The organism is Streptomyces sp. GbtcB7 (assembly GCF_019091445.1).
GTDB classification, from domain to species: Bacteria; Actinomycetota; Actinomycetes; order Streptomycetales; family Streptomycetaceae; genus Streptomyces; species Streptomyces mirabilis.
The window spans coordinates 113586-209783 of record NZ_JAGXJM010000023.1; the positions used below are offsets into that span (position 1 = coordinate 113586).

At 70.1% G+C, this 96198-nt stretch carries 79 protein-coding genes and 7 pseudogenes (1 of these 86 cut by a window edge); 40 read left to right on the forward strand and 46 right to left on the reverse strand.

What is annotated here, in order from left to right; all coding sequences use genetic code 11:
- On the reverse strand, nt 1-37 hold the 5' portion of the coding sequence (locus KVT44_RS33135; protein ID WP_217570930.1) for a TIM barrel protein. The gene continues 821 nt to the left of window position 1, outside the view; only the first 37 of its 858 coding nucleotides appear in the window; its start codon is at nt 35-37; its stop codon lies off the left edge, out of view.
- Nucleotides 38-226: 189 nt separating this feature from the next.
- Here KVT44_RS33135 and KVT44_RS33140 point away from each other — a divergent pair, with 189 nt between their 5' ends.
- From KVT44_RS33140 to KVT44_RS33170, 7 genes are all read left to right on the forward strand, one after another.
- The gene (locus tag KVT44_RS33140; RefSeq protein ID WP_054237051.1) at nt 227-478 is read left to right on the forward strand and encodes a hypothetical protein; all 252 of its coding nucleotides are present in this window, start codon (nt 227-229) and stop codon (nt 476-478) included.
- On the forward strand, nt 475-843 hold the full coding sequence (locus KVT44_RS33145) for a helix-turn-helix domain-containing protein (RefSeq protein WP_075032871.1): 369 nt from the start codon (nt 475-477) through the stop codon (nt 841-843). Before KVT44_RS33140 ends, KVT44_RS33145 begins: the two co-directional genes overlap by 4 nt.
- Nucleotides 844-979: 136 nt before the next feature.
- Nucleotides 980-1495 carry a 2-oxo-4-hydroxy-4-carboxy-5-ureidoimidazoline decarboxylase gene (gene uraD / locus KVT44_RS33150; protein WP_217570932.1) on the forward strand — a complete coding sequence of 172 codons (516 nt, stop codon included), beginning with the start codon at nt 980-982 and terminating at the stop codon, nt 1493-1495.
- Entirely contained in the window at nt 1492-1890 is a 399-nt protein-coding gene (gene uraH / locus KVT44_RS33155) for a hydroxyisourate hydrolase (protein ID WP_060894368.1), read from the forward strand. Before uraD ends, uraH begins: the two co-directional genes overlap by 4 nt.
- A gap of 5 nt (nt 1891-1895) precedes the next feature.
- The gene (pucL, locus tag KVT44_RS33160) at nt 1896-2843 is read left to right on the forward strand and encodes a factor-independent urate hydroxylase (protein WP_190171457.1); all 948 of its coding nucleotides are present in this window, start codon (nt 1896-1898) and stop codon (nt 2841-2843) included.
- A gap of 120 nt (nt 2844-2963) precedes the next feature.
- A complete protein-coding gene (locus tag KVT44_RS33165) occupies nt 2964-4352 on the forward strand; it encodes an 8-oxoguanine deaminase (protein WP_190171456.1) in 1389 nt (462 codons plus the stop codon).
- A 267-nt stretch (nt 4353-4619) separates the two neighbouring features.
- The gene (locus tag KVT44_RS33170) at nt 4620-6017 is read left to right on the forward strand and encodes a nucleobase:cation symporter-2 family protein (RefSeq protein WP_190171455.1); all 1398 of its coding nucleotides are present in this window, start codon (nt 4620-4622) and stop codon (nt 6015-6017) included.
- Nucleotides 6018-6082: 65 nt separating this feature from the next.
- Here KVT44_RS33170 and KVT44_RS33175 read toward each other — a convergent pair whose 3' ends face one another.
- Together KVT44_RS33175 and KVT44_RS33180 are read right to left on the reverse strand one after the other, a co-directional pair.
- Nucleotides 6083-6910, reverse strand: a complete 828-nt coding sequence (locus tag KVT44_RS33175) for a chitosanase (protein ID WP_308314183.1) — start codon at nt 6908-6910, stop codon at nt 6083-6085.
- A gap of 157 nt (nt 6911-7067) precedes the next feature.
- A complete protein-coding gene (locus KVT44_RS33180; protein ID WP_254650208.1) occupies nt 7068-8567 on the reverse strand; it encodes an MFS transporter in 1500 nt (499 codons plus the stop codon).
- A gap of 112 nt (nt 8568-8679) precedes the next feature.
- On the opposite strand from KVT44_RS33180, the gene KVT44_RS33185 reads away from it, so the two are divergent.
- The gene (locus KVT44_RS33185) at nt 8680-9081 is read left to right on the forward strand and encodes a helix-turn-helix domain-containing protein (protein ID WP_075032875.1); all 402 of its coding nucleotides are present in this window, start codon (nt 8680-8682) and stop codon (nt 9079-9081) included.
- A 21-nt stretch (nt 9082-9102) separates the two neighbouring features.
- On the opposite strand, the gene KVT44_RS33190 is transcribed toward KVT44_RS33185, so the two are convergent.
- The 4 genes from KVT44_RS33190 to KVT44_RS33205 all read right to left on the reverse strand — a co-directional run bounded on the left by KVT44_RS33190 (nt 9103) and on the right by KVT44_RS33205 (nt 12278).
- The gene (locus KVT44_RS33190) at nt 9103-9525 is read right to left on the reverse strand and encodes a thioesterase family protein (protein ID WP_217570934.1); all 423 of its coding nucleotides are present in this window, start codon (nt 9523-9525) and stop codon (nt 9103-9105) included.
- An 80-nt stretch (nt 9526-9605) separates the two neighbouring features.
- On the reverse strand, nt 9606-10235 hold the full coding sequence (locus KVT44_RS33195; protein ID WP_217570936.1) for a hypothetical protein: 630 nt from the start codon (nt 10233-10235) through the stop codon (nt 9606-9608).
- A gap of 143 nt (nt 10236-10378) precedes the next feature.
- Nucleotides 10379-10978, reverse strand: coding sequence for a histidine phosphatase family protein (locus KVT44_RS33200; protein ID WP_217570938.1), 600 nt, complete (start codon nt 10976-10978; stop codon nt 10379-10381).
- Between the two features lie 91 nt (nt 10979-11069).
- A complete protein-coding gene (locus KVT44_RS33205) occupies nt 11070-12278 on the reverse strand; it encodes a pyridoxal phosphate-dependent aminotransferase (RefSeq protein WP_101401694.1) in 1209 nt (402 codons plus the stop codon).
- An 85-nt stretch (nt 12279-12363) separates the two neighbouring features.
- Here KVT44_RS33205 and KVT44_RS33210 point away from each other — a divergent pair, with 85 nt between their 5' ends.
- Nucleotides 12364-12999, forward strand: a complete 636-nt coding sequence (locus tag KVT44_RS33210) for a helix-turn-helix domain-containing protein (RefSeq protein WP_254650209.1) — start codon at nt 12364-12366, stop codon at nt 12997-12999.
- Nucleotides 13000-13103: 104 nt separating this feature from the next.
- Nucleotides 13104-13490, forward strand: coding sequence for a hypothetical protein (locus tag KVT44_RS33215; protein WP_217570942.1), 387 nt, complete (start codon nt 13104-13106; stop codon nt 13488-13490).
- 139 nt (nt 13491-13629) lie between these two features.
- On the opposite strand, the gene KVT44_RS33220 is transcribed toward KVT44_RS33215, so the two are convergent.
- Genes KVT44_RS33220 through KVT44_RS33230 form a run of 3 tightly spaced genes read right to left on the reverse strand, consistent with a single transcriptional unit; the run spans nt 13630 to nt 17250 of the window.
- On the reverse strand, nt 13630-14439 hold the full coding sequence (locus KVT44_RS33220; protein WP_217570944.1) for a hypothetical protein: 810 nt from the start codon (nt 14437-14439) through the stop codon (nt 13630-13632).
- Nucleotides 14439-15704 (reverse strand): VWA domain-containing protein, encoded by a 1266-nt coding sequence (locus KVT44_RS33225; protein ID WP_217570946.1) that lies wholly within the window; start codon nt 15702-15704, stop codon nt 14439-14441. Before KVT44_RS33225 ends, KVT44_RS33220 begins: the two co-directional genes overlap by 1 nt.
- 49 nt (nt 15705-15753) lie before the next feature.
- Entirely contained in the window at nt 15754-17250 is a 1497-nt protein-coding gene (locus KVT44_RS33230; RefSeq protein ID WP_217570947.1) for an IucA/IucC family protein, read from the reverse strand.
- Between the two features lie 104 nt (nt 17251-17354).
- Here KVT44_RS33230 and KVT44_RS33235 point away from each other — a divergent pair, with 104 nt between their 5' ends.
- The 5 genes from KVT44_RS33235 to KVT44_RS33255 all read left to right on the forward strand — a co-directional run bounded on the left by KVT44_RS33235 (nt 17355) and on the right by KVT44_RS33255 (nt 25056).
- Entirely contained in the window at nt 17355-18911 is a 1557-nt protein-coding gene (locus tag KVT44_RS33235) for an IucA/IucC family protein (RefSeq protein WP_254650210.1), read from the forward strand.
- Nucleotides 18912-19273: 362 nt separating this feature from the next.
- Nucleotides 19274-21130 (forward strand): serine/threonine-protein kinase, encoded by a 1857-nt coding sequence (locus tag KVT44_RS33240; protein ID WP_217570949.1) that lies wholly within the window; start codon nt 19274-19276, stop codon nt 21128-21130.
- A 333-nt stretch (nt 21131-21463) separates the two neighbouring features.
- Nucleotides 21464-23404, forward strand: coding sequence for an FHA domain-containing protein (locus tag KVT44_RS33245; protein WP_217570950.1), 1941 nt, complete (start codon nt 21464-21466; stop codon nt 23402-23404).
- A gap of 504 nt (nt 23405-23908) precedes the next feature.
- On the forward strand, nt 23909-24823 hold the full coding sequence (locus KVT44_RS33250; protein ID WP_217570951.1) for a HipA family kinase: 915 nt from the start codon (nt 23909-23911) through the stop codon (nt 24821-24823).
- On the forward strand, nt 24820-25056 hold the full coding sequence (locus tag KVT44_RS33255) for a SelT/SelW/SelH family protein (RefSeq protein WP_217570952.1): 237 nt from the start codon (nt 24820-24822) through the stop codon (nt 25054-25056). The genes KVT44_RS33250 and KVT44_RS33255 overlap by 4 nt, the downstream gene beginning before the upstream one ends.
- Before the next feature lie 52 nt (nt 25057-25108).
- Here the strand turns inward: KVT44_RS33255 and aceB are convergent, their stop codons facing one another.
- A complete protein-coding gene (gene aceB / locus KVT44_RS33260; protein WP_217570953.1) occupies nt 25109-26743 on the reverse strand; it encodes a malate synthase A in 1635 nt (544 codons plus the stop codon).
- A 187-nt stretch (nt 26744-26930) separates the two neighbouring features.
- Nucleotides 26931-27530 (reverse strand): NTP transferase domain-containing protein, encoded by a 600-nt coding sequence (locus KVT44_RS33265; protein ID WP_217570955.1) that lies wholly within the window; start codon nt 27528-27530, stop codon nt 26931-26933.
- 209 nt (nt 27531-27739) lie between these two features.
- Between KVT44_RS33265 and KVT44_RS33270 the strand changes: the two genes are divergently transcribed.
- A complete protein-coding gene (locus KVT44_RS33270; protein WP_054237073.1) occupies nt 27740-28057 on the forward strand; it encodes a DUF5955 family protein in 318 nt (105 codons plus the stop codon).
- Between the two features lie 43 nt (nt 28058-28100).
- Here KVT44_RS33270 and KVT44_RS33275 read toward each other — a convergent pair whose 3' ends face one another.
- The gene (locus KVT44_RS33275) at nt 28101-29576 is read right to left on the reverse strand and encodes a PLP-dependent aminotransferase family protein (RefSeq protein ID WP_254650211.1); all 1476 of its coding nucleotides are present in this window, start codon (nt 29574-29576) and stop codon (nt 28101-28103) included.
- Between the two features lie 106 nt (nt 29577-29682).
- Between KVT44_RS33275 and KVT44_RS33280 the strand changes: the two genes are divergently transcribed.
- A complete protein-coding gene (locus KVT44_RS33280) occupies nt 29683-29907 on the forward strand; it encodes a hypothetical protein (protein ID WP_217570957.1) in 225 nt (74 codons plus the stop codon).
- Nucleotides 29908-30148: 241 nt separating this feature from the next.
- Here the strand turns inward: KVT44_RS33280 and KVT44_RS33285 are convergent, their stop codons facing one another.
- Together KVT44_RS33285 and KVT44_RS33290 are read right to left on the reverse strand one after the other, a co-directional pair.
- Nucleotides 30149-30295 (reverse strand): hypothetical protein, encoded by a 147-nt coding sequence (locus tag KVT44_RS33285; protein WP_217570958.1) that lies wholly within the window; start codon nt 30293-30295, stop codon nt 30149-30151.
- 133 nt (nt 30296-30428) lie between these two features.
- Nucleotides 30429-31232 (reverse strand): IclR family transcriptional regulator, encoded by an 804-nt coding sequence (locus KVT44_RS33290; RefSeq protein WP_190171437.1) that lies wholly within the window; start codon nt 31230-31232, stop codon nt 30429-30431.
- A gap of 298 nt (nt 31233-31530) precedes the next feature.
- Between KVT44_RS33290 and allB the strand changes: the two genes are divergently transcribed.
- The gene (gene allB, locus KVT44_RS33295; protein ID WP_217571056.1) at nt 31531-32853 is read left to right on the forward strand and encodes an allantoinase AllB; all 1323 of its coding nucleotides are present in this window, start codon (nt 31531-31533) and stop codon (nt 32851-32853) included.
- A 62-nt stretch (nt 32854-32915) separates the two neighbouring features.
- The gene (alc, locus tag KVT44_RS33300; protein ID WP_217570959.1) at nt 32916-34031 is read left to right on the forward strand and encodes an allantoicase; all 1116 of its coding nucleotides are present in this window, start codon (nt 32916-32918) and stop codon (nt 34029-34031) included.
- 36 nt (nt 34032-34067) lie between these two features.
- On the opposite strand, the gene KVT44_RS33305 is transcribed toward alc, so the two are convergent.
- Nucleotides 34068-35075, reverse strand: a complete 1008-nt coding sequence (locus KVT44_RS33305) for a CorA family divalent cation transporter (protein ID WP_217570960.1) — start codon at nt 35073-35075, stop codon at nt 34068-34070.
- Between the two features lie 198 nt (nt 35076-35273).
- Here KVT44_RS33305 and KVT44_RS33310 point away from each other — a divergent pair, with 198 nt between their 5' ends.
- Nucleotides 35274-35666 carry a ribonuclease domain-containing protein gene (locus KVT44_RS33310; RefSeq protein WP_190171434.1) on the forward strand — a complete coding sequence of 131 codons (393 nt, stop codon included), beginning with the start codon at nt 35274-35276 and terminating at the stop codon, nt 35664-35666.
- Nucleotides 35667-35847: 181 nt separating this feature from the next.
- Nucleotides 35848-37110: a sensor histidine kinase gene (locus KVT44_RS33315; RefSeq protein WP_254650212.1), complete on the forward strand. Its 1263-nt coding sequence runs from the start codon at nt 35848-35850 to the stop codon at nt 37108-37110.
- 214 nt (nt 37111-37324) lie between these two features.
- Here the strand turns inward: KVT44_RS33315 and KVT44_RS33320 are convergent, their stop codons facing one another.
- Nucleotides 37325-38353 carry an aldo/keto reductase gene (locus KVT44_RS33320; protein ID WP_217570962.1) on the reverse strand — a complete coding sequence of 343 codons (1029 nt, stop codon included), beginning with the start codon at nt 38351-38353 and terminating at the stop codon, nt 37325-37327.
- A 114-nt stretch (nt 38354-38467) separates the two neighbouring features.
- Here KVT44_RS33320 and KVT44_RS33325 point away from each other — a divergent pair, with 114 nt between their 5' ends.
- Both KVT44_RS33325 and KVT44_RS33330 read left to right on the forward strand, forming a co-directional pair.
- Complete coding sequence (locus KVT44_RS33325; protein ID WP_217570963.1) at nt 38468-39142, forward strand: response regulator transcription factor; 675 nt, start codon at nt 38468-38470, stop codon at nt 39140-39142.
- A 41-nt stretch (nt 39143-39183) separates the two neighbouring features.
- Nucleotides 39184-40356, forward strand: a complete 1173-nt coding sequence (locus KVT44_RS33330) for a cytochrome P450 (RefSeq protein WP_217570965.1) — start codon at nt 39184-39186, stop codon at nt 40354-40356.
- Between the two features lie 77 nt (nt 40357-40433).
- Here KVT44_RS33330 and KVT44_RS33335 read toward each other — a convergent pair whose 3' ends face one another.
- Nucleotides 40434-41444: a Gfo/Idh/MocA family oxidoreductase gene (locus tag KVT44_RS33335; protein ID WP_217570967.1), complete on the reverse strand. Its 1011-nt coding sequence runs from the start codon at nt 41442-41444 to the stop codon at nt 40434-40436.
- Between the two features lie 127 nt (nt 41445-41571).
- Between KVT44_RS33335 and KVT44_RS33340 the strand changes: the two genes are divergently transcribed.
- From KVT44_RS33340 to KVT44_RS33380, 9 genes are all read left to right on the forward strand, one after another.
- Nucleotides 41572-42309 carry a GntR family transcriptional regulator gene (locus KVT44_RS33340; RefSeq protein WP_099919942.1) on the forward strand — a complete coding sequence of 246 codons (738 nt, stop codon included), beginning with the start codon at nt 41572-41574 and terminating at the stop codon, nt 42307-42309.
- Between the two features lie 149 nt (nt 42310-42458).
- Nucleotides 42459-43451: a sugar ABC transporter substrate-binding protein gene (locus KVT44_RS33345; RefSeq protein WP_190171428.1), complete on the forward strand. Its 993-nt coding sequence runs from the start codon at nt 42459-42461 to the stop codon at nt 43449-43451.
- Between the two features lie 140 nt (nt 43452-43591).
- A complete protein-coding gene (locus KVT44_RS33350) occupies nt 43592-44596 on the forward strand; it encodes a sugar ABC transporter substrate-binding protein (protein ID WP_217570969.1) in 1005 nt (334 codons plus the stop codon).
- Nucleotides 44593-45654: an ABC transporter permease gene (locus KVT44_RS33355; RefSeq protein WP_095851796.1), complete on the forward strand. Its 1062-nt coding sequence runs from the start codon at nt 44593-44595 to the stop codon at nt 45652-45654. Before KVT44_RS33350 ends, KVT44_RS33355 begins: the two co-directional genes overlap by 4 nt.
- 17 nt (nt 45655-45671) lie before the next feature.
- Nucleotides 45672-46496, forward strand: a complete 825-nt coding sequence (locus KVT44_RS33360) for an ATP-binding cassette domain-containing protein (RefSeq protein ID WP_217571058.1) — start codon at nt 45672-45674, stop codon at nt 46494-46496.
- 172 nt (nt 46497-46668) lie between these two features.
- Entirely contained in the window at nt 46669-47814 is a 1146-nt protein-coding gene (locus KVT44_RS33365; RefSeq protein ID WP_054237090.1) for an ROK family glucokinase, read from the forward strand.
- Nucleotides 47811-48392: a sugar kinase gene (locus KVT44_RS33370; RefSeq protein WP_217570970.1), complete on the forward strand. Its 582-nt coding sequence runs from the start codon at nt 47811-47813 to the stop codon at nt 48390-48392. The genes KVT44_RS33365 and KVT44_RS33370 overlap by 4 nt, the downstream gene beginning before the upstream one ends.
- 107 nt (nt 48393-48499) lie before the next feature.
- Complete coding sequence (locus KVT44_RS33375; RefSeq protein WP_217571060.1) at nt 48500-51358, forward strand: DEAD/DEAH box helicase; 2859 nt, start codon at nt 48500-48502, stop codon at nt 51356-51358.
- A gap of 38 nt (nt 51359-51396) precedes the next feature.
- On the forward strand, nt 51397-53526 hold the full coding sequence (locus KVT44_RS33380) for an SWIM zinc finger family protein (protein ID WP_217571062.1): 2130 nt from the start codon (nt 51397-51399) through the stop codon (nt 53524-53526).
- Between the two features lie 82 nt (nt 53527-53608).
- Here KVT44_RS33380 and KVT44_RS33385 read toward each other — a convergent pair whose 3' ends face one another.
- Both KVT44_RS33385 and KVT44_RS33390 read right to left on the reverse strand, forming a co-directional pair.
- A complete protein-coding gene (locus tag KVT44_RS33385) occupies nt 53609-54658 on the reverse strand; it encodes a cytochrome D1 domain-containing protein (protein ID WP_217570972.1) in 1050 nt (349 codons plus the stop codon).
- Between the two features lie 88 nt (nt 54659-54746).
- Nucleotides 54747-55991: a Dyp-type peroxidase gene (locus tag KVT44_RS33390; RefSeq protein ID WP_217570974.1), complete on the reverse strand. Its 1245-nt coding sequence runs from the start codon at nt 55989-55991 to the stop codon at nt 54747-54749.
- 936 nt (nt 55992-56927) lie between these two features.
- Here KVT44_RS33390 and KVT44_RS33395 point away from each other — a divergent pair.
- Together KVT44_RS33395 and KVT44_RS33400 are read left to right on the forward strand one after the other, a co-directional pair.
- Nucleotides 56928-58079 carry an alpha/beta hydrolase gene (locus tag KVT44_RS33395; protein ID WP_217570975.1) on the forward strand — a complete coding sequence of 384 codons (1152 nt, stop codon included), beginning with the start codon at nt 56928-56930 and terminating at the stop codon, nt 58077-58079.
- A 206-nt stretch (nt 58080-58285) separates the two neighbouring features.
- Nucleotides 58286-58435 (forward strand): annotated as a pseudogene (locus KVT44_RS33400) (alpha/beta hydrolase); the annotation flags it as partial.
- Here the strand turns inward: KVT44_RS33400 and KVT44_RS60160 are convergent.
- From KVT44_RS60160 to mdlC, 3 genes and pseudogenes are all read right to left on the reverse strand, one after another.
- Nucleotides 58435-58560, reverse strand: coding sequence for a hypothetical protein (locus tag KVT44_RS60160; RefSeq protein WP_302832135.1), 126 nt, complete (start codon nt 58558-58560; stop codon nt 58435-58437). The pseudogene KVT44_RS33400 and the gene KVT44_RS60160 sit on opposite strands and share 1 nt — an antisense overlap.
- Nucleotides 58561-58709: 149 nt before the next feature.
- Nucleotides 58710-58817 (reverse strand): annotated as a pseudogene (locus tag KVT44_RS33405) (DUF1348 family protein); the annotation flags it as partial.
- A gap of 173 nt (nt 58818-58990) precedes the next feature.
- Entirely contained in the window at nt 58991-60514 is a 1524-nt protein-coding gene (gene mdlC / locus KVT44_RS33410; protein WP_217570979.1) for a benzoylformate decarboxylase, read from the reverse strand.
- 14 nt (nt 60515-60528) lie between these two features.
- Here mdlC and KVT44_RS33415 point away from each other — a divergent pair, with 14 nt between their 5' ends.
- Entirely contained in the window at nt 60529-60972 is a 444-nt protein-coding gene (locus KVT44_RS33415; RefSeq protein ID WP_217570982.1) for a hypothetical protein, read from the forward strand.
- Nucleotides 60973-61132: 160 nt separating this feature from the next.
- Here KVT44_RS33415 and KVT44_RS33420 read toward each other — a convergent pair whose 3' ends face one another.
- The 8 genes and pseudogenes from KVT44_RS33420 to KVT44_RS33455 all read right to left on the reverse strand — a co-directional run.
- Nucleotides 61133-61858: a hypothetical protein gene (locus KVT44_RS33420; RefSeq protein ID WP_217570984.1), complete on the reverse strand. Its 726-nt coding sequence runs from the start codon at nt 61856-61858 to the stop codon at nt 61133-61135.
- Nucleotides 61859-62177: 319 nt separating this feature from the next.
- Complete coding sequence (locus KVT44_RS33425; RefSeq protein ID WP_217570986.1) at nt 62178-63038, reverse strand: metal-dependent hydrolase; 861 nt, start codon at nt 63036-63038, stop codon at nt 62178-62180.
- 76 nt (nt 63039-63114) lie between these two features.
- Complete coding sequence (locus KVT44_RS33430) at nt 63115-64335, reverse strand: MFS transporter (protein WP_217570988.1); 1221 nt, start codon at nt 64333-64335, stop codon at nt 63115-63117.
- The gene (locus tag KVT44_RS33435) at nt 64325-65575 is read right to left on the reverse strand and encodes a hypothetical protein (protein WP_217570990.1); all 1251 of its coding nucleotides are present in this window, start codon (nt 65573-65575) and stop codon (nt 64325-64327) included. Before KVT44_RS33435 ends, KVT44_RS33430 begins: the two co-directional genes overlap by 11 nt.
- A gap of 93 nt (nt 65576-65668) precedes the next feature.
- Nucleotides 65669-68671, reverse strand: a complete 3003-nt coding sequence (locus KVT44_RS33440) for an amino acid adenylation domain-containing protein (protein WP_217570992.1) — start codon at nt 68669-68671, stop codon at nt 65669-65671.
- Nucleotides 68672-68681: 10 nt separating this feature from the next.
- Complete coding sequence (locus KVT44_RS33445; RefSeq protein WP_217570994.1) at nt 68682-71852, reverse strand: non-ribosomal peptide synthetase; 3171 nt, start codon at nt 71850-71852, stop codon at nt 68682-68684.
- 39 nt (nt 71853-71891) lie between these two features.
- Nucleotides 71892-73661 carry a TauD/TfdA family dioxygenase gene (locus KVT44_RS33450; RefSeq protein WP_217570996.1) on the reverse strand — a complete coding sequence of 590 codons (1770 nt, stop codon included), beginning with the start codon at nt 73659-73661 and terminating at the stop codon, nt 71892-71894.
- 472 nt (nt 73662-74133) lie between these two features.
- A pseudogene (locus KVT44_RS33455) lies at nt 74134-74965 on the reverse strand (IS701 family transposase); the annotation flags it as partial.
- A 277-nt stretch (nt 74966-75242) separates the two neighbouring features.
- Here KVT44_RS33455 and KVT44_RS33460 point away from each other — a divergent pair.
- The gene (locus tag KVT44_RS33460; RefSeq protein ID WP_217570998.1) at nt 75243-75395 is read left to right on the forward strand and encodes a hypothetical protein; all 153 of its coding nucleotides are present in this window, start codon (nt 75243-75245) and stop codon (nt 75393-75395) included.
- Here KVT44_RS33460 and KVT44_RS33465 read toward each other — a convergent pair.
- From KVT44_RS33465 to KVT44_RS33500, 8 genes are all read right to left on the reverse strand, one after another.
- Nucleotides 75385-78249, reverse strand: coding sequence for a BTAD domain-containing putative transcriptional regulator (locus tag KVT44_RS33465; protein WP_254650215.1), 2865 nt, complete (start codon nt 78247-78249; stop codon nt 75385-75387). The two genes, KVT44_RS33460 and KVT44_RS33465, sit on opposite strands and share 11 nt — an antisense overlap.
- Before the next feature lie 336 nt (nt 78250-78585).
- Nucleotides 78586-80415: an asparagine synthase (glutamine-hydrolyzing) gene (gene asnB, locus KVT44_RS33470; RefSeq protein ID WP_190171412.1), complete on the reverse strand. Its 1830-nt coding sequence runs from the start codon at nt 80413-80415 to the stop codon at nt 78586-78588.
- The gene (locus KVT44_RS33475; RefSeq protein WP_217571002.1) at nt 80415-81332 is read right to left on the reverse strand and encodes an LLM class flavin-dependent oxidoreductase; all 918 of its coding nucleotides are present in this window, start codon (nt 81330-81332) and stop codon (nt 80415-80417) included. Before KVT44_RS33475 ends, asnB begins: the two co-directional genes overlap by 1 nt.
- Nucleotides 81329-82585: an MFS transporter gene (locus tag KVT44_RS33480; protein ID WP_217571004.1), complete on the reverse strand. Its 1257-nt coding sequence runs from the start codon at nt 82583-82585 to the stop codon at nt 81329-81331. The genes KVT44_RS33475 and KVT44_RS33480 overlap by 4 nt, the downstream gene beginning before the upstream one ends.
- Nucleotides 82582-83154 (reverse strand): thiamine pyrophosphate-dependent enzyme, encoded by a 573-nt coding sequence (locus KVT44_RS33485; RefSeq protein WP_217571006.1) that lies wholly within the window; start codon nt 83152-83154, stop codon nt 82582-82584. The genes KVT44_RS33480 and KVT44_RS33485 overlap by 4 nt, the downstream gene beginning before the upstream one ends.
- On the reverse strand, nt 83151-83663 hold the full coding sequence (locus KVT44_RS33490) for a hypothetical protein (protein ID WP_217571008.1): 513 nt from the start codon (nt 83661-83663) through the stop codon (nt 83151-83153). Before KVT44_RS33490 ends, KVT44_RS33485 begins: the two co-directional genes overlap by 4 nt.
- A gap of 25 nt (nt 83664-83688) precedes the next feature.
- On the reverse strand, nt 83689-84810 hold the full coding sequence (locus KVT44_RS33495) for a GNAT family N-acetyltransferase (RefSeq protein WP_217571010.1): 1122 nt from the start codon (nt 84808-84810) through the stop codon (nt 83689-83691).
- Nucleotides 84810-86150 carry a DUF6002 family protein gene (locus tag KVT44_RS33500; protein WP_217571012.1) on the reverse strand — a complete coding sequence of 447 codons (1341 nt, stop codon included), beginning with the start codon at nt 86148-86150 and terminating at the stop codon, nt 84810-84812. The genes KVT44_RS33495 and KVT44_RS33500 overlap by 1 nt, the downstream gene beginning before the upstream one ends.
- Nucleotides 86151-86853: 703 nt before the next feature.
- Between KVT44_RS33500 and KVT44_RS33505 the strand changes: the two genes are divergently transcribed.
- Nucleotides 86854-87225 (forward strand): hypothetical protein, encoded by a 372-nt coding sequence (locus tag KVT44_RS33505; RefSeq protein ID WP_217571014.1) that lies wholly within the window; start codon nt 86854-86856, stop codon nt 87223-87225.
- The gene (locus tag KVT44_RS33510) at nt 87225-87542 is read left to right on the forward strand and encodes an ATP-binding protein (RefSeq protein WP_302832137.1); all 318 of its coding nucleotides are present in this window, start codon (nt 87225-87227) and stop codon (nt 87540-87542) included. Before KVT44_RS33505 ends, KVT44_RS33510 begins: the two co-directional genes overlap by 1 nt.
- 635 nt (nt 87543-88177) lie before the next feature.
- Here KVT44_RS33510 and KVT44_RS60165 read toward each other — a convergent pair.
- The 5 genes and pseudogenes from KVT44_RS60165 to KVT44_RS58535 form a co-directional block, all read right to left on the reverse strand.
- Nucleotides 88178-89869: a vanadium-dependent haloperoxidase gene (locus KVT44_RS60165; RefSeq protein WP_217571016.1), complete on the reverse strand. Its 1692-nt coding sequence runs from the start codon at nt 89867-89869 to the stop codon at nt 88178-88180.
- A gap of 286 nt (nt 89870-90155) precedes the next feature.
- The gene (locus KVT44_RS33520) at nt 90156-90521 is read right to left on the reverse strand and encodes an ATP-binding protein (RefSeq protein WP_254650216.1); all 366 of its coding nucleotides are present in this window, start codon (nt 90519-90521) and stop codon (nt 90156-90158) included.
- Between the two features lie 698 nt (nt 90522-91219).
- Nucleotides 91220-91999 (reverse strand): zf-HC2 domain-containing protein, encoded by a 780-nt coding sequence (locus KVT44_RS33525; RefSeq protein WP_217571020.1) that lies wholly within the window; start codon nt 91997-91999, stop codon nt 91220-91222.
- Between the two features lie 25 nt (nt 92000-92024).
- Entirely contained in the window at nt 92025-92645 is a 621-nt protein-coding gene (locus KVT44_RS33530; protein WP_308314185.1) for a sigma-70 family RNA polymerase sigma factor, read from the reverse strand.
- A gap of 10 nt (nt 92646-92655) precedes the next feature.
- A pseudogene (locus KVT44_RS58535) lies at nt 92656-92793 on the reverse strand (TetR family transcriptional regulator); the annotation flags it as partial.
- A 236-nt stretch (nt 92794-93029) separates the two neighbouring features.
- On the opposite strand from KVT44_RS58535, the pseudogene KVT44_RS33540 reads away from it, so the two are divergent.
- Nucleotides 93030-94019: pseudogene (locus KVT44_RS33540) on the forward strand (aldo/keto reductase).
- A gap of 21 nt (nt 94020-94040) precedes the next feature.
- Here KVT44_RS33540 and KVT44_RS58540 read toward each other — a convergent pair.
- Both KVT44_RS58540 and KVT44_RS60655 read right to left on the reverse strand, forming a co-directional pair.
- Nucleotides 94041-94396 (reverse strand): annotated as a pseudogene (locus tag KVT44_RS58540) (cytidine deaminase); the annotation flags it as partial.
- Nucleotides 94397-94417: 21 nt separating this feature from the next.
- Nucleotides 94418-94809 (reverse strand): annotated as a pseudogene (locus KVT44_RS60655) (IS630 family transposase); the annotation flags it as partial.
- Nucleotides 94810-95298: 489 nt separating this feature from the next.
- Here KVT44_RS60655 and KVT44_RS33550 point away from each other — a divergent pair.
- Nucleotides 95299-96198 (forward strand): Ig-like domain-containing protein (locus KVT44_RS33550; protein WP_254650218.1); only part of this gene is annotated, 900 nt, incomplete at its 3' end.

Here is a 96198-nt window from a genome sequence, read left to right on the forward strand (position 1 = left end):
GTTGCTCGGTGGCTGTGCCCCATTCGGAACCCGGCATGTGGCTCGGCGCTCCCTTCCGTGTCGAGACGTTCGCCTCCGTGTCGAGACGTTCGTCGGCGAGAGTCGAGCGTCTTTGAATTCCGTATTGCGGAAGTTAGTTTCTGCTTAATGGAAGACTGCCGTCGGGCGTCGGGGCTTGTCAAGAGGGGGCTGCCGGAAAATCGGCGCCGCGCAGTAGGTTGAGCGCGTGCGATTGAGAGTGGAGTTCACGACCGAGCCCTTCGACCTCGACGAGGCGCCCCCGCACGCGCTGGTCGCCCGTGAGGTCATCGAGGCGGCCGAACTGGACGCCGTGGACGTCGGCCCGTTCGGCAACACCGCCGAGGGGGACGCGGACGCGGTGCTCACCGCGGTCGACGCGCTGCTGCGCCGGGCTCTGGCGGCCGGCGCCACCAGGGTCTCGCTGCAGGTGAACGCGGTCGGGGAGGGCGATAAGTGACCGGTATCGGAGACGACCCCTTCGTCGCGGCGGTCAAGCCGCTGGTCGACGCCATGGGGGGCGAGATGGTGGCGCCCGACCGGGCCGGCCCCGACGACGTCGTGCTCTCCTGGGAGGGTGCGGACGTGGTCGCCGTACGGCTGCCGCAGCTGGCCGACTCGCTCGATCACATCCTGGCCGCCCTGGAGCGCAAGCAGGGCAAGCCGCTGGCCGACCTCGACCGCAAGTCCAAGCAGGAGGTCGTACGGGTGCTCGAGGCCCGCGGAGCCTTCTCGGTGCGGCACGGCGTGGAGACGGTGGCGAGCGCGCTGGGTGTCAGCCGCTTCACCGTCTACAACTACCTGAACCGCGAGAAGGAGGCCTGAGCGCAGGGCGGCGGCGGTGGTCGCCTCGCGCGAGGCGACGGTTGTTACCTCGATTTTTCAACAAAGTGTTGACGTGGTGTTTCCGAGGGCGTTAGCTAGCCGCAGCCCGTCCAGCACAAGGCCACGGAGGCTTCCCGTGACTTCGAGTACGACACCCGGCGGCCTCGCCCGGTTCAACGCCCTGGAGGAGCACGCGGCCCACGCCGCCCTCCACGAGGCGTGCGCGTCGACGGCCTGGGTGCGCACCCTGCTCGCCCACCGCCCGTACACCACCCCCGACGACCTCTTCGCCGCGAGCGACGCCGCCATGGCCGAGCTGACCGCCGAGGACCTGGCGGAGGCGATGGCGGGGCACCCGCCGATCGGGCGGCCGAAGCCCGGGGACCCCACCTCCTCCCGGGAGCAGCGCGGCATGGCCGGCGCCTCCGCGGGGCTCAAGGAGGAGATGCTCGAACTGAACCTGGCGTACCAGGAGAGGTTCGGCCATGTCTTCCTGATCTGCGCCACCGGCCGGACCGGCGAGCAGATGCGCGACGCGGTCAAGGAACGGATCGGCAACTCGTCCGAGCGGGAGCGCGAGATCGTCCGCTCCGAACTGGGCAAGATCAACCGCATCCGGCTGACCCGTCTCGTGGAGGAGGAGAACGTATGAGCACCGACACCACCGCATCCGTGTCCACGCACATCCTGGACACCAGCGTCGGACGCCCCGCCGAGGGCGTCGCCGTCCGGCTCGCGGCCCGCGGCGGCCGCACGGCGGACTGGCGGGAGCTCGGCGGCTCCGCGACCGACGCGGACGGGCGGTGCAAGGACCTCCCGGCGCTGCCGGAGGGGACGACCCATGTACGGCTCGACTTCGAGGTCGAGGCGTACTTCGAGAAGAAGCAAGCCGATGCGCAGCAGGACGCCCCCGCGAATCGGGACAGCGGTGCGAGCGGAGTGTTCTTCCCCGAGGTGACGATCACCTTCGCCGTCAGGCCGGGCGAGCACTACCACGTACCGCTGCTGCTCAACCCGTTCGGCTACTCCGTTTACCGAGGGAGCTAGCAGAAATGACTGACCATTCCCACCGCGGCCGCCCTGTGATGCTGGGACAGAACCAGTACGGCAAGGCCGAGAACCGCGTCGTGAAGATCACCCGCGACGGCGCGACGCACCACATCAAGGACCTGAACGTGTCCGTGGCGCTGAGCGGCGACATGGAAGAGGTCCACTACTCGGGCTCCAACGCGAACGTCCTGCCGACGGACACCACCAAGAACACGGTGTACGCCTTCGCCAAGGAGTACGGCATCGAGTCCGCCGAACAGTTCGGCATCCACCTCGCCCGGCACTTCGTGACCTCGCAGGAGCCGATCAGGACCGCGCGCATCCGCATCGAGGAGTACGCCTGGGAGCGCATCGGGACCTCCGACGCCAACTCCAGGTTCATCGGCGCCGACGACGTCAAGCACTCCTTCGTGCGCAAGGGCCAGGAGACCCGGGTCACCCAGATCACCTATGACGGCTCGTCGTGGGAGGTCATCTCGGGGCTGAAGGACCTCGTCGTGATGAACTCGACGAACTCCGAGTTCTGGGGCTACGTCAAGGACAAGTACACGACGCTCCCCGAGGCGTACGACCGCATCCTGGCCACCCAGGTCTCCGGCCGCTGGCGCTTCAACTGGACCGGCGACGAGCAGAAGATGCCCAACTGGGAGAAGTCCTACGACCAGGTCAGGAAGCACATGCTCCAGGCCTTCGCGGAGACCTACTCCCTGTCGCTGCAGCAGACCCTGTACCAGATGGGTTCGCGGATCATCGAGAACCGCAGCGAGATCGACGAGGTCCGCTTCTCCCTTCCCAACAAGCACCACTTCCTGGTCGACCTCAAGCCGTTCGGGCTCGAGAACGACAACGAGGTGTACTTCGCGGCCGACCGGCCCTACGGACTGATCGAGGCCACCATCCTGCGCGACGGCTGCGAGCCGCACATCCCGGTGGACCTCACCAACCTCTGAGCCAGCCTCCGAGGCCTTGGCGAAGGCCCCTCCTTCGGCACCCGTGGCGTCGACAGCCGCGGCACTCAAACCTCCTAGGGTCCTGCCGTGCCCACCCCTCGAAACGAAGAAGGACGCACCATGGCAGCATCGGCAGAAGTCCGGCGTATCGTCATCGAGAACTGTGCGATCGCGACGGTGGACGCGGGCGACACCGAGTACGCGTCGGGCCATGTCGTCGTCGCGGACAACCGCATCGAGTCGCTCGGCGCGGGCCGGGCCCCGGAGGGCCTGGAGAACGTCGTACGCCGCATCGACGCCACGGGCCACCTCGTGACCCCCGGCCTGGTCAACACCCACCACCACTTCTACCAGTGGATCACCCGCGGCCTGGCCACCGACCACAACCTCTTCAACTGGCTCGTCGCGCTCTACCCGACCTGGGCGCGCATCGACGAGCGGATGGTGTCCGCCGCCGCGCAGGGCTCCCTCGCCATGATGGCCCGCGGCGGTGTCACCACCGCCATGGACCACCACTACGTCTTCCCGCAGGGCTCCGGCGACCTGTCCGGCGCCATCATCCGGGCCGCCCGCGGGATGGGCGTCCGCTTCACCCTCGCCCGCGGCTCCATGGACCGCAGCGAGAAGGACGGCGGGCTGCCGCCGGACTTCGCCGTCGAGACCCTCGAAGGCGCCCTCGCCGCCACCGAGGCGACCGTCGACGAGCACCACGACCCCTCCTTCGGCGCCATGACCCAGGTGGCCGTCGCGCCCTGCTCGCCCTTCTCCGTCTCCACCGAGCTCATGCGTCAGGGCGCCGAGTTGGCCCGCCGCAAGGGTGTACGACTGCACACGCACGGCTCGGAGACCGTGGAGGAGGAGCAGTTCTGCAAGGAGCTGTTCGGCATGGGCCCGACCGAGTACTTCGAGTCCACCGGCTGGCTCGGCGAGGACGTGTGGATGGCGCACTGCGTCCACATGAACGACTCCGACATCGCAGCCTTCGCCCGTACGAAGACCGGTGTCGCCCACTGTCCCTCGTCCAACGCCCGTCTCGCGGCCGGCATCGCCCGCGTCCCGGACATGCTCGCGGCCGGCGTCCCGGTCGGCCTCGGCGTCGACGGCACCGCCTCGAACGAGTCCGGCGAACTCCACACCGAACTGCGCAACGCCCTCCTCATCAACCGCCTCGGCGCCCACCGGGAAGCCGCCCTGAACGCCCGTCAGGCGCTGCGCCTGGGCACCTACGGCGGCGCCCAGGTCCTGGGCAGGGCGGCGGAGATCGGTTCCCTGGAGCCGGGCAAGCTCGCCGACCTCGTGCTGTGGAAGCTGGACACCCTCGCGCACGCCTCGATCGCCGACCCGGTGACCGCGCTGGTCTTCGGCGCGGCGGCCCCGGTCACGCTCTCGCTCGTGGGCGGCGAGCCGGTGGTGGAGAACGGCCGGCTCCTGCACGTCGACGAGGACGCCATCGCCCGCGCCACGCGGGAGGAGGCACAGCGCCTCGCGCGGATCGCCGCGGAGGCCTGATCGCCGTACGCAATCTCCTTGGGCCGTAAGGGCACTTGGACCCGTCCGGCACTTGATCTCCGGCTGAGGGGGACGGCCCTCGGCCGGTAGCCGTGGACCCGAGCGGGGTCCATGGCGGCCGTCTCCGGGGCGTGCATGGACGTGCGCGCCCCGGAACGGTCACCCTCGCCCCTTTTGGGGCGTTCCGTCCCCCGGTCCCGCACGACCGCGCACCACCTCCTGAAACCCACGTCAGAGCCGACGTGTTACCCGCCCGGAGGAGCCGCCGTGACCACCCATCCCGTCGACGAGAAACTGCCCGCACTCAAGATGGCCACCACGGGTCTGCAACACGTGGCCGCCATGTACGCGGGAGTCGTCGCCCCACCCCTGATCGTCGGCGCCGCCGTCGGTCTGTCCCCCACCGAGCTGACCTTCCTCACCGGCGCCTGCCTGTTCACCGCGGGCCTCGCCACCTTCCTCCAGACCCTCGGCTTCTGGAAGATCGGAGCGCGGCTGCCGTTCGTCAACGGCGTCACCTTCGCGGGCGTCGCCCCCATGACCGCCGTCGTCGCCTCCACCAAGGACAGGTCCGACGCCCTGCCGATCATCTTCGGCGCGGTGATGGTCGCGGGCGTCCTGGGCTTCGTGGCGGCCCCCTTCTTCAGCAAGGCCGTCCGCTTCTTCCCGCCCGTCGTCACCGGCAGCGTCATCACCCTCATAGGTGTCTCGCTGCTGCCGGTCGCCTTCGGCTGGGCGCAGGGACCCGATCCCGCGGCGCACGACTACGGTTCGCCGACCTACCTGGGCCTCGCGGCGGCCACGCTCGTGCTCGTGCTGCTGCTGCGCCGCTTCACCCGCGGTTTCGTCAAGCAGATCGCCGTGCTGCTCGGCCTGGTCATCGGCACGCTGGTGGCGATCCCGTTCGGTGTCACGGACTTCGGTCCGGTGACCGACGCGGACGTGGTCGGCTTCCCGACCCCGTTCCACTTCGGCGCCCCGCAGTTCCAGCTCGCCGCGATCCTCTCGCTGTGCGTGGTCATGGTGGTCTCGATGACCGAATCGACCGCGGACATGCTGGCGTTGGGCGAGATCGTCGAGCGTCCGGCCGACGAGCGGACCATCGCGGCGGGCCTGCGCGCGGACACCCTCGGCTCGGCCCTCAGCCCGCTCTTCAACGGCTTCATGTGCAGCGCCTTCGCGCAGAACATCGGGCTGGTCGCGATGACGCGGATCCGCAGCCGGTACGTCGTCGCCACCGGCGGCGGATTCCTGGTGCTGATGGGCCTGTGCCCGATGGCCGCGTCGCTGATCGCCGTCGTACCGCGCCCGGTCCTCGGCGGGGCGGGCGTCGTCCTGTTCGGCTCGGTCGCGGCCAGCGGCATCCAGACCCTGGTCAGGGCCGGCCTGGAGAAGGACAACAACGTCCTGATCGTCGCCGTGTCGCTGGCCGTCGGGATCATCCCGATCACCGCGCCGGACTTCTACCACGCGTTCCCCCAGACCGCGCGGATCGTCCTGGACTCGGGGATCTCCACGGGGTGCATGGCGGCCGTCGTGCTCAACCTCGTCTTCAACCACCTGGGCCGAAACCGGGACGACGACGAGGTCACGGCCCCGATGGAGCCGGGCGAGGAGATCGTGGACCGGCGCACCGGTCCCGGCCCCGCGGTGGTGGGCGCGTAGCGGTCCGGGGCAGGATCCACACCCCGGGGCCGGATGATCCGCACCCCGGGGGCCGGGTCTCGGTCTCAGCCGATGTGGTAGCTGTCCCCGTACACCTTCCAGTTCAGTGGCGGATCGAGGTTCAGGTTCCGCTTCTGCAGGAACACCCGCTGTTCGGTGTCGACCCGGGTCGTGTCGGAGTGGGCCTCCTCCTGCTTCATCGCCCAGACGCGCGCGTCGAGGAAGGCGTTCAGATACGTCACCTCGTCGCCGCCCTGGGCCGGCGGCTTGGCCTTGGCCAGGGCACGCCTGCGGATGTTGCTGAAGCTGGTGCTGTCGCCGCCGTCGCCGTGCATCACGATGGCGTCGTAGTAGGTGAACTGGCCGAGGACGCCGATGCCATCGGTCTTGCCCTGGGCGACGGCGGGGTTGAAGTAGACCCGGTCCCGCTCGTCGTTCTGGGCCTGCTGGAACGCGGTGTCCTGGGCGGCCTTGCGCCAGTCGGCGGGGAAGCCGGGGTCCAGGCCCTGGTGCGAGTCGCCGCCGTTCACCTGTCGCAGGGCGGGCAGGTACTTGGCGAGGACGTTGCCCGGCTTGCGCTGGGTGTACAGCTCGACCAGGTCCAGCATGTCCCCGGTGCCCGAACAGAAGCCGATGATGCCGGCCGTGTAGCCGCGCCCGTCACCGATGTCCTCGATGTACTTGTACTGCGCCTTCCAGTCCAGCGAGGAGTTCTCCGCGCTGGAGACCAGTTTCATCGCGATCTCCTTCTTCGCCGGGTCGTCCAGACCGCCGGAGGCGGCGGCCTGGGACTGGGTCGCGAGGAGGGGGCCTGCCACCAGCGAGGCTCCGATCAGCGTGAGCAGGGTGCGCCGTGAGGTGTGGAGCTGGGGACCTATGTGGGGGGTGTGCACGGTACCTCCGATGAGGGGAGTGTTGCGTCCACGTACTGTTAGGAAAGTTTCCTACCAGAGATTCCGGACGGCGTACACCCGCCCGGCGAGGCCGAGTTGGCGCTCCTCCCACGGCTGCCGGGTGCCCCTGGGGCAGGAGCTGAGCGTGCAGTCCTGGTCAGGACCGGTCACGAGGGGAAAGGCGCGTCATCCCTCGCTCGGGCCGGGCGGGGGAGACGTGCGGGGCGTGTTCCCGCCCCGGCCGCAGGATCGCCGCCGCCAGGACCAGGGCCGCCAGCGCGATCCCCGTGGCCACCGTGAACGCCAGTCGGTAGCCGTCCGCCAGGGCCGCCACGGCCCCCTCGCCCCCGCCGGTCAGACGCTCCGTACGACTCGCCGCCAGCGTCGTCAGCACGGCCAGCCCCAGCGAACCGCCCACCACCTGCGTGGTGTTGAAGAGCCCGGAGGCCAGTCCCGCGTCGTCCTCCCGGGCACCCGTCATGGCGAGCCCGGTCACCGCGGGCATCGCGGCCGCGAAACCGGCGGCGAGCAGCAGCATCGCCGGCAGTACGTCGGCGACGTACGAGCCGTCGGCCGGGGCCCGGCTCAGCAGGGCCATGCCTCCGGTGATCAGGACGAGTCCGGCGAGCAGCACCCGGTAGGGACCGAACCGGGCGATCGTCCGCGCGGACAGGGTCAGCATCAGCACCCCGATCGCGATCGGCGCGGGGAGGAACGCGGTGCCGGTGGCCAACTCGCTGTACCCGAGGACGCGTTGGAGGTAGAGCGCGCCGATGTACTGAAAGCCGAACATCCCCGCGACCATCAGGATCTGCACCCCGTTGGCGCCGCTCAGGGCGCGGGAGCGGAAGAGCCGCAGCCGCAGCAGCGGACGGGCGGCCCGCGCCTGACGCAGGAAGAAGCCGACGTAGAGGCCGAGCGAGACCACGGCCAGGGCGAGCGTGGTCCCCGGATTCCGGTCGCCGGTGCCGACGATCGTGTACACCGTCAGCATCAGCGCGCCTGTGACCAGCGCCGCGCCCGGATAGTCGGCGCCCTTGCCGAGCCCGACTCCCTGGTCCGGGGCGAGGATCCGGATCGCGGCGAGCCACGCGACCACTCCGATCGGCAGGTTGATCAGAAAGATCCAGTGCCAGCCGACCGTCTGGGTCAGCGCCCCGCCGAGGAAGGTGCCGAGCGCCCCGCCCGCCGCGCCGACCGCGCTGAACACCGCGATGGCGCGGGCCTGTTCACGCGGTTCGGGGAAGAGCGCGACCAGCATGCCGAGGACGACGGCCGAGGTCATCGCCCCGCCGACACCCTGCAGGGCGCGGGCCGCGACCAGCAGGCCCCGGCCGGTGGCGACCCCGCACAGCACGGACGCCGCCGTGAACACCACGAGCCCGGCGGCGAACATCCGCCTGCGCCCCACGAGGTCCCCGAGCCGGCCCACGAGCAGCAACAGCCCCCCGAACGGGATCAGATACGCGTTCACCACCCAGGCGAGCCCCGGCCCCGAGAACCCCAGATCACTCTGGATCGCGGGCATCGCGACGGTGACGATGTTCCCGTCCAGGATCGTCATCAGGGTGCCCGCGCACAGGACGACGAGCGAGGCCCAGCGGGAGTACGGTCGGGGGACCGGCGGCTCGGACGGTGACTCGGTCCGGAACGGCATGACGACGACCTCCATGTATGCGACCACGTGTGCGCCGCGCTTCCGTAGGTGCACGACTTGTAACGGGGTTCATCGTGAGTGACCATGGAGATCGGCATAAGGAGGCACCTCAATGTCCCAAGGGAACACCGGTGTTACCCCGCAGGTCGTGCACGCGCAGGCGTGCCCCGTCCGCGAAGTTCTTGACAGGGTCGCCGGGAAATGGAGCGTGCAGATCATCGTGGCCGCCGCACACGGCCCGATCCGCTTCACCGAACTGGAGCGCAGCATCGAGGGCATCAGCCGCCGCATGCTCACGCTGACGCTGCGCAATCTGGAGCGCGACGGGCTCCTCACCCGTACCGTCCACCCGATGGTCCCGCCCAAGGTCGAGTACGAACTCACACCGGTGGCCGACGAGTTGCACGCCACCCTGCTGTCTCTCACGGACTGGGCGGAGCGGCACCGCGTCACGATCGCCGAGTCGCGCGCGGCCTACGACGCCCAGCACAGCCCGGAGTTGCTGGACGCGTAGACCGCGCCACGCGGGGTGGGCTCAGAGGCCGAAGACGCCCGGATCGGCGGCCAGCGCGCGGAAGTACACGCGGGGGTCCGCGACCAACTTGCGCTCCTTGAGGTCCAGCAGCCCACCCACCGCGGTGAACTCGGCGGCCACCGTGCCGTCCGCCTTCCGTATCGTCTGCCCGATCCGGTAGGTCTTGCCCTCACCCCAGGAGAACGCGCAGGTCACCTCGGTCCGGTCCCCCGCACGCAACTCCCGCAGATAGCGGATCGTCGTCTCCAGGGTCACCGGTCCCACACCCTTGGAGATCAGATCGGTCTGGCCTATCCCGGCCGCGTCGAGTAAGCACCAGCGGGCGTGTTCGGCGTACTGCAGATACACGCTCTGGTTCAGATGACCCTGGATGTCGGTCTCGTACCCGCGGACGGTCACGGGCACGGAAAACGGCTCAGCCATGACATTCCCTTCTTCGATCGTGTGTGCGACGGCAGGAATGGGCGCCACTCTACTGAGGGGTGGAAGGGGATCGAGGGACCTCACGCCCGCCGGGGTGAGGCAAGCACATACCGCGCTCCCGTACGCGGCTCCGTGTGCTCGCCGACCTGCCAGCCCGCCTTCTCCAGCGTGGCCGCGCAGGCCCGCAGCGCCTCGGCATCCGGCTCGCGCACGGCGACGGCCTCCGGCTGCGGAGTCGCCCGCACCCGATAGCCGGGGCCTTCCCCCTCCGCCGGTCGGTGCCCGGCGGCCTCCAGAGCGAGCGCGGCGGCCTGCACCAGATGCGTACGTTCCCATCCGCACGGGCGGTCCACCGCCCCGTCCCGATGGGTCATCCGCCGCAGCTCCAGCAGCCCCTGCCAGGCACTGTGCACCTCGCGTGTGCGGGAGGGGCCGCCCATGGCGTTCTCCTCGCCGCCGATCCGCGCGGTGAACACGCCCGAGTCGGCGGGGGCGGCGGGAGGCTCAGGGGCCGCCGTCGGCTCGGGCGCCTCCCGTATCCGGTGCCCGGCGGGCGTCAGGAAGTGGTCGTGCGGCGGCCGCGGATGCCGGAAGGCGAGCCCCCGCTTCACCAGTGCGGCGAGCTGCGTGTCGGTCCCCTTCAGCCGCCCGGTCACCGGGTCCGCCGCATCGATGACACGCCGCTGCGCGACGGTCGGCGGTCGTGTCATGACGGCACCCCTTTCCGTACATCGGCCGCAGCGCCCCGTCAGGGCGCGGGGAACCGCGCGAACGGCCCCCACCGGCCCGCAGCCGAGGCGCGACGCCCCCCTGGGCCGACCCCGTCCCCGGCCCTCTGGAACCCACTCGAAGACTACGACGAGGGTCTGACATTCCAGCCGGCCACGACATGCCGCCGATGCTCGGTGCTCAGCCGGCTCACCGTCCCGGTGGCGAGCTGGAACAACGCGCCGTCCGAAGCCCGCAGCCCCAGCCGCCGCGCGGTCAGCACCCGCAGAAAGTGCCCGTGGGAGAAGAGGACGACACTGCCCTCCGCCTCGGCGAGCGCCGCGTCGACCTTGGCGAGCATTCGCTCCGCCCGTGCCCCGACCTGCTCCGGGCTCTCCCCGGGATGCTCCGGCGGCCCCGGCGCGACCCCGTCGTCGAACAGGAACCAGTCGGGCCGGGTCCGGTGGATCTCCACGGTCGTGACCCCTTCGTACCCGCCGTAGTCCCACTCGCACAGGTCCGCGTCCACCCGCGCCCCCTCGACCCCGGCCAGCCGCGCCGTCTCCCGCGCCCGTTGCATCGGGCTCACGAACGCCGCCGCGAGGTGGTGCGAGGCGACCAGCGGGGCCAGCCGCTTGGCCTGCTCGCGGCCGTTCTCCGTCAGCGGGATGTCGGTCGACCCGGTGTGCCGCCCGGACAAGGACCACTCGGTCTCGCCGTGCCGCACGAGGAGCAGGTCACCCATGGCCGACACCCTTCTCCGGTCCTGTCACTCCTTCCGTACGGTGTCATCGCCCCCCGGCGGTCCGCAGGTCGGAGTGCGCCATACGGCGGCCCTACTGTCGATACCCGCCCAGGAACCGTCCGATCCGGCTGATCGCCGCGTCCAGGTCGTCGGCGTGCGGGAGGGTGAGGATGCGGAAGTGGTCGGGGCGGGGCCAGTTGAAGCCGGTGCCCTGGACGACCTGGATCTTCTCGCGGAGGAGGAGGTCCAGGACGAACTTCTCGTCGTCGTGGATCTTGTGGACCTCGGGGTCGATACGGGGGAAGGCGTACAGCGCGCCCTTGGGTTTGACGCAGGAGACGCCCGGGATCTCGTTGAGCTTCTCCCAGACACGGTTGCGCTGTTCGTGGAGGCGGCCGCCGGGCGCGGTCAGTTCGTGGATGGACTGGCGGCCGCCGAGCGCGGCCTGGATGGCGTACTGGGCGGGCGCGTTGGCGCACAGTCGCATGGAGGCCAGCATGGTCAGGCCCTCCAGGTAGTTGCGGGCGTGCTGCCTGGGACCCGTCACCACCAGCCAGCCCGAGCGGAAGCCCGCCACCCGGTACGTCTTGGACAGGCCGCAGAAGGTGAGGACCACCAGGTCGGGGGCGAGCGCCGCGGCCGAGTGGTGGACCGCGTCGTCGTACAGGATCTGGTCGTAGATCTCGTCCGCGAAGACCATCAGGCCGTGCCGGCGGGCGAGGTCGAGGATGCCCTCGATGATCTCCTGGGGGTAGACCGCACCGGTCGGGTTGTTGGGGTTGATGATGACGACCGCGCGGGTGCGGTCGGTGATCTTCGACTCCATGTCGGCCAGGTCCGGGTACCAGTCCGACTGTTCGTCGCAGAGGTAGTGGACGGCCTTGCCGCCCGCGAGGGTCGTGACGGCCGTCCAGAGGGGGAAGTCCGGGGCGGGGATGAGGACTTCGTCACCGTCCTCCACCAGCGCCTGGACCGCCATGGAGACCAGTTCGGAGACGCCGTTGCCGAGGAAGACGTCGTCCACGCCGACCTCCAGACCCCGTTCCTGGTAGCGCTGGGCGACCGCGCGGCGGGCGGAGAGGATGCCGCGCGAGTCGGTGTAGCCGTGCGCCTGCGGGAGCATCCGGATCATGTCCTGGAGGATCTCCTCCGGCGCCTCGAAACCGAAGGCCGCGGGGTTTCCGGTGTTGAGGCGCAGCACGCTGTGGCCTGCCGCCTCCAGTGCGTCGGCCTGCTCGATCACCGGGCCGCGGATCTCGTAACAGACCTCGCTGAGCTTGCTCGACTGCCGGAACTCCATGCGTTGTGTCCTCCGGTTCGTGGTGTTGCTTGGTTTTACCAAGTGAGTGCTTGGAAAGTCCAACAACATGTCTAGACTGCGTCGCATGTCACCTCGCCGAAGCTACGACCAGTACTGTTCCGCGGCCCGCGCGCTCGACGCCGTCGGTGACCGCTGGACCCTCCTGATCGTCCGCGAGCTGCTCGGCGGCCCGCGCCGCTACACCGATCTGCACGCGGATCTGCCGGGCGTGAGCACGGACGTCCTCGCCTCCCGGCTCAAGGACATGGAGCGCGACGGACTGACGACCCGGCGCCGACTGCCGCCGCCGGGCGCCGCGTACGTCTACGAACTCACCGGCAGGGGGCGGGAGTTGCTGCCCGTGCTGCAGGCGCTCGGCGAGTGGGGCGCGCCCTCGCTGGGCGAGCGCGGGGCCACGGACGCTGTACGGGCGCACTGGTTCGCGCTGCCGCTGCTGCGGGGCCTGGCGGGGGAGGGCGCTGAAGGGCTGGTCGAAGTCCGCCTGGAGGAGGGAGAGTTCCATGTGTGGCTGGGCGCCGAGGAGGGACCCGTGTACGGAGACGGGCCCGCCCCTGAGGAGCCGGACGTCCGGTTGAGCCTGGACACCGGAACCTGCACGGATGTGAGCCGCGGGATCTCTACCGTGCTGGACGCGGTGCGTGCGGGACGGATCGAGGTCACGGGGGAGAGCACTCTGGCCAAGGTGCTGCGCGGGGAGTGACGCCGGTACGGTCCCCGTAGCCGTCGCGTGCCGATCGCGCCAGACACTTCCAGCGCGTTCGAAAACATTGCGGGCGGCGGGGCGGCGGCCACAGGGTGACTCGCATGCGTATCAAGAAGCCTCTGGCGGTGCTGTTCAGCGCCGCGGCGCTCGCCGTCGGCCTCGGGACCACCGCCGCACCTTCCGCGTCCGCCGCGAGCGGCTGCTGGTACAGCGGGAGCCACTGGTGGTGCAACAACCGCTCCGGCGCCCCGGTCTACGGCTACAAGGACCTGGCCCGGTTCTACCCGGACTCCAGCCGCATCGTCGGCCACATGTACTCCAACCCCAGCTGGTTCGAGTGCCGTTACGACGGCGGCAACCCGGACGAGTACGTGGGCGGTCCGCATCCCTACCGCTGGGAGTGGACCGAGGCCGACAACGGGGAGTACGGCTGGATGAAGGACACCGCCATCGGCAGCGAGACCAACACGCTCCCGGCCTGCTGGTAACGCACAACGCGCAACGAACAACGCACAACGCCCCAGCACCTCACCGGACCGGAACCCGGGCGGGGGACGAGGCCCGCCGTGCCGAGGGGGCACGGCGGGCCTTCGCCGTCACGGAGCCGTCACGGACGCCTACGTGCTCCTACGCACCCGGCGGCACCCGGGAAGGCCGTCCCGACCCCCGGGTCAGCGCGTACCCGCCGATGCCCGCGAGCGCCGCGAGGATGCCGCCGATCGCGGTCCACACCCAGCGGTCGGACCACCAGCCGGAGGCCCAGCCGTCGTCGGGCTCGATGGACGACAGCGTGGCCGTCGACGAACCGGAGCCGGACTTCCCGGCGCTCGTCGCGATACCCGGCACCAGCGGCTTCGCCAGCGAACCGTCCACCGCCGCCGCCCCGCCGATGTCCTTGGAGTCGACCTTGACCTCGGCCGCGACCGGCAGACCCAGGTCGGAGGCCTGCAGCCCGGTGACGGTCAGCCGGACGTAGTACGTGCCCGGCAGCGGGTCGTTGGCCCAGGTCTCCGACCAGGAACGGACCGTGCGCAAGGTGCAGGCCAGTTCCACGGAGGCCGCGTCCTGCGCCGCCGTACGTGTCTGTGCCCCGTACTGGCAGGCCTGGCGGCGCCGCAGCCCGTCGTAGACGTCGAGCTGCCAGGTCTGGCCGGCGTGCCGCGTGGAGGCCTCCGGCAGCTTCACCGTCGCCTTCACGGTGGGCCGCTGCCCGGCGTCCGCGGGGAACGACCAGTACAGGTAGTCGCCCGTGGACCCGCTGGCGGTGGCCTGCCGGCCCTGCTCGATCTCGGTCGCCGTACGGAACGACGTGCCGGCCTGGGTCGGCGCGGCGCTGTCGCCCGAGGGGCTCGCGGAGGGCGAGGAGTCTGCCGCGGCGGGCGCCGCGGCGATCCCGAGCAGCAGCAGGGCGGTGCTCAACACTCTTCTGACACGCATCAGTTGGTCCTCCAGACCGCGATCCGCAGGCGCGAGACCCAGCCCCACAGCACACCCGCCAGGAAGCCGGTGAGCACGAGGGCGCCGAGCAGCCACCAGCCGCGGCCGAGGCCGAAGGAGGCCACGTCGCTCGCCTGGTCCGGCCCGTCCACGACGTCGACCGTCAGTTCCACCGGCATGCCCGGCGTGGTCTTCACGCCGCTCGCCGCCGAGAAGGAGTTGGACACCTGAAGACACACGGTCTCGGCGGGGGCGTTCTCGTCGTCGCTCTCGGCCTTGGGATAGCGCAGACCGGTCGAGATGACGTCGGTACGGCCGTTGCCCGCCGCCTCGCCCCGCACGATCTCACGTCCGTGCACGGTGACGGCGCGCAGCAACACCCCGTAGTCCGGGTTGACCTCGCGGTCGGCCGCGACGCTCACCGAGGCGCGCAGCTCCTGGCCCGGCTTGACGTCCACGCGGTAGTAGCGGTGCTGCCCGAACTCCTCGCGGTCCGTGTACAGCCCGGACTTCAGCGTCGGGGCACTCGTGCAGGCGGTGGCGCCCTGCACGGCGACCGGCGTCACCACCGGGTCGGCGGCGCGCTCCACCAACTGACCGACACGGTCGGTGAGTTCTTCCTTGTGCTGGACCGAGGTGTACGTGCCCCCGGTCGCGTCCGCGATGCAGCTGAGCTGGTCGCGGGTCTTGGCGTCGGGCACGAGCCCGAGGGTGTCGATGGTGAGCCCGATGCCCTTGGCGGCGATCTCGCGGGCCACCTCGCACGGGTCGAGCGGCTGGCAGGTGTCCTCGCCGTCGCTGATCAGCACGATCCGCCGGGTGCCGTTGCCGCCGTCGAGGTCGCCGGCCGCCTTGAGCAGCGCGGGACCGATCGGCGTCCAGCCGGTGGGCGTGAGCGTCGCGACGGCGGTCTTCGCCTCCGTGCGGTCCAGTGTGCCCACCGGGTACAGCTGGGCGGTGTCCTTGCAGCCCGTCTTGCGGTCGTTGCCGCGGTAGTTGGCGCCGAGGGTCCGTATGCCGAGCTGGACCTCCTCGGGTGTCGCGTCGAGCACCTCGTTGAACGCCTGCTTCGCCGCGGACATGCGCGACCCGCCGTCCATGTCGCGCGCCCGCATCGAACCGCTGACGTCCAGCACGAGTTCGACCTTGGGAGCGGCCTGCTCCGCCGTTTCGTCGGCGACCGCTCCGGTCGGGAAGGCGATCCCGGCCGTCAGGGCGGCGAGCAGGGCGCAGACTCCTGCCGCCAGCCGTTGTCTTGTGATCATCGCAGGATCCTATGGAGCAAAGGTGCCGGGCTTCAAAACGATCTACGAACTATTGGGTGTCGAACGGGTTGGGAAGCCGCGCCCAGATGTCCCCCGGAGTCTCCGGAGACAGCCGCATCAGGCTCAACGCCTTGGTCGGCAGCGGCTCGTCGAGCAGGACAGCCAGGTCCGGGGTGCGCGGCAGATCCCGTACGACGGTCTCCAGGACCTCCCGCAGTACGGCCGACGAACCGGCCGTCGCCCCCAGCGTGCCGCCGATCAGCGAGCCGAACATCTTGCGGCGCAGGGTGGTCACGTCGTCCGTGACGATCCGTCCGGAGAGCGCCGGGGCCGGGATGCCGTGCCGGGCCAGCCGGGCCGGGCTCACGCGGATGTCGGCCAGATCGCGGTAGACGAGCCGGACCGGGGCGCCGGTGGCGGACAGTACGACCAGGAGGTTCTGGCCGTGCGCCTCCAGGGCCACCCCCAGGTCGAGCAGCCGCAGACAGACGGTGAGCGCGAGGCGGGTGAAGTCGGCCAGCCAGGCGGCCGATCGGGGCAGCTCGGTGGTGGCGAGGGCGGCCACGGGCAGGACGCGCTCGCCCGGCTGCGCGTACACGTCCGGGGATTCGCGCAGCACCGCCGCCAGGTCGGGGGAGTGGGCCGTGACGGCGCCCAGGGTGCGGGTGACGTGCAGCAGGCCGTCCGTACGGGCCGCCATGTCCTCCGCGAACGCCGACACCGTCGCCGATGTCTCGATCGAGTAGACCGAGATGTCCCGCACGGAGGAGGTCAGCCGGGCGCTCAGCGCGGTCTTGACGTGCGGTCCGTCGGGCAGGGCGAGGGTGCGCAGCGACATCAACGGGTGTGCGGGGACGGCCTCCTGGGGCGTGGTGCGCAGTACGTGCGCCAGCTGCCAGGGGTGGACGGGGATCAGGAAACGGTCCTCGTCCCGCAGCCACTTGGGCCACTCACCCCGGACCAGACAGTCGTCCGCGCCCACCAGGCCGAGTTCCACGACCGGCCGGTGCTCCGGCCCGTAGGCGAGCTGCTCGGCCACTGAGAACCCGGGCCGGGAACGGCAGTTGGGGTGGTACGGATGCCCGTCGACCACCCGCTGCTCCCACTCCCAGCTGCTCAGGGGCTCATGGTCGACAGGGGGCTGGTTCGCGCGCGACAGGGCCAACGAGGCGACACTGTCGTCGAGCTCGACGGCGAAGGCGGTCGCGTGCGGTACGCCGAGGCCCGTCATGAGCCGCGCCGGACGCTCGTACACCGTGTTGTCCAGCCGGACCTCGGTGACGTACGAGGTGGTCGCGTACGGATCCGGGCGCGGGCCGTGCAGCCGGCGGCCGTCGGTGAGGTGGAGAGTGAGCCCGGCGGCCCCCGGTTCGCGGCGCGCGATCCACGGCATCGGCTCATACGCCAGCGCCCGCCACAGACGGCTCAGCACGGCCGCCCGGGCGCCGGGGAGCCCGGCCGCGTACGGCGCCGCGAGGGCGGGGCGTACGGCGCTCAGCTCGTCGGCGAGCGCTGCCTCGGCGTCGGGCGTGGGGGGACGGTGCACGGTCGGGCTCCTTGGGTACGGGGACTGCGCGTCGCGGTCGCCCGCGCCGACAGACATACTGATCACCAGTGCACCGTATGGAATGAATGGAACGCGTGGACTCCATGCCCCCCAGGTACCTCAGGGACGACATAGAAGAGGCCGCCGACGAGTACGCCGCCGCGCCGCTGCTCAATTGTCTGCTGCGGGAGGTGGGGGAGCCCGCGGAGGGCTCCGGTGTGTTCCGGCTCCGCTCCAGCGGGCGGCTGCTGCGGGTGCGGGGGACGCGCAGGCCGGCGGCGCCCGAGGTGTACGCCGACGGGGCCTGGCACCGGCTCACCCACGCCGAACTGGTCAAACTCACCGCCGAGGAACTGCGCGGATTCACCGGTCTGTCCAACCCCGAGCTGCCCGCCGAGATGATCGACAGCCGGGACGCGGTGGCCGCGCTGCTCGCCGCCCGTCTGCACGCGGCGCCGCCCGCGGACCCGTACGTCCGCTCCGAGCAGTCCCTGATCACCGGGCACCCGTACCACCCGGCGCCCAAGGCCCGGGGCGGTGGCCCCGTCGCCGGCTGGCTGCCGTACGCGCCCGAGGCGTACGCCCGCTTCCCGCTGGAGCTGCTCGGCGTGCGGGAGGACGCGGTCGTCGAGGAGGGCGACACCTCGGCGCTGGACGACTTCGGGCCGTCCCCGGAGGGCTACCGGCTGCTTCCGGCCCACCCCTGGCAGCTCGACCTGGTCGGCGCCCTCCCGGAGATCCGGGCCGCCTTCGCGGACGGCCGGCTGATCCGCCTCGGCCGCACCGCGCGCCCGCTGTGGCCGACGGCCGCCATCCGCACGCTCTACGCCCCCGAGGACGACGTCTTCGTCAAGTTCAGCCTCGACGTGCGCATCACCAACGACATCCGCCGGCTGTGGCGCCACGACCTGCTGAAACTGCGCCGTACGGACGAGGCGACAGCCGCCGCGTTCGCGACCAAGACCACGGGGACAAGCACGAGCACGACCACGACCACGACCACGAGGACCGGCGCGAGCACGGGCGCCGGCTGGCTGAGCGACCGCGGCTACCGCACCGCCGACTTCGCCTTCGAAGAACTCGCGGTCCTCGTCCGCGACGGGCTGCGCGAGCATGTCGTCCCCGGCGCGACCCCGCTCCTCGCCGCCGCCCTTGTCGAGGGCTTCGAGGGCAGCCCCCTCGACGGTCTCGCCGACCCGTCCGCCTGGTGGACGGCGTATCTGCGCCAGGTCGTCCCCCCGGCCCTGGAGGCGTTCGCGCGGCACGGAGTCGTCCTGGAGGCGCATCTGCAGAACACGGTGGTGGCCGTGGACGCCGACGGCATCCCCGTGCAGGCGCTGTTCCGGGACGCGGAGGGCGTGAAGCTGCTCACGGACGTGGACCGGGCCGTCGGATGGGAGCGGCTGGTCTACTGCCTGATCGTCAACAACGTGTCAGAACTCGCCGCCCTGCTCGCGGAGGGCCACCCGGGCTGGGACCCGTGGCCCGCCGTACGGACCGAGCTGGCCCACCACGGCCTGCCCGGGATCGCGCACGAGATCACGGAGTTGCTCGCCGCCCCCACGCTCCCCGGCAAGACGAACCTGCTGCTTCGCTGGACGGGCGCGGACGGCGCGGACGCCCGCTACCTCCCGCTGCCGAACCCGCTGGCCCGCGCCTAGAACCGGGTTCCTCTTCACGTTCCCACCCTGGCGACCGACCAGCTCAACTCCCGTGCAGCCACCGGATTCGGGCACACCTCCGCCACCGACCCGACGACCTGGCGAGGTGAACAACAGGCGACGACAGATGAACGTGAGGATGGAGCGTTTCGACCCGGGCGGTGCCGCGCACACGTCGGCACCCGCGTCCGGTAAACGACGGTACGATCACCGTCGGATTAGTCCGTTGGGTCGCCGCGGGTTCCTCCACTGTGGGGTCACTCCGTCCGTGCCCTGCTTGCCGGGCGGGCCAGGTGCATGGTCCACGTGCGATGTCCGCGCTCTGACGAGCAGCTTGGGTAGGGAAAGGGAGAATCGCTCCGATGGCCAATGAGGACGCCGTGTCCCAAGAGTCGGGCAGCGAGCGTGTGATCGCGGGCCGCTACAGTCTGCTGTCGCCCCTCGGCGCGGGCGGCATGGGCACCGTGTGGCGCGCCTACGACAAGGTGCTGCACCGCGAGGTTGCCATCAAGGAGGTCCGGGCGCCTGCCGGACTGGCGGCGCACGACATCGAGCGGATGTACACGCGGCTGGAGCGTGAGGCGTGGGCTGCGGCCCGGGTGGCGCATCCGAACGTGGTGACCGTCTACGACGTGGCCATGGACGAGGGCCGCCCGTGGATCGTCATGGAGTTGGTCCGCGGTCAGTCGCTGGCCGACCTGCTCAAGGCCGAGGGCCGGCTCTCCCCGCAGCGTGCCGCGTCCATCGGCCTCGAGGTGCTCGCCGCGCTCCACGCCGCCCACGAGACCGGCGTGCTGCACCGCGACGTGAAACCGGCCAACGTGCTGATGGCCAAGGACGGCCGGGTGGTGCTCACCGATTTCGGCATCGCCATGATCGAGGGCGATTCCGCGCTCACCATGACCGGTGAAGTCGTCGGATCGCCCGAGTTCCTGTCTCCGGAGCGGGCGTTGGGCCAGCGGTCCGGGCCCGCGTCGGACCTGTGGTCGCTCGGCGTGCTGCTGTACGCGGCCGTCGAGGCGCGCTCCCCCTTCCGCCAGAACACCCCGCTCAGCACCCTGCGGGCCATCGTGGACGCGGAGTTGCCGCAAGTCCGCCGAGCCGGCGCCCTCACTCCGGTCATCGAGGGGCTGCTGCGTAAGGATCCGGACGAACGCCTCACCGCCGAGCAGGCGCAACAGGAGCTGCGGCTCATCGGCAAGGGCGGCATCCCCGACGCGGGAATCGTGCCGCCATCCTCTGACTCCCCGACCGTTTCGACGCAGCCCACGACACGAACGGCTCCCGCGGACCCTGGGGAACAGCCCACGGTCACGCATTCCTTGGCGCAGCCCACGGTCGTGGACCCCCGGGTGCAGGCGGCGGTCGCGGACCCCCGGGCGCAGCCCACGGTCGCGGATCCTTCGGCGCAGCCCACGGCCGTGGAACCTTCGGCGCAGGCGGCGGACGCGGATCCCGTGACGCAGCCCACGGTCGCTGAGCCCCTGGCGCGGGCGACGGTCGCGGATCCTTCGGCGCAGCCCACGATCACGCATTCCCTGGCGCGGTCGGCGGACGCGGATCCTGGGGCACAGCCCGCGGTCGCGGATCCCGCAGTGCTGGATCCGCGCGCCGCCGGAACACCCGCCTCCTCCGTCCCCCCGGTCGACGCGCGGCGCAGTCGGCGCAGCATCGCGCTCGTCGCCGCGGGCGTGTCCCTGTGCGTGCTGGCGCTGGCCGGGGTGGGCTATGCGCTCATGAACGACGGAAACGGAAGCGGAGATCGGCAGAGCGCCGGCAACGCCACCGCAGGGGCGGGTTCGGCCTCGAAAAACGCCGAGAACGCCACCGCCGCGAGCACACAGGGCGACGACCAAGGCGCCTCCGCCACCTTGGGGGTGCGGGTGACGGTGAGGGGTTCGCACACGACGTACTCGGGACAGTGCCCGCCGCCGAGCGAGCAGGTGCCCACCTTTACGGCGACGTTCACGGTGGACCGGCTCCCGGCCCAATTCTCCTACCGGTGGGTGTCCAAGGACGGCTCGGTGACCGATCCGCACTGGAGGACGCTGGTGTTCTCGGATGACGGAGGGCTCAGCAAGCAGGACACGGTGAGCCTGAGCACGTGGGCGGAAGCCGGAAAGCTCGAGAGCGAAATCGGCGTGGAGCTCAAGGCACCCTTGCAGGGCAAGTCCAACATGGTGCCTCTGTCGCTGACTTGCGAGGCCGGAACGGGCTGAGGCAAGCCGTCCGGACACCGACCGACGGCTCGCACCGCGTTGCCGAGGGTCCCAACGGGCCGCCGCGGAAAGGTTTCCACCACTCTTCGCCGCATGTCGAGTGCGTGGATCGGGGCGGCCCTCGGTCCCGGCCGTCCCGTGCCCGGAGTTCTCCCGCGGCGCGGCGAGGTGTCCGGATCGCGGCCCCGCGACGAGGCGCGGAACGAATTTGTCGCAAGAATCGAACTAAACCAGGTCACGTTCACGTTTGAGTGAAGGCTCCGGTCTCGTGTCGGGTCAGCCGCGTCGCGCGGCCTCTCTTTCGCAGTTGGATGTCGTTCATAAGGAGTATGAGTGCCATCGGTCATCCTGGGGCAAACGGGCCCCTTCACTGGTCAAAGCGTGGTCCTGAGCGCTGCTCCACTGACGTTCGGTCGCAAGAGCGACAACGACGTCGTGATCGTCAGCGCCAACGCCTCCCGTCTGCACGCCGAAATCCTCGAGGAGGATGCCGGCTTCGTGCTCTACGACCGCAACAGCCGGAACGGCACCTTCGTCAACGACCAGCGCATCACACGGCATGCACTGCGCTCCGGCGACCGCATCCGAATAGGTGAGGAGACCTTCCTCTTCGAGTCGGAGGACGCCATCGAGACGATGATGGATCTCTCCCACCTCGACGCACCCCGGGTGAGCGCCACCGCGGACCCTGGCGTGCTCAGGGTCACCATCACCGGCGGAGGTCCGGTGGGCCTCGCCTTCGCGCTGACGCTGGAGAACATGCTGCGCGGGCGGGTCTCGATCACGGTCTACGAAGGGCGGTGGATCAAGAACGGCTCCACCGTCGTCTGGAAGGACGAGACCCAGGGAAACGTCCGTCGCCAACAGGTCGTGACCGTCCAGAGCCGGCAGTACCTCGCTCTGCCTGAGGACATCCAGTCGGCGCTGTTCGGCGACGTGGGCGACTATTCGGAGATGTGGCCCGTCGGACCGGACTCCGTCGACGGCCTGCCTCCCCGCAACATCCGGATCGCCTACATCGAGGACCGCCTGCTGGAGTTGGCGAACAAGAACGCCGCGATCCGGCTGGTGCCGGAGCGGTTCGACCCGTCGGAGCATCAGGGTCGGCTCGCGCAGGAACACGTCCTGGCGATCTGCGAAGGCGGACGATCCCGCACGCGGGAGCACTACGCCGACCGCTTCGGCGCGGCCGACGCCTCGATCTACTCCCTCGACGGCGACCACCTGCAGGACGTGGTGCTGGGGCTTCGGGTGAAGTCCCCGCTCTCGGACCAGATGAGCGTCCTGCTGACCGTGTCGCAGAACAGGTTTCTTCTCAACTCGCTGCGCGGCGAGGGCTTCTTGAACATGCGGCTCACCCGCGAGGAGGCCCGAAACGTGATCGGCATCGACCCGGTCCGTCAGGTCTTCGAGGAGTGCATCGCCGCTCGCCCCTGCGTCATGAGCCGCGAAGAGGACCACGAGTTCCGCTGTCCCACGCACGGAACCCTCTTCCTGCCCGCCCTGCTGCGCAGTTCGCCGTTGTGGAAGCGGATCCGGGAGGGACTGAAGCTGTTCGGCGTGCCGGAGAACGACCTCACCGCGATCACGTCGTTCCGCCTGGACATGGTGCAGCGCCCGCGGTTCACGGCGCAGCTGAGCCGCCCGACCGCGACGGGCCCCGGCACGTACGGCCTCCTGCTGGGCGACGCGGCCAACGCCATCCACTTCTGGCCGGGGCGCGGTCTCAACAGCGGTCTCGCCTCCGCCACTTCGCTCGCTCGCTCCCTCAGCCGCACATGGCAGGGGAAGCCGCTGCGCGACGCCGACTTCATCCGGCACGAGGCGGCCATGTCCATGCTTCAGTACCGGCACAAGAGCCGGGCCTGGAACGCCATGGTCACCACCGACGAACAGGGCGTCACCCGGGCCATCAAGGACATCATCGCCCGCAGCATGGAACCGGAACGCGGCGACGGCTCCGAACCCGAGCACGCGTCCCTCGACGCCCTGCTGGAGCGCATGACAGCGATACGCGAGCGCCTCGCAACCCGTCTCCCCGGTATGCCCACCGACGAGGAACTGCGCGACCACCTCTTGACGCTGGACCCGGCCACGCTTCGCACGCTCCAGGAAAGCGGTGCGTGGGACACGCTGATCGTCGGCGGCGAGGAAGCCGACATCGACCTCTTCTACCAATCGGACTCCCCGGTCTACGTCCCTCGCCCCACCGACCCGCGAATCGGCCCGCCGGCCCTCACGCCGCAGGATTCCGTTCCCTCCAACCCGGTCTGAGGCCGGGCGGGACATTCCGCGGCTAGGAGAACACGGCTCCTCTTCTTCCCGAAGCAGGGGACAGCCGTGTTCTCCTCGCCGGATTGTCAGGTCAGGGAGATGTATGGCCTGAGAAAATACTGAACGAGGTCATTGCAACCTGCCATGTTGCACCCCTGTGGTCCGCTTCGGACGTCCGGACGGGCCGCCGGACTCGACACCTCTCCGGCGCAGGCATACCTCTCGGCGAACCGCACGTGCGAGATGGGTCTGAGACAAGCCACCGGGCAGCCGTACGAGTCCTTCATCTTCCTACTCGAAGAACTCACCAGATCATCCTGAGCCGCCTCTCCCGGGCACCACCTGGGCGGTGACTCGGGCACTCCTCGCCGGCTGTCACCCTCGGTTACTATGCTCACTTCATGCCGGAGGCCGGAAGCGACGGGCACACATCAATTACCTTGGTTGTGGATGTCTGAGGTTGGTCATGGATTGTAAGGTCAAGAAAATGTATGGCCTGAGAAAATGCTGAACGAGGTCACTGCGACCCGCTATATCGCACCCCTGCGGTCTGGTGGCTCCGTGCCCGGAGTCGTCGAGGCCGATGACCTGGGGACGTACGTCGTGAAGTTCACGGGCTCCGCGCAGGGCCGCAAGGCGCTGGTCGCCGAGGTGATCGTCGGTGAACTCGCGCGCGCCCTCGGGCTGCGCTTCCCCGAGCTGGTCCTCGTCCACTTCGACCCGGCCGTCGCCGAGCACGAACCGCACCAGGAGGTCCAGGACCTGCTGCGCGTCAGCGCGGGGCTCAACCTCGGCATGGACTATCTGCCGGGCGCGAAGGACTTCACCCCGGAGATGGCCAGGACGTTCCCCGTCGACCCGCTGGAGGCGGGCAAGGTGATCTGGCTGGACGCCCTCACGGTCAACGTGGACCGCACGGTGCACAGCTCGAACCTGATGGTCTGGCCGACGTTCGGCATCGCGCCCCCGCGGCTGTGGCTGATCGACCACGGCGCCGCCCTCGTCTTCCACCACCGCTGGGACGCCTCGGCCCCGGAGAAGGCGTACGACTTCCGCCGCCACGCCCTCGGCGGCTACGCCCCGGACACCCGCGCCGCCGACGCCGAGCTCGCGCCCAAGGTGACGGAGGAGCTGCTGCGCGAGGTCACCGCCGCGGTGCCGGACGCCTGGCTCGCGGAAGAACCCGGTTTCGCGACCCCGGACGAGGCGCGGGAGGCGTACGTCCGCTATCTCCTCGCCCGCGTGAAGGCCTCCGCCGACTGGCTTCCCACGGACTTCCCGAGCCGTGAACAGCTCGCCGCCGAGGACGCGGACCGCGCGACGAAAACCCAGCAGGGCCGCCCGAACTGGCTGAAGCGGGTCCCCGACCTGCACGGCAAACCGGCGGCGGAACAGGATTGGTCGGTGCACCTCGGATGACAGACGTCCAGCGCGTCCAGATCGAATACTGCACCCAGTGCCGCTGGCTGCCCCGTGCGGCCTGGCTGGCCCAGGAGCTGCTCACCACCTTCGAGACGGAACTCACCGAGCTGTCCCTGAAGCCCGGCACCGGCGGCGTGTTCGTCGTCCGCGTGAACGACGAGGTGGTCTGGGACCGGCGCGAGCAGGGCTTCCCGGAACCGACGGCCGTGAAGAAGCTCGTACGCGACTGAGTGGCCCCGGGAAGGTCCCTGGGCCACTCGGACAAGTGAGCCGCCTCGGAGGTCAGCCCTTGAGCTGCTCGTACGCCGGCAGCGTCAGGAAGTCGGCGTAGTTCTCGTCCAGCGCGACCTCCAGGAGCAGGTCGTGGGCCTGCTGCCAGTGGCCGGCCGCGAAGGCCTCCTCGCCGATCTCGGCGCGGATGTTCGCCAGCTCCTCGGCGGCGACCTCGCGGGCCAGCTCCGGGGTGGCCTTCACGGTGTGCCCCGCGTGCTCGAACTCGACGCCCGCGTTGATCCACTGCCAGATCTGCGAGCGGGAGATCTCGGCGGTGGCCGCGTCCTCCATGAGGTTGAAGATGGCGACCGCGCCGAGCCCGCGCAGCCAGGCCTCGATGTAACGGATACCGACCTGGACGGCGTTGACCAGACCGTCGTACGTCGGCCTGGCGTCGAGGGAGTCGACGGCGATCAGGTCCCCGGCGGCGACCGACACGTCCTCGCGCAGCCGGTCCTTCTGGTTCGGCTTCTCGCCGAGGACGGCGTCGAAGGAGGCCATCGCGATCGGGACCAGGTCCGGGTGGGCCACCCACGAGCCGTCGAAGCCGTCGCCCGCCTCGCGGTCCTTGTCGGCCTTGACCTTCTCGAAGGCGACCTTGTTGACCTCTTCGTCGCGCCGGGAGGGGATGAACGCCGCCATGCCGCCGATCGCGTGCGCGCCGCGCTTGTGGCAGGTGCGGACGAGGAGTTCGGTGTAGGCGCGCATGAACGGGGCCGTCATCGTCACCGCGTTGCGGTCCGGCAGCACGAACTTCTGGCCGCCGTCACGGAAGTTCTTGACGATGGAGAAGAGGTAGTCCCAGCGGCCCGCGTTCAACCCGGAGGCGTGGTCGCGGAGTTCGTAGAGGATCTCCTCCATCTCGTACGCCGCCGTGATCGTCTCGATCAGGACGGTCGCGCGGACGGTGCCCTGCGGGATGCCGACGTAGTCCTGCGCGAAGACGAAGACGTCGTTCCAGAGGCGGGCCTCCAGGTGCGACTCCGTCTTCGGGAGGTAGAAGTACGGACCCTTGCCGAGGTCGAGCAGCCGCTGCGCGTTGTGGAAGAAGTACAGGCCGAAGTCGACGAGCGCGCCAGGGACGGGCGTGCCGTCCGCGTCGACGAGGTGGCGCTCGTTCAGGTGCCAGCCGCGTGGCCGCATGACGACCGTCGCGAGCTCGTCGTTCGCCTTCAGGGCGTACGTCTTGCCGGACTTCGAGTCCGTGAAGTCGATGCTGCGGGTGTACGCGTCGATCAGGTTGAGCTGACCGGTGACCACGTTCTCCCAGGTGGGCGCCGAGGCGTCCTCGAAGTCCGCGAGCCAGACCTTCGCGCCCGAGTTGAGGGCGTTGATGGTCATCTTGCGGTCGGTGGGGCCGGTGATCTCGACACGGCGGTCGTTCAGGGCGGCCGGAGCGGGGGCCACCTTCCAGGAGTCGTCCGCGCGGATGGCCGCGGTCTCGGGGAGGAAGTCGAGCGTGGAGGTGCGGGCGATCTCGGCGCGGCGCTCCGCGCGGCGGGCGAGGAGCTCGTCACGCCGGGGCGTGAACAACCGGTGCAGCTCGGCCACGAAGGCGAGGGCCGCGTCCGTGAGGACCTCTTCCTGCCGGGGCAGGGGCTCGGCGTCGACGATGGCCAGCGGGGACGGCGCTGGTGCGGACATGAGCTGTCACTTCCTTCAGCGAGCGTGGCACCGGGTGCCAGGCGACCCGGGTAGGGCGATCAGCGCCGGGAGAGCAGCCCGGTGCTTCTGAGCAGTGGATAATAGTTTCCTCATGGTGGAAGTTCAATGGTTTGTTGATGTCGAGATTCTCCAGGTCGAGGCACCGTGGCGCTCAGTGCCACGCCGTTCACTCAAGGTGTCCCAGATCGTCCTCCGTGTCGATGTCGTACGGCTCCGCCACGTCACCGCACTCGACGAGCGTGATCGCCGCCTCGTGCTCCTGCAGATAGGCGCGTGCCCCCCGGTCACCGGTGGCACTCGCCGCGACACCGGCCCAGTGGGCGGCGCCGAAGAGGACGGGATGGCCGCGCACCCCGTCGTAGGCCGCGGAAACCAGCGAGGTGTCGTCCTGGTGGGCGGCGAGCACCCGGGCGACCGCCCGCGGCCCGATGCCGGGCTGGTCGACCAGCGAGACCAGCGCCGCCCGCGCGCCCGTGCCGGCGAGCGAGCCGAGCCCGGCGCGCAGTGACGAACCCATGCCGTGCTCCCACTCAGGGTTGTCCACGAGCACACACCCGTCGAGCCGCGCCCGCTCCCGTACGGCGTCGGCCCGCGCCCCCAGCACCACGTGGACGCGCGTGCATCCGGCCGCGCGCAGCACCCCCACCGCGTACTCCACGAGGGGGCGCCCCCGGTGTTCGAGCAGCGCCTTGGGCCGCCCGCCGAGCCGTCGCCCCCCGCCCGCCGCGAGGAGCAGCCCGGCCACCTGGTCTTCTTTGTGCGTCATACGCCGTCTTCCCTGTGCGTCATACCTCCTGCATACCTGACCCGGCGCCGGCGGCACGGTTTCGTGGGGCTGAATTTCGGTCCGCGCGGTGGCGCCACCGCATCGGGTGGCGTTTACTGGCCCGCGTCCCCCGGCGCCCGACCATCGCCATGGGGTGCGGGACAGACCGGCGAAGGGCGTGCGCACAAGGACGTGCGAGGGGGCGAGCTGTGTTGCGGAGCTTGGGACAGAGGCCAGTGACCGGCAGCGACGAGGATCCGAGGGTGGCGGAACTGCGGACCGCCGTCTCCCGGCTGCGCCGTGAACTCGCCACACATCCGGCCGAGTTCCCCGACCGGGGCATCGCCGAGGACGAGCTCGCCGCGCTCGCCGCGATGGCCCTCAGCGGCATGCCCGAGATACCCCGGCTGCGCCGCTCCTTACTGCTGATCGCGGGCGCGATCGGCTCGGTCAGCGCGCTGTCGACCGGCCTCGCGGGCGTACGCAGCGCGGTGGAGCTGTTCGGGGAACCGCCCCGGCGCCCTTGAGGGGGCAGGGGCGGGGTCCTTCTCCGGGTGCGTTCCCGGACTCTCACGCCACCCAGTGCGGGCGGCCCGCCTCCGCTCCGGCCGCGGTCAGCCCGCTGTCCAGGGCGGTCGTGAGCCGGCGTACCGCCTCGTCGAGCACGTCGGACGGCAGGGTGTAGGGGAAACGCAGCCGGTGCTCATGGGTGCCCGGGTCGGCGCCGAAGCGGGAACCGCCCTCGATGCGCAGACCCTGGGCCAGGGCCGCGCGGGCCAGCGACGAGGCGATCGGGCGGCCCAGGTCGATCCACAGCGTCAGTCCGCCGGGCGGCAACTGCCAGCGCCAGTCGGGGAGATGACGGGCCAGTGAGTCGGCGAGCGCGTCCCGCTGGGCGCGCAGCCGCGGCAGCCGCTCGCGCAGCACCTCGTCCGTGCGCGCCAGCAGTCCGAGCGCGACCAACTGGTCCAGGACCGAGCCGCCCATGTCCGTGGGCACCCGCGCGGTCGCCAGCTCCGTGATCAGCCGGGATCCCGCCCGCACCCAGCCGAGGCGCAGCCCGCCCCAGTGCGTCTTGCTCAACGACCCCACCGTCACGACCTGTTCGCTCATTCCGCGGGGTGCGAGCGAGGCGAACGGCGCGGCCCCGGGGACATCCAGCGCGATGTCCGTCATCGTCTCGTCGATCACGAGCCAGGTGCCGGTCGCGCGCGCCGACTCCAGTACCGCCAGGCGCTGTTCGAGCGGCATCAGATGACCCGTCGGATTGTGGAAGTCGGGGATCAGATACGCGAGCCGGGGCGCCGCCTGCCGCAGCGCGCAGTCGATCAGCCCCGGGTCCCAGCCCTCCGCGGTGACGGGCACGGGAGTGGTGCGCAGTCCCACGCGGCGCATCGCGTCGAGCGCGTTCGGATACGAGGGGTTCTCGACCAGGATCCGGTCACCGGGCCGCCCGAGCAGCCCGAGCGTCAGCGAGAGGGCCTGCTGCGCGCCGTTCGTGATGAGGATCTGGTCCGGCAGTGTCGGCAGCCCGCGCCGGGTGAACCGCTCGGCGACGGCGGCCCTCAACTCCGGGATCCCGTAGGGGTGATAGCCGGGTGTCGAGGCCCGCCGGGCCAGCAGGACGCCCGCCTCCGCGAAGGCCTCCGCGAGCTCCGCCTCGGGCGCGCCGGGCGCCGCGATGGCCAGGTCGATCACCCCGTCGTCGGCCGGGAAGGAGGCCACATTGGCCGGGCGGTGGCCGGCGGGCAGCTCCGTCCAGGTCCCCGCGCCCCGCCGGCTCCGCGCGAAGCCGTCCTCCCGCAGCAGGTCGTACGCCGCCGTCACCGTGGCCCGGCTGACCGTGAGCGCGGAGGCCAGCTCGCGCTCGGCGGGCAGCCGGACGTGCAGCGCGATCCGGCCGTCGAGGAGCAGCCTGCGTACGCCGTCGGCCAGCGCGCGATACCCGGGGCGGCCGTCGGCGTGGGGCACGGCGGACAGCAGCGCGGCGAGCTGCCGGCTTCCCAGCGTCCTGTCCATTCCGTGGACCACCGGTCCGTTCACCATGCCAACTCCTATGTATTGGCCCTGTGGGGCAGGCCAATCAGCGTACAGACTTCGAGGACCAGGGGAAATCGTCCCACCGCATTGGCCTGGGAAGGGGAGCGGAGCGATGTCGATCGACACCGGAGACGTCCGCGAGAAGGGGAGTACGTGCGGCAACGGAGGCGACCACTGCCTCACCGATCGTGGGGAGCGGGAGATGCAGCGGCGCCAGGAGGCGCGGATGCCGGGGGTGCCGGTGCGGGAGTGGGTGCGCAGGCTGGCCGCGGGGCGCTTCGCCGCCCGTGCCGGTGGGGGGCTCGGGCTGCCGCGGCCACACCGGGGTGAATCCTGATGGCCGCCGCCGGACAGGTCGTCGTCGGCGGCAGCGGCTCGCTCGCCGGCCTCGCCGCGCTGCGGACCGCCGCACGCGCCGCCCGCTCCAGCGGCCGCGTGCTCGTGGCCGTACTCGCGTGGGAGCCGCCCGAGGGCGAGGTCCTCTACTCCGCAACCCCGACGCCTGGGCCGCCCGCTGCGCCCGCGAGGCCGCCGCCCGGCTCGACCGCGCCTTCGAGGAGGCCTTCGGCGGTACGCCGTCAGAGGTCACCGTCGTCCGCAGGATGGTCCGTGCCCGTCCCGACCGGGCCCTGTGCCGACTGGCCGCGCACCCGGACGACCTCCTGGTCCTCGGCGCCCGCGCGGGGGCTCGTAGGGCCGCGGTCCGCCGCCAGGTGTCGGCGCACGCCCGCTGCCCGGTCCTGACGGTGCCCGCCCCGGCCTTCGCGCGGCGCGAACGCCGCGCCTGCGCCGGGCCTTGGCGCGGGACTTCGCCGACTTTGCCGACTTCGCCGCCGGGTGACCCCGGGGGCGCTCCGGTCAGGCCCCCGGGCCCGAGCTCGCCAGCGCCTCCGACAGCTCCGCCGCGACCTGCTGGAGCACGGGCACGATCTTCTCCGTGGCCACGTCCGTGACCCGGCCCGCGGGACCGGAGATCGAGATGGCGGCGGCCGTGGGGGAGTCGGGGACCGAGACGGCGAGGCAGCGCACGCCGATCTCCTGCTCGTTGTCGTCCACCGCGTAACCGAGCCGGCGCACCTCCTCCAGCGCGGCGAGGAAGCCGTCCGGGGTGGTGATCGTCTTCTCCGTCGCGGCGGGCATGCCGGTACGGGCGAGCAGCGCGCGCACCTCGTCCGCCGGGGTGTTCGCGAGCAGGGCCTTGCCCACGCCCGTGGAGTGCGGCAGCACCCGGCGCCCCACCTCGGTGAACATGCGCATCGAGTGCTTGGAGGGCACCTGGGCCACGTACACGATCTCGTCCCCGTCGAGCAGCGCCATGTTCGCGGTCTCGCCGGTCTCCTCGACCAGACGGGCGAGATAGGGGCGCGCCCAGGTGCCGAGCAGCCGGGAGGCGGACTCGCCCAGGCGGATCAGGCGGGGGCCGAGCGCGTAGCGGCGGTTCGACTGCTGGCGTACGTAACCGCAGGCCACGAGCGTGCGCATGAGGCGGTGGATGGTGGGCAGCGGCAGCCCGCTGCTCACGGAGAGCTCGCTCAGGCCGACCTCCCCGCCGGCGTCTGCCATGCGCTCGAGCAGGTCGAAGGCGCGCTCGAGAGACTGGACACCACCGCTCGGGGCGGATGACTTGGCGGCGTCGGTGGTGCTGGCGCTGGACGCAGGCACGGCGCGGTCCTTTCAAGGCTGACAGGCAGTGATGCAGCCTACCCGGGACTTGGTTGACTCCTCGGTGGTACGTAGCTACGTTCTGCTTTGTGGAATTCTAATTCCATTCTGTGGAAATATCCAGAGGGGCGCGTTCGGGGGCAGGGTGGAGGGGTGAGCCCTTGACGACGCGAGGGCTTGAGTGAAGACTCCTTCAACAGAACGTTGAATTCCGTTACGTGGAAGTTAACTGCGGCAGCGGGAGTCGACAGCGGCAGAGAGAGGGGTCCGGGTGACCGACGTCGGATGGGTCGAACTGATGCTGCGCTCGACGCGCGTCATCACTCCCGAAGGGACACGCGCCGCCACGGTCGCGGTCGCCGCGGGCAAAATCACGGCCGTGCTCGCGTACGACGCCGAGGTGCCGCCCGGCGTCCGCCTGGAGGACTTCGGCGACGACGTCCTCCTGCCGGGCCTGGTCGACACCCACGTGCACGTCAACGACCCCGGCCGCACGGAGTGGGAGGGCTTCTGGACCGCGACGCGCGCCGCCGCGGCCGGCGGCATCACCACCCTGGTCGACATGCCGCTCAACTCCCTCCCGCCGACGACCACGGTCGACCACCTCCGTACGAAGCAGGACGTCGCCCGCTCCAAGGCGCACATCGATGTCGGCTTCTGGGGCGGTGCCCTCCCCGACAACGTCAAGCACCTGCGCCCGCTGCACGACGCGGGAGTCTTCGGCTTCAAGGCCTTCCTGTCGCCGTCCGGCGTGGACGAGTTCCCCGAGCTGGACCAGGAACAACTGGCCCGGTCCCTGGCCGAGATCGCCGCGTTCGACGGCCTGCTCATCGTGCACGCCGAGGATCCGCACCACCTCGCCGCCGCCCCTCAGAAGGGCGGCCGGAAGTACGCCGACTTCCTGGCCTCGCGCCCGCGCGACGCCGAGGACACCGCCATCGGCAACCTCATCGCGCAGGCCGGACGCCTTCACGCGCGTGTGCACGTGCTGCACCTGTCGTCCTCCGACGCGCTGCCCCTGATCGCCGACGCCAAGCGTGCGGGCGTGCGGATCACGGTGGAGACCTGCCCGCACTACCTGACCCTGACGGCGGAGGAAGTCCCGGACGGGGCGAGCGAGTTCAAGTGCTGCCCGCCCATCCGTGAGGCCGCCAACCAGGACCTCCTGTGGCAGGCGCTGGCCGATGGCACGATCGACTGCGTCGTCACCGACCATTCGCCGTCCACGCCCGACCTGAAGACGGACGACTTCGCGACCGCCTGGGGCGGCATCTCCGGGCTCCAGCTGAGCCTGTCGGCGGTCTGGACGGAGGCCCGCAAGCGCGGTCACAGCCTGGAGGACGTGGTCCGCTGGATGTCCACGAGCACCGCCCGACTGGTAGGCCTCGACTCCCGAAAGGGCGCCATCGCGGTGGGCCATGACGCCGACTTCGCCGTCCTCGCCCCCGACGAGACCTTCACCGTGGATCCCGCCGCGCTGCAGCACCGCAACCGGGTCACGGCCTACGCCGGCCGAACGCTCAGCGGGGTCGTGAAGTCCACCTGGCTGCGAGGCGAGCGCATCGTGTCCGGCGGCGAGTTCGGCGCCCCCGTCGGCGAACTCCTGTCGCGCACCCCGTAGTCCTCGAACGCACCCGCACCCGCACCCGTAGCGGCCGACCTCGAAAGGCAGACCTGATCAACGTGACGGCGATTCCTCACTTCACCGGCGACGCGAACCCCTACGGAGGCGGCGACCCGTACGCGGACCACCGCACCGCCGACTTCCCCTTCACCCAGTACGCCAACCTCGCCGACCGGCAGCTCGGTGCCGGGGTCATCGCCGCCAACGACGAGTTCTTCGCCCAGCGCGAGAACCTCCTGCTGCCCGGGCGGGCCGAGTTCGACCCCGAGCACTTCGGGCACAAGGGCAAGGTCATGGACGGCTGGGAGACGCGGCGGCGCCGCGGCGCCTCGGCCGAGCACCCGTGGCCGACGGCCGAGGACCACGACTGGGCGCTCGTCCGGCTCGGCGCACCCGGTGTCGTGCGCGGGGTGGTGGTCGACACGGCCCACTTCCGCGGCAACTACCCCCAGGCGGTGTCGGTCGAGGGCGCCTCGGTGCCCGGCTCCCCGTCACCGGAGGAACTCCTCGCGGACGACGTGAAGTGGACGACGCTCGTACCGCGCACGGCGGTCGGCGGCCACGCCGCCAACGGCTTCGCCGTCTCCGTCGAGCAGCGCTTCACCCACCTCCGCGTCAACCAGCACCCCGACGGCGGCATCGCCCGACTGCGCGTCTACGGCGAGGTCGTGGCCGACCCGGAGTGGCTCTCCGCGCTCGGCACCTTCGACGTTCTCGCCCTGGAGAACGGCGGCCGGGTCGAGGACGCCTCCAACCTCTTCTACTCGCCCGCCACGAACACCATCCAGCCGGGACGCTCCCGCAAGATGGACGACGGCTGGGAGACCCGCCGCCGCCGCGACCAGGGCAACGACTGGATCCGCTACCAGTTGGTCGCCCAGTCCGAGATCCGCGCCCTGGAGATCGACACGGCGTACTTGAAGGGCAACAGCGCCGGCTGGGCGTCGGTGTCGGTGAAGGACGGCGACGACGGCGACTGGACGGAGATCCTCCCCCGTACCCGCCTCCAGCCCGACACCAACCACCGCTTCGTCCTCGCCGCGTCCGTGATCGGGACCCGCGCGCGCGTGGACATCTTCCCCGACGGGGGCATCTCCCGCCTGCGTCTGTTCGGCTCCCTCACGGAGGAGGGCGCCACGGCCCTGACGGCCAGGTACCAGGAGCTCGGCGGCTGAGGCCGCGCTGCCGCGCGGGGCTCCGGTGGGCCGCGATCAGGACTGGTCGTCGGCGGCGTCGCGGGTACGGCTGTCGCGCAGCTGCCGCCAGTGCGTGCGGTACAGCACGTAGTACAGGGCGACGACCACGGCACCCACCTGCAGACCCACACCGAACTCCAGGAAGGAGTCCTCGCTCATCAGCCGGTTGGTGAGGTAGGCGAAGTTCATGCCGAAGAAGCCGGTCAGGAACGACAGCGGCAAGAAGATCATCGAGACGATCGTGAGTCTGTTGATCACGACGTTCTGCTGATCGGCGACGAGTGACGCGTAGCTGGTCGCGGCCCGCCGGGCCGCGTCCCGCAGTGCCTCGATCTCCACGAGGACCAGCTGCACGGTGTGCTCGTGCAGCCGGTTCATCGCCTGCCGCTCCTCCGAGAGGTGGTGATCCGTCATCCTGCGGCGCACCAGGATCTCCTGGGCGACCGCGGCGTACGGCAGGAACGCGCGATGCAGATGGGCCGCGCGCCGTCGCAGCTGGGCCAGCTGTTGGACGTGCTCCGGCTGCCGCCGCTCGAACATCGCCTCCTCCAGGTCCTCGACCTCCAGATGGGCCTGCGTGACGGCCCGGCGAAAGGTCTCCAGGACCCCTTGCAGAAACAGGAACAGCGTCGTCACCACGTCGGGGGGCAGGTCCTGCGGCAGCCGGTCGAGGAAGGCCTCGATCAGTTCGACGGGCCCGTGGTGCACCGTGATGAAGCGGCGCTGGTCGGCGAGGACATGGATATGGGTGACCTCGTTTCCGCTGACCACCGGAACGACGCCGATGGCAGTCCCGTCGTGGTACTCGGCCCGGACGTGCTCGTCCGCTCTGCCGAGCCACTCGCCGGCCGCGTCGTCCAGTCCGAGCCGACGGGAGAGCGGCTCCTCGTCGGGCGGGGGTTCGTCTCCCAGGTCGATGTCCACGATCACGAAGCCGGAGGTCGCCGCGAGGCGCTCCCGGGCCTGTGCCAGACCGGTGCGAGCGACGACGCCCTCCGGCATCGACACCACCGAAACGATCATCGCCCCTCACCGTGGATGGCGTCGTGTGCACACTGCACCGTCCCTCGGCACACTACCGCCGAAGGCCTCGCGAGCAGCTGACCGCGCAGGGCGTCGTGTCGGGCTTCGTTAACTCCCGGAAAATTCATCGGACTTGGCGGGAGAAATCCTCTGCCTTGACATTGACATGCCAGGGTCTACGCGCGTCATCCTAGAGTCATGAGATTCCCCCCACGAATCACTCGTATCGGCGCCCTGGTCGCCTTCATGTCCGCGCTGCTCATCGGCGGCACCGCCGTGGTCCCCGCCAACGCGGCGGTCACCGCCGTGGGCAGCATCTGCTACAGCAAGCTGCCGTCGCAGGCGTACGACACGCTGGACCTGATCGCGTCCGGCGGTCCCTTCCCGTACTCCCAGGACGGGGTCGTCTTCCAGAACCGGGAGGGTGTCCTGCCCTCCCAGTCCACCGGGTACTACCACGAGTACACCGTCATCACGCCGGGCTCCTCGACGCGTGGCGCCAAGCGCATCGTGACCGGCAAGAAGACGCAGGAGGACTACTACACCTCGGATCACTACGTCACGTTCAAGCTGATCAACTTCGGCTGCTGAGCCGAGGGCTGCGCGTACGACTGGTTTGACCGCTTTGTGGAAGATCCTCGCCCCGCGGCTCCCCCCCCCCCACGTCCATGGGCCGCGGGGCGAGGTACGTCCGGACGAAAGTATGCGGCGCCGCGACTTTGGTCGACGATCACCGCCGCGGGGGAGGTGCCCGCGGGGCGGGCCCGTAGATTTGTCGACCGTGAGTGGTGACAATCCGGTGCCGGCGGCACCCGTTCTGCCCGGGCGGCGCTGGCTGCTGCCGTCGGCCGTGGTCGCGGAGCTCGACCCCGAGCGGACGGGGCGGGGCGGACGGCCCCGGCGTACCGCGCGTGACTGGATGGTCGACTTCGGCTGCTTCGCGCTGGCCGTCGTCATCGGGGCGATGGCCGCGCACACGCTGACCCGCGACCCGGACACCCCGCACGCCCTCGCCGTCGTCGACCAGTGGATCGGCGGACTCGCCTGCCTCGCCGTGTGGTCGCGCCGCCGGTGGCCGCTGGGGCTGGCCGTGGCGATGATCCCCGTCGGACTGCTCTCGAACACCGCGGGCGGCGCAGGCCTGGTCGCCCTCTTCACGCTCGCCGTGCACCGGCCCCTCAAGTACGTGGGCTGGGTCGCCGGTCTCCAACTCGCCCTGCTTCCGGTCTACTTCTGGCTGCGCCCCGATCCCGATCTGTCCTACGCCGCCGCCATCGCCGTCACCGCGCTGCTGACCCTGGCGGTCGTCGGCTGGGGCATGTTCGTACGGTCCAAGCGGCAGCTCATGCTGAGTCTGCGGGACCGGGCACGGCGGGCCGAGACGGAGGCCGCGCTGCGGGCCGAGCAGGCGCAGCGGCTGGCGCGCGAGGCGATGGCGCGCGAGATGCACGATGTGCTAGCGCACCGGCTGACGCTGTTGAGCGTGCACGCGGGGGCGATGGAGTTCCGACCGGACGCGCCTCGCGAGGAGGTCGCGCGGGCCGCCGGGGTGATCCGGGAGAGCGCACACGAGGCCCTGCAGGATCTGCGGGAGATCATCGGGGTGCTACGGGCGGGTGACTCCGACGACGCGGGGCGGCCGCAGCCGACGCTCGGCGCGTTGGACGCGCTGGTCTCCGAGTCGCGTGAGGCGGGGATGAAGGTGGCCCTCGATCTGCGGGTCGCCGATGCCGCGGCTGTGCCCGCGTCCGTCGGGCGGACCGTGTATCGCATCGCCCAGGAAGGGCTGACGAACGCCCGTAAGCATGCTCCGGGGGCCGAGGTCACGGTGGGCGTCTCGGGGGCCCCGGGTGACGGTGTGAGTGTGTCCGTGCGCAACCCTGCCCCTCCGGGGGAGGTACCGCATGTGCCGGGTTCCGGGCAGGGGCTGATCGGGCTGACCGAGCGGGCCACTCTGGCCGGGGGGCGTCTGGAGCACGGGTCCGACGGGGGTGGGGGTTTCTTGGTGCGGGCGTGGCTGCCGTGGGGTGGGTGAGCGTGGGCGTGTGCCCGCGGTTGCGTGGGTGAGCGTGAGGTGCGCGCCCGCGGTTGCGGGTGGGGCGGGGCCGTGGCGGTGCGTCGAGCCCGTCGCCGCTGGATCAGACGTGGGCCGGGCAAGGGAGCCGCTGCTCGATCCGGGCGTAAGCGACGGGCTTGCGACGCACCGCCACGGCCCCTTGCGTCGCATTGCGGCTGCGGGTGCGGGTGTGTCAGGGGGTGCGGGGGATTACCCGGTGGCCCGCGGTGCCGTATACCCAGCTTGCTGTTTCGTTGATGAAGTCTGTCGGGAAGCCTGTGCGGAAGGCGGTGGCCTCCTCCAGGCCGGTCAGTATGTGGTCGGGGAGGGTGAGTTCGCTTGCGCCCAGGTTGTCGGTGAGCTGGGTGACGTGGCGGGCGCCGATGATGGGGTGGACGGCGGGGGAGTGGGCCATGGTCCAGGCGATGGCCACCTGGGCGGGGGAGGCGCCTAGTTCGTCGGCCGCCGACTGGACCGCTTCGGCCACCGTATGTTCGAGTTCCCCGATCGCCTCGGGGGAGAGGCGGGTCGCCGTGCCGGGGGCCACGCCGCCCGGACGTGTGTACTTGCCCGACAGAACGCCGTTCTGCAGCGGGCTCCACGCGGCCACCGACATGCCGAGGGTCTCCGCCATGGGAAGGAGCTCGCGCTCCGCGTCGCGGCTGAGCAGGCTGTAGGGCACCTGGAGCGCGGCGAAGGGGGACCAACCCCGCCACTCGGCAAGGGTGTTGGCCCGTGAGACCACCCAGGCGGGCGCGTCCGAGATGCCCACGTACAGGACCTTGCCGGACCGTACGGCGTCGTCCAGGGCGCGCATGGTCTCCTCGACCGGTGTGTTCCGGTCCCAGATGTGCACCCAGTAGACGTCGATGTAGTCCGTGTCGAGGCGCCGCAGGCTCGTCTCCAGGGAGAGGGCGAGGTTCTTGCGGTGGTTCCCGGCGGCGTTCGGGTCGGTGCCGTCACGGGAGACGGTGTACTTGGTGGAGAGGACGAAACGGTCGCGTCGGCCTCTGAGTAACTCCCCCACGATCTCCTCGCTGGCGCCGCCGCGGTAGTTGACGGCCGTGTCCACCACGTTGCCGCCCGCCTCCGCGTACGCGTCGAGGATCCGCGCGCACTCCTCCTTCGGCGCTCCCACCCCGCCCTGCTCCCCGAACGTCATGGCGCCGAGGAACAGCTCCGAGACGCGCAGGCCGGTCCTGCCCAAGAGCCGATAGCGCACTGAACTCCTCACTCCCGGGAGAGACCCCGTCGAGACTGTCCTGGCGGCCGACGGTAGTCGTTCGTCGCGGTCGAGGCGTGGGTAATGCCCCGGCGGGCACCTACGGTAGGCCCCATGAATGCCATCCGGCTGCTTCTCGTCGACGACGATCCGCTGGTCAGGGCCGGCCTGTCCTTCATGATGGGCGGCGCCGACGACATCGAGATCGTCGGCGAGGCCGCGGACGGCGGCGAGGTAGAGGCGCTCGTCGACCGCACCCGCCCGGACGTCGTCCTGATGGACATCCGGATGCCGGTGATCGACGGACTCACGGCCACCGAACGGCTGCGGGGGCGCGCGGACGCGCCGCAGGTCGTGGTCCTCACCACGTTTCACGCCGACGACCAGGTGCTGCGGGCGCTGCGCGCGGGTGCCGCCGGGTTCGTCCTCAAGGACACGCCGCCTGTGCAGATCCTCGACGCGGTACGCCGGGTCGCGGCCGGTGATCCCGTGCTCTCGCCCGCCGTCACCCGCCAGTTGATGGAGCACGCGGCCGGTGGGACGCCGGGCGGGCGGCGTACCGGCGCCCGGGACCGGATCGGCGCGCTCAACGACCGTGAACGCGAGGTCGCCGTGGCCGTCGGCCGGGGCTCCTCCAACGCCGAGATCGCCGCCGAGCTGTACATGAGCGTCGCCACCGTCAAGACCCATGTCTCACGGATCCTCGCCAAGCTCGGCCTCAACAACCGTGTGCAGATCGCCCTGTTGACGTACGACGCGGGACTTCTGGAGGGAGACGACGGGCACTGAGCGTGGGGCCCGCGCGTTGTAAGGACAACGGGAGGGGCACCATGATCGATCTGGGGGAGTACGGCGCGGGGTTCACGAGGGACCCGTATCCGGTGTACGCGGCGCTGCGCGAGCGCGGCCCCGTCCACTGGGTGCGGACACCGCAGCCGGGTGCGTACGAGGGCTGGCTCGTCGTCGGGTACGAGGAGGCGCGGGCCGCTCTCGCCGACCCGAGGCTCTCCAAGGACACGAGGAGAGGGGGGTGGAGTTCGCTCGAAGAAGAGCTGATGGGCCGGTATGTGCTGATCGCCGACCCGCCGGAGCACACCCGGCTGCGCTCCCTCGTCACGGGCGCGTTCACCATGCGGCGGGTGGAGGCGCTGCGCCCGCGCGTCCAGCAGATCACCGACGAACTGCTGGCCGAGATGCTGCCGAAGGGGGGCGCCGACCTCGTCGACTCGTTCGCCTATCCGCTGCCGATCACCGTCATCTGCGAGCTGCTCGGCGTCCCGGACATCGACCGGGTGGCGTTCCGCGCGATGTCGAACGAGATCGTGACGCCGACCGATGGAGATTCCGAGCTGGCCGCCGTCCGGCAGCTGGCCGCCTATCTCGATGAGCTGATCGAGGACAAGCGGTGCACGGCACCCGGCGACGACCTGCTCAGCGACCTCATCCGCACCCGGGCCGAGGACGGCGACCGGCTCTCCCGTGACGAGCTGCGCGGGATGGCGTTCATCCTGCTGGTCGCGGGCCACGAGACCACGGTCAACTTGATCACGAACGGTGTGTACACCCTGCTCACCCACCCCGACCAACTCGCCGCGCTGCGGGCCGACATGACGCTCCTCGACGGCGCGGTGGAGGAGGTGCTGCGCTTCGAGGGACCGGTCGAGACGGCGACGTACCGCTATGCGGCGGAGCCGTTGGAGATCGGTGGCAGGGCCATCGCAGCGGGTGACCCGGTGATGATCGGGCTCGACGCCGCGAACCGTGACGCGGCGCGTTGCCCGGAGCCGGACCGCTTCGACATCCACCGCGCCCCGCAGGGCCATCTCTCCTTCGGGCACGGCATCCACTACTGCCTGGGTGCGCCGTTGGCCCGTCTCGAAGCCCGGGTCGCGCTGCGCTCCCTGCTGGAGAGATGCCCGGATCTCGCGCTGGACGGGCCCCCTGGTGACTGGCTCTCGGGCATGCTGATGCGCGGTCTGCGCAGCCTGCCGGTGCGCTGGTGAGTGGTGGTGCGTGGGGGAGTGAATGGAGGGGTGACGGTGGTGCGGCTTCGGGTGGGGAGCGGCACCGACGTGTTCGCTCAGTCCCGTCTGCCGGGGATCTCCGCCAGATACACCGGGCGTCTCTCCAGCCGCGACAGCTCGCAGGCCTCGGCGATGCGCAGGGCGTGCAGGGCCTCCTGCCCGTCGCAGGGGTTGGCGCGTTCGCCGCGCACGACGTCGACGAAGGCGGCGAGCTCGGCCTCGTAGGCAGGGCCGAAGCGCTCCAGGAAACCGGTCCACGGCTTGTCGGCGGCCGGCGGTCCGGCCGGTTCGGTGGAGGCGATCGGCGTACGGTCGTCCAGGCCGACGCCGATCTGGTCCAGCTCGCCGGCCAGCTCCATGCGTACGTCGTAGCCCGCGCCGTTCAGCCGGGTCGCGGTCGTCGTGGCGAGCGTGCCGTCGTCCAGGGTGAGGACGGCGGCGGCCGTGTCGATGTCATGCGCCTCACGGAACATCGAGGGCCCGGCGTCGGAGCCCATCGCGTACACCTCGACGACCTCGCGGCCGGTGATCCAGCGCAGCATGTCGAAGTCGTGGACGAGGCAGTCGCGGTACATGCCGCCGGAGATCGGGAGGTACGCGGCCGGGGGCGGCGACTGGTCGGAGGTCATCGCGCGGATGGTGTGCAGCCGTCCGAGCCGCCCCGAGCGCACCGCCTCGCGCGCGGTCGCGTAGCCCGTGTCGAAGCGGCGCTGGAAGCCCAGCTGCAGGACCGTGCCGGCCGCGTCGACCTCGGCGAGCGCGGACAGCGTGCCCGGCAGATCGACGGCGATCGGCTTCTCGCAGAACACCGGGAGCCCCATGCGCGCTGCCCTCCCGATCAGTTCGCCGTGCGCCGAGGTGGCCGCCGTGATCACCACGGCGTCCACGCCCCAGGTGAAGATCTCGTCCACGCTGGGTGCCGCCGTGGCGCCCAACCGGTCCGCGACCGCATGTGCCCTCACCGAGTCCGCGTCCGTGACGATGAGGGAGCCGACCTCGCGGTGGCGGTTGAGAACGGTCGCGTGAAATGTGCCGATACGACCCGTTCCGATAAGTCCGATGCGCATGGGAACAAACTGAGGCCCACCAGGCACGCTGTCAATGCTTTGTCCGGACAATCGAACTACACAACTTCCCGTCAACATCTCCCGGAGCTACGCTCGGCCCGTGCCGAAACCAGATGAGGATCCGACCGTGTCGCTCCAGCTCAGCGTCGACCGCAGCAGTCCGGTCCCGCTGTACTTCCAGCTGTCCCAACAGCTGGAGGCAGCGATCGAGCACGGGACCCTGACCCCGGGCAGCCTTCTCGGCAACGAGATCGAGCTCGCGGGGCGCCTCGGGCTGTCCCGTCCCACGGTCCGCCAGGCCATTCAGTCCCTCGTCGACAAGGGTCTGCTGGTGCGCCGCCGCGGTGTCGGCACCCAGGTCGTGCACAGCCAGGTCAAGCGGCCCCTGGAGCTCAGCAGTCTGTACGACGACCTGGAGGCGGCCGGGCAGCGTCCCGCGACCCGGGTGCTCGTCAACACCGTCGTACCGGCGTCCGCCGAGGTCGCGGCCGCTCTGGGCGTGGCCGAGGGCAGTGACGTGCACCGGGTGGAGCGGCTGCGGCTCGCCCACGGGGAGCCGATGGCGTACCTCTGCAACTATCTGCCCCCGGAGCTGCTGGAGCTGGACAGCGAGCAGATGGAGGCCACCGGTCTGTACCGGCTGATGCGGGCCGCGGGCATCACCCTGCACAGCGCCCGCCAGTCCGTCGGCGCCCGCGCGGCCAGCGCGGAGGAGGGGGAGCGGCTCGGTGAGCCCGAAGGGGCACCGCTGCTCACCATGCAGCGCACCACCTTCGACGACACCGGACGCGCGGTCGAGTTCGGCAGCCACATGTACCGCGCCTCGCGCTACTCCTTCGAATTCCAGCTCCTCGTACGGCCGTGAAGCGGTCGTGAAGGGGTGGTGAATCGGCTTCGGCGAGGCCGAATTTGAATCGTAAGAATGTTCCAAAAAGTCCATTGACTGGTGTGCGGGCGCAAAGCTAGAACTCCCCTCAGTCGCAAAGGTGCGGCGGAAAAGAGGGTGTTCCGACCATGCGTACAGCCCGAACGGCAGCGGCGGTGATCGCCGTGATCGCGCTCGCGGCCGGCTGCAGCAACTCCGGTGGCAAGGACTCCGAGAACAAGGCGAGCGCCGGCGGGAGCGGCGGCAAGGCCGCGAGTACGCCCCGTCTGAAGATCGCGATGGTGACGCACTCCGGCGAGGGTGACACCTTCTGGGACATCGTGCAGAGCGGCGCCAAGCAGGCGGCGAGCAAGGACAACGTCGACTTCCTGTACTCGAACGACAAGGAAGCGGGCGGGCAGGCCCAGCTCGTTCAGGCCGCCATCGACAAGAAGGTCGACGGGATCGTCGTCACCCTGGCCAAGCCCGATGCCATGAAGGACGTCCTCGCCAAGGCCGAGCAGGCGGGCATCCCGGTCGTCACGATCAACTCCGGTGCCGAGTTCTCCAAGCAGTTCGGGGCGCTCGCGCACTTCGGCCAGGACGAGTCGGTCGCCGGTGAGGCCGTCGGCGAGGAGCTGAACAACCGGGGCCTGAAGAAGGCCGTCTGCGTCATCCACGAGCAGGGCAACGTCTCGCTGGAGCAGCGCTGCGCGGGCGTGAAGAAGACCTTCAAGGGCACGCTCGAGAACCTCAACGTCGACGGCACCAACGCCCCCGCCACGCAGTCCTCCATCGAGGCGAAGCTCCAGGCCACGAAGGGCATCGACGCCGTCGTCACCCTGGGCGCCCCGATCGCCGCCGTCGCGGTGAAGGCCAAGGCCGACGCGGGCAGCAAGGCGGAGATAGACACCTTCGACCTGAACGCCGAGGTGGTCAAGCGCCTCCAGGCCAAGGAGGTCGGCTTCGCGGTCGACCAGCAGCCCTACCTCCAGGGGTACGAGGCCATCGACATGCTGTGGCTCTACAAGACCAACGGCGACATCCTCGGTGGCGGCAAGACGGTCCTGACCGGCCCGGCCATCATCACCGAGAAGGACGCCTCGACCCTCGAGAAGTACACCGCGCGCGGGACCCGCTGATGGGGTGCACGATCCCAGTGTTCGATACTTGGGCGTTTGGGGCCGGCGAGATGTCGGCCCCCGGGGCCTGCGGAACGGCCCGCCGGGCCGCTTCGCGGGCCCCGGCGCACCAAAGAACACAGCAAGAAGGGCACGGCCTCGTGGCACGGACTCGGACCTGGGTAAGCATCGCGCTCGCAGGGGCGCTGGGGGTGTCCCTCGCGGGATGCAGCAGCACCGGCGGGAAGCGGGCCGAGGATGCCCGTAAGGCGGCGGCGGCCCAGGGCAGGGCCGCGGTGAACACGCCCAAGTGGACCTTCGTGATGATCACCCATTCGGGCGATGGCGACACGTTCTGGGACATCGTGCAGAACGGCGCCAAGCAGGCCGCGGTCAAGGACAACATCAACTTCCTGTACTCGCACAACGCCGAGGCGCAGCAGCAGGCGCAGCTCGTCGACGCCGCCGTGGACAAGCAGGTCGACGGCATCATCGTCACGCTGGCCAAGCCGGACGCGATGAAGGCCGCCGTCGCGCGCGCCGAGAAGGCCGGCATTCCCGTGATCACGGTGAACTCCGGCTCCGAACAGTCCAAGGCGTTCGGCGCGCTCGCCCACATCGGGCAGGACGAGACGATCGCCGGTGAGGCGGTCGGCGAGGAGCTGAACAAGCGGGGCCGCAAGAAGGCCCTGTGCATCCTGCACGAGCAGGGCAACGTCGGCCACGAGCAGCGCTGTGCGGGTGTGAAGAACACCTTCCACGGCACCGTGCAGAACCTCTACGTCCAGGGCACCAGCATGCCCGACGTGCAGTCCTCCATCGGCGCCAAGCTGCAGGCCGACGAGTCCATCGACACGGTCGTCACGCTCGGCGCCCCGTACGCGGACACCGCGGTGAAGGCGAAGGCCGACGCGGGCAGCAAGGCCGAGATCGACACCTTCGACCTGAACGCGAAGGTGGCCTCGGAGCTCAAGGACGGCACACTCGGCTTCGCGGTCGACCAGCAGCCCTACCTCCAGGGGTACGAGGCCGTGGACCTGCTGTGGCTCTACAAGTACAACGCCGATGTCCTCGGCGGCGGCAAGCCGGTCCTCACCGGCCCGCAGATCATCACCAAGGATCAGGCCGCCGCGCTCGAGGAGTACACCAAGCGGGGGACCCGATGAGCGCCACTGCGCCCGCACCCGCGCCGTCGCCCGACACCAAGGTCGACGAGCGCCTCCTGAAGACCTCGCCCCTGCGCAGACTCATGGGCCGGCCCGAGCTCGGCTCCGTGGTCGGCGCGATCGCGGTCTTCCTCTTCTTCGCGATCTTCGCCGACAGCTTCGTACGGGCCGCGAGCCTCAGCACGGTGCTGTACGCCTCCTCGACGATCGGCATCATGGCCGTACCGGTCGCGCTGCTGATGATCGGCGGCGAGTTCGACCTCTCCGCGGGCGTCATGGTGACCAGCTCCGCGCTGATCTCCTCGATGTTCAGCTACCAGATGACCGCGAACGTCTGGGTCGGCGTCCTCGTCTCGCTGGTCGTCACGCTGGCGATCGGCGTCTTCAACGGCGTCATGCTGACCCGCACGGACCCGCCGAGCTTCATCATCACGCTCGGCACCTTCCTGATGCTGACCGGCATGAACCTCGGCTTCACCAAGCTGATCAGCGGCACGGTGTCCACGAAGTCGATCTCCGACATGCAGGGCTTCTCCTCGGCCAGGGACGTCTTCGCCTCGACGTTCACCATCGGCGGCGTCGACTTCAAGATCACCATCCTGTGGTGGCTGGCCCTGGTCGTCGTCGCCACCTGGATCCTGCTGCGCACCCGCTTCGGCAACTGGATCTACGCCGTCGGCGGTGGCGAGGACGCGGCCCGCGCGGTCGGCGTCCCGGTCAACAAGACGAAGATCGGCCTCTACATGGGTGTCGCCTTCGGCGCCTGGATCTCCGGGCAGCACCTGCTGTTCTCGTTCGACGTCGTGCAGTCCGGCGAGGGCGTTGGCAACGAGCTGATCTACATCATCGCGGCCGTCATCGGCGGCTGTCTGATCACCGGAGGCTACGGCTCCGCGGTCGGCGCTGCGGTCGGCGCGCTGATCTTCGGCATGGTGAGCAAGGGCATCGTGTTCGCCGAGTGGAACCCGGACTGGTTCAAGTTCTTCCTGGGAGTGATGCTGCTCCTGGCGACCCTGCTCAACCACTGGGTCCGCAAGCGCGCGGAGGCGACGGCATGACGACGGACGGCGACGGCATGGCGACGGACGCGGGAAAGGCGACCGGCGCGGCCGCCACGGAACGCACGGCGCTCGTCGAACTCGACGACGTCAGCAAGTACTACGGCAACATCCGCGCCCTCGAAGGCGTCTCGCTGGTGGTGCACGCGGGGGAGATCTCGTGCGTGCTCGGCGACAACGGTGCGGGCAAGTCGACGCTGATCAAGATCATCGCGGGCCTGCACCAGCACGACGCGGGCACCCTGAGCATCGAGGGCGAGGAGACCCGGCTCACCTCCCCGCGCGAAGCCCTGGACCGGGGCATCGCCACCGTCTACCAGGACCTCGCCGTGGTCCCGCTGATGCCGGTGTGGCGGAACTTCTTCCTCGGCTCCGAGCTGTCGAGGGGCACGGGCCCCTTCAAGCGCATGGACGTCGACCGCATGCGCAGGACCACCCACGCGGAGCTGCTGCGCATGGGCATCGACCTGCGTGACGTCGACCAGCCCATCGGCACCCTCTCCGGCGGTGAGCGCCAGTGCGTGGCGATCGCCCGCGCCGTCCACTTCGGCGCCAAGGTCCTCGTCCTCGACGAGCCCACCGCCGCGCTCGGTGTGAAGCAGTCCGGTGTGGTCCTCAAGTACGTGGCCGCCGCGCGGGACGCCGGCCTCGGCGTGGTCCTCATCACTCACAACCCGCACCACGCGTACCTGGTGGGCGACCGTTTCGTCCTCCTGAAGCGCGGCGCCATGTTCGGCAGCCACACCCGCGACGAGATCAGCCTCGACGAGCTGACCCGCCAGATGGCGGGCGGCAGCGAGCTGGACGACCTGCGTCACGAGCTCGAGCGGAGCGCCCCCTAAGAGGCGCGGGGCTGTGACATTTGCGGCTCTGCCGCGTGGCGCGACCAGCCACACACGGCCCGCGGTTCACATACGGCCCAAGGCTCTCCGGGGCGTTCCGACGGAGCGTTCCGGAGAGCCCAGGGGGACTCCGCCATGCGCCCCCATGGCGCGGTGAGGCAGAATCGGCCCGATGAGCACCTACCGCGACCTCGCACACCGCGGCTCCGCGCGGGCCACTGTCCTGCGGACCGTAGGGACGCGTGAACGCCGTTCCCACCTGACGGCTCCCCGCGTCCCCACCGTCGGTATCGACATCGGCGGCACGAAGGTGATGGCGGGCGTCGTCGACGCCGACGGCAACATCCTGGAGAAGCTCCGCGCCGAGACGCCGGACAAGTCCAAGAGCCCCAAGGTCGTCGAGGACACCATCGTGGAACTGGTCCTGGACCTCTCCGACCGGCACGACGTGCACGCCGTCGGCATCGGTGCCGCCGGCTGGGTCGACGCCGAGCGCAACCGCATCCTCTTCGCCCCCCACTTGTCCTGGCGCAACGAGCCCCTGCGCGACCGTCTCGCCGGACGGCTCGCCGTCCCGGTCCTGGTCGACAACGACGCCAACACCGCCGCCTGGGCGGAGTGGCGGTTCGGCGCTGGCCGTGGCGAGGACAACCTCGTCATGATCACGCTCGGCACCGGCATCGGCGGCGCGCTGCTGGAGGACGGCCAGGTCAAGCGCGGCAAGTTCGGCGTCGCGGGCGAGTTCGGCCATATGCAGGTGGTCCCCGGCGGTCACCGCTGCGCGTGCGGCAACCGCGGCTGCTGGGAGCAGTACAGCTCGGGCAACGCGCTGGTCCGCGAGGCCCGCGAACTCGCCGCCGCGGACTCCCCGGTCGCGTACGGGATCATCGAGCACGTCAAGGGCAACATCGGCGACATCACCGGCCCGATGATCACCGAACTCGCCCGCGAGGGCGACGCCATGTGCATCGAGCTGCTCCAGGACATCGGCCAGTGGCTCGGCGTCGGCATCGCCAACCTGGCGGCTGCCCTGGACCCCTCCTGCTTCGTCATCGGCGGCGGCGTCAGCGCGGCCGACGACCTCCTCATCGGCCCCGCGCGCGACGCCTTCCGCCGCCACCTGACCGGCCGCGGCTACCGTCCCGAGGCCCGTATCGCCCGCGCCCAGCTCGGCCCCGAGGCCGGCATGGTCGGCGCCGCCGACCTCGCCCGCCTCGTCGCCCGCCGCTTCCGCCGCGCCAAGCGCCGCCGTGTGGAGCGCTACGAGCGGTACGAGCGCTACTCCGAGTCCCGCCGTACGACCCAGGGGACGCTGTGACGGCCTCGCTGCCGCGCCAGGCCTCACCTCCGGACGAGCCCCGGCGCCCGCCGGAGGACCCGCGCCACAAGTTCCGCCGCCGTGCCCTGACGCTGCTGATCATCGTGCTGCTCATCGGCGTCCCGGCCGGCTACCTGGTGATCTCCGCCAACCAGAGCCGCGACAGCGGCAAGCAGAAAGAGGAGAAGTACTCGGCGACCGGCCTCACCGTGGGCTGGCCCTCGCGCGTCCAGCGCCGCCTCTACCAGGTGCCGATCCCGCTGAACGCCGTCGCCGTCGCCTCCTACGAGACGAACAACTGGAAGACCAGCCGCTTCTACGTACAGTTCGCCACCAACGGCGCGGGGCTTGAGCAGTTCCTCGCGGAGGTCGGCACCAGCCGGGACACACTGCGCAAGAACAACATCGCCATCGGCACCCGCGACCAGAAGGTCGTCGGCTGGAAGTTCACGGGCCCCGGCTCGTGGTGGGGCCTCACGCACGAACAGAAGGACCCGGCGCCCACCCAGGACATCGTCGTGAACTGGCCCCAGCCCGGGCGCGCCATGGTCTACGTCGTCTCCCGCACGATCCCCTGAGCCGCCCCGGCCCCGCACCGGCGCCACCGTCGGGGACCGATTGTCAGAGCCCGCCCGTAGAGTCGAAGACAACTGATTCGGCCGAGGGGCGGGAGGTGACCGGACGTATGGGCGACGAGGCCGTGAGGACCGATGCGGCTGTGCCGGTGCGGTTTGCCGCCGTCTTCCTGCCCGCACCCGTGCCCCGCCAGGGGCGCGTCGCCTTCTGGGACCCTGAGGGCGGGCCGCTGCCGCCCGACGGCGGCTCCGGGAGCGTGCCGCCCGCCGAGAGCACGACGTCCGCCGAGCCGACCGAGCTGACGGTGGTACGACCGCACGGCTCGGGAGCCCGCCGCGGCACCGTCCCCGCCCTGACCCTGCCGATCGCCGAGGCCCTCCCGCTGCTCGCCGGGGCCCGCCACGACCGCGCCGCGCATCCGGCCACGACCTGCTGGGGCGCGGCCGCGCTGCACGCGCTGCGGCTCGTCGCGCGGGGCCGGCTGCTGCCCGGGCTCACCCCCGAGGGCCACGACGCCTGGCGCGCGGGCCCACTGGACCCGGACGACATCGCCCACCTGCGGGCCGTGGCCGCCGCTCTTCCGTACGAAGGGCATGCCGTCCCGCTCCCCGGCAAGGGCCCCCTCCGGCTGCCCGACCCGGAAGCGCTGATGCGCTCCTTCCTGGACGCGGTCGCCGACACCCTGCCCCGCACCCCCGCCGCTCCCCACACCTCGGGGAAACCCTTCGCGGCCGGAGAGCCGCAGCGGCTGCCCGGAGCCCACGACTGGGCCGCCGAGGTCGCCGCGGGCATGGACGCGGGCGTACGGATCTCGCTCCGCCTGGACCTGTCGGCGTACCAGCTCTTCGACGACGGCGAGGGCGCGCACCGCGCGGGCGCCGCCGTCGTCCAGGTGCACAGCCTCGCCGACCCCACCCTCGTCGTCGACGCCGCGGCCCTGTGGGCGGGCGACGCCGACACGGCCTTCGGCCCCCGCGCGCGCGTGGACGCGGCGCTCGCCGTGCGCCGCGCCGCCCGCGTCTGGCCGCCCCTGGACCGCCTGTCCGAACAGGACGTGCCCGACGTCCTCGCACTCTCCGAAGAGGAGCTCTCCGACCTGCTCGGCATCGCCGCGAACCGCCTCGGCGCGGCCGGCGTCGCCGTCCACTGGCCCCGCGACCTCGCCCACGACCTCAGCGCCGCCGCGGTGGTGCGCCCCGCGCCCGGCTCGGCCACGGACGGCACCGGATTCTTCGAGAGCGAGGAACTGCTCCAGTTCCGCTGGCAGTTGGCCCTCGGCGGTGACCCGCTCACCGAGGCCGAGATGGACGCCCTCGCCGAGGCCCACCGCCCGGTCGTCCGGCTGCGCGACCAGTGGGTCCTCGTCGACCCCGCGCTCGTCCGCAAGGCACGCAAGCGGGAGCTGGGCCTGCTCGACCCGGTCGACGCCCTGTCGGTGGCGCTCACCGGCACCGCGGAGGTCGACGGCGAGACGGTCGAGGCGGTGCCGGTCGGCGCCCTCGCCACGCTGCGCGACCGTCTGACGGCCGGCATCACCCCCGTGGAGCCGCCCCCGGGTCTCCAGGCCCGGCTGCGGGACTACCAGCTGCGGGGCCTCGCCTGGCTCGACCTCATGACCTCGCTCGGCCTCGGCGGCTGCCTCGCCGACGACATGGGCCTCGGCAAGACCATCACCGTCATCGCCCTGCACCTGCGCCGGGAGCGCGGCGAACCCACCCTGGTCGTCTGCCCGGCATCGCTCATGGGCAACTGGCAGCGGGAGATCAACCGCTTCGCGCCCGGCGTCCCCGTCCGCCGCTTCCACGGCCCCGACCGCACCCTGGAGGACCTCGACGGCGGCTTCGTCCTCACCACCTACGGCACGATGCGCTCGGCCGCGCCCCGGCTCGCCCAGCAGACGTGGGGCATGGTCGTCGCCGACGAGGCCCAGCACGTCAAGAACCCCTACTCGGCGACGGCGAAGGCCCTACGGACGATCCCGTCCCCCGCGCGCGTGGCCCTCACCGGCACGCCCGTGGAGAACAACCTCTCCGAGCTGTGGGCCCTGCTGGACTGGACGACGCCCGGCCTGCTCGGACCCCTCAAGTCCTTCCGCGCCCGACACGCGCGCGCCGTGGAGAACGGCGAGGACGAGGAGGCGATCGCCCGCCTGGCCCGGCTGATCCGCCCCTTCCTGCTCCGTCGCAAGAAGTCCGACCCAGGGATCGTCCCCGAGCTCCCGCCCAAGACGGAGACGGACCACCCGGTCCCCCTGACCCGCGAGCAGGCCTCCCTCTACGAGGCCGTGGTCCGCGAGTCGATGCTCGCCATCGAGACGACCGACGGCATCGCCCGCCGGGGCCTGGTCCTGAAGCTCCTCACCTCCCTCAAGCAGATCTGCAACCACCCGGCGCTGTTCCTGAAGGAGGACGCCCGGGCGGTCGCCCTCGGCCCCTCCGCCCGCTCCGGCAAGCTCGCCCTGCTCGACGAACTGCTGGACACACTGCTCGCCGAGGACGGCTCGGCGCTGGTCTTCACCCAGTACGTGGGGATGGCCCGACTGATCACCGCCCACCTGGCCGCGCGCGCCGTCCCGGTGGAGCTTCTGCACGGCGGCACCCCGGTCGCCGAACGCGAGCACATGGTGGACCGCTTCCAGAGCGGGGCCACCCCGATCCTGGTGTTGTCCCTCAAGGCCGCGGGCACCGGCCTGAACCTCACCCGGGCGGGCCACGTCGTCCACTTCGACCGCTGGTGGAACCCGGCCGTCGAGGAACAGGCCACTGACCGCGCCTACCGCATCGGCCAGACCCAGCCCGTCCAGGTCCACCGCCTCATCACCGAGGGCACGGTCGAGGACCGCATCGCCGAGATGCTCGAAGCGAAGCGGGCGCTCGCCGACGCCATCCTGGGCTCCGGAGAGGCCTCCCTCACCGAACTGACCGACCGCGAGCTGTCGGACCTGGTGTCACTGCGGAGGTCGTCGTGAGCGGTGCCGAGGAGGAGACACGACCGGTGACCGAGGGCATGGACGTGCCGGACGCCGAGCCGTCCGCTCCCGCGGCCGGGCCGCGCCCCGCCGACGTGGCGCGTCGCGCGCTGCGGGCCGCGCGGGAGCGCGATACCCGGGGCGCGGCGGCAGGGGACGAGCCGGGTTCGCGGTCCGACGGGGTGACCTCCCCGGCGGCCCGACCGGGCGACGCGGCCAGGGAGGCCCTGCGCCGGGCCGCCACGACCGCCACGAGGGGGAGCGGTCCGCATCCGCATCCGCATCCGGACCCGGGTCCGGGTGCCGACACCGTCCCGGATCCGGAGACCGCCTCAGGCGCCGGACCCGGTCCGGTACGGCCTTCCGCCCGTGCGGAGACGGCGGACGCCCCGTCCGCCGACGTGCCCGTAGCCGGCACGCGTCCTGGTGACATCGCCCGCGAGGCACTGCGCGCGGCGCGCACGGAGGCGCGACAGGCGCGGACGGCGGCGGAAACCAAGGGAGCCGGAAGCGCGCACCGGTCGGCAGACCGTGCGGCGGACCGCGCGGCGGCCGGTGCGCGGGTCCGGCGCGACCGACGGGACCAGGACCGGGGAGGCCGGGTCCGGGACGTACGAGAGGTGCTCGCGGAGGCCTTCGAGCTGCCCGGCGCCGAAGCGCCGCGCGAGACAACCGCCAGCGGCCGTTCGGGGCACCCCGACACGGACACCAAGACCGACGTCGAGACCAACACCGAGACCGCCTCCGACGCCAACAGCGACACCAAGACCGACGCCGAAACCGACGCCGAGAAGGGGCACCGCAGGTCTGCACACCCGGAGCACTCGGAGCACCCGAGGCTCTCGACGCAGCCCCGGCTCAGTGAGGCGAGCACGTTCCCGTCGGCCGCCGCCGTGCCGCGCTCCATGGCGTCCCCGCGCCGCGACGGCGAGCTGCGCCGCACGTTCGAAGCGCTCCCCGCCCGCACCTCGCACGCGGACACCTTCGCGGAGACCTGGTGGGGCAACGCCTGGGTGAGCGCCCTCGAAGAGGGGGCCCTGGACGCGGCGCGGCTGGCGCGCGGACGGGCGTACGCCGACCAGGGGCACGTCGACGCCATCACCGTCACACCGGGACTCGTGCTGGCCTATGTCCACGGGAGCCGCCCGCGGCCGTACCGCGTCCAGGTCCGACTGCGGACGCTGGACGACGGCGACTGGGACCGTTTCCTCGACGCGGCGGCCGAGCGCCCCGGGCACATCGCGGCGCTCCTCGACAAGGAGATGCCCAAGTCGCTCGCGGACTGCGGAGCCGACCTGCTTCCCGGCCCCGGCGACCTCGCACCCCAGTGCAGCTGCCCCGACCACGGCCACCCCTGCAAACACGCCGCCGCCCTCTGCTACCAGACGGCACGTCTGCTCGACGAGGACCCCTTCGTGCTGCTTCTGCTGCGCGGCAGGGGCGAGCGCGAGCTGCTGGACGCGCTGTCCCGCCGCAACGCCACCCGCGCGGCCCGCGCCGCCCAGGAACAGCAGTCGGCGCCACTGCCCGGCGTACGGGCCCGTGACGCCCTCGCGCGCCGGGCGCTGCCGCCCCTCCCGGCGCCGCTGCCCGCCCCCGCGCACCCCGAGCAGCCGCCGACCTACCCGGGCGCGCCGGGCGGCCCCGACCCGTTCGCGCTGGACCAGCTCGCCACGGACGCGGCTGCCCGCGCGCACGCGCTGCTCACCACGGGCCGCGACCCGGTCGCGGAGTTGACGCTGTGGCAGGACGCGGTACGGCTCGCCGCCGCCCGCCCCGGTTCCGGCCTCACCGGCGCGACCCGCGCCCTGTACTCCTCGCTGGCCTCCGTCGCCGGCCGTACCCCCGCCGACCTGGCGCGCGCGGTCGCCGCCTGGCGGCAGGGCGGGCTCGAAGGGCTCACCGTCCTCGAAGAGCCCTGGGACCCGCCCGCGGGCCGTTTCGACCGCGCTCGCCCCCTCCTCCTCGCCGCCGACCTCCCCGCCTTCCGCCCCTGGCGCAACCAGCTCACCCACCCCCGTGGCCACGCCCAGCTCCGCCTGGGCCACGACGGCCTCTGGTACGCCTACGAATCGGAACCGGGCCGCGAGGACTGGTGGCCCCGGGGCACCCCCGACCTCGACCCGGTCGGCGCCCTGACCGGCCTCGGCGCACCGGGCGAGCTCTGACCGGCCCGCCCGCGCAGAGCGAGTCACGCGGCACCCCGGTCGGGCACCGTGCGGTGAGTGAGACCAGGCGGGTGGCGTGCTATCAACTCACTGCCACGCCGTAGGGGCTGTTGCCGACGGTGACCGTTGCGCGGACCTTGCGGGACTTGGGGTCGATGACCGTGAGGGTGCCCGCGGCCTGCTCCGTGACGTAGATGCCGTGGCTGGTGACCTCAAGGTTGAACGGGTCGGTGCCGGGAGGGCCCACGGAGATGGCCGACGAGACGCGGTTGCTGCCGGTGTCGATCACAGACACCTTGCCCGGGCCGAGAACGGCGGCGTAGACCGATGTGGCGTCCGGCCCGATTGCCACGTCGAAGGGGCCTTCGCCGACGGGCACCTCAGTCGTCTTGCGGGTGCGGGTATCAACGGCCAGGACGCGTGCTGCGACCTCGTCGGCGACGTAGGCGGACTTGCCGTCGGGAGTGACGACGACGCCCACAGGGGAACGCCCGGCGGGGAGGTTCCCGGTGACCCGGCGTGTACGGGTGTCGATGACCGACAGGGTGCCCGACCCGGAATTCGCGACGTAGGCGGTACTACCGTCACGGCTGAAGGCCACGTTCACCGGGGATTTGCCGACCGGGATGCGTGCGGTGACCCGGTTGGTTCCGGTGTCGATCACCGAGATGGTGTTGGAGCCGCCGTTGGCGACGTAGAGCGATCTGCCGTCGGGCGTGATGCTGACACCCGTGGGGCTCTTCTCCACCGACACGGTCGTGGTGATTTTGTTGTTGCGGGTGTCGAGCACCGCTACCTGGGCCGAACCGTTCTCGGCGATGTAGACGTTTCTGCCGTCCTGGGTGACCGCGACACCTTCGGGTGCTGTACCGGTCTTTACGGTGGCGAGGACCTTGTAGGTGTGGGCGTCGATGACCGAGAGGGTGTTGTCCTGCTGGTTGGTGACATACACGCGGCCGCTGGAGCCGGGGCCGTCGGAGGGCGCAGGCATCCTGGCTGCGGCATGCGTTTCGGCCGACCCGGCGGAGGTGCAGGAGGTCAACAGGATGCCGATGGTCGCGGCGAGGGCGGGTCGGAGTGTCCTGGGGTGTCGGCGGCCGCTGCCGGCTCGGGTCCGCAGGGCAGAGAACATCTCGCCTCCTGTGCGCGTCACAAGGCTTGGTCCGGGACCGGCCGGCATCGTGCCGACGGCCGCCGGGTGACAAGGGTCGGGGTCGGGTTCAGGTCAACAGCCCGCGGGCGTAGTAGTCCTTCTCGTCCCGGACTCCAGGAAGTGCGAAGAAGTAGCCCCCGCCCTTCGGCGTGATGTAGGGCACCAGCGCCTCGTCTTCCAGCCGGGTCTGCATGGCGATGTAGGTCTTGAGTTCTCGCTGGAAGCAGACGAACGCATGGCCCATGTCGAGTTCCGGCTCATTGGGGCTTCGGTCGTAGTCGTAACTGCGGCGCAGGATGGTGCTGGTTGCCGCGGTGTCGGGGGTCTGGGGATTGGCGCGGCGGATGTGACAGTTCAGCGGGGTGATCAGGCCCTGCGGGTCATTGGTGTAGATGGGGTCGAGGAGGTCCGAGGCGTTCTCGCCCACGGCGTACATGGGAGCACCGCTCGCCTTGCGGCGGCCGAAGATCCGCTCCTGCTCGGCGACGGGCACCTTCTGCCACGCCTCGATGTGGAAGTGCACGATACGCACCGCGTGGTACGTGCCGCCTGCGGCCCAGTCCGGTTCGCTGGACTTCGGCTGGGCCCAGACCCACTGGTTCATCTGCGCGGAGTCGGTGGTGTCCGGATTGGCGATGCCGTCCTTGAAGCCGAACCAGTCACGCCGGACACCCACGGGGCGTTCCGGGTTGCGCTGACCGTCGATGCGCCAGCGCAGCTTCATCGCGGACTTGGTGTGGGTCAGGATGTCGATCAGTGCGTGCACCGTCGTGTCGCGGTGATCGGCACAGATCTGGATCAGCAGGTCCCCCTGACTCAGGGCGGGATCCAGGTCATCGTGGAGGAAGGGCTTCATGGACACGAGCTGGACCGGCTTGCGCCCGCTCAGTCCGTAGCGGTCGTCGAACAGGGATGCGCCCACTCCGACGGTCAGGGTGAGACCGTCCGAGACGACCGTGGGTCCCAGGATGCCGCTGTCCGATGGCGTTGAGGACGGGGGCTCCTTCGGGGGCCTGCCGCCCGCCGTGAGGAAGCGGGCCCGCGAAGTCAGCGTGCGGAACAACTCCGTGAGCCCTGCACGGTCGGAGGCGGTCACGTCGCACGAGAGGAAAATCGCGTTCTGTTGGGGCGGAGTGAGGATGCCGGCCTGGTGAGGGCCGTACAGGGGAATCACACGCGACATCACGCGCCGCTGACCGCTGCGCACCGGGGCGGCGAGCGCCACACCGTCGCCGAAGACGGTCCCGCCCGCCGCTCCGGCCAGGCCCGCAGCCGCGCCCTGAAGGAGCGCCCGCCGAGCGAAGGCGCCCATAGGGCATCCCCCGCCGATCCCCGCGTTTGATCTCGGAGTTGCTTCCCCAGTCATGGTTCTCCTCAGGTAAGGAACCAGGTGGTGGCGTACGGCGCTGGCATGAGCGGATTCCCTGAGCCGGCTCGGCGCCGAAAGGCGCATGACCGCATACGGCAGCCGCACCGGCGCCTGGAGCGCCGACAGCTGCATGACTGTCCGCAAAAGTGAACCTATCGGACACGCGTGGTGGTGCAACTCGGATGGGTGTCGCGCGGCCGAGCCTTCACCGCCGACGTCGTGCGTCGGCCGGCGACCCTTTGAGTGCTCTGGATTCCCGGTGCGCTGTGCGTCGGCACGCGGGGCCACCGCGGCGGAAAGGATTTCGTGGCGGTGCGGCCCGGTGGACCCGTGGCGTGCATCGAACTGTGGCCCACGGCTCCTTTCAGCCTGATCGCTGTCTCCGTGCGGGACGGCGCCGAGGCCACGGCACGTTGGCTCTGCCGTCTGGCACCGAAGATCGACTCTTCCACCTGCGGGGGCGGACCCGACTGCCACTCTTGGCTCGCTCGCTGCTGGCCGGGGCCGCCCACTGTGACTTGGACTGGTGTGCTGAAGGCGCGGGATACGACCTCAACACCCGTACCGCGACGGTGCCGTACCTACGACCGCGACGTTCGACCGCAGCTGGACCACCGCACACTGCCCGCCCCGCTGCCGGCACGCGCCACTGGTGAGTCGACGGTCCCGTAGTGACCGGCGCGGCAGGGCCCGGCGTCCCCGTTCCCGGTGCCCGAACGACCTTCTTGACGCAGCCGACGTCCGGCCTGCACGAGGTGGGACGGGCCGCCGGATTCGATGGTCCGGTGCCTCGTGTGGCCTAACGCGGATGGTGGACGCCGAGTGGCGTCCGCAGGATTACGGAGGGGGTCGAGTCCATCATGTAGGGAATCCGCAGACATGAGAACAACTCTCGGCGTGCCCAAGACACGTCGCCTGCGCCACGTCGCAGTGGCCGCACTTCTGACCGCGATAGGCACCGCGCTCAGCGCCTGCGGCGCCGGTGACGGCGCCGCCGGGACCGGCCGGGACTTGACCGCGGTGGCCGAGGAGGCCAAGTACGTCCCGTGCGGCAACCCACCGCAGAAGCTGGAGACGATCGACCAGGACTTCCTCAACCAGCTGGCGGCGGCCGACGGTCCGCCGCTGTACAAGCTGTCGTACCCGGCTGCGCGTGACGTGCTGGACAAGCTCCAGGCGGACCCCGTCCCGATGCGGCCCGCGCAGATCAGCCAGCGCAGCGTGCCGGGCGGTCCGACGGGACCGGTGTCGGTGCACATCGTGCGCCCCGACGGCGTCAAGGGAACCCTGCCCGGCATCGTCTACATCCACGGCGGCGGCTGGGTGTTGGGCAACTTCAAGACCCATGAGCGTCTCGTGCGTGAGATCGCCGACGGGGCCCGTGCCGCGGTTGTGTTCGTCGACTACACCCCGTCACCTGAGGCTCAGTTCCCGGTACCGATCGAGCAGGCGTACACCGTCGCCAAGTGGGTCGGTGAGCACGGCGGCGAGATCGGTGTCGACTCCAGCCGGTTGGCGGTGGCCGGTGACTCGGTGGGCGGAGACATGACCGCCGCGGTCACGCTGATGGCCAAGCAGCGCGGCGGACCGCACTTCCGGCAACAGGTGATGCTGTACCCGGTCACGGACGCTGACTTCGACAGGGCGTCGTACTCCCGCTACGCCGAGAACTGCTGGCTTGCCCGGCCCGCCATGATGTGGTTCTGGAATGCCTACGCGCCCCGCGTGGCCGACCGTTCCAACCCGCTGGCCTCGCCGCTGAAGGCGACCGTCGACCAGTTGAAGGGCCTGCCGCCCGCGTTGGTGATCACCGACTCCGACGTGCTGGAGGACGCGGCCAAGTCGTACGCGGCCAAGCTGACTTCGGCCGGCGTGCGGGTGACCTCGTCGCACTACGGCGGAGTCACCCACGACTTCATGATGCTGAACGCGCTGCGTAACACCCAGGCTAACAAGGACGCCGTGGTCGAGACCACGGCAACCCTGCACGAGGCGCTGTACGCCACCGAGGCCCCCGCCGCAGGAAAGTAGAGCCGACACACGGACTTGTACGGAGTCCGAGGGTCCGAAGACGGCATCCGTACTGTTCCGCGCCGATAACCCGGGCATTTCGGTCCCAGGCAGGTGAAGCTGGAACAAGGAAGCCTCTGATGAAGGCGTCTACTACGCGGCGGTGGTATGTCCCGATGGCTCTGGCGACGGCGCCGCGCCGGCCGGACACGGTGCGTGCCACTGGCAACCCTCTGCAGACTCTGACCACCGACGCGTTCACGGTGAAGGACTTCCTCAAGCCTGTCAAAGGCCCGATCGTACTCGTGGGGTACTCCTACGGTGGTTCGGTCATCACGAACGCGGCAGCCGGGGTCAGTAACGTCAAGGCTCTCGTCTAGATCGACGCGGCCGCTCCGGCGGTCGGGGAGATCACGGCCCAGTTCAGCGGTTCGACGTCCGCGCTTTCGGCCTCGCCATCCACGCTGCACGACGCCGTGCCGTACACGAACGCCCCCGCCAAGGCTCATCCGTGAAGTGACGTAGCGTGGTGCGTTCCGGTGAACCGGGGTGCATCGCATTGGCATTCAGGCCTCGCTCCCGCGTGTGGGGGCGTCCGCGGCCCACCTGGGCCGAACACGGAAGTAGCAGCACTCCGATCGTTGTTCGGCCTTCCCGTATGCGCAGGTCGTTGATGCTGGCAATACGCCGGCGCATGAGTCCGCCGTCGTCGAACTCCCAGTTCTCGTTGCCGTACGATCGGTACCAGTTGCCCGAGTCGATGGGGGCCTGCTCTCCATGTCGACTCCAGGTTGGAACAGCTAGGTGCTGGCGTGCCTGCCGCTGCCACTCACTGCCTCAAGTGAGCGGCGGCGGATCGAGTTCGGGCACTGAGGTGGTCGGCAGGCACTGCCCAGAGCGCGCCGATGGGTTCGGTTCGGCCGGGGGCGGGGTCAGCGCTGGAGGATCTCCACCAGGCGAGGGCCGGTCGCGGTCTCCTGCTGCCGGAGGTAGTCCGTGAGGTCGTCCAGGGACTCAGCGCGGTGGGTCTCGACTCCGTAGCCGCGGGCGATGTCCAGCACGTCGAGGCCGGAGATGTCCAGGTAGGGCCCCTCGGGTACGTGCAGGACCTCCGAGAACTCCTGCAGCGCGCGGTACTTGGTGTTCGTGCACACCACGAACGTGACGGCCACCTGGTGCCGCATCGCGGTCCACAGCGCGGACGGGGTGTACTGCATGGCGCCGTCCCCGATCAGCGCGACCACCGGCCGGTCCGGGCAGCCCAGCCGCAGCCCGATCGCCGCGGGCAGCCCCCAGCCGAGGCCGCCGGCGGCGCAGTAGAACAGCGACTTGGGCCGGCTGATCGTCAACCGGTCGCGCACCAGGTCCGCCGACGTCCACTCCAGGGCGAAGACGGTGTCCTCGCTTGTGCCCCGGTCGATCGCGTCGAGAATCGCCTCGGTGGTGAAGTGCGGTCCGCTGGTGTCGGTTTCGGGCAGAGTACGGGCCGGTGGCCAGTCCCGGCCGCTGTCGGCGACGGCCGCGGCGACCCGCGCCAGCGCGTCCGAGGGATCGCCCACCGCAATCCGCCCGAACGGCGCCCGCGCCGCCTCGTCGGGGTCATCGGTGACCGCGTGCACCCTGACGCCGGGCCGCAGGAAGGGATCGTCGCTCGGCGCGTGGTAGCGGAAGACGGGCGCGCCGAAGCAGATCACCGTGTCGTACCGCGCGAGCACGTCCGCGACGGCGCCCGCGGACGACGGCAACTGCCCCTGGTAACAGCGGTGCCGCGTCGGGAACGGCGAGCGGGGCGGGCTGGGGGCGACCCAGACGGGGAGTCGTGCGCGTTCGGCCAGCGCGACCGCGGCCTGGAACCCCTCCTCGGTGTCGGAGCCGGGCCCCAGCACGAGGGCCGGCGCCGAGGCGCGGTCCAATGCGCTGACGAGGCTGTCCACGGCCTTCTGCGGAAGCACGGGGGTGCCGATCATCTCGCGTTCGAGCAGCAGGTCGAGCGCGTCCTCCTCCGCCGGCTGCGTCCAGTCGTCCAGGGGGACGGACAGGTAGACCACGCCGCGGGGCGCGGAGTCGGCGAGCATCAGCCCCTTGGACACCAGGGCCGGCCCGTCCTGCGGGCGCAGCGGCTCGCCCGACCACTTCACCAGTGGATCACCGAGCTTGACCGGGTCGACGTTGGTGAGCATCGCGCCCACCGGTACGTAGCGTCTCGCCTGCTGACCCGCCATCACCACCATCGGCGTGTGGCAGTCCACCGTGTTGGTCATGCAGCCCATGGAGTTGCCGGTGCCCGAGGCCGCGTGCAGGTTCAGGAAGCCGACCGTGCCCGACGCCTGCGCGAAGCCGTCGGCGATCGCGATCGCGGCGCCCTCCTGGAGGACCAGGTAGTACGGGATGTCCTCCGGAAGCCCGGTCAGGAAGGACAGTTCATTGGATCCCGGGTTGCCGAAGACCGCTTGCACGCCAGCTCAATCCCATGGCCGCGTTCGACGACCTCACTCGCCTCGTCCCTCCGCCGCCGCAACCACTGTGGGCGAACGGAGACTGGAACGAGGTGGAGGCAGCACTCGGCATGGAACTCCCCTCGGACTTCAAGCAGTTGGTCGGAGCCTACGGAGCCTACGGAGCCTACGGAGCCTACGGGGCCTACCACTTCGCCGAGTTCTTGACGCCACTTACGCCCTTTGGCGGGCGAGACCTGCTGGTCGGCCCGGCGAAGCGGCTGCTGGACAATGGGGACCGCGTGTGCTGGCTCACTGACAGGAAGCCGGACGAGTGGACGGTCGTCTGCTGGAATCCGCGGGGCTGGTACTACGACGCCCATTCTGTGGGTGCAGTCGAGTTCCTGCTCGGCTGGCTGTCGGGACACATCAGCACCAACATCTTTCCTGATGCCTTTGAGTTTGCCGAGGTGGACTGATCCGCTGCTCGTCGGGCATCGTCTCCGGTCTTGTCGCCCGCACCAACTCCAGCCACCCCAGCCGCGTCGGTCAGCGAGGGCCACTGAGTCGGACGAGTTGGCCGATCAAGCTCCAGCGCGACGGCGATTCCCGCAGATTGATCACGACTCGATACGCGCCCTAGTCGGGGCGGGCAGGTGAACCCCGCAGGGGGCGGCGGGGGTCCGCCCGCGGGACCAGACTGGCCAGCATCTCCGCACCCAGGTCCTGGCCGGTGACTGCCGTTCTGAGGCGGGCGACCGGTCCGGGGACGGGGGATGCCTGCGCGCTCGCGATGCGCGGCCCTCGCGGCGTGAGGACCACGCGGGTGCGTACGCATCCGCTCTCAAGACCGGTGAGGTCGAGCAGGGCGAGGACGATGGCCCTGGCCGCTGCCGCGGGCACCTCCGCCAGTTCGGCGGGGTGGACGAATTGCCCCCCGGTGAGGGTAGTGCCGGTCATGCCGAGCACATGGTGCATACCAGCATGAGTGAAGGTGTCCACGATGAGCTGCGGCCCCTCAAGGAACTCCTCAATGACACAGGGCAGCGAGGGCTCACCGGCCGCCCATGCCTCCAGGGCGCTGCTGTCCCAGATGATGTCAATGCCGCGTCCTGGGCCGGTCTTGACGACCACCGGATGGGGCAGGCTCTCGAGCCAGGTGCGCGCGACGCTCACCGAGCCCACCCGTACCGCGTTCACCACTGAGACACCGGCCTGGTTCAGCGTCCGGCGCATGGCGGCCGGGTCCTGCAGCGCGTACAGGGAAGCAGCCCTGCTCGGGGACAGCATCACAAGGGCGTCTTCGACGGCGTGGTGGAGGGCTGGGCAGTCGCCGACGTACAGGATGTGCTCGATGTCGTTCACTCGCGCTATTTCAACCATGGGCACGTGGAACGCATTTCGGGCTGGAGGCTCCGCCATGGGATACCGCCCCTCAGAACCCGCCGCCAACAGTTCGTCCGTAACCAAGTTCGACAGCGACCATGCCTCGAAGTCCAGTTCCATCGCTGCTTCGAGCAATGAAGGCTCCGGTTCGATCAACAGGATCCGCCGACCGTTTCCACCCACTCACCCTCCCCGCTTTCGCCTTTTCGAACTCCGCGAGAACTCGACGCACACGGCTCTGCGTTCGGTGCAGCGGCGTAATGTGCAGAACAGGCGTCGAACACCGGTTGACACCAGGTCAACTCCGCTTCGGTGTGGTCACTGCCACCAGCTCGCTTCCGTCCTCCGCGAGCGTCAGTTCCACCGTGAGCGAGACCAGCTCGCCGAGCCGCCGCAGGTGCGTCCCGCCGCAGGGAATCCCGACGGTCCGCTCCGGTAGCTCGCACACCCACTGGCGACGTGCGGTCAGCTCCGGTCCCGGTGTGTCGATGCGCACCGGCGCGTCCTGGGCGAGCCAGCCCGCCAGCCTTTCGTTCACGTTCGAGGCCAGCCCGGGCAGTGCCTCGCGCAGCCCCTCTGTGTCGAAGCGCTTGCGCAGCGACTTGCCGATCCGGTAGCGATCGGTACTGGCGTTCACGTCGATCCGCGAGTCCGCCACGACCATGTTGTCGAAGTCCGGATTGCCCAGGCCGTCGGCGCGCACCTGCTTCCGCCAGCGGTCGGCCAGGGCCTCGTTCAGCGCGAGTGCCATCAGGTGGCAGCCGGTGTGGGCAGCCGACAGCGCGGCGCGGCGGACCTTGTCCACGTACAGCTCGACCTGTTGGCCGGGGGCGGGCGCCGCGCCGTCCACGAGGTGCACCGCGAACCAGCGCCAGGTCTCGGTACCGCGCCGCACCGGGATGTCGGTTCCCTCCGCGAATTCGCCCTCGGGCCCGACCCCGCCGGTGACGCAGTCCACCACCGCGTACTCGACTCCGCCCGCCACCATCGTCCCGATGTCACCGGGCTGGTCCGGCCAGCTGTGGTCGAGCGGGTGGAAGGGCGTGGTGTCGACGATCACGCCCGTGCCTCCGGGCACCGCGCGCGTCCCGAGCACGGTCGCCGTGCCGGTCGTGGCCCCGGTGGGGAAGGTGACAGTGGTCGTGATCAGATCTGCCATGTTTCTCGTCCTCATCATCGGACCGGAGGCAGGTGGCCCCGCCAGCGCGTTCGGGGGGGGCGACCGCCTCGTGGTGTCAGGACTGCGAGGTCTCGGGAACCACCGCCTCGGCCTGTGTCTCGTGTACCCGCCGCTTCCGTACGATCTGCCACACGAGCGCACATACGAGCCCAGCAGCGACCTCGATCAGCGCGCACCATGCCAGCACGGACTTCGCCCCCGTGGAATTGGCGATGTACGCGGCGACGACCCCCAGCGCGGCTCCCCCCGCCCCGCCGGCGAACTGCATGACGGAGAAGACGAACGGCCGGTGCGCTGAAGCCACGTGTTCCTGGACCGCTCCCTCGACCAGCACGATGCTCACAGAACCCATGGCCCCGAGAAGGGTGAACAACGCACACGCGACAGGTACCGAATGCGCCTGGGTGAAAGCGAAGAACACCAGGCCGTCAAAGACGATCATCCAAGACAGGGACGATTCGCTGAACACTCGTGGGAAGCGCTGGGTCAGGATGGCTCCCACGATTCCCCCCAGGCCGCCCAGGCCGAGCAACAGTCCGGTGAAACTGCCGTCGAGCCCGTAGGCCTGCTCGGCGAAGGGGAACATCAGCGGCGACTCCACCTCGAGGATGATGACCACGAGACAGTACGTGGTCACCATGGACACCACCTGCGGCATCCGGAACAGATGGCGCAGGGAGGCGGACATGCCTACCGAGACCTCTTGTTCCTGCTCCACGTGTGACGCTGTGGGAACGGCCTTCAACGCGACCAGCAGCGGAAGGAGAGCGGCGCCGAGCACCGCTCCGATCACCAGGCTCCAGGTCAGTCCCAGCACGGTCACCGCGACTCCGCCCAGCGGCGGCGCGACGATCACGAGGACGTTCCCGACCATCGTCCTCTGTGCGTTGTAGGACGTGCGCTCCTGTTCCTGCAGCACATCCGCGTCGAAGGTGCGCTTGGCACTGAGGACAGCCTGATGGATCAGACTGTTCAGGCTGGCGACCACCAACAGACTCGCGGTGGTGATCGGCAGCAACGCCGCTCCGGCGAAGAGCACGACGCGGGCGCCGGTGAACGCAATCACGGTCCGCCGCGCCGTGAGCCGCGCGGTGAGGCGGCCGGCTGTCACCACCATCAGCAGGGCCGGTAGCAATGTGGCAGCACCGATCAGTCCGACGTCGGCCACCCGCCCCGTCAGCTGATAGATGCCGGCCGTGAAGACCGTGTAGTACGCCAGTCCGGTGAGCCTGACGAAGGTGTCGGCAGCCAGCAGCTGCCGCAGTTCACGCCTCAACGGAAGGCTCCTCATACGCCCAGCTGACTGCCGCGCCTGCGGACATGTTGATGACGGAGGATCCGGACCCGCTCCGCAGGAAGCATCCGGACCACCTCCCGCCGTAGCGGTAGAGGCCGAGGACGCATTCCCGGGACATCGTGTCACTCGATCCGAGCAGCCGTACGTCGAATTCGGCGGGTGTGATGATCTCCTGGGCGACCCAGCTTCCCCGGTTGTCCCCCGCCAGTCTGTCGCGAAGCTCGGCCTCACTCACCGTGCGTCCGTCGATGACTCCCGAACCGCCGAAGTCGGCAGCCGACTTGAAGAAGTAGCCAGACATATCAGCGATCAGCGCGTCGATGTTCGCAGCCGCGACGACATGCGTTTTCGGCACGAGGGCGTCGATCACGGCACATGTCGACTCCGGCAGCAGTGCGCGGTACTCAGGGTCGTGGAGAAGTCCCATCCACACCTTGCTCCCGATCACCTCGCCGGAGAAGTCGCCGATCACGTGTCCGGCCGTGTTGAACACCTCGGCCACGAACTCCAGGTCGGCGAGCGCGTCATCGGCCATGAAGACCCGGTAGACCAGCGTCTGCTCGTCGATCAGTTCCGCGCCCGACTTCTCGGTCGCCACGAACACATCGAGCCCGGCGGGAAGCTGGTGTGCCAGGGTTTCTCGCATCCACTCGAGGTCGAACTGGCCGTAGCCCTCCCAGGTGCTCCAGTCCAGCAGGCAGACCTTGGTCAGGCCCTTCTGCCGCATGATCGGTGCCAGTTGACGTGCCAGATGCTCGTACGGGGTGGGGGTGACCGGATGCCCCGCCGCCAGCTCCTCGTACCTGCGAAACTCGGCCGTCTCCGGGCCGCCGACGCTCGAATCCAAGTTCAGCTCGCAGATCCGGACCGAGCCGTCTGCGAGGGGTATGAGGTCGACTCGCAGAACAGGGCACTCGTATCCCTCAGGGTCGTCGAGCACCGGCATCCACGGGACGAGCTGCGAGGGGACCCCGAACAGCTGCAGCACCGCCGCTCTGTCCATGGTGGACAGTAGGTGCCGGAGGATCACCGACTTCGCCCGGAGGATCTCCGGCACCGCTGAGCGCACCTCGTCGAGGCGGAAGCCGGTCAGTGGGACAGCGGCGCCGAGCGGCAGGAGTTTCTCGCCGCCCCCGTCCTTGTACCGTTCGCAGAAGTCCCGGATCCTGTCCTCGACCCACTTGCTTCCGGCCTCCGGGTTCATGACGTCGTCGCGCAATTCGTGCCGTCCTTAATGAAGTCTCTGCCGCCGACCGGTCCGGTCCCCCGCAGGGGCGGACCGGGCCGGTCGGCAGGATGGGTATCGGGAATCTCAGCGAGTCGGCTCGGGCTGCGGCAGCTCGCCAGATCGCACGGCCGAGTCGAGCAGGTGATTGACCAGCTCACCGGTCATCGTCCAGCCGGGCTCCGGCCGGCCGAGCGCAGCCAGGGTGTTGTCCTGGCCGAAGGGGTTGCGGCCACGGCCGCGCCCCACCGCCGACTCGCTCTCCTCATCGAGTACTCCGAGCAGCGGGAAGGCCGCGTTCTCGGGCTGTTCGGCGAGCTTGGAGAGCCACTCCCCGGGCGGGAGCACCTCTGCATCGAAGCCGTGGTCCCTGATCCAGCCGGCCACGAGGTCGAAGTCCACCATCGTTCCGTCGACGACGTGGAACACCCGGCCGAAGACCTCATCGCTCAGAGCGATGGAACACATGGCCGACACCGCGAACTCGACTGTGAGCCAGGGCTCCGCGACCGCGCGCCGGGGTACAGCGCCGAGTTGGGCGCCGCCGACGATCAGCATCCGCGCCAGGTCGTCCTCGGGCCAGCGCCCGCTGGTCGCGGCGCCGACCACACGGCCGATCCGCAGCACCGTCGCTGGGATTCCGGCCTTCTGCGCACGGGCCACCAGCTGTTCGGCGACCCACTTGGACTGGGCGAAACCGTAGTCCAGGCCGTCCGGGCTTTCCACCGGGAGCTCAGGCCAGATCCGCTCGGCCGAGCCCGCCTTCCAAGGCATGACCGAGACGGTGGAGGTGAAGTGGAGAGCTTTGACCTTGCCGAGGGCAGCGAATCGGATCGCCTCCCGCGTTCCGGACACGTTGGCGGCACGCAGCGCGGTGTAGGGCTGCGCCAGATTTTCCGTCGCCCCGTGGTGGAAGACCACGTCGATCTGGTTCGCCAACTCCTCCCAACGCCGTTCGCCGAGGCCGAAGCGGGGCAGTCGAAGGTCACCGGCGATCACCGACACGTCCTGCGGCCGCGGCAGCTCGATCCCGCACTTGTGCAGGGTCGCGGCCAGGCGTGCCTTGGCCCGCCGCTCATCGCCTTCGCCGATCAGGCAGGTCACCGTCGCCGACGTGCGCCCGAGCAGTTCAGCGAGGAGGTGGGCACCGATGAAGTCGTCGGCTCCCGTCAGCAGGATGTGCTCCGGTTCGCGCATCCGGCCCAGGTCGGCGTCAGTGGTGGCTATCGGGTGGAGGCTCAGCTCCGCATCAGCCTCCAGCACCTGGCGCAGGGTGTCGTCGGTCGCCCGCGTCACAGCGGTCCCGCGCTCCTCGATCGCCGTGGCCAGTTGTTCGGGGGTCGGGTTCCCGAAGATCGCCGTCATGGGCAACTGTCCGTCGAAGGCGGCGCGCAGTCGGCCCACGACCTGGATCGCGAGGATCGAGTGGCCGCCCAGCTCGAAGAAGTTGTCCCGCACCCCGATCCGCTCGATGTTCAGCACGTCCTGCCAGACGGCTACCACCTGCCGCTGCACCTCGGTCGAAGCCGCCACGTACTCGGTGCGCAGCTCCGGCCGCTCGCCACCGGGTTCCGGCAGGGCCCGGTAGTCGACCTTCCCGTTCGCGTTGAGCGGCAGGTCGGCGAGGACCACGTAGTGCGTCGGCACCAGGTGGGCCGGCAGCAGCTCCGCCATGTGGGCGCGCAGCTCGGTCGGGTCGGGCGCCTCCTCGGAGTCCGCCGCAGTCACGTAGGCAACGAGCCGCTGGTCGGCTGCCGACGCACCCGCGGTCACCACCGCCAGGGCCACCGTCGGATCCTTCATCAGCGCGGCCTCGATCTCCTCCGGTTCGACCCGGAAGCCCCGCATGCTCAACTGCCGGTCGGCCCGGCCCTGGAATTCGAGCGCACCGTCGCCCCGGAGCCGCCCCAGGTCACCGGTCCGGTACATGCGCGGCGAGCCGGGGGTGAACGGATCCGGCAGGAAGCGCTCCGCGGTGAGGTCGGGCTGATTGCGGTATCCACGGGCGATGCCTGCGCCGCCGATGTAGATCTCGCCGACGGTCCCCGGGGGCACCGGGTTGCGCTGCTCGTCGAGCAGGTAGACGAAGGTGTTCCGGACCGGGAAGCCGATCGGCACCGACTCGTCCGCCGCGGCGGCATCGACGTACCAGATCGTGGAGTCGTTGGTGGTCTCCGTCGGCCCGTAGTGGTTCTGCAGGGTGGCGTTCGGCAACAGCTCGAAGAACCGCTTCACCATCTCCGGCCGCAGCACGTCCCCGCCGGAGACGACGACGCGCAGTGAGGCGCAGGATTCCGCCGCGCCCGGGGCCTCCAGGATCTGCGCCAGCAGCAGCGGCACGGAGTCGAGCTGGGTGATCTTGTGTGTGCCGATGAGTTCCGCCAGGCGGAAAGGGTCCTTGCGTTCGTCCGCGGCCGCGATGACGAGACGGGCTCCGCTGGTCAGCGGCGCGAACATCTCGATCACGGACGAGTCGAAGCTGAACGAGTACTTCAACAGGCCGACGTCCTGAGCGCCGTAGCCACTGTGCTCACGGATCACCTGCAGGGTGTTGGCGAGGTTTCCGTGAGTCACCTCCACGCCCTTGGGGTTGCCGGTGGTCCCCGAGGTGTAGATCACGTACGCCAGGTCGTCGGGCTTGGCCGTGGTGAGCAGCAGAGGTTCCGCCGGCCCGCCCGCCTCGGACCGGCCCGGCACCGCCACCGTGGGCACCGACAGCCCGGCGGCACTGTCCGACGGGTCTGCCTGAACGAGTATCGACGTGATGCCGGAATCGGCCACGAGGAAGGCCAGCCGGTCGCGCGGGTAGCAGGGATCGAGCGGCACGTAAGCCGCCCCCGTCTTCAGCACGGCGATGGTCGCCGCGACCATTTCCGGACCGGGGTGGGCCATGATGCCGACCACGGCCTGCGCACCCGTGCCCACGTCGCACAGCCCTCGGGCGATGAGCGACGCCCACGCGTTCAGTTGGCCGTAGCTGATGTGCTCCCCGCCGAACTCGAGGGCGACCGCGTCCGGCCGGTGCGCGGCGTGGTGTTCGAAGAGGGCGACGGCCGTGGTCTCGGGACCAACTTCAAGGCCAGTATTCATGGTCACGCCTTCACGCGGAGGGGTCGGCGGCAGCGCGCCCGACCAGTTCGGACAGGGTTTTGTCGGGTGAGTCCACGACACGTCGGCAGAGCTCGACGAATTCCTCCGCCATCGCCGCGATGGTCGAGCGGTCGAAGAGATCGGTCGAGTAGATCCACTCCATCAGCACCTCGTCGGCCGGGTCGGATCCGGGAACCGTCGCCAGCTGCTCTCCACGCGGGATGACGATGACGTCGAGGTCGTGCTTCGCGCTGTAGTTCTGCAGGTAGTGGATCTCTGCGGGGGTCTCGCCCAGGGACATCTGCGGGACCCGGGCGTCGTGGTAGGAGAAGGCGACCTGGTACAGCGGGTTGTACGCCAGGTTGCGCTCCGGGTTGAGGTACTCGACCAGCTTCGAGAACGGGAAGTCCTGGTGGCGGTAGATGTCGAGGGCCGCCTCGGTGATGCGGCCGCGCAGCTCACCGAACGTGGGGTCGCCCGACAGGTCCGCGCGCAGCAGACCGCCGTTGATCATCATTCCGATCAGCCGCTCGGTCGACTCGAACCGCCGGTTCGCCATCGAGATCGCGATGGTCATGTCGGTCTTGCCGGAGTACTGGTTCATCAACATGGTGAAGATCGCCGTCATGACCATGTATCCGGTGGCGCCCGTGGACGCACCGAGCAGCCGGATACGCCGGTAGAGGTCGGCCGGGATCGGCATGATCACGACGTCGCCGTGATGGCTCTGCACCTGGGGGCGCGGGCGGTCCGTCGGCAGGGGCAGCAGTTCCTCGGCCCCGCGCAGCTTCTCCCGCCAGAACTCCCACTGCCGCTCGGCGTCGTCGCCGGCCAGCCACTGCCGCTGCCAGACCGCGTAGCCGGCGAACTGGACGGGCAGTTCCGGCAACCAGGGCCGGCCGCCCTCGCTGAAGGCCCGGTAGCACTCGCGCAGCTCCTGCATCAGGACGCCGAATGACCAACCGTCGTGGATGAAGTGGTGCTCGACCAGCAGCAACATGTGGTGGTCCGCGGAGAGCCGGAACAGAACCCAGCGGAACAGCGGCAGCCGGCCGACGTCGAAGGGGCGCGCCACGATGGTCTGCATCCGGTCGAGCGCCAGGATCTCCCGGATCTCCTCCGGCTCGGCGCTGAGGTCCTCGAACTGGACGCTCACCGGGAAGGGCGGGTGAATGACCTGTTCCGGCATCCCGTCGGCGCCCTCGACGAAGGCGGTCCGCAGCAGCTCGTGCCGACGGACGATCTCGCTGAGCGACTCCTCCAGCACCGCGACCGACACCGGCCCGCGCAGGTCGAGGTAGGCCTGCGTGGCGTACGCGATGCTGTCCGGCACCAGTTTGCCCAGGAACCACACCTGCTCCTGCGGGAGCGAGAGCGGGATCGGCCCGGTCCGGTCGGTACGGGTCGGCCCCTGCACCTTCGTGGCGGCGTCGGCGTTGGCTCGCAGCCAACCGACCAGACCGGCCACGGTCGGGTGCTCGAACACGACCGAAACCGGGATGTCGGTCTGGAACTCCGCCCTTACCCGCGTGATGATCTTCGTCGCGATCAGGGAGTGCGCCCCGAGCTCGAAGAAGTTGTCGTTGACGCCGACTTCGTCCAGGCCCAGGATCTGCGCCACCGTGGCGGCCACCTTCTGCTCTTCCTGGTCACCTGGTGCCATGTAGGGCACCGAGAGCTCGGGCCGGGTCGAAGGCGGGGCGGGTAGCGCGCGGTGGTCCACCTTGCCGCTGATCCCGAGCGGCAGCTTGTCCATGACGACGTAGACGTTGGGCCGCAGGTGTTCCGGCAGGGCCTCACAGACGCGCTGCCGGAGGGCGGGAACCAGGACCGCCCCGTCGGCGGGCGGGGTGACGTAGGCACCCAGCAGCACGTCGTTGCCGCTGCCGCGGGTGACCACCGCCGCGGCCTGCACAGCCGGATCGGCGCAGAGTACGTCCTCGATCTCTCCGGGCTCCACCCGGAACCCGCGGACGGCCAGCTGCCGGTCGGCACGGCCGTGGAACTCCAGCGCCCCGTCGGCACGCAGGCGCCCGAGGTCCCCGGTGCGGTAGAGGCGCAGGCCGTCCGGGTCGGTGACGAAGCGTTCCCCGGTCAGCTCCGGCCGCCGGTGGTAGCCGGCTGTGACGCCGGCGCCGCCGGTGTAGATCTCGCCGATCTCCCCCGGCTCGACCGGTGCGAGCCGGTCGTCCCGGACGTGCACGGACGTTCCGGCGATCGGGAATCCGATCGGCACGGGCCCGGCCGCGGTGTCCGTGGTGCAGGGCCAGATGGTGGTGATGACGGTCGCTTCGGTGGGGCCGTACTGGTTCTGCAGTTCGCACCATGGCGCAAGGGTCAGGAACCGGTGGGCCAGACCGGGCGGCAGGACGTCCGCCCCGGAGATCGCCAGGCGCAGAGACACGCAATCGGCGGCGAAGTCCGGCAGGTCGACGACCTGAGCGAGCATGGCCGGCACCATGTCCCAGATCGTCACGCCGTGCCGCTTGACCGCGGCCACGAGCTTCGCCGCGTCCCGCCGCTCCTCGGCGGCCGCGACGACCAGCTTCGCTCCGAAAGCGAGCGGGGCGAAGATCTCCAGCACGGACGCGTCGAAGGTGAAGGAGTGCGTGAAGATCGTGACATCGCGTTCGGAGAGCTTGTAGCTCTCGCCCACGGCGTTCAGCAGATTCACGACGTTGGCCTCGGTGACCCGCACCCCCTTGGGGCGGCCGGTCGATCCGGACGTGTAGATGACATAGATGAGGTCGTCCGGACCTCGGCGTACCGTCTCAACGGCCGGAGCGGACCCTGCCTCGGCCGAGCTCGAGACGCCGATGACGGGCAGACCCCGGCCGGACAGGCGCGGCGCCAGGCGCTCTTCGGCGAGCACCGCCGACATCCCCGAGTCCTCTATCAGGTAGTCGAGCCGCTGCTCGGGGTATTCGGGATCGAGCGGCACATAGGCGGCGCCCGCCTTGAGTACACTCAGGATCGCGGCGATCATTGCCGATCCGGGCTCGGCGTACACGCCGACCAACTCCCCGGGATGTACTCCCCTGTCAATCAGCTCGCGCGCCTGGCGGCGGGCCAAGGCGTCGAGATCGTAGTAGCTGAGCGTGCCCGTCGCGGACACGACGGCCGTGGCGTGCGGTGTGGCTGCCACGTGTGCTTCGAAGAAGTCGATGAACGACTCGATCACTGTTCGGCTCCTCATTCGGTTTCGGATAGCCCTGCCTCGTCAGACGGCGAAGGCTGTCTCGACTACGCGTCCACTGCCACGTCGGTCGGCAGCCGACGGCACCGGGTCGCTCACCAGACACACCCGTTGCAGCCAGCGGTCGCGGCCGTCGAACCGCGCGGGGAACTCCGAACGCGCGTGCACGGCACGGCGGTTGTTGACGATCAGCAGGTCGCCCGGCGACAGGCGGACCCAGCGCTGCACCTTGTTGACGGCGCTGCGGAGCGATTCGAGCGCCTGCTGCGCGTGCGGCGTCTCCCCGACCATCAGATCGAGGTCGAAGGTCATGTACGGGTCATAGGGATTGCCGTACAGAACGGGCAGCGTGGGGCCGTTGCCCTGCACTCCGTTGGCACTGCCGAAGGAGTAGTCCACCCCTGTCCGGAACTGCGGGAGGAACAGCTCGCAGCGGTCCGCCAGGCTCAGGTGGGGTAGCGCCATCCGGACGCTCGCCAGGATGGTCTTGGCGATGCCGTCGTGGTCGCTCCGCAGGCAGTGCAGCATGAGGAAGTCCGGCATGTGCGGGTGGAATGCCGTCTCGGTGTGGAAGTCCAGCAGGATCGCGGAGCTCTCCGAGGAGAGATTGGCCGCGTTGTGCGCCGTGGGCGCCACGTTCTGGAAGAGCAGACCGTGTTTCTCCTGGAGGTAGGCGAGCGGAAAGCCCAGCGCGGACGCGAATCCGGCCAGCCAGAGTTCGCTCAGCCACGTCGGCTTGTCCACCCGAAGCCCCGGGTCGGCGGGGGTCACGGGCAGCTCCGCGTCCACCGGCAGCCCCCGTACCAGCAGCCCCTCGTAGTCGTTGGACCGGTGTCGGAAAGTGGCCACCGCTTCCCTGATCACCCGCGGTATCTCGTCGAAGCGCAGCTCCGCCTCGACCAGGAAGGCCGCCTGGTCCCGGTAGGGGTCGGGCAGGGCGCCCCCGCCGATCCGTTCCAGCAGGGACCGGTACGGCCGTGCGTCGACGACGTGCGAGCCTTCGATCTTCGCCAGATCCTCCTCGGGAGGGAACGAGCGGACCGAGAAGCAGCGCTCGTGCGTGACCGTCTTCGCCAACTCTGAGCTGCCCGGGGCGCACTGGCCGGTGAGCAGCCAGGTGAGTGTGTTGAGCAGGAACCTGGCGTTGTCCGCACGCCCCAGGAAGGGCAGGGCGAACAGCTCGCCGCCGCCCACGACGACGATCCGTCCGGCGCCCACGTCGCCCGCCGCGGCGAGGATGCGCCCGTCCCGTGCGGCGATCCCGGTCACAGCGGAGCCGGTGACGGTCAGGCCCCTGGCCCGGTGGAAGTACAACTCCTCGACGCCCTCGGTCACCGGATGACCCGGCAGCACATCGGCGGAAACCGAGTAGGTCAGGAGGTGGCTGGTCGGCGGCTCCTGGCGGACGGAGACGAAGTCGGGATCCAGGACCAGCCCCGGTACCAGGTCGGACAGCGGGAAGGGCGCGGTGTCGATCGCGGAATCGCCGAGGACCAGCAGGTTCCGACCGGCTGCGAGATGGCCGCGCAGCAACGCCAGGTCCCCGGCCGTCAACGGCGGCTCGTCCGCCGTGGGCAGCGTGAGCACCAGGAGATCCGCTCCGTCCAGCGCGTCCCCCTCCCAGCTGGCGTCGATCGATCTGATCGCCACCTCGCCGAGGTGCTCGCCGAGCACCTCGGCAAGGTCTGCGAGGTGTCCCAGGTACTTCTCCTCTGGGGCGGCGGAGGTGTCCCCGCGACCCGGCGCGATGTGCCACGCACCGGAGTGGAATCGATCCAGAACGATGTCTGGCATAGACAGCTCCCTCGTTGAACTATCGAACTCGCCCTCCACAAGGCAGGCGGTCGTCCCCTCCTGAGAAGAGCTACTCACCGTGGAACCGCCGGTAGCAGACGTCGGGAAACTTGAGGCGCGACGCGTCAGAGCCACCCGCGCAACTGCCTCGCTCCGGGAAATGAACGGTCATGGTCCCGTCTCGTCGGTGGAGGTGTGGCGTGTGCCTAGAACATCGTCGAGGGACGGCATCCCGTCCCATTCCCGCGGCGTTCCCGTCCTGCCGGTCCGAACCGATCACGACAGTGGCCGGGCTCGGCGAACACCATGCACGTCGCGAATCGGCTGCACCGTGCCGAACCGCGAGTACGTGGCCTAGGCCTGGTGGGCCCTCAGTCCACTGGTACTGCAACGGTGTTTGTTCTGAGTGCTGGGCAGTTTTAGGGGCTGTGTCCGCGTCGTTCGTAGTGGCTGATGCGGGCTTGGTGTTGGCGTCTGATCTCAGCGAAGCTGAGGCGGTTGAGCTGGGAGGATCTGTTTCTGCTTCGTCGGCGTCGAGTTCGCGGGCGCGCAGAACGGTGAGGCAGGCGTGGGCGGCCACGGCCAGGGTCATGTGGCGGTGCCAGCCCGGGTAACGGCGGACCTGGTAGTCGTCCAGACCGCATTCCTGCTTCGCTGTCTCGAAGCATTCCTCCACGGCCCAGCGGCTGCCCGTGATGCGGATCAGCTCGTCCAGGGGTAACGGTCGGGCAGTAAGCGACGTAGTAGGAGACTTCCTCGGGTCTGCTCACGCTGCGGCGGGCGAGGACCCAGTGTCGGCGATCCTCGCGGTGCCAGGGCCGCACCTCGATGCGGGCCCAGTCATAGATCCGCCGACCGTGGGCACCGTCGCCGCAGGAACGGCGTTTCGGCCATGACGTGGAAGACGTCGGCCTGCTCCAGTTCGAACCGCCGGCTCTTGCTGAAGCCGTAAGCGGCGTCCGCCGTCACCCACCGGAACGGGACCCGGTCGGCGATGGCCCGGCGGACCATCGCCGGGCAGATACAGGCGGCGGTCGATCAGTGTGCGTCCGCGGTCGGTGGCGTAGGCGAGGAAGACGCCGATCTGGCTGTTCTCCGTGCGTCCGGCGGTGCCGGAGTACTGGCGTTGCACGCCGGCCGAGCGGATGCCCTTCTTGAGGAAGCCGGTGTCATCGACGATCAGGACCGCCTCGCGGTCTCCGAGGTGCCAACGTCCAGCCGTTCTTCCGCTCCAACGGAGCAACCAGCCCCCGCATATGAGCCAGTGCCGACTGACGCGGCTCCTCCCGGTTGAACCAGTACATGAACCGCTCGTGCAGAGCGTCCAGTTCCCCGACCCACAACCTGACATCAGCAAGGTCCCGACAGAGGACGCCCTCGGGCGCCGCTGCTGACCCGTCCGGTGATTGCGACGACGTCGTATTTGAATCCCGTACGGGATCGATGGGCAAGGTTGTCCGTATTGGCTCACTCCGGCGTGGAGAAACCTCGGAGGGATCTTGATGGGACTGGTTCGGGAGCGGGTCCGGCAATCCTTGGCGGTGCTGCGGAAACCACCACTGAGCATTTACGGGAGATCACATGCGGGTCGTTCTTACGAAGACCGTCGGCCTCGTTGCGGGGGCAATCCTGGCGCTGGGCGCCGTAGGTGTGGTGGCGCCCAGCGTCGGCACGGGGCATGCCGACCACCTGATCGTCGCGGACCACCAGGGGCCGGCGACCGTCACCCCGTGAGGCACCAGGCCGCGTGCCCCGACGAGCCCATGGAGCGGAGCAGCTCCTCCGCCTTCGCGGCGTGACCAGCGGCAGCCTCCGCGTCGCCGAAGGCTGCCGCCGCCTCCGCCATGCCGTAGAGCGCGTGTGCTTCCTCGGTTCGGTATCGCATGGCGACGGCCAGTTCGTGCGCATGGGTGTGCAGTGCCATCGCCCGCTCGAAGCCCTTGCGCCGGCGGTACAGTCGACCGACCAGGTTCTCGACCTTCGCCTGACGTGTGGGGCTGCCGCTCAATGCGGCGAGCTCCAGGGCTTCCTCGGCCAGGAACGGCCCCTCGGCGGACCGTCCGAGGCATTCGATGACCTCTGCGGACAATGCCAGGGTCAACGCCACATCCCCCGGCGGGCTCGACGCGTCACAGCGCGCACGGGCCTGCCGGAGCTGTTCGTCAGCCTCCTCGTATCTGCCCTGACCCGCGTACGCGAAGGCGAGATCGGTCAGGGCCATGACATGATTGTCGCGATAGTCCAGCGAACGATGGATCTCGAGCGCCTGCCGCGCGGCCAGAGCGGCTTCCTCGTACTTGCCCCACTGCATGAGTAGCGTGCTGAGATTGCTGAGGCTCTCGGCCTCCGCTCGCGGGATGTCCAACTCGCGTTCCAGGGCGATGGCGCGTTCCAGATGCGACAGGGCCTCGGGGTGCTGACCCTGCACCGTCAGCAACAGGCCGATCATGGACTCGCTGTGCGACTCGGTCCGCTGGTCGCCCAGTTGAGCGGCGACATCGCGTCCCTCCTTGGCCGACTGGATCCCCTCGTCGAGGTGACCCAGCCGCCAGCATGCGACACCCAGACTGGACAGGCTGCTCCCCAGCGCCGCGAGGTCGTCGCTACGCCGCGCCGTCGCGACCGCCAGCTGACTGAGCTGCTTGAACTCGTCGAAGCGACCGACGGAGTTAAGCCAGAACACGATGTTCCTGATGAGCCACACCGTGTACTCGTCCAGGCCTTTCTGGTCGGCGAGTTCCACCGCGGCGATGAGGCTGGCACGCTCCCGGTTGAACCAGTCGGTCGCCTCCGCCGTGGTCGTGAACACCGGGACCTCGCCTGCATAGGGCGTGATGACCGCGGGGTTGCGGGTGCGCCCGGGGAAGAGCACGTCGCAGGCAGCCTCCGTCGCCCTCCAGTAGTAGCCGAGCAGACGCTCGACGGCCATCGCGTTGTCGTGCGCGGTGGCCGGAGAACTCAGGCTCTGGGCGAAATTGCGCACGAGGTCGTGGAACCTGTACACGGCTATGTGGGACTGTTGCAGCAAATGCACGTCCAGCAACCGCTCCAGAATCTGCTCCGCGCCATAGATGTCCGTCGCCAACAGGGCGGCACCCGTATACACATTGATGTCAGCGTCGCCGTACAGGCCCAGCAGCCGGAGCGCGGTGCGGTGCTCCTCGTCCATCGCTTGATACGAGAGCTGCAGCGTGGCGGCGACACTGCGCTCACCCGCGCTCAACTCCTCCAGACGACGCGTCTCGTCGCACAGGCGCTCCACGAGATAGCGCACGGTCCAGCGCGGTCGGTTGCGCAGCCGGGCGGCCGCGATGCGCAGGGCGAGCGGCAGCCCACCGCACAACCGGACGAGATCCTGCACCGCCTCCGGCTCCGCGGCAGTGCGAGCGGCCCCGAGGACCTCTTCGATCAGCTGCGTCCCGTTCTCGGGGGCCATGGGACCGATGGAGATCCATGCGGCGCCGTCGAGATCCATCAGCCGTTTCCGGCCGGTGATCAACACCAGACATCCGGGGGAGCCCGGAAGCAGCGGATACACCTGGCTCGTGTCCACGGCGTTGTCCAGGACGAGCAGCATGCGGCGATTGGCCAACTGAGAGCGCCACAGCGCCCTCCGTCCCTCCAGATCGCCCGGGATGCGGTCACTGGGCACCCCGAGTACGCCCAGCAGACTGTCCAGTGCGGCGGTCGGCGACATGGGGGACTCGCCGGGGGTGAACGCACGCAGATCAATGTGGAGTTGGCCGTCGGGAAAATCGGCGGCCACCTGGTGAGCGGCCCGCACGGCGAGACATGTCTTGCCGCTGCCTCCCATCCCGTCGATCGCTACGACCCGGCAGTGACCGCGCGACTCCTGGCTGCCGGTCATGCAGTCGAGCAATGCGCGCAGTTCACCCTCTCGGCCGGTGAAGTCGGACAAGTCATAGGGCAGCGTGCACGGGGCGTGGGCATGCTCGGGTGTGTCCGTGGTCGCGGCGGCCGGCTCCGGCGGTTCCGTGATCACATCCGTGGGAATGCTCAGTTCCGGGGCCTCGCGGAGAATCGCTTCGTAGAGGCTGCTCAGCTGGGGGCCGGGGTCGATCCCGAGTTCCTCCACGAGCAGTTCTCGGATCTTGCGGTACTCGTCCAGTGCCTCGGCCTTGCGTCCACTGCGATACAGAGCCAGCATCAGCTGGGCGTGCAGGGACTCGCGAAAGGGGTGCTGGGCGGCCAGGTCCCGCAGGTCGGCGACCAGCCCTCCGGCGTGACCCGCACGCAGGCACAACTCGAAGACCTGCTCGGCTGCGGTTACCCGCCGTTCCTCGAGCCTGGCCGCGGCGGCCTCCAGCGCGACGCTGCCAAGACCGGACATGCGGCCACGCCACAACGCGAGGGCGCTCTGCAGAGCGGCGATGGCATCGGAGGGCCGGCCTTCGGCGACAGCCCGGTCTGCTTCACCCGTGCGGTCGCCGAACTCGCAGAGGTCCAACCCGGCGCCGCCCAATACGGCTCGATACCCCTGACCGTCGGTGACGATGACATCGCTGCCGTTCGGAATGCGAGAACGAAGATCGGCAACGGCCTTGCGGACCTGGTGGGTGGCGGTCATGGGCGGTTCGTCGTTCCACGCCGCCTGCACCAGCCAGGAGACCGGGACAGTCCGGTCCGGTTCCAGCAGCAGACTCAGGAGAACACGTTCGTGAATCGCTCCGCCGAGGTGGAGCCGCGAGCCGTCGGACCAAGCTTCAAGGCTCCCAAGAATATTGAAATGAAGCACCTTGCCCCCCCTGCGTCGACCTCGGCACTGAGTCCGCCTGGTCGATGTTCCCCGTTCGCTCCTGGTCCCGTGAGCGTGAACGACTGATGTATTGACCCTGCATGATGACATACGCCGGATTCGCAGCTGATCCAGGTGCGGCGCGGTCCGTCCCCACGTTCTGAGTGCTCAAGCCACGGTCAGCCCGTACTTCCGCATCCAGACGTCCGTTTCCAGCAGTGGGATCAGCAGGTGCGCGGTGCTGGCGTGCGTCATGGTCGGCCCCTGCCCGTCGACCAGCTCCGCCACCCTGCCGTGGTCGAGAAGGCCGGCCAGCGGGGAGGTGCGGTCGTCGAGCATGGACCGCACGGCGGTGATCACGGCCGCGTCGTGGGCGGGGTCGTGCAGGGCCGGGTAGGCGGACTTGGGCCGGATGAGGATCTCCTCGGGCACCAGGTCCGCGACGGCCATCCGCAGCAGGCTCTTCTCCCGGCCGTCGGCGGTCTTCAGCGTCCAGGGCACGTTCCAGACGTACTCCAGCAGCCGGTGGTCGCAGAACGGCACCCTGACCTCCAGACCGACCGCCATGCTCATCCGGTCCTTACGATCCAGCAGCATCGCCAGCGGCCCCTGGAGGCTGAGGAACAGCACCTCCCGCATCCGCGCGTCGATGCCCTCCTCGCCCGCCAGTCGCGGTACCTGGGCGCGCAGGGTGGCGTAGCGGTCGGCCTCCAGTTCGGCCGGTCGCAGGGCCTTGCGCAGGTCCGGCGCGAGGCAATCCGCGAGCCTCGGCGCATTGCCGAGCCAGGGGAAAGTCTCCCGCCAGACGGTGCTCGGGTCGTGGAACCACGGATAGCCGCCGAACACCTCGTCCGCGGCCTCGCCGGAAAGCGCCACCGTCGACCGCTCGCGCAGGGCCGCGAACATCAGGTACATCGAGGTGTCGAACTGCCCGAGACTCGGCAGGTCACGGGCCTGTCGGGCAAAGGGCGTGGCGGCCGCCAGCTCTTCGGCGTCCAGTACCACTTCGACGTGGTCGGTACCGAGGTGCCTTGCCATCAACGCCGCGTACGGTGCGTCCCGTTCAGGCCGCAGCACGGTGGGCCGGAAGTCCTGCTCCTCGCCGGCGAACCGCACCGAATACGTGGCTAGCGGGCCGTCGCCCGTGCGGGCCAGGCTGCGGGAGGCCAACGCGGCTGTCGCGCTGGAGTCCAGGCCGCCGGACAGCATCGCCGCCCTCGGTACGTCGGCCACCAACTGCCGCTCGACGATGTCCTCCAGCAGCTCGCGCACCCCGCGCACCGTGCTGTCGAGGTCCTCGGTATGCGGCCGGCTGACCAGCAGCCAGTACGGGGACTCGAAGCAGCCGCGGCGGTCTATCCGCACCACATGACCGGGCTTGACCTCGCGTAGGCCGTTGATCGGCGTCTCGCCCGCGAGGGCCAGCCTCGGGTTGAGCAAGAGGGGCAGCGCCTCGGCCGACATGGTGGGGGTGAACGCCGGGTTGGCCAGAATGCCTTTGGGCTCGGAGGCGAAGATGACGCCGTGGCGCTGCGGGGCGTAGTAGAGCGGCTTGACCCCCAGTCGGTCCCGGGCGAGTACCAGCTCCTCGCGGACGGAGTCCCAGACGGCGAAGGCGAACATCCCGTTCAGCCGCTCGACGCAACCGGCCCCCCACTCGATGTAGGCGCGCAACACCACTTCGGTGTCCGACCTGGTCCGGAAGGTGTGCCCCGACCCGGCCAACTCGGCCCGGAGTTCGCGGAAGTTGTACACCTCCCCGGCGTACACCAGCACCACGGGAGAACCGTCCGGGCCCACCTCGGCCGTCATGGGCTGCGCGCCGCCGGCCACGTCGATCACGGCGAGCCGCCGGTGGCCGAGTGCCGCCTGCCGCCCCAACCAGGTTCCGCGGCCGTCAGGTCCACGCCCGCGCATCGTGTCGGTCATGGTGTCGAGCACGGCCTGCTCACCGCGCAGATCCCTGGCGAAATCGAGCCAACCCGCGAAACCGCACATCAGTCGTTCCCTCCTCGGACGGGATCGCATCGCAGACGCGACACCGCCTCTTCGAACACGGACATGTCTCCCGCGAAGACGCCTTCGCGTCGCGGAAAGGCCACCACCACGTCGGTGAAGCCCATGTCGGCACACCGTCCGACCAGCTCGACCAGCCGCTCCGGTGACCCGTACGGGTCCTCCACCGCGCGGCTGAGATTGACCAGCCTGCGCAGCCCGGTCAGCGACCGGCCCACCTGCTCGCACGCGGCAGCCAGCCGGTCGAGCTGGCGGCCCAGGGTGCCGAAGGCCTCGCGCTCGCTCTGCCCGCCCGGCGTGCGAGCATCGCCGATGGTGATCCAGGTGTCGCCGTACTCCGCCACCAGGCGCATCCCTCGCGGGCCCGTCGCTGCGACGGCGAGCGGGATCCCGTCCGGCCGCAAGCTGCCGGGGACCATCCGGACGCCATGGGCGGAGAAGTAGCCGCCGGTGAAGGTGGTCGTCGGCTCGCGCAGCAGCATGTGGGTCAGCGACACGAACTCCTCGAACCGCACGGCCTGTTCGGCCGGGGACAGGGCGGGTCCGCCCAGCGCCCTGCTGTCGGCTCCGACCGCTCCGGCGCCCGCGCCGAGTACGAATCGCCCACCGCTCACGTGGTCCAGGGTCATCGCCTGCCTGGCCGTGACCACCGGGTGTCGGAAGTTCGGCGAGACGACCAGGGTCCCCAGCTCGATCCTGCTGGTCACGGCCGCGGCGGCGGTCAGTGTCGTCAGCGCGTCGAACCACGGCTGGTCCGGCGGGAGGCGCCAGGAGAGGTGGTCCAGCGTCCAGGCGTGGTCGAAGCCGAGGTCCTCGACCCGGCGCCACACCTCGACCCCACCCGGCCCGGGGCGGTCGGGCAGTACCAGGGCGCCGAGCCGGACGCGTCCGCCCGTCATGCCGCACTTCGCTCAGCCGCGCCGCGACCGCTGCGCTGGGCCCATTGGGATGCCGCGAGGGTGCCGACCCCGCCGACCAGGTAGACCCCGGCGAGAACGAACCAGCCTGCCACGCCGCCGTCGACCAGCAGTACCGTCATCAGGCCGGGGGCAAAGGTCAAGGCGGCGGCCTGGCCGGTGGAGAACATCCCCTGGTACTCGCCGTGCGCGTCGTCGGGCGTGAGCGCCACCGAGAGCCCGAACCCGCTGCTGACGAAGAACAGTTCACCCACCACGTGCACCGCCGCCCCCACGGCCAGCAGCAGGAGCACCCTCGTGCCGGAGCCGTCGTCGGTACCGGCGAAGGCGACGCACGAGACGGCCAACAGCACGCCCGACCACAGCCCCAACCGCGCCGCGCCGCGCACGGTCACCGCCGCCCGGCTGACTCGGTTCTGGAACAGGACCACTACCACCGCGTTGGCACCCATCAACACGCCCATGACCCAGAGCGGGGCCTGTGTGTGCTGGGTGATCCACAGTGGCACGCCGGAGTCGAGCATCCCCCAACTGAGCGCCAGCACGCCGTTGAAGAGGGTGATCAGCAGGAACGGGCGGTCGCGCAGCACGAGGACGTTGCGGCGCACCTTGCGCTCGTTCAGCGACTCCACGTGAGGCACCCGCCGAAGAAGTGCCGAGCAGCCGATGGCGGACGTGCCGTAGACCAGGACGAGCCCGAGATAGCCGATGGAGTTGTCGAGGGCGAGCACGTAGGCGCCCGCCAACGCGCCCACCACGATGCCGCCCTGGGTCATGGCCCGATTGGTGGAGATGCTCTCCATCCGTTCCTCGCCCGTGGTCAGCCCGGAGATCAGCGCGATGCGGATGCCCGGGGTGGCACGGTCGGCGGCGATCATCACGCAGGTCACCAACACGGCCGGCCAGAATCCGTGCACGAGCGTGTAGGAGAGAATCGCCAGCCCCTGCACCACCCCGAGCGCGATCAGCGTCTCCCGCGCGCCCAGCCGGTCGGCGAGATAGCCCAGCGGGCCGCCGGCGAGCATGCCGAGCACGCCCGCCGCGGTGATGCCGAAGCCGAACTCGGTCGTGGAGAGCCCGACCGAGTGCAGGAAGAACATCGCCCAGCAGGTGAACCACGCGCCCTTGCCCAGCGACAGCGCCAGCGAGGCAAGGTAGACCGGCCCCACCGGCCGCTGCCACCATGCCGCCGTCGTCCAGCCCGGCCGGGCCGATCTCTCAGACAGCGGGCTCAACACGGCACCGACTTCCTCACGGCGGCGGCGAACCGGGCCGCGTGTGCGGCGAGGTCGCCGTCCACCCGGGGCGGGATAGGCGGGTCCTCCTCGGTCAGGACACAGTGCAGGAAGGTGGGCGCCGCACAGTTGGCGGCCACCGTGCTCAGTGTGGCCACCAGATCGGCGATCCGCTCGATCCGGTCCACTCGCGCGTAGCCGCAACTCCGGGCCAGCAGCGCGAAGTCGGTGCCCCAGGAGGGGACGTGCTGGCCGCCGGTCGAGGCGTAGCTCTCGTCGTCGAGCAGGACGTGCACCAGCGGTAGTGAGGCCAGCGCTCCTGCGGTGACCAGGCCGGCCGGGTTCATCAACAGGCTCCCGTCGCCGTCCACGACAACGGTGGGGCGGCCGGTCTGCTCCGCGATGCCGATCCCGATCGAGGAGGCCAGGCCCATCGATCCGGTCATGTAGAAGTGGTTAGGGCGGTCCAGGACTTCCTGGGCGATCCGGCACGCGTAGCCGGTGGTGAACACGATCGGCTCCTCGGTGGTCGCCTCGATGACCGCGCGGATGGCAGAGGTCTTGTTCACGGCCGCCATCCGAACGCCTTCGGGGGCACCAGGAGTGCCGCCGGACGGCACTGCTGGACGACGACCTTGTGCGCCCAGGCCGCCTGCTCGGCCAGGCCGGTCACCGCGTCCAGGGTCGCGGTCTCGATGCCGAGGCTGCCCAGCAGCGGCTCGGTGACTCTGCCCATCACCAGGTTTTCCTGGGTCGGATCGGGGTCCACCCCCCGCAGGCTGACGATCAGCAGCATCGCGAGTTTGTACGGGACGACCAAGGAGGCGAGGGCGTTGACGGACTGGCCCAGGCCGGAGTTCTGCATCAGGACGACCGGCGCCCGTCCGGCCAGTGCGGCTCCGGCCGCCAGGCCCACCGCGTTGTCCTCGCGGACCACTGGGCGCAGCCCGGTGCGGTGGTCGATCGCGGTGAACAGCGGCGCCAGGATCCCGCACGGGGTCCCGTAGAACGGCCCGAACCCGCTGTGGACCAATCTCTCGGACAGCTCGTCGGCGAGGCCCACGACAGGTGCCTGCATTTTCGTACCCCCCAGATCGAACCGGTCAGACACCGGTCAGGAATTCGTCCAGATCGATCGCTCGCGCCTCGTGCACACCCGGGCCGTCGGCGCGGATGTCGGTGCGGGGCGGGCGCGTGCTGTCGAAGAAGTGCGTGGCGACGATCCGGTCGGAGCCGTCGACGGTAATCATGGGCGTGGCGACCAGGAAGTCGCGGACCGCCGGGGTGTCCCTGGTCGCCCTCAGGTACACCCGCCGGTTGCGGAAGTGGTCCTTCGGGTGGGCGACCGTCGGATGCAGCCGGCGCTTGAACTGGTAGACGCCTTGGCCGGGGAACGGGTCGCCGCCGGAGAAGTTGACGCGGGTCACGCCGTGTTCGGCCGCCCACTCCATCGTCAAGTAGTACACCGCCTTCACCGCACCACTGCGATAGTGCTCCTCGGCACCGTCGAGCACGCCGAGCAGGCGCATCCAGAGAGTCCGGCCGCCGTCCTCAAGCCTGGCCAGGACGCCTGCCACCCGCCTGTCGCCCTCCCGGACGAACAGCACCAGTCCGTGCCGGAACAACGCGTGCAGGGCGATGTCCCAGTCAGTACTGCGGGCCTCCTCACCGTGCCGGGACGCCATGGTGGGCATATGCATCCGCCGGTAGAAGAACTGCAGGTCCGGGAGGTCGGTGCCGACCTCGCAGGTCCACCCGTGGCTCCGGCGCAGCTTCGCGAACTGACGCCGCTCGTTGCCGGAGACGCTGCTGTGGACGGCTTCGGCGTTGATGTCCAGCATCATGTTGATCCGGAAGGGCAGCACCACCGACCGGGCGGCCGGCAGTTGGCGGACCCGCTCGCGCGAGCAGCCGAGCACCAGCAGGTCTGCCGTGGGCCGGTGCGCCGCGCGGAGCATCTGGCGCCAGGTGGAGGGCTGTTGATCCGAGGCGGAGACCGCGCCGACCCGGGCCGACATCTGGCTCCGCAGGTGGGGCAGGAGGTAGGTCGTCCCCTCAGGACAGCCCTGGTACGCCAGCGAGAGTCGGCCCTCGGCCGAGCTGAGGACCTGGTGGACGAAGCGGCGTCCGGGCAGGTCCGCCCAGCGCTCCCGAACCTGGGCCCAGCCCCCGGTGCCGGTGGCCCATCGATACCTCGCCCAGGCCGAGAGCGGTACGGAGGTCATCAGGAGGTCCTCGCGTTCGCCGCGTTGAAGAGGACCTGCCGCAGCTGCTCGGTACCGGCGATCGCACACAGCTGCCCGTCCGGGATGGGCGTGAAGTCCTGGACGGCGTACGAGCCGGACCCGTGCACGACGACCTCGTCGGTGTCGAGCAGGCCGCGCTCGATGCCGGTGAGGACGCCGGTCAGGGCCATCACCAGGGACCACTCGCGCAGCTCACGAGGGTCGATCGGCAGATCGATGTCCGCGCCCGCGAGCAGCGCCCGGATCTCGCCATACCGGGAGAGGCACTCGTGCAGCGAGACGACCACACCGCCTCCGCCGTGCGTGCGGATCAGTTCGTTCATTGCGGGTGAGGTCGCGGGCGAGCGGGTGTAGAAGGTCGGTTCGAGGTTCTCGGCCGGGTCGAAGGTCGTGACGGGGTAGTGCGGGTCCTCGTGCTGGTGGTGCAGCCCGGTCGCGGGATCGAAGCGGTACTCCGGTGCCTTCGTGTCGTACAGGCTGAGCACCATGTCGGGCGTCGCCATGTGCTGCACCAGGAAGTACTGCGGCGCCGCCGATGTCTCGGGCAGCAGGGTGGTCCCGAAGTGGTGGCCCAGCAGGCCGAAGGCGCTCGACACCGCGTGCGCGTGCGCCCGGGTGACGCCGGGTGCCTGCGGCAGCTCGGCGCGCTCGGCGAAGGCGCGGACGGCGTCAGAGCACTGGTAGTTGATCAGGTCCAGGGTGTGCCAGAGCCGGAACCCGGTACGGGAGGCCAGTTCCTGTGCGGTGGTGTCGACCACCTGCTTGGTGAGGGGCTTGACCCCGAGCCCACCTGGCGCGAGCACGCACATCGGGTTGCGTGCGGCCAGGGCGGTGTCCTCGCTCAGGGCGGAGGACCAGAGCTTCGGCCGGGCGGTCTCCGGGACGACGGTGACGATCCGCAGTCTGCCCGGGTCGCTGAGGCCGGTCCGGTACGCGCGGAGCACCGCGTCCCGCAGAGCCGTTGCCTTGTTCGCCGAGGAGGGCGTCACGATCATCACCGGCTCGCCGGTCCGCTCGGTGTGCAGCACCGCGCGGGCCACGATCACCAGCGAGGCCAGGGTCTTGACCGTACGGGTGGCCGGATTGCCCATCAGGTCGAGCAGGAGCAGCCTGGTCCGTCCCACCACGCCCAGCTCCGCGAAGCGCGGATCGGCGACGGCGAAGAACTCGCTCAGAGCGGACGAGGGTGCCGGCAGTTCGAAGGGAGGGGTCAACCCGGAGTCGGACGAGGAGATGCGTCCGACCTGGCCGAGGGCCTGCCGAAGCTGGTCCCCGTACTTCGTGAGGACATGTCCACGGTGCAGAACGTCGCTGATCAACGTGCTCCTTCGATAGATTCTGGCGCCTTTCAACGGCGCGCTGAGCCTCACGACGCTCAGCCTCGGAGGTCACCGAGCGGCCCCTGCGGTCTTCCTCGACGATCAAGAGGAATGCGCGGTTGAGAATGCTGCGGACGTATACGCCGACCCGTGCCGGCTTCTCTGCGCCTTGAGCGAGCACCGTCGTCGGGACGGACGACACCGGAAGGACCCGCCCCACGAAGGTCATTTGGGGGGTGAGCGCAGAGCCGGTGTGGTCATGACCCAGCCTCCGGTCTGACGCTCCCGACCCAGTACCGGATCACTACCGAGCGAGTCCTTCGAACGAGCACGGCGGGCCCGTCGACAACCACCGACCGGCACCTGCCCACCACCGGCCCCCGCGGTCAAGGTGGCCGGGCTCCGTGGCTACGGCGCGGACGTGCGCCCGTGCGGGTCCCAGTACGCCAACGCCCGGGCCAGGACTTCGCTGCCACCACCGGAGAGAAGGCCGCCGTGGTGCTCTTCTGCGGAGCCAACACCGACCTCAGCGGCCGCACGTTCAGTGGCCCCGGCGACTTCAACACCCAGCTGACCACCTGGCTGGCCGTCGCCAACCGGCGCGTCCACCGCACCCTGCAGACCCGCCCCACCGAGCGGTGGGAGGCCGACCGGGCCGGGATGCTCACCCTGTCGCCCGTCGACCCCGCCCGCCTGGTGGCGGATGCAGACCCGGATCGGCCGCGACCACTACGTCCGCGTCGACACCAACGACTACTCCGTGCACCCCGACGCGATCGGCCGCATCGTCACCGTGCTGAGCGACAACGACAAGGTCCTCGCGCTGTCGCCCGGCGGCGTGATCGTCGCCCGCCACCCCCGCTGCTGGGCCCGCCACCAGACCATCACCGATCCCGACCACGCGGAGGCGGGCAAGACGATGCGCGGACAGCTGCAGCACCATCAGCAGGCCGCACGCCAGGCGACAGCCCAGGATCCCTCTGGCCCGCTCGTCGAGGTCGAGCAACGCGAACTCGGCTCCTATGACCGGATGTTCACCGTCATCGAAGGCGGCGGCGACAGGGAGGCCGGCTGATGCCCCGCACCACCACCGCCCCGACCGAAAGCACCACAGCGGGCCGCAGGACCGGCTCCCAGACGGCCGCCGACCCCGCCTTGCTCTCCCGCGCGATGAAGGCCCCGGCCCTGCTGGACGCCGCAGACCGGCTCGCCGAACGCGCCCGCAAGGAGTCCTGGACCCACGCCGAATACCTCGTCGCCTGCCTCCAACGCGAGGTCTCCGCCCGCGAATCACACGGCGGCGAGGCGAGAGTACGGGCCGCCCGCTTCCCCGCGATCAAGACGATCGAGGAATTCGACGTCACCCATCTGCGCGGCCCCGCCCCATGGTGATCCACTACTACGACGAGATCTACCAGGGCCAGGGCATCGCAGCGCGCTGAGAGCCCAGGTCAGGACGGGACCGCCGCCGAGCGCCCCCGGCTTGAGAAGATGGCCTACGGCCACAAGACCGAGCACCGGCTGCGGATGCGCGCGCAGATCGTGCTGCACGCGGCGCGCGGACGCACGGCCCCAGGGACATCGGCCTGCGGCCGATCCTGCCTCGCCGGACGGCGGGTGGGCCCTACCTGCGGCGGCAGTGGTCACTCGGCTGTGAGCTGCTTGGGGATGCGGTCGGCGGTTCGAAGCTCCTGCAGACCCGGGGGGTGTTGAGGTACCTGCGGGGACTCCGAGCGAGGCCCTCGATTTCGGGTCCGCCGACAGTGACATGGGCAGGCCCGCGCTCAGCGACGTGGGGCGGTCGGGCGGGTCCGACCGCGACAGTCATTCAGTCAGTGCGTCGCGGTGATAGGAAGCCAGGACTTCTTGTGGGCGGACATCCGGCCTGCCGGCCAGCAGCTGCGGGCCCTCGGCGTGGAGGATGGCCGCTCTCTGAGCGTGGTCCGAGCCAGTGGTACCCGATGCGCCGGGACCACTGGCTTCTGGCCACTGCCATGCTGTGCATGGTTGTCGCGCGGCGGGGGCGGTCAGAGATGACGCGCCACGAAATCGGCCACCTGGGTGCCGAGTTGCTGGCCCGCGCGGTTGTCGAGGGACGTGTGCTGGCCGGACCAGATCCGGCTGAGCCACGCTTCGGTGGCGGCGTCCTGGAAGCCGGCGAAGGTTCGGGTGACGCCCTTCGATGTCACCGCGAGATGATGCCGCGCACCGTAGAACCCGGCGAGCGTCGTTGCCGCAGCCTGGCTGAGAGCGCCGTGAGCGCCGGGATAGGACGGATCCGGTGCGGTCGGCAGCAGGGGGGTCCAGTTGGGATCGCCGACGATGCTCGGGTTGTAGTGCGTACCGCCGAGCCGGATGGCGGTCACGGGCCGCCATACGCGGTAGGCGTACTTGGCGTCGTACATCGCGATTGTGGTGTCGGCGAGGGACAGGTCGAGCCGGGCGAAGACCTTCACCGCCTTCTCCAGGCTCGCGTTCTGGGAGGTGACAAGGCCCTGCGCGACCTGGTTCCAGACGTTCCAGACGGGTGCCGCCGCCCAGAACTTCGCGGCTGCCGTCTGATCGGGGGTGCGGGTGGTGCTGGTCTTGCTCCCCAGGCTCTTGACCTCGTTCAAGGCGGTGGCGTAGGCGGCGCCGCTCACGGCCGGCGGCGGTGCCGGGCGGAACTGGCGTCCGCTGGCCAGCACGAACGGCTTGACCGAGCCCCAGTTGGTGAACACCGGTGCCGGGGACTTGGGAGGGGTGGGCCGGTAGTCACCGGCCTTGTTGCCGGGGCGGAACCGCGGCGGCTCGGCTGAGGACCCGTCGTTGGACCGCAGGCTGATCAGTCGGCGGGCGACCGCGGCTCCCACACCAATGCCCGCCTGCTTGCCCGGGCCGCCCGGAATCGCGGACAACTGGCTGCTCAGCCGCTGGTCCACGCCTGCGCGCTTGGCCGGGTACAGGGCGACCAGCACATCGTGGGCTGCCTGGTCCGCTGCGGCATCCGCACGAGCGCCTCCTGGCGCCGACACCGAGAACACGTAGGCGGGGCCGGCCCGGGTGATCGATACCACGGCGTCGTACTCGGCGGCCTGGAGAAGCGCGAAGCTGCGCGTGGGTTGGACGGTGGACGGCTGCGCCTTCGGATCGCCGAGGATGGTGATGAGCTCGCGGTTCCACTCCACGACCGACATCCCCGACCTCGTCGCGGCGGTGCGCAGGGCCGGCGAGTGAGCGGTGGTGGACCCGAAGGCCGGGCTGGTGAGTCCGGCTGCCAGCACGGTTCCGGCAAGTATGGCGAGTGTCTTCTGCTTTCCACCCATGTTCTGTGGCTCCTTGTCACTGGTGGCGGGCTGTGGCAACTGGCGGTCATGCACGTGGCTCATCTGGGCCGGCCACGCGAGCGTGATGGTGTCGGAGTGGTGCGGGCCGGCCGCCAGGTCGGGATGGCGGCGGTCGTGGCGGAGGAGTTGTTCGGCGGTTTCTGCGACCGGGCCGGGGCCGGGGTCGTCCAGGGCCATCCGGTCCACGAGGGCGGTCCGGCGTAGCAGCCAGGCGCGTTCGGCGGCCGTCGCATCGATTGGGGGCCGTGTGAGGGGCCTGGCCTGGCGGCCGTCGCGTTCGGCTCCGAGGGCGAGCACTTGGTGCATCTCGCGGCGCAGATCTGGCGCATTCGTATACGCCTCGTGCGGGGGCGGGGCGTCGATGCCCTTGCCGCTGTTCGGGGTGACGTCCACGCTCACACCTCCGCCGGTACGCAGGGGCCGGCGCCGCAGCGTTGACACAGCACCGTGTCGTGGTGGGGGCCGCCGTGATCGAGGGCCGATGGGTGTGCCGTGGACCGCATGGGTACGTGGACCGGGCCCGGGCGGCCGTCGGTGGGGCACGGCTTGTGGGTCGCGAAGACCCACTCGGCGGGGGCGTCGGGTGACCCGGCGCCGCGGCCGCCCCCGGTAGCCCGTCGCTGTGCTGCAGTGCCGGCCCCGGCAGGGGGTCGCAGTTCGTGCGGAGCGTACGGTCCGGTCATGGCGAGCACCTCAGGCAGGCGCGGACTTCGCGGCCGCTGCGTGTCTGGTGGATCTCGGTCGACTGGGCGAGGTACTGGACGATGCCGGTGCCACGGCCGTGTTCGTCGGGGGCGATGTCGGGGTGATGGCGTTCCACGGCCGCGCCGGAGTCAGTGACCACAATGTGCAGAGTGTCGTGGTCGAGGGCGAGCAGCAGGGTCATGCGCTCATGGCCGTACTGGGCGGCGTTGGCGGCGAGTTCGTCGACGATGAGAACGGCGGAGTCCCGCTCGCTTGTGGGCACACTCCAGGTCTCCAGCAAATCGGCCGCGAAGTGACGGGCGGCGGAGACGTGCGCCTCCTGCGCCGGCAGGGTGCGCATTGCCTGGCGGCGGCAGGGCCGGCCAAGCAGTGAAGTCGGGCTGGCGGAATCGGTCACAAACATGGTCTTCTGGCTCTTCTGTGGATTGGCTGAGACCGGAACGGGGTGACCGCAAATAATTTCGGGGGCGGTCGGTAGGCCGGATCCTGATCCTGCAAGGGCGCGCTCATTCAGTTCCACGGACGACGCATGCCGGACGGTTCGAGCTATTCGCCTCTTTTGTTCGGATTCTTGCGAGTCAAGTCAATGTCGGCGCCTGGCTGGGCTCAGCCGCCTCTGCCCAGAGCTCGCTGCCGCACGGCCGGACCGGGCGCCGGCAGCTCGGTCCCCTCGCCCGTGGTCTTCCGGACGGCCCTGCGGGAGCGTCACGCCGTAGAGCGGGACGGACATCCCTGTCCGCATCTCGGCTGGGTCGCGGTCCTCGGCGTGCAGACGTGCTGGATCCTCTTCTCCGGGCTGTACGGACTTCGGGGAAAAAGTAGAGTTGTGCACGCCCTGTCGGCCCACTCACCCGGTCCACCGGTCTTGAGGCCGCCCGGTTGTTGTCGACTGCCCGGGGCCCCTCTCCGCTGAGGGCCCGGCCTTTCGAAGGCGACGTCTTCTTGGCCTCTTGTGTCACCATGCGCTCACGCCCGGCTGCTGTCGTCATGTCACTGGGCGGCCGGGCCGTCCCGTGACATGACCGCCACGGCCTGGCCTCACGCCCGAATGGTGACCAGCTTCTGACCGTTGCCTGCGAGGATCTCGAAGTGCTCGATGGCTCCCGGAGCCATGGCGACCGCTCCTGGGATCGTGGTGCCGGGAGGGTACTCGCCTGCCCGCCAGGTAGCGCCGTCCGCCCTGGCCCCGCCGGGCCCGACCGCCTGCAGCCGGCAGGTGATTCCGGCGGGTGCCTTCCTGGCGGAGATCTGCAGGAGACTGCCCCAGGCAGAGGGCGAGACCTTGACCGAGGCGGTGACGCCGGTGGTGGGATCGCTTCCGGAGAAAGTGCGCCAGGTAGCCGGCCCGGGTGGCTTCGCCTGACTGCCCACGGATCCGGCAGCCGCCAGCCACGTGCCGCCGGCCGCTGCCGCGATGAGCGTCAGCGAGACTGCAGCGCCGGCCAGTTGCAGGCGCCAGGACTTGCGGCGCCGGGCCGCGGCCTGCTGGAGCAGCCTCTCCAGCACACCCCCCTCTGGCGTCTGCGACACCGCGGGCGCGGCGGGCCGTTCGGGCAGGGAGCCCTGCGCGCTTTCGGCTGCCCGTGCCACCAGCCGGTCGGTCAGGTCCCTGTCGGCCGTCGGCACCGTCTGGCCTGAGGCTTCGGCTTCGGTCACCGTCGCCAGCAGCGCAGGCAATCCCGCCAGCTGGACGTGTTCGGCCCGGCATTCGGCGCATGCCGCGAGGTGGACGCGCACCTGTTCCATTTCCGCCGGGGGTAGCGTGCCCAGGACGTATCCTCCCAGCGTCAGCCGGAGGGCGTCGTGCTCCGCACTCATGGTCACCGCCCCCTGCCCGCCACGGTCATGGCTCGATCCCCCGTTCCTGCAGCGCCAGCCGCAGGGCGTGCAGGGCGTAGTACGTCCGCGACTTCACGGTGCCTAGCGGGATGCCCAGCACCCGGGCGGCCTCCGCCATGGTCCGGCCCCGGTAGTAGGTCTCCAGCAGGATCGCGCGATGGTCCGGCGACAGCGTTCGGATGGCATCGGCAACCGCCCAGCTCTGCAGGGCCTGCTCGATCTCGTCCTTGCCCGGTTTCTGCTCGGCGGCTCGGTCCAGCACATCGCCGCCGGCCTCGGCCGGTCTGGCCTGCCGGGCCCGGTGGACGTCGATGACCAGGTGCCGGGCGACCGTACACAGCCATGCCCGGGCCGGGCCGCGTGCGGGGTCGAACGCGGCGGGATGCTGCCACGCTCGCAGCAGTGTCTCCTGCACCACGTCCTCTGCCCATTGCCAGTCTCCTGAGGTTAGTCGCAGCACGTAGTGGAACAGGGCTCCTGCGTGCTCCGCGTACAGAGTGCGCAGCAGTTCCTCATCTACGGTCGAAAGGGTCCCTCTATCAGAGACACGGTGCGCGGAGCGATCCGGATCGGTCCTTGGACCACGCTTTCGGGAACTCCAGGACATAAGACGATCATCATGCATATGCGCCGCTTTATCCTGCACGAGCAGCTCGGCGCCGGTCACGCTTGTGAGTGCCGCGGGTGGCACGTCCTTGCGGCGTTACTGGGAAGTTCCGGTACAGGGTGCCGCTGCCCACGCCCGCCTCCTCGGCGATGCGCTCAAAGTCTGTGTTGAGGCCTCGGCTGCGGCGATGTCTTCAGTTCTGTCGTCCACTGCAAGACACACGCCTTCCACCTGGGCATTGCGATGCGCCATCGCTGTCGCACGTCACGCATCCGATGAGGCGCATCCGACAACACGCCTCGCCCCGGGGCGCTCCACCGAAGGGACCACACTCATGCAGTTGAACTCGTTCCGTACGCTGGGCCGCTCCGGTCTGCGGGTCAGCCCGATCACCTTGGGGGATTGGCCTTCGGCGACGCCGACCGGGGCGCCGACGACCAGACGTCCACCGCCCTCCTGGACCGCTACCTCGCTGTCGGCGGCAACTTCATCGACACCGCCAACGTCTACAACGGAGGCCGCTCCGAGGAGACCATCGGCGCGTACTTGGACAAGCACCGAGGACTGCGCGACCGGCTGGTGATCGCGACCAAATTCACGGGTGGCATGTTCCCCGGCGACCAGAACGGCGGCGGTGCCGGCCGCAAAGCGATCATGCAGTAGGTCGAGGGCCCGCTGCGCCGCCTGGGCACCGACTACATCGACTTGTACTGGCAGCACAACTGGGATCGGCACACCCCGCTGGACGAGACGCTCTCGACCCTGGACGACCTGGTCCGGGCCGGGAAGATCCGTTACGTCGGGCTGTCTGACACCCCCGCCTGGGCGGTAGCCCGCATGGCGACCATCGCGGAACTGCGGGGCTGGGCGCAGGTGGCCGCCATCCAGGTCGAATACTCCCTGCTGAGCCGCACCGTGGAGGACGAACGGTTCGGCGTCGCGCGCGAACTCGGGCTCGGCGTCACTCCGTGGAGCCCGCTGGCCAGCGGTGTACTGACCGGCAAGTACACCCGCGAGAACGCGTCCCCGGCGGGCTCGGGGCGGACCTGGCAGGCCGCCCGGCACCTGAGCGAGGAGACTTTCGGCGCCTTGGACCTGCTCCGCCGGATCAGCGAGGAGCTGGGGGCCTCGATGGCCGCGGTCGCGCTGGCCTGGGTCCGGCAGCAGCCCGAGGTGACCTCGACCATCATCGGGGCCCGCACTGTCGAGCAGCTCGACGCCAACCTCACCTCGTTGGACGTGGCCATCCCCGACCGGCACCTTGCCGAGCTCGACGAGGCGACCCGGCCGCAGCTGGGGTTCCCAGTCGACCTCCTCACGAACATCGCCCTCTCCTACCAGCAGGCCGGCGCGACCATCAACGGAGTCGAATCCAGCGAATTCCGCAGCTGACACCGATGAAGGCGTCGATACGATGAGGACGGTTCGGATGCGGTCGTCTTCGCCGACGATGACCTTGAGGGAGGGGAAGTAGTCGAGGAGGACCTGACTGCACCGGCCGCACGGGGAACAACCCCCCCGGTCGCGATCGCCCACGGCGACAATCGTGTCCAGCTCGTAGGCGCCGTGGGCTGCTGCCGCGCCGATGAGGACCAGCTCGGCGCAGGGGCCCCCGTGAAGTGGTAGGCGTTCACCGCGGTGACGATCCGGCCGTCCTGGGGACGGGCCGCGGCCGCCATCGTGTGGTTGTCGCCCCGGCAGCGAGTGCGAGCGACGTGGGCCGCGGCCTGGATGAGTTCGTGGTCGACGTAGTGGGTCTGCGTGGTCATCTTCTCTGCCTTCGTCAGGTGTCAGGCGACGTTGACCCGAGTGACGAGGGTGCGCAAGCGAACATCGGCGGTGTGCTTGTTCCGCCAGATGATGTAGCGGCGGATCATGCTGCCCTGTTCCTTGTGGCTGGTGTGGTCGGTGCCGTCCAACGCGAAGTACCGCAAGGCGATGAACTGGGCCTCGATCCGGGGTAGCGGCAGAACTCCAGGAACCTCGTGCGGTTCCTCTTCGACTTGATGTGGCCGTAGAGCCTGTCCTTGGCCAGGTCGTAGGCTGCGAACAGGTGCCGGACCCCGTGCGGGCGGGTGTAGGTCGCTCGGCGTCGGGGCCGGGGTTCCTGGTCGGGATCCTTGTGCCGGCCGCCGCACTCGGCCCATTGCCGCCCGGGGTGGGGCTGGAGGTTGAGCGGTTGGGTCGGGGACGGGACGCCGTGCACCGTTGCCGGTGTCGGTCTTCCCGTCCCCGCCCGCCGAACCGGACGTGCCCGTTGGCCGGGCATCCGGCTCTCCACGTGACCCGATGAGTCAGGTGAGGTGCTCGCTGACCCGGCCGAGGAAGGCCATATCGTCGTGACTGGTCCGGCGGAAGCCTGCTCCATCCGGATCGACCTCATCGATGAGCCCGGCGCGCGCCGCCACCTCGATCGCACGTCGCGTAGCGACCGGCTCCCTACGGCTACCCGGTCGCTGACACCGGATCCCACCCCAACTCTTCGAAGGCTGTTACCGGCCAGCGGCTGGACGCCATCCGGCCGTCGAGCAAGGTCTCGACGACGCGTGGCCTTCACCACAATTTGCCCATTTCTGGACAGATGCATGCCTATAAGTGGTTTCAAGCCAGTTGCACTTCCTCCGGCGATCAGCTCGCAGGTACGCAAAGACCAGTGGCATGGGAGAAGCGTTTGATCACGGTACGTAAACGACACGCCGGGCTGGCGGCTACGGCCGGCGTACTTGGCGGCGTACTCGCAGTCACGGCCCTCGGCGGTACCAGCAGCGCTGCGACCAGCCGCAACGACGCCGGGAATCCCCCGAAACCGCAGGCGCGGGTGGATCAGGCGGCCGCCGATGCTTCCGACGCCCGAATAAGGATCACGCCCGGGCAAGGTGCCTTCAACGTCGGGATCGAAGACCCCGTCAAAGCCACCGTCAGCAACGGCAAGCTCACCAAGGTGACCATGACCGCCGTCGCGAGCGGTGCCGAGATTCCGGGCACCTTGTCCGCGGACCATACCTCCTGGAAGCCGAACGGCCGCCTGGAACGGGCCACCAGATATCAGATCGCCGCGGAGGCCGAGGACACCAAGGGCCGCTCCACCACCGGGAACGCCACGATCACCACGGTCTCCCCGGCGAATAACTTCATCGGGCACCTCTCCCCCGAGGACGGCTCGACCGTCGGCGTGGGCATGCCGGTGACGGTCAACTTCGACAGGGCGATCAGCAACAAGGCCGCCGTGGAGTCGAAGATCCGGGTCAGCTCCAGCAGCGGGCAGCGGGTCGTCGGCCACTGGTTCAACGACGACCGCCTGGACTTCCGCCCCGAGAACTACTGGAGGCCCGGCTCCACCGTCACCGTCACGCTCAATCTCCACGGCATCCAGAAGACGGTCACGTTCAAGATCGGCCGGAGCCAGGTCAGCACGGTCGACGCCAAGACGAAGCAGATGACCGTCGTACGGGACGGCAAGACGATCAAGACCATCCCGATCTCGTCCGGCAGCACCGAGCACCCGACGTACAACGGTCAGATGGTCATCTCCGAGAAGTTCAGGCAGATCCACATGAACGGTGCGACCGTC

Bases quoted from the DNA above. Each gene is read 5' to 3' on its own strand.
- uraH (WP_060894368.1), top strand. From the start codon at position 1,492: ATGAGCACCGACACCACCGCATCCGTGTCCACGCACATCCTGGACACC.
- pucL (WP_190171457.1), top strand. From the start codon at position 1,896: ATGACTGACCATTCCCACCGCGGCCGCCCTGTGATGCTGGGACAGAAC.
- KVT44_RS33165 (WP_190171456.1), top strand. From the start codon at position 2,964: ATGGCAGCATCGGCAGAAGTCCGGCGTATCGTCATCGAGAACTGTGCG.
- KVT44_RS33180 (WP_254650208.1), bottom strand. From the start codon at position 8,567: ATGCCGTTCCGGACCGAGTCACCGTCCGAGCCGCCGGTCCCCCGACCG.
- KVT44_RS33185 (WP_075032875.1), top strand. From the start codon at position 8,680: ATGTCCCAAGGGAACACCGGTGTTACCCCGCAGGTCGTGCACGCGCAG.
- KVT44_RS33190 (WP_217570934.1), bottom strand. From the start codon at position 9,525: ATGGCTGAGCCGTTTTCCGTGCCCGTGACCGTCCGCGGGTACGAGACC.
- KVT44_RS33195 (WP_217570936.1), bottom strand. From the start codon at position 10,235: ATGACACGACCGCCGACCGTCGCGCAGCGGCGTGTCATCGATGCGGCG.
- KVT44_RS33200 (WP_217570938.1), bottom strand. From the start codon at position 10,978: ATGGGTGACCTGCTCCTCGTGCGGCACGGCGAGACCGAGTGGTCCTTG.
- KVT44_RS33205 (WP_101401694.1), bottom strand. From the start codon at position 12,278: ATGGAGTTCCGGCAGTCGAGCAAGCTCAGCGAGGTCTGTTACGAGATC.
- KVT44_RS33210 (WP_254650209.1), top strand. From the start codon at position 12,364: ATGTCACCTCGCCGAAGCTACGACCAGTACTGTTCCGCGGCCCGCGCG.
- KVT44_RS33215 (WP_217570942.1), top strand. From the start codon at position 13,104: ATGCGTATCAAGAAGCCTCTGGCGGTGCTGTTCAGCGCCGCGGCGCTC.
- KVT44_RS33220 (WP_217570944.1), bottom strand. From the start codon at position 14,439: ATGCGTGTCAGAAGAGTGTTGAGCACCGCCCTGCTGCTGCTCGGGATC.
- KVT44_RS33225 (WP_217570946.1), bottom strand. From the start codon at position 15,704: ATGATCACAAGACAACGGCTGGCGGCAGGAGTCTGCGCCCTGCTCGCC.
- KVT44_RS33235 (WP_254650210.1), top strand. From the start codon at position 17,355: ATGCCCCCCAGGTACCTCAGGGACGACATAGAAGAGGCCGCCGACGAG.
- KVT44_RS33240 (WP_217570949.1), top strand. From the start codon at position 19,274: ATGGCCAATGAGGACGCCGTGTCCCAAGAGTCGGGCAGCGAGCGTGTG.
- KVT44_RS33250 (WP_217570951.1), top strand. From the start codon at position 23,909: ATGCTGAACGAGGTCACTGCGACCCGCTATATCGCACCCCTGCGGTCT.
- KVT44_RS33255 (WP_217570952.1), top strand. From the start codon at position 24,820: ATGACAGACGTCCAGCGCGTCCAGATCGAATACTGCACCCAGTGCCGC.
- aceB (WP_217570953.1), bottom strand. From the start codon at position 26,743: ATGTCCGCACCAGCGCCGTCCCCGCTGGCCATCGTCGACGCCGAGCCC.
- KVT44_RS33265 (WP_217570955.1), bottom strand. From the start codon at position 27,530: ATGACGCACAAAGAAGACCAGGTGGCCGGGCTGCTCCTCGCGGCGGGC.
- KVT44_RS33275 (WP_254650211.1), bottom strand. From the start codon at position 29,576: ATGGTGAACGGACCGGTGGTCCACGGAATGGACAGGACGCTGGGAAGC.
- KVT44_RS33280 (WP_217570957.1), top strand. From the start codon at position 29,683: ATGTCGATCGACACCGGAGACGTCCGCGAGAAGGGGAGTACGTGCGGC.
- allB (WP_217571056.1), top strand. From the start codon at position 31,531: ATGCTGCGCTCGACGCGCGTCATCACTCCCGAAGGGACACGCGCCGCC.
- KVT44_RS33305 (WP_217570960.1), bottom strand. From the start codon at position 35,075: ATGATCGTTTCGGTGGTGTCGATGCCGGAGGGCGTCGTCGCTCGCACC.
- KVT44_RS33310 (WP_190171434.1), top strand. From the start codon at position 35,274: ATGAGATTCCCCCCACGAATCACTCGTATCGGCGCCCTGGTCGCCTTC.
- KVT44_RS33325 (WP_217570963.1), top strand. From the start codon at position 38,468: ATGAATGCCATCCGGCTGCTTCTCGTCGACGACGATCCGCTGGTCAGG.
- KVT44_RS33330 (WP_217570965.1), top strand. From the start codon at position 39,184: ATGATCGATCTGGGGGAGTACGGCGCGGGGTTCACGAGGGACCCGTAT.
- KVT44_RS33335 (WP_217570967.1), bottom strand. From the start codon at position 41,444: ATGCGCATCGGACTTATCGGAACGGGTCGTATCGGCACATTTCACGCG.
- KVT44_RS33345 (WP_190171428.1), top strand. From the start codon at position 42,459: ATGCGTACAGCCCGAACGGCAGCGGCGGTGATCGCCGTGATCGCGCTC.
- KVT44_RS33355 (WP_095851796.1), top strand. From the start codon at position 44,593: ATGAGCGCCACTGCGCCCGCACCCGCGCCGTCGCCCGACACCAAGGTC.
- KVT44_RS33360 (WP_217571058.1), top strand. From the start codon at position 45,672: ATGGCGACGGACGCGGGAAAGGCGACCGGCGCGGCCGCCACGGAACGC.
- KVT44_RS33365 (WP_054237090.1), top strand. From the start codon at position 46,669: ATGAGCACCTACCGCGACCTCGCACACCGCGGCTCCGCGCGGGCCACT.
- KVT44_RS33375 (WP_217571060.1), top strand. From the start codon at position 48,500: ATGGGCGACGAGGCCGTGAGGACCGATGCGGCTGTGCCGGTGCGGTTT.
- KVT44_RS33380 (WP_217571062.1), top strand. From the start codon at position 51,397: ATGGACGTGCCGGACGCCGAGCCGTCCGCTCCCGCGGCCGGGCCGCGC.
- KVT44_RS33385 (WP_217570972.1), bottom strand. From the start codon at position 54,658: ATGTTCTCTGCCCTGCGGACCCGAGCCGGCAGCGGCCGCCGACACCCC.
- KVT44_RS33390 (WP_217570974.1), bottom strand. From the start codon at position 55,991: ATGGGCGCCTTCGCTCGGCGGGCGCTCCTTCAGGGCGCGGCTGCGGGC.
- KVT44_RS33395 (WP_217570975.1), top strand. From the start codon at position 56,928: ATGAGAACAACTCTCGGCGTGCCCAAGACACGTCGCCTGCGCCACGTC.
- KVT44_RS33415 (WP_217570982.1), top strand. From the start codon at position 60,529: ATGGCCGCGTTCGACGACCTCACTCGCCTCGTCCCTCCGCCGCCGCAA.
- KVT44_RS33425 (WP_217570986.1), bottom strand. From the start codon at position 63,038: ATGGCAGATCTGATCACGACCACTGTCACCTTCCCCACCGGGGCCACG.
- KVT44_RS33440 (WP_217570992.1), bottom strand. From the start codon at position 68,671: ATGAATACTGGCCTTGAAGTTGGTCCCGAGACCACGGCCGTCGCCCTC.
- KVT44_RS33450 (WP_217570996.1), bottom strand. From the start codon at position 73,661: ATGCCAGACATCGTTCTGGATCGATTCCACTCCGGTGCGTGGCACATC.
- KVT44_RS33460 (WP_217570998.1), top strand. From the start codon at position 75,243: ATGCGGGTCGTTCTTACGAAGACCGTCGGCCTCGTTGCGGGGGCAATC.
- KVT44_RS33465 (WP_254650215.1), bottom strand. From the start codon at position 78,249: ATGACCGCCACCCACCAGGTCCGCAAGGCCGTTGCCGATCTTCGTTCT.
- asnB (WP_190171412.1), bottom strand. From the start codon at position 80,415: ATGTGCGGTTTCGCGGGTTGGCTCGATTTCGCCAGGGATCTGCGCGGT.
- KVT44_RS33475 (WP_217571002.1), bottom strand. From the start codon at position 81,332: ATGACGGGCGGACGCGTCCGGCTCGGCGCCCTGGTACTGCCCGACCGC.
- KVT44_RS33490 (WP_217571008.1), bottom strand. From the start codon at position 83,663: ATGCAGGCACCTGTCGTGGGCCTCGCCGACGAGCTGTCCGAGAGATTG.
- KVT44_RS33495 (WP_217571010.1), bottom strand. From the start codon at position 84,810: ATGACCTCCGTACCGCTCTCGGCCTGGGCGAGGTATCGATGGGCCACC.
- KVT44_RS33505 (WP_217571014.1), top strand. From the start codon at position 86,854: ATGCAGACCCGGATCGGCCGCGACCACTACGTCCGCGTCGACACCAAC.
- KVT44_RS33510 (WP_302832137.1), top strand. From the start codon at position 87,225: ATGCCCCGCACCACCACCGCCCCGACCGAAAGCACCACAGCGGGCCGC.
- KVT44_RS33520 (WP_254650216.1), bottom strand. From the start codon at position 90,521: ATGCGCACCCTGCCGGCGCAGGAGGCGCACGTCTCCGCCGCCCGTCAC.
- KVT44_RS33525 (WP_217571020.1), bottom strand. From the start codon at position 91,999: ATGAGTGCGGAGCACGACGCCCTCCGGCTGACGCTGGGAGGATACGTC.
- KVT44_RS33530 (WP_308314185.1), bottom strand. From the start codon at position 92,645: ATGCATGATGATCGTCTTATGTCCTGGAGTTCCCGAAAGCGTGGTCCA.